This is a genomic window from Moritella sp. 24 (genome assembly GCF_018219155.1).
Classification (GTDB): domain Bacteria; phylum Pseudomonadota; class Gammaproteobacteria; order Enterobacterales; family Moritellaceae; genus Moritella.
The window spans coordinates 2,076,174-2,191,516 of sequence record NZ_CP056123.1 but is presented as its reverse complement, the minus strand read 5'-3'; the positions used below and the strand labels follow the sequence as shown (position 1 = coordinate 2,191,516).

Genomic DNA, 115,343 nt, shown 5'->3' with positions numbered 1-115,343 from the left:
ACGGCTTTCATCATCAGCATTTGCCCATCGGACACTAGCTTGACCAACAATTAATTTTTTTTCAAATGTATAAGTAGGTGTCGTCGTTGATTTAACAATGACTTTTACAGCATCATGAGCAGAACTGAATCCACCATTGTTATCAAAATCTAAGGGCTTTAATTCAACATTATTATAAAAAGCTCTTCTCACTACTTTACTTGCTGAATCAGTTGCATAACCGATTTGAGCTGAATCGCTATCGATTGCGGTTATTTTACGTGATTCAGTAAAACTAGATGGAGATACATCAAGCGTATTAACTGAAGTTGTAAACTCTGATTGGTAAGTGCCGTTATAGCCAGCATACGTATTTAAAATGTTACGGCGCCAAATATATAGACCGTCACTACCATCAGACTTCGAGCCATCCCAGAACATTTCGCAAACATCGGTGTCATTGACACAATATTCATTATATGTCCAAGGAGCACCGATATCATATGTGAATTGTTGTGCATATTTTTGAGTGTACGTAGCTGTACTAGTCGCTGCACTTGACGTATCCATGGCTGAAACATATGGACCGAAGTCATTTGAACCACTGCTGTCTACAACAATAGCGGTGGTTGAAGCCACCGCAGTTGTACACAGTAAGAGACTAATAATCCCTGCTAACTTAGTCTTTTTTAACTGCATTATTTTTAAATTTCCTTAGCCCTTCATTTCTTCAAGCTCTTCCCAACGTGCAAATGCAGTTTCTAACTCTTGCTCTTTGCTAGCAAGGTTTTCAAGCATCGCTTGCGTTTCGTCAGCAGGCTTATTAAAGAATTCAGGTTGATTAATTTCAGCTTGCAATGTTTCAACTAGTTCTTCAAGTTGTTCCATTTTTGCAGGCAGTTTATCAAGTTCAACTTGGATATTGTAAGGCAGTTTTTTTGTTTTAACGGCCTTAACTGGTTTTGCTTGTTTTACTGGCGCTTCTACTACAGGCTTCGCTTTTGGCTTAGCAGTCATAGATTGCGTATTTGCTTGTTGATTTTTAGCATCATGGTAACCACCAACAAAGTTAGTGATATGACCTTTACCATCAAACATCCAGCAACTTGTTACTGTGTTATCAATAAAGTTACGATCATGGCTTACTAATAATAACGTACCCTGATAATTGGCAAGTAATTCTTCTAAAAGTTCCAATGTTTCGATATCTAAATCATTGGTTGGTTCATCCATAATCAAAAGATTAGATGGTTTTAGGAATAATTTAGCTAATAATAGACGGTTACGCTCACCACCAGACAGTACTTTTACTGGTGTACGTGCACGCTGTGGGTGGAATAAGAAGTCTTGTAAATAACCAAGTGCATGGCGCGGTTTACCATTTACCACGACTTCTTGTTTACCGTCAGCTAAATTGTCTATTACTGTTTTTTCAAGATCAAGCTCTGTACGATGTTGATCGAAGTAAGACACTTCTAACTTAGTACCACATTTGATAATACCAGCTTGTGGTTGTAATTCTTCAAGTAATAACTTGATTAATGTACTCTTACCACAACCGTTTGGACCAACGAATGCAATTTTATCACCACGCATAATGTTAAAGGTAAAGTCTTTAACAATTTGCTTGTTTTCATAACCATAGAATACGTCTTCGCCTTCAAAAATACGTTTACCTGAACGTGAAGTCTCATCAACAGAGATCTTCGCCTTACCTTGAACAGTTAGACGTTCGCTACGTTCGTTACGCATTTCTTTAAGTGCTTTTACACGGCCTTCATTACGTGTACGACGTGCTTTAACACCTTGACGGATCCATACTTCTTCTTGCGCTAGGCGCTTATCGAATAATGCATTCTGTTCGTCTTCTACACGTAATGCTTCTTCTTTACCAACTAAATACTCATCATAGTTACCAGGGAAAGACATTAAGTTACCACGGTCAATATCAATGATACGTGTAGCCATAGAACGAATGAAACTTCTATCATGGCTTACGAAAATGATAGTACCGGCGAAATCTTTTAAGAACTCTTCTAACCAAAGAATAGATTCGATATCCAAGTGGTTCGTTGGCTCATCAAGTAATAAAATATCTGGTTTACTTGCTAGTGCACGTGCCAATGCCGCACGACGTAACCAACCACCTGATAAATCATCAAGTAACATATCAGCTTCAAGGTCTAGACGAGTAAGTACTTGCTCAATGTTTTGCTCAAACTCCCAACCATTACGGTTATCAAGTTCTTCTTGAAGACGCATCAATTTATTTAATGCTTTTTCACTGTAATCTTCACCAACTAAAATTGCTTGATGGTGATAATCTTTTAATACTTGACCGATGTCAGCTAGACCACCCGCAACAAAATCAAAGATTGTTACGCCACTTACTTTTGGTGGATCTTGCTCTAAACGAGAAACAACTGCATCTTGTTCAATTCTAAGGACACCATCGTCTAATTGAATTTCACCGCCAATAACTTTCATCATTGTCGATTTACCAGCACCATTACGACCAACAAGACATACGCGTTCTTTGCGTTCAAATACAGCATCAGCATGATTTAATAACGGCAGGTCGCCAAAGGCAAGACAAGCATTTTGTAACGTGATAACAGCCACGGTAATTCCTTAATAAAATAATTTATTGTATCTTCGTTGAGATTCACATACGAAGAAACAAGCAGTTAGTTAGATTCTAACATAAAGTTGTAAAATAGAAAAAATCCGAGCTTAACAATTACCCTGTAATTGAAAACGGCTCGGATTAAATCAGTTAAATCAGTTTTGTGCGATAAAATCAGCCAATTCTTCACTATCAAAAGGCCAACCAATTTCTCTATCGGTCACAATGTGCTTAATAACGGGAATACGGATGCCATAGCGAGCGATATCAAGTTCATCATGAATGATCTCTACTTGTGTCATTTCACTGACTAAGCCTTGAACGGTGATCAGTTCCCAAGCTTGCTCGCATAAATGACAGCCTTCCGTCGTATAGAATACGTATTTCGTCATTATGCTACTCGTTCAACAAGCCAGCAGTTACTGATATTTTTGTTACGAGCGAAATCTTTAGAACGATTATTTTCTGTAATATTCGTTGCTTTAAGGCCTAGTTTTTCTAGCCCTTCAAAATCTAACTTGAAGTTACGCTTGTTGTTTGAGAATACAACCTGACCACTTGCAGAAAGAATGTTTTCCAACCACGTGAATAGTTGGATATGGTCACGTTCTACATCAAAGCTGTCTTCCATACGTTTCGAGTTAGAGAACGTTGGTGGATCAATAAAGATAAGGTCAAACTTGTCTTCACAACGTGCTAACCATGCTAAACAATCTGCTTGAACAACTTCGTGCTTACGCATGCTGATGTTGTTTAACGCAAAGTTACGTTTAGCCCAATCAAGGTAAGTGTTAGACATATCAACAGTAACAGATGATTCTGCGCCACCTAAAATAGCATGAACACTTGCACTACCCGTGTATGAGAATAGGTTTAAGAAACGTTTACCCGCACTCATGTTACCCACCATGCGGCGTGTTAAACGGTGATCGATAAACAAACCTGTATCAAGGTAATCTTTCATGTTTACTTCAAACTGAGCGCCATATTCACTAACTGTGAATACTGACTTAACTTGTTGTAATTTTTCGTACTGGCTAGCACCTTTTTGCTTCTGGCGCACTTTTAATACAAGTTTATTTGGATCAATTTGAGTCACATCAAGCGTAACAGCAACAATATCCATGATACGTTGCTTTGCTTTTTGCTCTGGCACATCTTTCGGGGCTTTGTATTCTTGCACTACAATCCAATCATCGTATAAATCGATTGCGGCATTGTAGTCAGGTAAATCAGCATCATATAGACGATAACAGTTTACTTGCTCTTTTTTAGCCCATTTAGTTAACTGCTTAATGTTTTTCTTTAAACGGTTACGGAAATCTTCAGCAAAACCAGGCGTCATTTGAGTTTCAACGTGTGCTTTTACTTGACGCGCAACTGAAGAAATCTGGTAAAGCTTAAGGAAACACTCTAATGAACCATTGAATAATTTGTATTGTTTATTTGCACGCATGCCTAAACGAGAAAGTAAATCTTGATTAGATGAGAAGAATGCAACATTCCAACCCGCAAATTCACTCTTAAGGCGCTCACCTAATACTTGGTGTAACACGATAAGTTCAGGTTGCTCACCCATACGTTCACCATAAGGAGGGTTACAAATTAATGTACCTTCGCTAGTGAAATCGTTAACAAGGTTCTTAGCATCACCCGTTTCTAATTCGATAACATGCTCTAGACCCGCTGCACGCACGTTAGCTTTAGCTTGGTCAAGTACACGCCAGCTTTTATCAAAACCATATACTTTAAGGTCTGTATTCGCGATATTTTTGCGTGTTTGGTATTTAGCTTGTGCAACAAGCTCTTCCCAACCTGATTGATCGTAATCATTCAGCTGTTGGAAGCAGTAACGTGTACGTAAAATACCAGCCGGTACTTTCAATGCCATTAATGCAGCTTCGATAAGTAACGTTGCAGAACCACACATAGGATCGACAAGTAGACCATCTGTGTAACCACTACGCTTAATGATAGCGGCTGCTAGATTTTCTTTTAGTGGTGCAGCACCAGTACCTTGACGGTAGCCACGTTGGTGTAAACCATTACCACATAAATCCAGAGATAATGTCGCTTCTTCACGACGAATGTGTAGATGAATACGCACATCAGGGTCGTTCTTAGCTACATTTGGGCGTTCGCTCATGCTCTTAGTAAAGCGGTCAACAATACCATCTTTTACTTTTAATGCGCCAAACTGAGTATCACGGATACTATCATTGGTACCAGAACAAGAAACAGCAAACGTCTTATCAATATCGAATATTTTTTCCCAATGCATACCCGATACCGCAAGGTAAAGATCTAAAACATCAAAGATTTTAAATGTTTTTAATTGCAAGGTCACTCGAGATGCTAAGCGGCTCCACAAACACACCTTATACGCAATTAATTGAGTCGATTTAAATGAAACACCAGCCATTGTTTCACGGCAATCTTGTGCGCCAAGTTCAATTAGCTCTTCTTTAAGCAGAAGTTCCAAACCCTTAGGTGAAGAAGCAAAATAAGTGTTGAGTTTAGTCAATTTGAAAGCCTATATTATTTCGAGATACTTTCTAGCAAAAAAGAAAGTAAGCAATGTGATTATTAATGGGTGCGAACTATACCACGGGGCTCTATAGTCGCATAGTAATGATGAGGAAATACTTAGATAAACGGGGGTTTATTGATAGATTATGCTACGCCATGATCTGAACGTAGGAAAATGAATCACTAGATAACTCATTTATAACTTTCTTTTGTAATTTAACGCGGTCGTTCATTACACGAATTACATCAAACTTAGCTAATTTTTTAGAATCAGAAAGCTGGGCTTCAGTTTCTAATAACATACATGTAGAAACGCGTTCGTCCGCTTCTAAAATAATGAATGCTGCGTAATTATCTTTAAATGATAAGCTAATAACATCACCTGTACTCAGTGATTCATTTGAATAATGATAATCGAAAAACCAGCTCTGCGGCATTTTCACTTTATGAAAGCGTAAGTTAGTCACCGCATTCAATGCTATTTGTACTTTTTCAGGCACACTAAAGGGTAAATCTTTGAGGGCCTCTAAGAAATAGTAATAATAGCTTGAATCTTCTGCGCAAAAGTTAATCCGGCCTTTGCACAAATTATTCATGTTCCGTCTTTCTAATTGGCAAGACATCGCAAGCCCATCAGATAATTGAATAACGATGAATTGACTTGCGCAGTCGTATTGCCAATACCACTTATTGCTTGGTTCTAGTAACATCCTGATACCAGTAATGTAATTAACTCTTTAGCTAGTTTAACTACACCCTATCCATATGTAAATACCCATATCAGAAATATAGACTAAAACCAAGAGAAAAGTTACAAACTTTTTACAATGTTTTTAACTAATTTAGGGCCCTTGTAGATAAATCCACTGTACACTTGTACTAATTCTGCACCCGCAACAAACTTCTCTTTTGCTGCAACAACCGAATCAATGCCGCCTACACCAATGATAGGTAGCTGACCATCAAGTAATACTGCTAGTTTACGTACAATTTCAGTACTTGCGTTCTGCACTGGACGTCCACTTAAGCCACCCGCTTCAGAAGCATGCGGCATATCATGTACTAATGTTCTATCTAGTGTTGTATTCGTTGCGATAACACCGTCCATTTTATATTTAACTAACGAAGCTGCAACTTGTGCTAATTCGTCATCTGTTAAATCTGGTGCAATTTTAACCGCTAACGGCACATATTGTTCATGTATTTTCGTTAATTCTGCTTGGCGCTCTTTAAGACAGCTTAATAATTCATCTAATGCTTCACCGTATTGCAGTGTACGTAATCCAGGTGTATTTGGAGATGAAATATTGATCGCGATGTAAGACGCGTGTTGGTAAACTTTATCCATACAGATTAGGTAGTCTTCGTTACCCTTTTCGATTGGCGTGTCTTTATTTTTGCCAATGTTGATACCTAAGATACCTTTATAATTCGCTCTTTTTACGTTTTCAACAAGTGCATCAACACCTTCATTGTTAAAACCCATGCGATTAATGATTGCTTCCGATTTTACAATTCGGAATATACGTGGCTTTTCATTACCCGACTGTGGACGTGGAGTCACGGTACCCACTTCAATAAAGCCAAAGCCCATTGCAGCAAAAGCATCAATGCTTTCACCATTTTTATCTAAACCCGCCGCTAAGCCAACTGGGTTGTCAAACGTCAGTCCCATTACAGTAACTGGTTTGCTCGGTAATTTCTGCGAATATAAGCAACTTAAAGGAGTAGAGCCAGTTAATTTTAACCCTTTGATTGTCATTTCATGCACTACTTCTGGGTCTTGCATAAACAAAAATTCACGTGCAATACGATATAACATTTTCTATTCCTCATAAAAAAGCACTGTATCAACAGTGCTTCATAATTAAATCATTTTAATTGAGTGTATACGCAAACACCAATTTATCCATTAGCTCGCATTACGGCAGCTTAAATGAAGTAAATTCAATTCACGTAACGCAACTGAGAATTTAGCAAATTCATGCGAAGAACTCATATTAAAATCAGCCAACATTTGCAGCCAACGAACAACAAGCGCATCATGATCAGATAACCATTCGTCAATGATTATATCGCATTTACCCGTTGATGAACAAGTAGATAACACCACTGATGTTAAGCTACGTTGTTGCAGAGCAAGCTCTTCACGGAAAGCAGCTCTTGCTAATGCTTGCCAATGGTTAGCAACCGGTTGCAAGTTAATTTGATGCATGAAGTCGTGTAACTGTAGTTTGTTACCTAACGAGAAGAAGATATGCTGTACTAGCGACAGTGGAACCTGATGCTGTTTACATACATCTGCAATATCGAAAGCAGAGAATAGTGTATTTTGATGCACAATCTCATTTGCAATATCTGCTGGTACTGATTTATCAACCAGACCTTGGATACGGCCGTTTTGTTTTTCTTTTTCAGCATCACCAAGTACTTGCTCAGTATCTTCTTTCATTCCTTCATAGATAGGTTTGTAGAAGGCAATAGTTTCCGCGATGCTCATGTTACGGTCACGGTAACGAACCAACCAACATGTTGCACGGCGAATATAACGACGGCTTTCAAATAACATATCTAACTGTGTTTCAGAATCGAGTTCGTTATCTAACCCAGTTACAACATTACGTAAATTTTCCATCCCAATAACATGTTTACTGATAACAAAGCACTTAGCTATTTCAACGACACTCGCGCCTGTTTCATCTTCCATGCGACCAACAAAGTTTAATCCCATGTCGTTAATAATATCGTTTGCAAGTTGTGTTGCAATGATTTCATTTCTTAACGGATGCTGCTGCATCTGATCTTTATATTTATCTTGTAACAACTGCGGGAATGCAGTGATAAGTAATTTAGATAAAAATTCATCTTCATATACTTCAGGACAGTTTAACTGCTCTTTCAATTGCATTTTTGCATAAGCAAGCAGCACAGCAAGTTCAGGACGTGATAAACCTTCGTTCTTCGCTAGACGCTCTGCTAATTCATCTTCACTTGGTAAAAACTCAAGTTGACGGTTCAACTTACCACTGCGCTCTAACGATTGAATAAAGCGAATATGTTCTTTCAATTGCTCAGCTGCACGCGTTTTTGTAACAGATACTGATAATGTTTGCTGGTAAGCATTATTCAATACGATTTCCGACACTTCATCTGTCATCGAATAAAGTAATTCATTACGTTGTTTACGCGTTAAATCACCATTACTTACGATGCTGTTAAGTAAGATCTTAATATTTACTTCATTATCTGAGCAATCTACGCCGCCCACATTATCAATGAAGTCACTATTAATACGACCACCTTTTTTAGCGTATTCGATACGGCCTAGTTGTGTACAACCTAAGTTACCCCCCTCGCCTACGATCTTAACATTAAGCTCATTACCGTTAATACGTACATGATCATTCGCACGATCACCTACATCATTATTAGTTTCTGATACTGCTTTAACGTAAGTACCGATACCGCCATTCCAAAGTAAATCAGCTTGTGACGTTAGGATCGCTTTAATCAAATCCGTTGGTGTCATCAATGATACTGTTGTACCAAGCATCTTCTTAATCTCAGGTGTTAGCGTAATCGCTTTTGCCGAGCGTAAGAAAATACCACTGCCTTTAGACATGATAGAACGATCATAATCCGTCCAGCTAGAACGCGGTAGGTTGAATAAACGATCACGTTCTGCATAACTTGTTGCACAATCTGGGTTTGGATCAATAAAGATATGCATGTGGTTGAATGCAGCGATTAGCTTGGTACTTTTTGATAACAACATACCGTTACCAAATACGTCACCCGCCATGTCGCCAACTGCGATACACGTAAACTCTTCTTCTTGGCAGTTAATACCCATTTCACGGAAATGACGCTTAACAGATTCCCAAGCGCCTTTAGCAGTAATACCCATTTTCTTATGGTCATAACCCACTGAGCCACCTGATGCAAATGCATCACCTAACCAGAAGTTATATTCATCACTGATTTCGTTCGCGATATCAGAGAATGTAGCTGTACCTTTATCGGCTGCAACAACTAAATATGAATCATCTTCATCGTAGAAACGAACGTTTTGTGGGTGAACAAGTTCACCGTCAACAATGTTATCTGTAATATCAAGCAGACCACGAATAAATGTACGGTAACACTCTTTACCAATATTAAATACTTCATCACGGCTGTGGCTTGGTTGCACTTGTTTACAAACAAAACCACCTTTTGCACCAACAGGTACAATCACAGTGTTTTTAACTTGCTGTGCTTTAACAAGACCAAGAACTTCAGTACGGAAATCTTCACGACGGTCAGACCAACGAAGACCACCACGCGCTACTTTACCGCCACGTAGATGTACACCTTCAACCTGTGGTGAATAAACAAACACCTCAAATTTAGGTAATGGTAATGGCATATCAGGTATTAAAGCTGATTCAAATTTGAATGAGACGTAAACCTTATTCTGATTTGCTTTTTTAGACTTCTGATCGATTTGATAGAAGTTAGTACGCGATGTCGCGGTAATCAAGTCAATAAAGCGACGAATAATCCGGTCATCATCTAAGTTGTTAACTTGTTCAAGTTTGCTTTCAAAGTTTGCAATGATGTCTAAGCTATCGATTTCGCCTTGGTCCATCGCGAATTTCTGATGGAAATAGCAATATAAACTATTTGCTAACTCAGGTAACGACGCCAGTGTATTTTCAATATACACTTGGCTAAAGTTGTTACCAATCTGACGCATGTATTTAGCATAAGCACGTAATACTGAAATCTGGCGTCCAGAAAGGTTAGTCTTTAATACAAGTTTGTTAAAACCATCATTTTCTAAACGATTTTCCCATACCTGATGGAAGGTAGACATGAAATCAGCACTACGTTCCGTAGTATCAAGTACATTATCACCCGTATAAAGCATGGTAAAATCAAGTACCCAATATACAGTACCGTCAGCTGTTTTTACTTTAAATGGTGTTTCACCCAATACTTTCAGGCCCATGTTTTCTAACATAGGTAGTACATCTGATAAGTGAATTGGATGATCTTTATGGAATAATTTTAAACGTACGTGATTAGAATCATGCTCTTCTTCTTGTGCACGATAGAAGATCATTTCAAGCTTATGTTCAGCTGATAACGTTTCTAATTTAATGATGTCAGCAACAGCAGAGTTTGGTAGTACATGCTCTTTGTATGATTGCGGGAAAGCATGACCATACTGCTCAGATAAGTAACGCCCTTTTTCTTCACCGTAATGGCTTACAATCGCAGTTTTAAACTTATCATCCCAAGACTTCGCCGCTTCACTTAGGTTTTGTTCAATGTCTGAAATATTCACTGTCATTTCTTTATCATTTTGATCAACATGCACAAGATAATGTGTTCTAGCCATATTACCTTCAGAGAAATACGTATTAAACTCAACTTCTTTGTCGCTACCTAAATAGTCCGCTAATACTTGCTGTGTTTTTTGACGTAAACGCGTGTTGTAGCGCTCTTTCGTCACGTATACCATGCAAGAGTAATAACGACCGAATAAGTCTTTACGTACAAAAAGTTTAACTTGATCACGATCCTGCATATGCAGAACACCTAACGCACAGTGTAAAATATCAGCTTCGCTAGATTGAATAATTTCATCACGTGGGTACGTTTCTAGAATATTAAGTAACGCTTTATACGAGTGGTTTGCAGGGTTATAACCCGATGCAACAAGTACTCGTTTAATTTTGTCGCTAATCAGTGGAATGTCGATTGCACTACTGTTGTATATCGATGATGCATATAAACCAATAAATCGCTCTTCACCAATCACATTATTATTTTCATCAAATAGTTTAATGCCGATATAATCAATATTAGCGGGTCTATGTACACGAGACTTTGCATCACTCTTCGTTAAGATCAGCGTGTTTTGTGATAATACTTCACGTCTTGCATCTGTAGACAAATTAGCTAAACGGTAGCCTTGATTGTTGACTGAGTTCTTCATGATACCCAGGCTTGAATCGCAATCAGGCGTAATCACGTAATCGCCTTTGATTGCTTCAATATCGTAGTGACGATAGCCCAGTAAAGTGAAATTATGGTCGCATAACCATTTTAAGAATTTAAGCGTATCTGAATAATCGATACCTTTTTGTTTCGGTCGCGAAGATAACAGTTCAATAACAGACGTTAATTTATCTTGCATCGGAGACCAATCACCAACAGCTAAAGCAACTTCATTTAATACAGAATTCAACTCTGCACTAATCGCATCTAATTTGCTGCTTTCTGACTGACGATCGATTTCAATTAAAAATACAGTTTCAGAAGTGAAATTTTTTGCATTTTTAGGATTCGTTAAAATTTTATTTACACGGCCTTCTACATCTCGTTTTAATGCAATTGGCTGATGTAACATCAAATGCGAGATTACGCCAAGTCGAGATAACGCCATCATTACAGATTCAGTCAAAAATGGTGAGTCAGGTACGATGATTTCTACAATCGTATGTGTTGACTGCCAACCATTTGAACTAATTTCAGGGTTATAAACACAAATATCAGGGCCGCTATTGTTACTGCTGTTTAATCGATTCCATAAACTAATTGCAGCACAATACAGATCACTATCGCTACGCGTAGAAAGATCTTCTTGCCTCATTCCAGCATATAACGCAGTGACAAACTGCTCAACCAATGTATTATTTTTTACATCTACTTTTGTCTTTACAAGGCTGATCACGTTTTCCAATAACACAGGAATAGGCGTTTTATTCAACATACTAGCAATCCTTTAAATCTTGTTTTTATTAAGTCTAGCTAAAAAAGTAACTTATGAGGGTAATTCAAGCGGGCATTCTAACATTAATAATTGTAATAAAAATGCTACAGAGGCAACAAGATAGAAAGATAAATGCAGCTTTTTAAGAATAAAAAATCAACATATAACTTATAGTGGGTATATGACACCGAAATTGGTCAAAATACCCACTTTTTATAAAACAAACGTTTAACTAAATGTTAATACGTTGCTTAAAGATTAGACTAAGCTAGAGCACGATCTATTTTTTCAAACAAATCGGCAGCCAGGCCATCAATTTTACTTAAACGGATCAGTTGTTCTTTCATTAATTCCTGACGTACTGAATCAAATTTCTTAAACTCAATAAGCGGTGTAATTAATCGAGAAGCTACTTGCGGGTTACTGCTATTCAGTTGACATAAAATATCAGTTAAGAAAACATAACCACTGCCGTCTATCGCATGAAATGCTTTTGTGTTTAACGCAGAAAAACTACCGATTAATGAACGTGTACGATTTGGATTCGCTAAAGAAAAACTACCATGGTTTAATGTGTCTTTCACAACCGACAGGCAGTCTTCACTCGGGCTAACACCAATTTGTACAAACCACTTGTCCATCACTAAGCCATCATGCGCCCAGTTCGTTTCAAAGGTTGATAACATTGTTTGTAAACAAGGCAATTGTGCTTTATTTGCTGCACTTATTGCACCCATTGTATCGGTCATGTTATCTGACTGTTCAAACTGTGCTAGCACCAATGCATTAACATCTGCGATCCCTGCAAGAGAAATATACTCAAGACAAACGTTTTTCAGTGAACGCTGGGCAATATGCGTATGTTCAACTTCGTAAGCGCGCTTAGGCATTGCAGCATAAATTGCTGTACATGTTTCCGCTACACTCGTCGCCATTTCTGATTTAATAAAGGCAGATACAGTCAGTAACGCATCAACATCGACTTCATCGAATAATCCCATAAGGCTATTCGTTGATGGGAACTGAAGCATTTCAGCTTTTAAAGCAGGATCAAGTTCAACGTTCTTCACTAAATCAGCAAACGCTTGTCCAAAAACAGTCGGTAATTCAAGTGGCTGCTTATCATGAACTCGCGCTACATTTTCAACAACATGCTTGTTAATCAATAATTGTGATGCATCCCAACGAGCAAAGTCATTACTTGCATGAACCATTAACATCGTAAGCTGTTCATTTGTATAAGCATAGTTAAGCTTAACAGGTGCAGAAAACTCTCTGAATAGGCTTGGTGTTGGTGCCGATGTTACATTTTCAAATACAAAATCCTGCTGCTTTTCAGTCAGGTTTAATACATGATGAACAGGCTTACCTTCGCTGGTTAATTCAATTTTATTACCCTGCTCGTCAAGTAATTCAATATCAACAGGAATGTGTAATATTTGTTTTACTTTTTGATCCGCAGTGATCGGCGTATGTTGCTGCATTGATAATGTGTATGTATTGCTTTTAGCATCATAATTATCAGTTACAGTTACTTGTGGTGTTCCAGATTGCGAATACCAATTTTTAAATAAAGTCAGATCAACACCTGATGCATCTTGCATTGATGCAACAAAATCATCACACGTTACCGCTTGGCCATCATGACGCTCGAAGTATAGATCCATACCCGCACGGAAATTCTGCTCACCAAGTAGCGTGTGAATCATGCGAATAACTTCAGCGCCCTTGTTATAAACAGTCGCTGTATAGAAATTATTCATTTCAATCACAGAAGCTGGGCGAATTGGATGCGCCATTGGACCTGCATCTTCAGGGAACTGCGCTGAACGCAATACTTTCACGTTTTGAATACGGTTAACGGCACGAGAACCCAGATCTGAACTAAATTCTTGGTCACGGAAAACCGTTAAACCTTCTTTTAAACTTAATTGGAACCAATCTCGACAAGTAATACGGTTACCTGTCCAGTTATGGAAATATTCATGACCAATAACGGCTTCAATACCTAAATAATCAACGTCTGTTGCACTTGCTGCATCCGCTAACACATATTTAGAGTTGAATACGTTAAGTCCCTTATTTTCCATTGCGCCCATGTTAAAGAAATCAACAGCTACAATCATATATACATCAAGGTCATACTCTAAACCAAAGCGGTCTTCATCCCACTTCATTGAATTTTTTAACGATTCAACAGCATGGTGACCACGGTTTAAATTACCTTTATCTACAAATAGCTCTAACTTTACATCACGACCTGATGTGGTGATGTAGTTATCTCTTAATACATCAAAATCACCCGCAACTAACGCAAATAAATACGCTGGTTTTGGATAAGGGTCACGCCATTGAACCCAATGACGACCATTATCTAAGTCACCACTATCAACGCTATTACCATTCGATAATAAATAAGGGAATGCAGCTTTATCTGCCGTGATCTTAGTACTGAATACAGCAAGTACATCTGGGCGGTCTAAATAATAGGTGATTTTTCTGAAACCTTCAGACTCACACTGTGTACAAAATGCATCAGCAGATTTATACAATCCTTCCAAACTTGTGTTTGCTTGCGGGTTTACTTCTGTTTCAATGATCAATACACATTCTGGTGGTAAATCTGAAATAATCAGTTGGTTATCTTTAACTAAATAGTTATCAATATTGTGGCCATCAATAGCAACTGATAATAAAGTAAGGTCAACACCATCAAGAATCAGTGGGTCATTATGATTACCACTACGGCGTACCTTGTTAATAGAAACTACTTTTGTTTTTGTGTCGTGAAGATCAAAATCAAGATCGATACTGTCGATGAAATAATTTGGCGCAGTGTAATCTTTTAAATGCTTGGCATTCGGCTGAACTGTCATTTAAAGTCCTAATCTATCGGCGGATAGAGACGTAGAATAAAGGAGAAAGTGCAGCATTTTGCTGCACTTATAGTAAAAAGAGAAGTGGTTTATTTTGATTTAGTTAGGTCGATCGCAATATTAGCGGTTTCTAATAGGAATGCATCATCAAACTCGAAGTCTTCAGGTTTATCATCGAATGATTCGACCGTCGGCAATTCTTTTCTTTCTAAGCGCTCATTTAAACGTTTCAAACGAGTAGATTCGTTTTCTTCACGTTCTTTAATACGCACAGACTCTTTTAAAGAAATTGTTTTACTATCAAGTTCCTGTTTATATTTAATAATATCCTCTTGGATATAACTAAACTCAGGATTAACTGCAACACGTTTGTTATGGCTTTCTGTTAATGCAGCTACTTTTGATTGTAGTGCTAACGATTGCTCATAACTTGCTTTACGGATTTGATCCCAAGCTAACGCATTATCTTCAATTGATTCACCCGTATCTTCAGGATTAACTGCAGATGGGAAAGTGATATCAGGTAATACACCACGTAACTGCGTACTACCACCATTAATGCGGTAGAACTTAGAAATAGTATATTGAACACTACCAATTGGCTTGTCATAAAGATCATACAAACGAGCTAAGGTTCTGTGCTGTTGCACTGTACCTTTACCAAATGTTTGCTCACCAACGACTAATGCGCGGCCATAATCTTGCAATGCAGCGGCAAAAATCTCAGATGCTGATGCACTGTATCGGTTAACAAGTACAACAAGTGGACCATCGTAATATGTTTTACCATCACGATCTTCAAGTACATTGACTTTGTTTCTCGCATCTCGTACTTGTACCGTTGGACCAGAATCAAAGAACAAACCAGAAAGTAAGTTTGCTTCTTTTAATGCACCACCACCATTATCGCGTAGATCAATAATGATAGAGCTAACGTTGTCTTCTTTTAGCTTCGTTAGCTCGGTTAATACATTTTTAGTTAAGCCGTCGTAGAAACTTGGTATTTCAATAACACCCACTTTCTCGCCTTCAACATCGATAATTTTCGATTTTGCAGCGCGGTCTTCTAAGCGAACTTTGTCACGAATGATTTCAACGATTTTGTGTTTAGCACTCGCTCCTTCACCACGGACAATTTCAAGACGAACTTTAGTCCCTTTCGGGCCTTTAATTTTGTCGACTACGTCATCAAGACGCCAACCAACAATATCAACAATCGTTTTATCATCTTGTGCAACACCAACAATTTTATCTTCTGCTTTAAGTTCTTTCGTTGTATCAGCTGGGCCACCAGCAACGAGAGAACGAATAACAGTATAGTCATCTATTGTTTGTAATACTGCACCGATACCTTCTAAAGACAGGTTCATTTCTGTTTTAAAACGGTCAGCATTACGCGGTGATAAATAAGACGTGTGCGGTTCAATACTGCGCGCATAAGAGTTCATCAATGTTTGGAATACATCTTCACTTTGCGTCTGTTTTAAGCGCTTAATTGCAGTATCGTAGCGTTTATGCAGTAATTTTTGAATCTCTGGCCAATCTTTACCAGTCAGCTTTAAGTTAAGTGCTTCATATTTAACTTTTTGACGCCAAAGTTCATTCAACTCTTCAGTTGATTTCGCCCAATCTAATTCAGATGTGTCGAAATAATATTCGTCATCGCTATCAAACTTGATTTCGGTATCAAGTAGCGTTAATGCATATGCAAAACGCTCATAACGACGTTGTAAGCCAACAGAATAAATATCGTAAGCTGGGGCTAAGCGTCCTTGACGAAAATCCTTTTTAAATGACAGTGCATATTTATTAAAGCTATCTATGTCGCTTTGCAAAAATATAGTGCGGTAAGCATCGAGTTGTTTTAAATAACGATCAAAAACTTCAACAGCAAAGGTGTCATCAAAATCAAGGGATTTATAGTGAGAGCGTGTAAATAGATTAACGAGACGTTTACTTGCTTCAGAATGCTGAGCTTCTTGCTTTAGTGTTGGGAGTTCTTGAATTGAAATGGCTGGGTCGAATGCGTAGGCATGTGTAGCCAATAGTACCGAGGCACTGATAAAAGTTCTTTTTAAAACTTTTTTCATTAAAAATCCTTTTGAGAATAAGTAACGCTAAATTAATAATAGTCAAGTATTGGCTAAAATTCATATATTTAGCCAGCACTCAACTATTAAAAATTCAAAACACTCTTATTGCTTTATACAAAAAGGTGCTCTTTTTTTACTTTTAGAGAAAGTCCAGAAAGTAGTTGAACTTGAACACCATCTTTAGATACTTCAACGATAGTTGCTTGTACCGGTGCTTTGCCAATTACAACTTTGACAGATTGACCTGATTTAAGTTCCGCTTCATTTACTGGGCGTTCAACTTTAATTGTAGGTTTATTGTCTGCTTTAGGAGCAGATTTTTTAGCTACTTTTTTAGGAGCTCTTTTAACAGCAGGTTTTTGCTTTTCAGTTTTAGCCTTCTGTTCTGCATTTTTCTTATTACGTTCAGCGAAGAATTTAGTTTTGCTTTCTTCAAGTGTTTTTTGTGCATGCTCAATGTGCTCTGCATCTAAAACACCTGCGTCGTTGCCATCTAAGTCTACTCGTACAGCATCTTTTTTAGCGCCGTGAAGATAACGCCAGCTTGCAGTATACTGACGAAGTGCCGTACGTAATAATGTTTTACTAACTTTAGAGTCTTCTTTTAGACGCTCAGCCAGATCTTGAAAAATGCCAATTTTTAGCGGTTTAGCTTCGCCCTTTGCCGTGAAACATTTTGGGAATATTTCTACCAGGTAAGCGATAACTTCTTTGCTATTTTTTAGCTTTTCAATGTTTTCCATGAATGACCTTAAATTACTTCTAATTGTTCTGATATAACGTAATGGTAATTATGTTATATCGCATGTATAAAATTTATCGCTATTATAGAGCGATTGCAATTAAATGCTATCTTTAATCCGCTAACTTAACCCGAAAAGGTGTTAAAAAATAACTATTCTGGTGATTTTTTATGCTTTCGCAAACAATAATTAAGCGTATGAAAGATTAAGCCGCTTCTTTTTCTGCCGCGCTTTTTGAGGCTTTTTTAGCTTTTGGTGTCTTTTCTTCGCTCTCTTCAGACGCTTTTAATTTACCGCCTTTTAAGATTAGCTGTAATGATGCGCTGTTTTGCGCTAGGTATAATGCTAATTCTTCGGTAAGACGATCATCGATCTCAAGTGATGATGTGCTGATAAAATCTGTTAGACCATCTGCTACATCTAACATCTTGTCATATGCATCTGCTTCTTTTTTACTTGTCGACGTCATTTTTTCCACACCATTTCGTTCAACTACATACTTTACTATTACGGCCATGAACCAATCCCCTAAATACACTGTATATTATGACAGTGTATTTAGTATTACGTATTTATTCAAGTGATTGATAATTATTTAATCTAAATTAGACTCGTTCTGCGTCTATACCGTTGCCAACAAGAGTACAGCACCCCATTAAGAGAGAATAATTATTCGTTCAATAACCTTCACGCCTGAATCAGACACCGTCATAATGATGATTGCGAGCTATAATGGGAACAGAAGAAACATCAAAATCGTATGATTTAACCAGTACTCCATATACAGCAAACATATGTGATTAAAGAAAATATCTTTTAGGCATGTACGCCACCAGCAGTTTACGAAATCCACAGCTTGGCTTGATTATAGTTTAATTAACAGCATATCTGGGTTTTGATGCATCATGCCGTGGTTATAAGTAATAACGCCATTTAATTGAGGCTAAATTCACTGTACCACGACACTACTATTTCCATCTCATTGCAATCTGAGTCAGAACAGACCTAGCAGACTTGAACTTAAAGATAAATGAAACGTCATTCTTATCTAAATTCAAACAGCTCTCTATGAAATGATCTTGCTGGGAGGTTTGCTTTGATGAAATCTCTTTCAAGTGTTTTGCCAAGCTCGGAGGGACCACAGAACCATACGCTGCAATGTGTTATTTTTTCAACGTAGCTGATAACCTCTTCACTGCTGAATCGATCCTCAACGCTGGTATTCCTCAAATGCAAAGAAATACCTACCTGTTTGGCTCTTTGCTGTAACTCAGCCAAAAGTGTTTTGTCTTCCTCTCGATAGCTGTAGAACAAGTTTACAACCTTCGCCTTTCCTACCATCTCTATCGCAGTTAAGAATGGCGCGATACCTATGCCCGCAGCAAACCAGATATGTTGATGAGCATCGTCTTGAAAATTAAAACAACCATAAGGGCCTTCAATCTGAGCCATTTGGCCAACAGCTAGGGTATTCATGAGCGAATTAGTATAATCACCATTGGCTTTAATCATCAGGCGTACATTACCATCATTGTGATAGGGAGACGCCAAACTAAATGGGTGTGGCCGTTCTTTGTCATCGAACCCCACAAAAGCAAACTGACCAGATTGATAAACAAACTCAGGAGCGTCAATCTTAAGCGTCACCTCAATACCATTGTTTATTGGTTTAATATCTTTAACTTGAGCTTTATAGCGTTTTTTTGTGCCATTCAAGTTAAATATAGTGATTAAACAACCAACCGTCGCTAGTCCACTCACGATAAAAAGTATTGCGCCGGGAAAGCTCAGCCATAAGCTAGCGTCAAAGAACATAATCATGTGCAATACCAACAACAGGTAAAGGTAAGGAAGTACCTTATGTGTTAACTGAAACACGTTATGTTTGAACTTTTTAATCCAAGCAATCAGAACGAAAGCAGCGGAAAAATAAAAACCGAATTCTCCGATGAGCTGAGCGGGATCACCCAAAGAGTCTATGAGTTTCCAAAACGGATAGGTTTCATCCTTAGCTGCAACATACCCAAGATCCATTGCAAAATCATCGCTCAAAAATGACATCCAATGAAACAGAACCGAGAATACTGCCGAAATACCAAGATACTTGTGTAATCGGTACTGCTTGTCTAGCCCACCAAGCCAACGTTCTAATGGCCAGTGCTTAACAGAAAGAGTGATACACATCGACATCAAAATCATAGATACGATACCGCTGTAATTCACTAGATAAGTACGTATCTGCCAGAACTTAGACCATTCAAGTGTTGCGGCCCCTACTTGCAACGCGCTAATAGGAACAAGCAAAGTGACGAGCACAATGCCAAAAGTTAGCATTAAATTTATATTCATAGTCTTATTTCAACCTACAACAGTTAGAACTGAAGCTAAGTTACCACTGAAAATGTGAAAAACTTGTTATTCAGAAATTTCAGGTGGTAAGAAGGGCATGTTTAATGTGGATTGCAGAGGTTGGTAAATGCTTTTTTAATATGGGATACAAGTCACTACAAGAGTAACATCGCGTGTGTTGTTGTGATATTACAAATCACTCCTATTCCCCACACGAGAAAATATATGGATAATAAATATGAATAGATTGCAGTAGAGCGGTTAATCTAACTCATTCGTGGACAGAAATGGCTTAGAATTGAAACTTTAAATGGTATAACTCGCATTACAGAAAGTATTGGTAAATGAGATTAACGCCTTGTTATGAAGTAACGTTCAACGACAAAGATAGGACGTTTTCATCACTATCAATGACTTATCCCTCTAACTTAAACTGAACGCCGTAATCACGCAACTAGACCAAGTAAAAGTGCTAAGCGTGCCTAGTCATTTTAAACGGTTTGTTATGAGTCATTTTTAAGTGCCATTTTTTCTTTGTATTTTTTATACTCTCGGCTTTTAAAGTACCAGTCACAACCAGCAAAAAACATAGCTCCAAGTAAGGTGATTAAATAGACTCTGTACGAAATAAATGGAGACAAGTCTAAATAAAACTCATTCCTAACAAAAGCACCTCCAAATATAAATGGAATGCAAAAACCTAGACCATGACCTAAGTAATGTCTAAAAAATCCTTTCTTTTGAACTCGTAACCACTCAATTCGCCTTCTCCGATCCATCTGCTGCTCCCTAGAGTTTCCAATGACAGCTGTTCACGTGTACGCGTTTAACGACTTGTTAGCTAGGTGTTATCCCGCATTTAGTAATAGAAGACAAGTATGATAGCTGGCTTGCTCCTATGGCATCTTTATGCTCTTTCGTTTTAGTTGCAGTAACCTTAATGCTTGAAGCAGCTCCGCCAAAAATAAAAGCCCCTAGCTTAAACATGGGATCTTCAAAAAAATGACTAAAAGTAAAACCTCCAACAACTGAAGCGGTACTCAGCTCTCGAGATACACTGAAATTGGCAAAGTTACAAAAGCCAAATTTTTCATTACTAACAATATTAAGGTCTGAAATAGCATTATTTAATTTCTTAACATAATAGTTACTCGCAGTATTTGAGTCATTAGAGTTTGTAATTTTGAGGTACAACTCTGTCAGGGTATCATCAAGAGCAAGCAACTCATCAGAACGTTTACATTTAAAGTCTAAAATGGTTTCTAAAGGAATATCAGCTCTTGGTACAGGTAAGCAATTTTTCAGCTCCATTTTTGCAGTTAATTGCTCTACTTCGTGCTCTTTAGGTAAAATTAACTCACTACCATTTTGATGAATGGTCCACTTTGTTGGATCTTTTTTAATTAGCTCTCCCATTTTCTCACTTGCTAGTAAAAAGTGATCATTTTGGAGATACTTTACCAGTTGCTGGCCAAATGGATCCATCGTGGATTGTTGTGTCGGATCGCAGTATAGTCCACCTCCAGTCCACTTAACATAGCCTAAATCTGGCTCCCAATCCGGATTATTTGCCGTTTTCAAAGACAAAATACCAGCTTTATTTAGTAACTCTTTCTCTTTATCTAACTCACAGCGTATTGGAAAGGCGTCTATAAGTGCGATTTCATCCCAATATAAACAAAAGTACCTCAAATGCTCGGGAGTTATATCAGCCGAAATAGATAATTTTGAAGCTGTTACATTGACAGCATAAGCTGACGTCACGATACCATTTCCAATCATCCACTAACTCCTAATCCAAATGTAACCTAGCGCCTAATTAAGCAGCGAAAAATTGCTGGCTAAACTTAGCGACGGAGAAGCAAAACCAGCTTTTTGCGTCCCTTTAAATGACTTGTTAGTTTTTTAGTTTACGATAGAGCTTTATTGCCATGTAACCAACGCCAGCGATTGGAGCTACAATTGGAGCTGTTGCACTACCTACAATTGTCGTTGCAGCAAGAGCGGTTTTTTCAGCGGTAGTTAGCGCCATTTTTTTTGTTGAACTTTTGATGATTTCGGTATCACCAGTATTTACGGCTTTAACTGTGGTGGCTACATTGCTAATAATCTCTCCCATTGGCGATAAAGCCCCCACGATAGTCTCAACTACTTCCGTGTGTTTTCCGGTTACAGTCCAACAACAGAAATGCTCGCAGTTATTTGAATGTACATTATATAACAGCTCACCTAAGCGACTTTCAGCTCGATTCACAATCTGTGATCGGCTATAGCTAGGATTTTGATATTCTCTTTTGTGGAGAACTTCACCACCAGTAAAATCTGTAAGCGAAGTTTTTAAAACTGGACCAGATTGCAAGCCATCAGCAAGGCCACTGTAATGAATAACTTGATTATTACCAACATAAATACCGTGATGAGTATAAACTTTTCTTGAAACCAACAGATGATCGCCAATTCTCAACTTCATTATTAACTCCTACAAACTGATTTGTAATGAATATATTGCATGCTTCAAGTACAGCAGGCTTCCCTTAACAATTAACAAGGTATTTTACGGAATTCCGTATAATACCTAGAAAATCACTAGCGTTAAAGGGGTGGTTATTAAATTGTTATTCAATAACAATGATTTACACAATATTTATCATTGATTAGTATTATTTATTATTTCTTATTTCTTATTTCGATATACAGAATGCCGTTATTTATACAGGTCCGTACAAACAACGAAAACACAGATGGATCACATATAAATCAACAAGTTAATATCTAGAGTGCTTACAAATAAAGCCAATCTAGGTCTATTGAAATTACTAAGCATTTATTTAATAGAATCCATAAACAAATGTATGGAAAATTGATATGTACATACTGTGAGTGAATTAAAGCTCTAACACATTTTGGGGCAACAATGGCGCAACTTCAAATTAGAGCAATAACGTAAACAATACATAAAATATGCTTATTATAGATACTACATACTAAATAAGTCCTGCTTTGACAGAAACCAATGATGATAAACTTGTGATACTGTTGATATTTGCAATAAAATAATGCTATTAATAACGCAATATAAATGTGCTAGATTTCTATATAAGAAGTCATTTCAAGAAATAGCATAATGAAATTAGCTGTTGGCGGGTATAAATGTCGAATATTAGTGTCTGTAATAAATGTGATCTGATTGTAGATCATATCGCTATAGCAAAAAATAAGCATGCGCACTGCCCTCGCTGTAACTCTCTGTTATATACGAATACACTATTTTCTATTAGCACCATTTTAGCACTTTCAATCACTGGACTTATTCTTGTTGTGATCGCAAATGTGTTTCCCATGTTTACAATTACCATGCTAGGCGTTGAAGATTCTGCAACACTTATTCAAGGTGCATGGGTTCTATTTCAGAAGAAATTTTATTTTGTTGGTTTACTGGTTATATTTTGCAGCTTTATAGCGCCTTTTCTATTTCTTTCTTGTCTTGCACAAGTTTGTTTATTACTACTAACCAAACGAAATACACCACAGTTAATATTATTGCTCAAACTGGTTAATTTTTTTACCGAATGGAGCATGCTCGAAGTTTACCTCGTTAGCTTTTTAATTGCGGTATTTAAACTATCCGATATCGCTGATATCGAGTTTCAACTCGGTTTACTGAGTTTTGTGTCACTCATGTTTATTTCGAGCCTTATCATGTATGGGCTAAACCTAGAACTTTTCTGGCAAAAGATGGAAAAAAATGCAAAACGCGAAAGATAATCAAATTGCGAAATGCCACGAATGTAATTTACTCATTAGTGTAAAACAGGATGTTAAACGTCAACGCTGCCCTCGTTGCTTTACCCGCGTCCACTTTCGAATTCCCCGCAGTATTCAAAAAACATGGGCGTACTTGATCAGCGCTGCAATAATGATGATTCCAGCGAACTTTTTACCGATAAGTACACTCACAAGTACGGGACAAGAAACACCAGATACCATCATGTCGGGCACGATAGCATTAGCCCAAAGTGATAACCTTGGTATTGCGATCATTATTTTTGTCGCCTCAATTTTAGTGCCCTTGTTTAAAATCATCGGTCTAATGCTTATTTTATTGTCAGTTCAAAATAAAATATTCATTTCAGCAAAACGAAAACTATTACTATTTAATGCCATTCATTGGATCGGGAAATGGTCCATCATGGATTTGTTTGTTATATCAATTATGGTCGCGGTGATTAACCGAGGAAATTTACTCTCTGTTGATCCCGGATATGGAGCAACTTGCTTTGGATTAGTTGTCGTCTTGACAATCTTAGCCGCTGAAAGTTTTGACACACGTTTAATTTGGGATTTAAACCATAAAAATGAAAGAAAATAACGAGCCAGAGATGCCGGAAAACTGTAATGCGCCAAAACCGGTATTACACAAACCGAATGTAATGTCCCCTATCTGGTTGCTACCCATTGTGGCGATAGTTCTTGGGATCTACTTAATGTATCAAAGCATTGCCCAATCAGGCATTGAGATTCGCGTACACTTCTCCAACGCAAATGGTATTGTCGCAGGTAAAACACTGGTCAAATACCAAGGTTTAATTATCGGTAAAGTGAAAAACATCGCCTTAGATGATGATCTAAAAGGTGTATACATTACAGCTGAAATAGATAACAAAGCAGAACAAGTACTGCGTAGTAATACACAGTTTTGGTTAGTTGCACCTAAAGCCTCAATTGCCGGTATTTCAGGTTTAGATGCGCTTGTCACTGGTAACTACATTGATTTATTGCCTGGTAACGGAGAGTTCAGTGTCGAATTCACCGCAGTTCAAAATGCCCCGAACAATCCACCAGATGAAGGACTCATTGTCCATTTAACCGCAGATAAGCTGGCATCTGTACGACCTGGTTCTGAAGTGTTTTATAAGAAGATCCCTGTTGGCCAAGTACATAATTTCACACTCGACAAAGTGACAGATCAAATAATGATCGAAGCCGTAATCAAGAAACAATATGGCTATCTCGTCAAAGATACCTCACGCTTCTGGAATGCAAGTGGCATCAATGCCGAGTTTGGTTTTGATGGTATCAAGGTTGAGACTGAAAGTTTAACCGCCATTATTAGTGGTGCTATCGCATTTGACTCTCCAGCAGAGGGTAAAACCGCATCAGATGAGCAACTGTATACACTATATAGTAGTATCAGTGATGCAGAACGTGCGTTACAAGTTGAATTTAAATTGAGCAACAGTAACGATATCAAGGCTGGCAACAATATCTATTTAGATGGACAAAAAGTCGGTGAAATAAAGCAAGTCATCATCCCATCAATATTGCCAACAACGCCTGGTTCAGAACAGTCCGCGACAGCTATCGCTGATGTAGACCCAGAAATTGAAGAGCTCTTGCGTGATGGAGCCCAGTTCTGGGTTGAAAAAGCACGACTATCGCTTTCTGAAAGTAAAAATGTGGCGAATCTTGTTACTGGTAATTATATTCTTTTTACCCCAGGGCAAGGAGAGTTAAAAACAACGTTTGATTTAGTATCGAACGTTGACGATCTCATACCGAGTAAGCAAATTTCCATCTCAGCTAATGATGCTAATGGCCTTGCCGTTGGTAATAAGATCTACTACAAGAATTATCCGATTGGTCATATTAGCCACGTAGTATTTAACACGAAAACAAATTTAATCGATTTAAATGTTAATCTTTATCAAGACTATGCACACTTATTGACTGCATCATCACGCTTTATCAATATCAGCGGCGTATCTGTAAATGCAGGCATTTCGGGGGTCAATATAAAGTCAGCGCCTATCGCAGCGTTAGTCAGTGGTGGTATCGAGCTTGTTAACAACCCTGCGTTTAAAGCGAAAACTAAAAATCAACAATATCGACTTTACCCTTCTTTAGCACTGGCTAAATTAGGTAACAATGCCTTTAAAGCAAACAAGTCTATTACTCTCGTCAGTAAACCGAATCACGTTATCTCTAACGGTGCGCCAGTATACTACCGTAAGTTAGTGGTAGGCTCGGTTGCAGAGTTCCGCTTAGCGCCAGATAATGAGCATGTCATTATTACACTAGACATTCTGAGTCAATACGCACACCTTATTAACAAAAATAGCGTATTTTGGGATGTATCAGGTATCGAGATCTCTGGTAGCCTCAGCAATCTACAAGTACAAACAGAGTCACTGCTTACTATTGCTGCTGGTGGCATTAACTTTGATAACATCAAACCAGTTAATGCCAATAAAGTCAGTTTAGCAAAATCAAAACGCAGTCATTACAAGCTTTTCCGTAGTTTTGAAGCTGCAACGGATAATCGACCTGCAATTACCTTAACGTTTGATTCTGGCTCAGATATTAATATCGGCACAGAGCTAAAGCATAAAGGTATAAAAGTGGGTGAAGTCAGTGACATCAAATTAAAAGTCGACCAAGGGTTTATTGAAGCCACTGCTAAATTAGATACCGACTATGCAAATTACTTTACGCGTCAGGGCAGTCAATACTGGTTAGAACGTATAGAAGTCGGTTTAGACGGTATCAAAAATGCGGATACAATACTCTCTGGAGCATATATCAATGTCACCAAGGGTGAAGGCAATAAAGTGAAACGCTTTAATGTACTCAATGCAGCCCCTGACATTGCTGCTGAAGAAGTTGGCTTGTCTGTTACGCTGTCTAGTGCTCGACTAATGGGATTAACAGCGGGTACATCTGTTTATTACCGCCAGATAGAAGTCGGTTCAATCACTCACTCAGAACTCGCAGAGTCAGGGGACAAGGTATTAATCACACTTAATATCCAACCTGAATATAGACATCTGGTTCATAACGATAGCCAATTCTGGGCCGTATCAGGCTTTAATGTAGATATTGGTCTTACTGGTGCTACCTTAAAAGCTGAGTCGTTAAAAACGATCTTAGCGGGCGGTATTGCCTTTGCAACGCCAACCCCAGATAAAAACAGTAAATTGGCTGCACCATTCTCACAATTCAAATTAGCACAAGAAGTGGATCCTGATTGGTTAAAATGGAACAGCAAAATTCACAACCCCGCTAAATAAAATAATGCGATACCCCACTACCTCAAGTATCCCAAACTTGAAGTAGTTGGGGTATATGGTAAAATAGACACTTCTTTCTTAATTGAGCCTGCAAAGTGCATTCTAATATTAAATTGCCTGAAGATTACCTTACTCTAATGAGTAGTATCATCCCTGAACACCTTTCTATGGATGATTTTATTACGTCTTGTAAAACGCCCTTAAAAACCAGCGTTCGTGTTAACACACTTAAAATTTCTGTTGCGGAATTCACCGAATTAGCAAAGACAAAACAATGGAATCTAACACCTATCCCATGGTGTGAAGAAGGCTTTTGGTTACAACAAGAAAACACTGACACTAAGCTAGGTAATAGCTGGGAACATATCGCAGGTCTTTTCTATATTCAAGAAGCAAGTTCAATGCTGCCTGTTACAGCATTATTCAAAGAACAAGTATCAGGTACAACAGCTCAATACGATACAATTCTTGATTGTGCATCCGCACCGGGTTCTAAAACGAGCCAAATTGCAGCATTATGTAACAACAATAACTTCATCGTTGCTAACGAATTATCTTCAAGTCGTTTGAAAGTGTTAAGTGCCAATATCCAACGCTGTGGTATTAAAAATATTGCACTGAGTCATTATGATGCCAATGTATTTGGTACATGGTTACCTGAGCTATTTGACGCAGTATTACTTGATGCACCATGTTCAGGCGAAGGCGCGATCCGTAAAGACGACAAAGCCATGCTTAATTGGTCTATCGACAGTATCAATGAAATTGCCGATATACAGAAAGAATTAATTGAAAGTGCGTTTAAAGCGTTAAAACCAGGCGGCACATTAATTTATTCAACCTGTACGTTAAACGAAACAGAAAACCAAGCGGTATGCCAGCATCTAATGGACTTGTACCCAGATAATGCAGAAGTTATCCCACTAAACGATTTATTCCCTACAGCGAATGATTGCTTAACATCGGAAGGCTTTTTACACGTATGGCCACAGATTTATGACAGTGAAGGTTTCTTCGTTGCTAAGTTCACAAAGAAAGAGTCTCTGAAATTACGCCCAATTAAAAAGAAAAAGCGTTTAATATTCCCATTCAGCCCAGTAAGCCGCATTGAGAACGACGCGATCCGTGATTACTTCCGCGAGACATTCAGCTTTGAATTTGAAAGTGGCGTCTTCTATCACCGAGATAGTGAAATCTGGTTATTCCCGAAAGAATTCCCAGCGTTCATCGGCAAGTTTAAATTTGACCGTATCGGTATTAAGATTGCCGAGAAGTTTAAAAAAGGCTTCCGCGCACAACATGAATGGGCGCGTACATTCGGCCATCAATGTGACAAAAATGCCGTATCACTGGATATCGAACAAGCAAAGCAATACATCATGGGTCGTGATATCAGTTTCTCAGATATCGAAATCGATAACCTCGATGAATTACAAGGTGAACTTGTTGTGCTGCTAGAAGGTAGTGTACTGGGTCTTGGTAAACGAGTGAATCAGCGTTTGAAGAACAACTATCCACGTGATCTTGTTCGTGATAACAACCTATTTAATGAGTAATGTCACAGCTCATTTTATGATGTATCACACACTATTTTAATGCCAGTTTGATATACGTAAATTATTTACTATATTTAATATTACAAGAATGACAGTTTCCCTAAGCTCACTACAAGGATTTGTATTGGGCTTTTTTTTATTTATTTTTAATAAATCACTAATCTTAAAAATATGTTTCTAATTATTCCAGCTAAAATGGCTATTCTTTGTTCCTAACTACATATTATTTGTCCCTAACTACAGGCTAAATAAGCTAAAAAATCACATTATGCTCCGCTAGATTAATAACTATGATAAAATCGTCGTTAATATTGATTTATACAAACTTGAGTAAAATATATGAATTTCGACCTTACAAATATCTCTGAATTACCAGCCGGCCCAGATGCTGCGCATGTCACCTTATTCGCGATAACGTTAATCTTGCTATTAATAACGTTACTTCGAGGTGGTAAAAAAACAGTTGAAGTAGAAAAGATTGTTGAGAAAAAAGTAGAAGTGGAAGTTGAAAAAATTGTTGAGGTAGAGGTAATCAAACACGTAGACGTTGAAAGAATCGTTGAAGTTGAAAAGATTGTTGAAATCAAAGCACCCCTACAAGAAGCAAGTCCAGCTGCCGCATGTCAGCTTTTATCACTATTACAAAATGAAGCACGTTTTGTTGACTTCATTCAAGAAGACTTAACAAGTGCAACAGATGAACAAATTGGCGCAGCAGCACGAATTATTCATACGGGCAGCAAAAAAGTAATCAATGAATACTTCACATTCACACCAATTCGCAGTGAAGAAGAAGAAAGCCAAGTAACGATCACTGAAGGTTTTAATCCATCAGAAATTAAACTAGTTGGTAACGTACTTGGTTCAGCACCATACCGTGGTATTTTAGTCCACCAAGGCTGGAAGATTAGCAACGTGAATCTACCTAAACTGGCACAAGGCCACAACGCTAATATCGTTGCTGCGGCAGAGGTTGAACTATGAGTGAAGTAAACGCAACATACAGTATCGGTATCGATTTAGGGACAACACACTGTGTATTATCATACATAGACCTAACAGATGAATCTGACCAAGTAGCAAAACAGCTGTTTGCAATTCCACAATTATCTGCACCGGGTTCTGTGACTGAAAAATACCAGTTACCTTCATTTGTGTATCAAGCACATGAAGACGAAATCAGCCAAGATCAAACACCATTACCTTGGGACGGTGAAAACACTGAACTTGTGGGTGATGTAGCACGTCAACTTGGTTTAAAAACACCGATACGTTTAGTATCAAGTGCAAAAAGCTGGTTAAGTCACGCAACAGTAAGTCCACACGATGCGATCTTACCTTTCTCAAGCCCTGATGAAATTGAAAAGATCTCACCTGTTACTGCAACAAGCCAATATCTAAATCACTTAGCAGCAGCTTGGAATGATGCTCACCCAGATGCACCTATCTCAGAGCAAGATGTTACGATCACAATTCCTGCATCATTTGATCCAGCGGCGCGTAACTTAACAGCGCAAGCGGCACAAGATTTAAACCTTAAACATTTAAATCTACTGGAAGAACCACAAGCAGCTGTATACAGCTGGTTAGAAGCATGTGGTGACGACTGGCGTGAGCAGGTTGAAGTTGGCGATACGATCCTAGTTGTCGATATCGGTGGCGGTACAACCGATTTATCATTAATTTCAGTTGAAGAATCGGAAGGCAATTTAACATTATCCCGTGTTGCAGTAGGTGAGCATATCCTACTTGGCGGTGATAACATGGATTTAGCCCTTGCTTACCGTCTTAAAATGAAATTGATGCAAGAAGGCAAACAATTACAGCCTTGGCAGATTCAAGCTATCACACATGCATGTCGTGATGCGAAAGAACAGTTGTTATCAGATAACGACATTGATTCAATGCCAATCGTTATCCCAAGCCGTGGCTCTAAGCTCATTGCTGGTACGATGCAAACTGAATTAACACGTGAAGAAGTACAACAAACTATTCTCGATGGTTTCTTCCCTGAAACTGCTGTGACAGAAATGCCACAACAGAGTACACGTACTGCTCTGACTCAAATCGGTTTACCATATGCACAAGATGCAGCAATCACGAAACACATTGCTCACTTCTTAAATAAACAACACGACGCATTAGAAACTGACGCAGGTGACTTCATTAAGCCAACTGCCGTGCTATTTAACGGTGGCGTATTTAAGTCAAATGCGATTAGCGATAAGCTGATGGGGATTATCAATAGCTGGTTAGTGTCTGCTGATGTTGAAGAAGAAGCAGTGCTATTAACGGGTATTGATCTTGACCTTGCTGTTGCAAATGGCGCGTGTTACCACGGCTATGCGAAACAAGGTAAAGGCGTTCGTATTAAGGGCGGTTTAGCAAGTGCATACTATGTGGGTGTTGAAAGCTCAATGCCTGCAATCCCTGGATTTGAAGCACCACTTGAAGCGGTATGTATCGCACCATTTGGCCTTGAAGAAGGTTCAAATGTAGATGTAACAACGCATCAGTTTGGTTTAGTTGTTGGTCAACCGGTTAAATTTAAGTTCTTTGGTTCAACGGTTCGCCGCGACGATGTGGTTGGTACACACCTTGATTTCTGGCAACCAGATGAACTTGACCAGTTACCTGATATCGAAGTATCACTTGAAACAAGTTCACGTAACAGTGGTGATGTTGTTCCAGTGTCACTTTCAGTCACAGTCACTGAAGTCGGTACGCTTAGAGTTGAAGCTATCGCAAGCGATAGTGATGAAGCTTGGGAAATTGAGCTTACTGTTCGCCAATAAGGTGCAAACAGTACATCAATAAACATAATTTAGCATTACAGATTATATAGCTAAATGTATACTTAACTCAGGGCACTTTGCCCTGAGTTTTATTATATGGAGTTTTTAATGCCCTCACCTGTTTCTAAAACAGCGCAATTTGTAATTGGCATCGATCTTGGCACCACACACAGTGTTCTTTCTTATAAAAATATCGATGATTATCAAGCCAGTGCTTCTGTATTCTTAGTCGACCAATTGGTTGGTCCTGGCGAAGTAGCAAGAAAACCGTTGCTCCCTTCATTCCGCTATCATTTCAACGATAATGAAATTGCGCCAAGCGATTGTATTTTACCTTGGAAAAAGAATGAATTTAACGGTGAAATCACCAATGTTATCGTGGGCCAATGGGCGCGTGATTTAGGCACAAAAACCAAAGGCCGCTTAGTATCAAGCGCTAAAAGCTGGTTATCTCATCCAAGTATCGATGCACAAGCCGCTATTCTCCCTTGGGCTGTTGAAGATAATATCGAAAAAGTATCGCCTGTTATTGCCAGCGCCAGTTATCTTGCCCATTTCCAATCTGCTTGGAATTATCACAACCCAGATCACCAGCTCGCAGATCAAAACATTACCATTACTGTCCCTGCTTCTTTCAATGATACAGCTCGCGCATTAACACTTGCCGCAGCCGATCTTGTTGGCTTAACAAACGTAACGCTACTTGAAGAACCACAAGCTGTTTGTTATGACTGGTATCACCGTAACAAACAAGCTAAAACAGATTTGATTGAACAAGATAAAACCATGCTTGTTTGTGATATAGGCGGTGGTACAACCGATCTTAGCTTAATTGAGATGTCATTAGATCACGGTGAATTGAATTTAAACCGTGTTGCAGTTGGCGATCATTTAATGCTGGGTGGCGATAATATAGATTTAGCTCTAGCACATATTGTCGAATCAAGAATATCACCAGATCAGCGCTTGCAGTCAGCCGCTCTCGGTCAATTAATTCAGCAGACACGCCAAGCAAAAGAACTCTTTTTATCAGAGCAGCCACCAAGTACCACTTCTATTACTTTACTTGGCCGTGGTTCAAAGCTTATTGCACAATCTAAAAAGTGTGAGCTGACCAAAAATGAAGTTGTTGATATGGTCTTTAATGGCTTTTTGCCAAATAGTTCATTTAATGAATTACCGACACATCGAAAAAATGCGGTGGTTGAATTTGGTTTACCTTATACATCAGATCCTGCTATTTCAAAACACATTGCCGAGTTCATCCATACATATTATGACGTAGCAGCAAGCGATGACTATGATCCAGCCGTTGTACCTGCAGCTGTACTTGTTAATGGTGGTATTTTTAATAGCCGACAAGTTAAGCTACAAATAGACAAAGTACTATCTAGCTGGAAACAACAAAAGATCCAAATGCTACATAATGGTAATCCAGATCTGTCCGTTGCTTACGGTGCCGTTGAATTTGGCTTTGCTAAAATGGGTAAACAGAAACAAATAGGCGGTGGTAGCCCACGTAATTACTTTATTGAAATTACTGACCGCTCAGGTAAAACACAATCAATTTGCCTACTTCCAAAAGGTACTGAAGATGAAAAAGTCATTAATTTAGATAGCCGTTTGTTCTCATTAACCATTGGTGAGCCAATCCGTTTTAATCTTGCCACTACAAGCCATGAAAGTAATTTCAAGCCGGGTGATATAGTTGGAAAAGAATTTGAGACTGAATTAAAAGGTAAAACACCATTGCCTCCTTTTGTTGTTACTATTCCAGAGCACAAAGATCACAAACGTTTTGAATCTGTTTATCTATCTTGCAAGCTAAGTAGCATAGGTACTTTACAGCTTGAATGCGTAAGTGAAACAAACAGCAAGCAACGTTGGGCTCTTGAATTTTCTGTTCGCCCGAGTTTATCAAATAAGTCCGCAGGTAATGATTCACAGGATATCGCTGATATTAAACAGCGTCACCCTAACCTACCTGATGCGATCAAATTGATTGAAGCTGTATACGGTGCAAGTAGTAAGAAAAGTGATCCTAAATTAGTCAAATCGTTACGTAACGATCTTGATAAACGCCTAGGTAAACGCGACACGTGGGATACAGACCTACTACGTGAACTTGCAGCACCTTGCCTACAGTTTGCTAAAAACCGTCGTCGAACAGAGCAACATGAACGTAATTGGCTTAAATTAACCAGCTTCCTGCTTCGTCCTGGCTTTGGCTACCCTGCTGATGATTGGCGTATTGAGCAGATCTGGCCAACGTTCAAATCAGCGATTCAATACAATAAATCGACACAGTCTTGGAGTGATTGGTGGAATTTATGGCGTCGTATTGCAGGTGGCTTAAATGAGCAACAGCAGATTGAAATATACGATACGATCTCTGTATATTTTGTAGAAGACAGCAATAAGCACGCGAAAATAATCAACCAAGCTAAACAACGTAGCTACGATGATATTATCCGACTAGCAGCTTCATTAGAGCATATTCCAGTGGCGCTAAAAGTTGAGTTTGGTGAGTATCTACTCGCTAAACTCAAAAAACCACAAAATCAGCAATTACATTGGTGGGCATTAGGGCGTATCGCTTCTCGTGTTGCCTTTTATGGTAGCCAACATAACGTTGTTCCTCGCCATATTGCAGAGACATGGCTAAATACGATTATCGATGCCGACTGGCAGAAAGAACCGCATATAGCTTTCTCAGCAGTGATGATCGCAAGAAAAACTGGCGACAGAGAAATCGATATTCAAGATAAAGTCAGAGATGCGGTGATAGAAAAACTAACGCAAAATAAACTATCGGAGTCTTGGTTAGAATTAGTACGTGATGTACAGGTTTCTGATGAAACGGTAATGAAGCGTATTTTTGGTGACAGTTTACCAACTGGTTTAACGTTACTGTCGTAGGGTTTATTATTGACTTGAATGGGTGATCTTCTTTGATCACCCATTATTTAATCTTTTTGACTATTTAAGAATTATTATTTAATCAATTACTCTTCAATACCATCTTTAATAAACCAAACGTTACTAAAGCCTAATTTAGTAAAGTGGTTTTTACGGAATTCTCTTACCGCTTTCGTACCTTTAGATACATCTTCAACTTGTTTTTCCATGATCAAATACTGCGTTAGGTCGATGCCTTCTGCTGCTGCAGCCGCTTCATAGATATGGTGGAACTGTCTGTATGAAAATGGAATTTTCTTATCTTCTTTTTTATACGTATAGGTAACTAGGTGAGCCAAAATGCCTCCAAATAATAATTGAATTCGATAGTTCGTCACAAGAATATCGAGATAGTACTGTAACTTATTAAGATAGTACTGTTAACTTATCGACATGTAATATTAAATGATCAAACAGGTCCATAAATTTGTGGAGATAATACCACACTCAACTCTATCGTCAAAAATTGAGTGTAGTATATGCCTAAGTTCCGTCAAGATGCTATATCAGAGACGAGTATAGGTATTAGTACGATATTACTTTTTAGCGTTAAACAGCTTAAAGTAGTTCTCTGTCGTTGATTCAGCTAATTCCGCGAAGCTTACACCACGTAAATCAGCAACGAATTCAGCTACAGCACGAACATACGCAGGTTGATTTTCTTTACCGCGGTAAGGTACTGGCGCTAAATAAGGCGAATCTGTTTCAACTAACAATCGGTTAGCAGGTATTGTCTTCACTACTTCTTGTAAGTCTTTTGCTGATTTAAACGTAACAATACCTGAAATAGAAATATAAAAGCCCATTTCCAATACTGCAGCAGCCATCGCGTCAGATTCAGTGAAACAGTGAATAACGCCCCCGACTTTTTCTGCGCCTTCTTCTTTTAAGATACGAAGCGTATCGTCAACAGCACCACGAGAGTGAATGATAAGTGGCTTACCTAATTCAATCGCTACTTGGATGTGGTTACGAAATGATGCTTCTTGAATCTCTTTATTCTCAGGCGAATAAAAATAATCTAAACCTGTTTCACCAATCGCGACAACTTTTTCGTTTGCAGCTAATGACAATAGCTCTGATTTCTCATAATCGTCTTCAAGGTTAAGTGGGTGAACACCACACGAAGCATGAATGTTATCAAACTCCGAAATCAACGACAGCATTGTTTTAAAACGCGGTAACGTCACTGACACACTTAATAAATGAGAAACACCGCGCTCAGTTGCTTTGTTAACAACATCTGCAAGGTCAGTATGAATTGAATCGTAATTTAAGCCATCTAAGTGGCAATGAGAATCTACTAGCATATTAATTTATAAATCTTTTAAGTTTGATCAAAAATGACAGCACAAGTGTTTCAGCAGTTAAATTATTATTTTGCATTAATAGCTGACGCAGTTCTGTTAACTCTGATTGTAGTTGAGTAATCTTATCTTGTGATAGTTGACTTGAAAAGTTCGTTAACCAATCAAGTTGGTCCGCGTTAACAATGTAATCACGCCCTACACCTCGAATTACTTTTTGTAAGTCGAGTAAGATAAATTGTAACCAAGATAGCTTTTCTAACGTGCGGTCCGAAATAATTTCACATAATCGCGTAATAGCTGCGGGCTGTTGCGTTAGTAATGTGATATTAGAGAAGATCTCTTTACGCAAATCATCATCACCGTTATTTAAATAGCTTAGCGTGTGCAAAGGTGCGCCGTGATTAATTCGAATAGCGGTGAGTGTTGGACTTTCTATCGGGAACTGTTGCTGTAGCCACGTTAATGTTTCTTGCTCTGGCGGCGCAGGTATATGCAACTTCTGACAACGACTGTAGATTGTTGGTAATACCTGTGATTTATTTTCAGCCAGCAAAATAATGTAACTGCCATCACTCGGTTCTTCGAGTGTTTTTAATAAAGCATTCGCTGATGCTAAATTAAAACTTTCAGCATGCTCAATAATAACGACTTTATTTCCTGCAAGCTGAGATCGTTCATTCAACTTTTGGCTAATATGTCTTATTTGATCCACACCAATTATTTTACCGGGTTCCGTGGATACTAAGTAATAATCGGGATGAACACTCGTTTCTAATAATTGGCAAGGGTGACACTGATGACAAGGTTCCCAGCCGATCGGTTCTTTACATAATAAAGTTTGGGCAAGTGTCTGCGCATACGACAATTTGCCCATACCGCTCGCACTAGTAATAAACAACGCATGATGTAAACGACCTGCAGTCATTTGCGTTTGCTGTTTTTCCCAATGAGGTAATAACCAAGGATATAACATTAATCAACGTTCTTTTGATTACAATGAACATTAGCCATTAATGTATCTCGGATTTGTGTTTGAACATTTTCAATGTCCTGACCAGCATCCACACTGAAAATCGTGTCATCTGCTGCAGCAAGTTCTCTATATTTAGCACCAATACGTTGGAAAAATGACAACTGTTCTAGTTCGATGCGATCTAACTCTCCGCGAACCTTAGCACGTTGCAAACCCACAGCCGGATCGATGTCTAATAATAATGTCACATCTGGTTTAAAGTCACCGATTGCAACTTGGCGTAATGTATTCAATACATCGATATCGAAACCACGACCACCACCTTGATAAGCAATAGAAGATAAATCGTGGCGATCACCAACAACCCACTGTCCTTTTGCAAGCGCAGGTTTAATCACGTTTTCAACTAGTTGTGCACGAGCAGCATACATTAACATCAGCTCTGCCGACTTGGTTAATGGCTCTTCGGTATTCACCTCTTTAACAATCGCACGCATTTTTTCGGCAAGTTTAGTACCACCGGGTTCACGTGTTGTGATCACATCTGTGATCCCCTGCTCTGCTAACCAGCTAATAACGGTACTTACTGCTGTACTTTTACCTGCGCCTTCAAGGCCTTCAATTACTAAAAATTTTGCTTGCACAATAACTCTCTTCAATTTATTTCTTTAAAATGTATTTACGAACAGCACGATTGTGTTCTTTTAAATTCTTTGAAAAATAATGACCACCATCACCACTGGCAACAAAATATAAGTAATTTGTTTTTGCCGGATGTAATGCTGCATCAATAGACGTTTTACCAACCATTGCAATCGGTGTCGGTGGTAAACCTCTAATCACGTAAGTGTTATAATCTGTTTTTTGACGTAAATGTTTACGACGAATATTACCTTTGTAGTCATCGCCCATACCATAAATAACGGTTGGGTCCGTTTGTAAACGCATACGTTTATTCAATCGGTTAATAAAAACTGATGCAACCGTTGTTCTTTCGCTTTCTAATCCTGTTTCTTTTTCAATAATAGATGCGAGAATTAACGCCTCGTAAGGAGTCTTCAACGGTAAATTCTTGTCTCTTGTTTCCCAAGCCTGCTCTAAATAAGCCTGTAATTTTTTGTGTGACTTTAAATATAGTGCTGAAACAAGCGTACCCTGCGGATAAAAATAAGTTTCAGGCAGCATTAAGCCTTCAAGCTTAGGATTTTCAATTTGTAAGAACTGCGCTAATTCTTTTTCAGATAAATCAGCAGTGTCATTTACAAGACCCGAAACATTCACTAGCTGCTGGCGCCATTCCTTGAATGTAGAGCCTTCAATAAATGTAATTTTATGTTGGAATTCATCACCTGATTCAAGATGTTCAAATAATGTTTTAAAATCCCAACCAGCAGTTACTTTATAAGAACCCAGTTTAATATTCGTAATACCCGGGTTCTGCTTAAAAAAGACACGTAAAAACACCTTAGATTCTAAGTCGATCTCTTCGAGCATCTTGTTAGCAATAGATTGTGCAGTATCACCAGGTGAAACAGTGAGAATATGGTCGGCAGTTACGCGCTCGATAGAAACAAATGATTGATAGCGTGAATAAAAAAGTACGCATGCAATTAATAGGATGGTAAACAGTAACGAAATAGCAGTAATTATCTTTTTCATGGCTCAATGCGTAAATTAAATTCAGCACACATTTTACACCAATGAAAAATTGTTTGATACATGCAAGGTGCGTTAATCACCTTGCATGTGCATATCAAATAACTAAAAACACCTAATTATGTAACAAACTGAATAATTAGCTGTCGAAAGTCATCGTGTTGATATCTTAATCCGCTTTTTTAAATAAAAGCGAACCGTTAGTACCACCAAAACCAAATGAGTTTGATAGCGCATATTCCATATTCACTGCACGCGCACCATCTGTTACATAATCCAGATCACAACCTTCACTCGGATTTTCCAAGTTAATTGTTGGCGGTAATATTTGATCTCTTAATGCAAGGATCGTAAAGATAGCTTCAATTGCGCCTGCTGCACCAAGAAGATGACCCGTCATTGATTTAGTCGAACTGACTGCAAGTTTATAAGCATGATCACCAAAAACAGATTTAACCGCTGCAGTTTCTGCTTTATCGCCTGCAGGTGTTGATGTGCCATGCGCATTCACATAACCAATTTCATTGGCTTGGATTCCAGCATCTGCAATCGCATTATTCATTGATAACGCCGCACCTGCACCATCTTCTGGTGGTGATGTCATATGAAATGCATCGCCACTCATGCCAAATCCAACTAGCTCAGCATAAATCGTAGCTCCACGAGCGACAGCATGTTCATACTCTTCCATCACTAACACACCAGCACCATCGCCAAGTACAAAGCCATCACGGTCTTTATCCCAAGGTCGACTTGCTTTTTGTGGTTCGTCATTACGTGTTGATAATGCTTTCGCTGAACCAAAACCGGCCATACCCATTTCAGTTGAGCCTTTTTCAGCGCCACCTGCAACCATGACATCTGCATCACCATATGCAATCATACGAGCTGACTGCCCGATACAATGCGTACCTGATGTACATGCTGTTGCGATCGCAATATTTGGACCTTTAAGGTTATTACGAATAGATACATGGCCTGCAACCATATTTACAATTGTCGATGGGACAAAAAATGGACTTACTTTGCGCGCACCGCCTTTAACAAAACTATGCACATTTTGCTCGATAAGACCAAGGCCACCAATACCTGAACCAATTGCAGTACCAACTCGGGTTGCAATCTCGTCTGTAATCGTTAAACCTGAATCTTGTATTGCTTGTTCTGCAGCGGCAATACCGTACTGAATAAATAAATCCATTTTACGGCAGTCTTTACGATTAATGCCAACAGCCTCAGCATCAAAATCGTTAACTAAGCCAGCAAACTTGGTTGAAAAATTAGTGGTATCAAAGTGCTCAATATTTTCAATGCCGCTGGTACCAGATTTTATTGCTTCCCATGATGACGCAACAGTGTTGCCAACCGGTGAAACAATACCTAATCCTGTAATTACAACTCTTCTATTAGCCACACTCGTTCTCCAAATAGGCAAAAAAAAAGCGGTCTTGCGACCGCTTTTATAAATTTATAAAGTCATTATTAAAACAACTTCATTTTGATTATCTCTCGTTGAGAAACTAATCAGCTGAATTATTCAGCGCTAGAAACAACGTAGTCGATTGCAGCTTGAACAGTAGTGATTTTCTCTGCTTCATCATCTGGGATATCAGTATCAAATTCTTCTTCTAGAGCCATAACAAGTTCAACTGTATCTAGAGAATCCGCACCTAAGTCATCAACGAAAGAAGCTTCGTTTTTAACTTCGTCTTCTTTAACACCTAGTTGTTCGATAATGATTTTTTTTACGCGTTCTTCGTAGTTACTCATGTTTTACTTTTCCTTTAAAAAAATATAAAGCTTTTGATTAGTAGTTTATTGATTACTCATGAACTTGCAAGCCTTAACTTGGTGGTCAAACCACGAATGTTGAAAAAGCTCGCAAATTTATAAACAAGATCAAATATAAATGGCTATGCCATGTACATTCCGCCATTTACATGGATGGTTTCACCCGTGATATAGCTTGCACCATCAGATGCTAAAAATCCAACAGTTTCAGCTATCTCAGTTGTACTACCAAGACGACTGGTTGGTACTTGAGCTAATATTGTTTGTTTTTGTTCTTCCGTTAACTCTGCTGTCATATCAGTTTCGATAAAACCAGGAGCTACTGCGTTTACAGTGATGCCTCGAGATGCAACTTCACTTGCAAGCGATTTAGTAAAGCCTAATAAACCAGACTTAGCTGCTGCATAGTTTGCTTGACCACCATTGCCTGTTGAACCAACAACAGAACCAATGTTAATGATACGGCCAAAACGTTGCTTCATCATTCCGCGTAAGCAAGGCTTACATAAACGATATAAAGAGGTCAAGTTAGTGTCGATAACATTACACCATTCATCTTCTTTCATACGTAAGAAAATATTATCTGCTGTAATGCCCGCATTATTAACTAGAATATCAATGTGACCCACTTGGGTTTTGATTTCAGCATATAATGCATCAACTGAATCTTGATTCGTTACATTTAGTTCTAAACCAAATCCAGCATCGCCTAAATAAGCACCGATACGCTCAGCACCTTGTGCCGATGTTGCAGTACCAATAACTTTGGCACCTAATTTCGCGAAATGTTCCGCGATTGCACGACCAATACCACGGCTTGCACCAGTAACAAGTACTGTTTTACCTGAAAAACTCATTTAACTATTCCTACTGTTATGCAAAATCAGCAATTGTTGCTTGATTATTTACTGCACTGCCTTTAATTGTTTTATCAATTCGTTTCACAAGACCTGTAAGTACTTTTCCTGGACCAAATTCATACAATGCAGTGATGTCTTCTTTCGCCATTGTTTCGATTACTTCTGTCCAGCGTACTGGCATATAAAGCTGACGTATAAGCGCATCTTTAATGCTGTCTGCATCAACAGGTGACGCAACATCAACATTATTAATTAATTTGATTACTGGAGCATTAAACGTCACTTTTTCTAATGCTATTTTTAATTCATCAGCAGCAGGCTTCATCAATGAACAATGCGAAGGCACGCTTACTGGTAAAGGCATTACGCGTCGAGCCCCCCCTTCAACACAAAGTTCAGAAGCACGAGCTACTGCCGCTTTATTACCAGCAATCACAACCTGACCTGGAGAGTTAAAGTTTACAGCAGAAACGACTTCATCTTCAGCCGCTTTTTCACACGCTGCAATGATCGCATCGTTATCTAATCCGATAACGGCCGCCATTGCACCAATGCCTTGTGGCACCGCTTGCTGCATTAATTCTCCACGTAACTCAACAAGTGCGATTGCATCTTCAAACTTAATCACACCTGCACAAACAAGTGCTGAATATTCACCTAAACTATGACCAGCAACCAATGATGGCTTAAACGTTTCTTTTACTGCGGCAATTCGCCACAATGCAACAGACGTCGTTAATAATGCGGGTTGCGTAATATGAGTTTGGCCTAATTCTTCAGCTGTTCCATTTTGCACTAACTCCCATAAGTCATAACCAAGAACTTCACTTGCTTGAGCAAATGTTTGCTCAACGATTGGATGTTCTGGAGCTAGATCACCAAGCATACCTATCACTTGTGAACCTTGACCTGGGAATACTACTGCATACTTTGACATAAATTACCTATAAAAATTAACAAAGATTCATGTATCAATTTGAGAATGAACTTATCTAACTAGAAAGTAATATGAGGATAACGATTGAATTTTTCAAGAGAAGAGGCAAATTAAATGATAGAAAGCCAATCTTAATCAATAACATCAAGACTTGTGGATATTTTATCTACTAACCCACTTTTAACTTCTTTTACAGCCTGTTCAATTGCAAATTCAAAGGCAACCTGTTCGGCATTACCATGACTCTTAATTACAATACCCGGTAATCCTAACAAAGTTGCTCCGTTATACTGGTCGGGTTTCAAACGTTTAAGACTGTTCATTATTAGTGGTTTGACCAATAATGATAATAATTTAGTAAATATGTTCTTATTTGATACAGATGTTAGTTGAGAAATAACCAGGTCAACAACACCTTCACTTGTTTTTAATGCAACATTGCCTGTAAAACCATCACATACAATGACATCCGCTTTACCAGAGAAAATATCATTACCTTCAATAAAGCCAATATAGTTTAAATCTTGATGTTCAGCTAACAGTTGCGCTGCACGTTTGACCAAATCATTGCCCTTAATATCTTCTTGTCCGACATTAAGTAAAGCAACACGTGGATTATCTATATTGCCAACATGTTCAGCAAGTGCTGACCCCATTAACGCGAATTGGAATAATGCATCAGCATCACAACTCACATTAACACCAAGATCTAGCATATATACAGGTTGTTTAGTCACCGAAGGAAGAGTTGAAACTAACGCGGGTCTATCGACAAAAGGAAGTACTTTAAGTAGATGTCGAGAAAGCACCATTAACGCGCCAGTATTACCAGCACTGACACAGGCTTGCGCTTGCCCTTCTCGAACAAGATTCAATGCCATACGCATAGAGGATTGCTTATAATTGCGTAGTGATAACGCAGGTGCAAGATCCATGGGTATATCATCGATACTCGGAATAATAGTGTAACGGGATTTTAAAGACGTAGAAGTATTCTGTAATAAAGGAATTATTTCAGCTTCGTTACCGACAAGGTAAATAGAAAGGTTTTTATACTTTTTAAGTATATTTATTGCGGCTGGGATGGTGACATGGGGGCCGAAATCGCCCCCCATGACATCTAACGCAATTGTTAGATTAGGCAAAGTAATAACTTATTTGTTAATTACTTTAACGCCTTTGTAGTAACCATCAGCTGTTACATTGTGACGTAGGTGAGTTTCACCAGAAGTCACGTCAACAGTTGTAGCTGCTGCAGTTAGAGCGTCATGTGAACGACGTTGACCACGGCGTGAACGAGTTACTTTACTTTTTTGTACGGCCATTGACCTATACTCCTAATTACTTGCGCTTTAATTCAGATAAAGCTGCAAATGGGTTGGGCTGCTCATCAGCAGGCTCTATTTCTCCAAAACTCATCTCATTCGGATTCACTGAACAATCTTTCTCTTCGTGCAAAGCAACAAGAGGCAGATTTATGATCACTTCATCTTCAATAAATGAAACTGGATTGATTTCGCCATTTGCGTCCAATTCAATGGGCTCATAAGCATCTGGCAGATCTTCGACCTGAGAATCATTTTTCACAGGACTATATCTAAATTCGGTTTCACAAGCTTGTTCAAATATCTCGCCACAGCGCTGACATTCAAGGTTAACGGTTAGAGATACGCTACCCTGTATCACTATAAGACCTTGATTGTCTTTACTGAACGATATTGATACCTGAGCATCACTTGGTTCACCTGCCGTTGCATCCGTAATACGTTTCAACAGACGGGCTTCAACACTAGTGTTGAAATCCAATCTTTGTTGAGCGGTACGATAAGGATCAACAGTTACTGGTAGTTTTACCTTTTTCATAGGTTGCGGATAATATAGATTCATGTTGTTAGAGTCAAAAGGAAAATGAAAAAAAATCAAAATTCCCTACAAAAATAGATCACTTGTCGTTAAAATCATCAAATAATTAAATAATTGATGATAGATAAACCATGAGACCTAAACTGATCCTTGCTTCAACATCGCCATTCCGTAAACAGATTTTAGAAAAACTAAACTGCCCTTTCGATACCTTCAACCCAAAAGTTGATGAAACCGTCAAGCCAAACGAAACAGCTGAAATGCTAGTATCACGTCTAGCACTAGAAAAAGCTAAAGCTGCCAGTCGGGAGTATAATAACTCAATATCGATCGGATCGGATCAGGTTTGTGTCATTAATAACGAAATAATAGGTAAACCAGGTAATTTTGAAACAGCTTTTGCACAATTATCTGCCGTTTCTGCACAAAAGATAACTTTTTACACCGGTCTTTCTGTTGTAAATCAATGCACGAATCAGACAAATACGATAGTTGAACAATTTATTGTGCATTTTAGAGCACTTACAGATAATCAAATTCGTTATTATTTAGAGACTGAGCAACCTTACAATTGCGCTGGGAGTTTTATGTGTGAGGGACTTGGCATCGCATTATTTTCTAAGTTAGAAGGTAAAGACCCGAATACTTTAATTGGGCTGCCCCTAATTAGCCTAGTAGAAATTCTACAAGAACAAGGCTATAACGTTTTAGAAGGTTAAATAGAGACCAACTTAAGCCAAATTTTGAACATAAAAAAAGCCAGTATCATCGACACTGGCTTTTTTATCAAATGCTATTGAGTGAGTAACACTTAATAGCTTATACGATTAACACTTTTTCAGTTTTTCTAACGCTTTAACTAACGCCATATCTAGTGGTGCTTCTACTTCTTGTATTTCTTCAGTACCAGGATTAAAGAATTGTAAGCGAGCTGCGTGTAAAAACAGGCGTCTTAAGCCTAGGCCATTCATACGCTGCGTAAACTCTTTATCGCCATACTTATCATCACAAGCAATAGGGTGGCCTGCATGTAGCGTGTGCACACGAATTTGGTGTGTTCTACCCGTAATAGGGCTAGCTTGAACCAAAGTGCCGTGCTCATAGCGTTGAATAATTTTAAAACGTGTCTGAGATTGTTTACCTTCTTCATCAACACGTACAATTCGTTCGCCCGAACTAACTGTATTTTTTAATAAAGGTGCATTTACAACCTTAGTACTACGCGGCCATGCGCCAGCAACAAGTGCTTGATAATCTTTTTGCATTGTTTTTAAACGCAATTGCTCATGTAGTGCTTTTAGCGTGCTGCGTTTCTTTGCAACAAGTAAACAACCAGACGTATCACGATCTAAACGGTGTACTAGCTCAAGGAATTTACTATCAGGGCGAATAGCACGTAAGCCTTCAATTAAACCAAAGCTTAAACCACTACCACCATGTACAGCCATACCTGATGGCTTATTGATAACGATTAAATAGTTATCTTCGTATATGATTTGAGATTCTAACGCGCGGACAGAATCTAAGTTTGCTGACGGTGAAATAGCTTCTGTTTCTGAAACTCGAACCGGTGGTACGCGAACGATGTCTTCTGGCTGTAATTTATACTCAGGTTTAATTCTACCTTTATTAACTCTCACCTCACCTTTACGTATGATGCGATAAATCATACTTTTTGGTACACCTTTTAATCGGGTGCGTAAAAAGTTATCAATTCGTTGTCCTTGATAATCTTCAGTAATAGTTACAAATTCTACTTTTGGTGAAATTTTATCGGTCATAATTATTTTATTGTCTAACTCAAATGCGTTTAAGTATCAATTTGAAAAATATTTCTAATTGAGTGGAAAGTTAACTTGCTATATTAATACAGGCAATGGGATAATACCCTCTGTACTGCTAAAAAAATACAGCCAAGAATAATAATGGCTTTAGTATATCTGCTATTGAGGTAAATAATCATTTATTTATATCAATAATTTCAGAATAACCAGGATGTCGTTATTCTTGCTGCGGGTTTTTAGCATACATTTTGTATATAAGGTGTACATTGATAGGGAGTTTCATTTATCCAACTGGATACCACCTCCCCACAATTCAATTTCTATGTATGGCACCTTTTCGAATGCAATTATACACGTTAGTTATTGATGGAATCTAATGAGTGCAGAAATAATCGTAAGACACTTGATCACATTTAGAGCATCTAACAGCGCCTTAATTTAAACAGCCGAGAGGTTGATTATCTTACAGACACAAGGCCTGATGTACGTCTAACTAATTTATTCAAGCATGAAAATTAATTTATAAGTAATAATAAAATGAAAAGAATGTTAATTAATGCAACTCAAAAAGAAGAGTTGCGCGTTGCGCTTGTTGATGGGCAACGCCTTTATGATCTAGATATTGAAAGCCCTGGTCACGAACAAAAGAAAGCAAACATCTACAAAGGTAAAATCACCCGTGTAGAACCAAGTTTAGAAGCTGCTTTTGTTGACTATGGTGCAGACCGCCACGGTTTCCTTCCTCTTAAAGAAATCTCTCGCACTTACTTTAAACAAGGTTCAGGTAAGCAACGTGGACGTCCGAGCATTAAGGATGTTGTTGCTGAAGGTACTGAAGTAATTGTACAGATCGAAAAAGAAGAACGTGGCAATAAAGGTGCAGCATTAACTACATTTATTAGCTTAGCTGGTAGTTATCTTGTTCTAATGCCAAACAACCCTCGTGCAGGTGGTATTTCTCGTCGCATTGAAGGTGATGAACGTACAGAGCTTAAATCTGCTCTTGCTACATTAGAATTACCTGAAGGCATGGGACTTATTGTTCGTACCGCTGGTGTTGGTAAATCTGCAGAAGAGTTAGATTGGGACCTTAAGGTTCTACTTAACCATTGGCAAGCAATTCAAGACAGTGCAAAAGACCGTCAAGGTACTTTTTTAATACACCAAGAAAGTAATGTAATCGCTCGCGCCATTCGTGATTATCTTCGTCGTGATATCGGTGAAATCTTAATTGATCACCCGAAAGCATTCGAAGAAGCAAAAAATCGCATCAAGTTAATTCGTCCAGACTTCATGGACCGCATTAAATTGTATCAAGGTGACGTGCCTTTATTCAATCATTACCAGATTGAAACACAAATCGAATCAGCGTTCCAACGTGAAGTTCGCCTACCGTCTGGTGGCTCAATTGTTATTGACCCAACTGAAGCCTTAACGTCTATCGATATTAACTCTGCACGTGCAACACGCGGTGGTGATATTGAAGAAACAGCCTTAAATACTAACTTAGAAGCGGCAGATGAAGTTGCTCGTCAATTACGTCTTCGTGATTTAGGTGGTCTTGTTGTTATCGATTTTATCGATATGGGTCCAGTTAAAAACCAACGTGAAGTAGAAAATTGCTTACGTGATGCAGTCCGCCAAGATCGAGCTCGTATTCAACTAGGCCGTATTTCACGATTCGGTTTGATGGAAATGTCTCGCCAACGTATCCGCCCTTCTCTTGGTGAGTCAAGCACACACGTTTGTCCTCGTTGTAATGGTCAAGGAACGATTCGTGATAATGAGTCTTTAGCGCTTTCTATTCTACGTTTAATCGAAGAAGAATCGCTAAAAGAAAACACAAATCACATTGTTGCTCAAGTACCAGTTCCAGTTGCAGCTTACTTACTAAATGAAAAACGTAATTCAATCTTACGTTTAGAAAAACGTTATAAAGTGAAAAGCTTTATTATTCCAAATGAGAATTTAGAAACACCTCATTTTGAAGTTTCTCGTGTTAAAGCTGATGAAGACAGCGCTGAACTTTCAAGTACTGAGCTAACTAAATCACGTGAATTCACTCGTTATGAGCCAAAAGTAAATAACGAAACAGTTCAACCATTAGTTAAGCAAATCAATACACCTGAAAATAAATCAGAAAAATCGAAAGCAGCCGTTAAAAAACCTGCGCAACAACCAAAAGCGAAAGCAACTGTACAAGCTAAAACAACGGCACCTGCTGTTGAAAAAGAGTCTGTATTTAGCCGCATAGGTAAAGCGATTTCTGGTTTCTTTACTAGCGATGAAAAAGTCGAAGTAAAAGAAACTGTAAAAGAAACGGTTAAAGAAGCGCCTAAAAAAGTAGTTACGGATAAAGCTCCAACTAGCCGTAATAACGATGAGCCTCGCAAACCGCGCAACCGTCGCAACCGCAAGCCTCGTAATCCTGAAAATGCTGAAAACAAACAACAAGATGCTAATAGCAACGAAAATGTTGAAGTAAAACAGCAAAATAAATTCGAAAGAAAACAAAAATCGAATAATCAAGTTAAAGAGACTACACAAACTCAAGAGACTAAAGAAGAAAACAGCCCGCAAAATCAAGCTGTTTTAGCTGAACGTCGTCAACGCCGCAACATGCGTAAAAAAGTACGTGTAAATAACACTCAACAGAAAGCTAACGTAGAATCAGAGCAATCTGCAACTACAGAAGCTGCTAGCAAGCCTAAACCTGATGCAAATGCGCAACCTAAGCGTACTCGTCGTGGTTCTAAACAGCCTAGAAATAACGAAGCTGTTAAAGTTAAATTAGATGACACAGCGACAGCAACTACTGAAGTAACTAAACCTGTTACGGCTAAAGTAGCTAAGCCAGTTACGGCTAAAGCAACTAAGCCTGCTACTGCTGAAGTAACTAAGCCTGTTACTGCTGAAGTAACTAAGCCTGTTACTGCTGAAGTAACTAAGCCTGTTACGGCTGAAGTAACTAAGCCTGCTACTGCTGAAGTAACTAAGCCTGCTACTGCTGAAGTAACTAAGCCTGTTACGGCTGAAGTAGCTAAACCTGTTACTGCTCCAGCAACTAAGCCTGTTACTGCTCCAGCAACTAAGCCTGTTACTGCTCCAGCAACTAAGCCTGTTACTGCTCCAGCAACTAAACCTGTTACTGCTCCAGCAACTAAACCTGTTACTGCTCCAGCAACTAAACCTGTTACTGCTCCAGCAGCTAAACCTGTTACTGCTCCAGCAGCTAAACCTGTAATGCACACAGCTGTTGCAGCTAAGCCAGCGCCTGTAGCTAATGAAGTAGCTGATGTTGTTACACCAACTGCTAAGCCATCTACTGAGCGAGTTAAGATTGAAACTAAATCTGTCACTCGTCAAATGCACACTGCGCCAGCAACTCGCCCAGGACACGCACCAGTTGTAACTGAAACACCAGTTGTAACTGAAACACCAGTTGTTGCTGAAACACCAGTTGTTGCTGAAACACCAGTTGTAACTGAAACACCAGTTGTTGCTGAAACGCCAGTTGTTGTTGAAACACCAGTTGTTGCTGAAACGCCAGTTGTTGTTGAAACACCAGTTGTTGCTGAAACGCCAGTTGTTGCTGAAACGCCAGCTGTTGCTGAAACACCAGTTGTTGCTGAAACGCCAGTTGTTGTTGAAACACCAGTTGTTACTGAAACGCCAGTTGTTGTTGAAACACCAGTTGCTTACAAAGCAATTGAAGTTACACCTCAGCCTGCATTATTAGCACAAGGTACAGTTTCAAAGAAAGTTAACTACACTGTTAAGATGGCAACACCTCAACAAGTGGCACCTTCAACTAGTAACTTTGTTGCTAAAGTAGGTATTGTTCAACGTGCATCTATTGATGTCACAGCTGGACCAGGTGGTAGTCAATTTGCTTCTTCACAAAGCATATCGCCAACCACATTAGCTAAATAATAATAACAATTAGCTAAAATTAAAAAGCCGCATACAATGCGGCTTTTTTAGTAACTAGGATGATGCAGGACTTGCATCATCCTTTTATTTTTTATTCATTAATGACAACTCGGTAACTTAAAATTTATGTTTGAATTTCCAAAATATTCCATAGCATCAGTTAAAAATGATGTTCTATCTGGTTTAACGGTGGCGCTAGCGCTTGTACCAGAAGCAGTTGCATTTGCTTTTGTTGCAGGTGTAGAACCACTAGTAGGCTTATATGCTGCATTTATGGTCGGTTTAATCACTGCTATTTTTGGTGGCCGTCCAGGTATGATCTCTGGTGCTACAGGTGCAATGGCAGTTGTAATGGTGTCGCTTGTAGCTGAAAATGGCGTGCAATATTTATTTGCCGCTGTTGTGCTTGCTGGTTTATTGCAAGTTCTTGCAGGTGTATTCAAGCTAGGTAAATTTATTCGAATCGTACCACACCCTGTAATGATGGGGTTTGTGAACGGTCTAGCTATTGTTATTTTCTTAGCGCAACTAGGTCAATTCAAATTTATTGATACTAATGGCGATCTAGCTTGGTTACAAGGTTCACAACTTTATATCATGTTAGGTCTTGTTGCACTTACAATGGCAATCATTCATTTCCTACCAAAACTAACAAAAGCAGTGCCATCTTCACTTGTTGCGATTGTAACAGTAACGCTAATTGTTTATTACATGGGTCTAGACACTCGTACCGTTGTTGACTTCGTTAGATCGATGACTGGCGATGATAACGCGACTATTTCTGGTTCACTACCAAGCTTTAGCATTCCAAGTGTACCGTTCACATTAGAAACACTTTATATCATTCTACCTTATTCATTAATTCTTGCTGCGGTTGGTCTTATTGAATCATTGCTAACATTAACAGTTATTGATGAAATGACTGGTACACGTGGTAAAGGTAACCGAGAATGTGTTGCACAAGGCGCTTCAAACATCGTTAACGGTTTCTTTGGTGCTATGGGTGGTTGTGCAATGATCGGTCAATCAATGATCAACATCAACTCTGGTGGTCGTGGTCGTTTGTCTGGTATCACTGCAGCTATCTCACTATTGCTATTCATTCTATTCTTCTCTTCACTAATTGAAGTTATTCCACTAGCTGCACTTGTGGGTGTTATGTTCATGGTTGTGATTGGTACATTTGAATGGGCTACATTCCGTGTAATTCGTAAGATTCCAAAAGCAGATACATTTGTCATCGTACTCGTTACTGTTGTAACAGTGTTCACGGATCTAGCTGTGGCAGTAATCATTGGTGTAATTGTTTCAGCATTACGTTTTGCATGGGAACATGCATCACACATCAATGCAGAAACATCTACAGAAGAGTCTGGTAGCAAAGTATATAAAGTGAATGGTCCATTATTCTTCGGTTCTGTTAGTCACTTTTTAGAGCTATTTGATACTACAAATGATCCGCAAGACGTAATCATTGATTTTGCTAACTCACGTGTTTGTGATCACTCTGCAATTGAAGCGATTGATACATTAGCAGAACGCTACGTGGCTGCTGGCAAAGTATTACACCTTCGTCACCTTTCATTAGAGTGTAAACAACTAATGAAACGTGCAGGTGATATGATTGAAGTTAATTTAATCGAAGATCCTGAATACCATATCGCATCAGATAAACTTGGTGGCTAATTAGCTTCTCTCTTTATTTGCTACCCTACTCTGTTTAACTACATTGTAGGGTAAAATTAAAGAGAAGATCATATTAGAATATGAGTATATTACAGGCATAAAAAAACCGGCGAAAGCCGGTTTTTTCTTATCAAATTTAAACTCTAATCTTTTGAGATAGTTTCAACTTTCGCTTTCAACTTCTGACCAGGTTTAAAAGTCACTACGCGACGAGCTGTAATTGGTATATCTTCACCTGTTTTAGGATTACGACCAGGTCGTTCCCCTTTATCACGAAGGTCAAAATTACCAAAACCAGATATTTTAACTTGCTCGTTAAGCTCTAAAGATAAACGAATCTCTTCAAAGAAAGCTTCTACCATTTCTTTAGATTCACGTTTACTCAGACCAACGTCGTTAAATAAAGTTTCAGCAATATCAGCTTTGGTTAGTGCCATAAATTAATCCCTCAAGGATGCATTGAATTCAGATGAAATAGCGTCCACAACATTACTTACTGCTTCAGATATTTCTTTTTCTTCCAAGGTGCGTGAGATATCTTGTAAGGTTAAGCTGATTGCTAGGCTCTTATGACCTTCTGCAACACCAGTACCTTGGTATACATCAAACAAGTTTATGCCAACTAACTGATTCCCGCCAACTTTTTTGATGAAGTTAAGAACATCACCAGCATGAACATCGTCTTTAACGATCATTGCAATGTCACGACGGTTAGCAGGAAACTTAGAAACTTCAACAGCTTGCGGTAGGTTGCGAGATGTTAATGTAGCTAGTTCAATCTCAAGAATAATCGTTGAGCTATTTAGTCCTAACTTCTTCTCTAATGAAGGATGGATAGCACCAATGTGACCAACAGATCGACCTTCACAGAAGATTTCAGCACTTTGACCTGGATGTAAGCCTGGGTGACTTGCACGTTTAAGTACAAATGCATCAGTATTACATGTCTGGTCTAATAGCGCGTCTAAATCACCTTTAAGGTCGAAATAGTCTACAGACTTACTTTCTTGATTCCATGATTCAGCATTCGCAGTACCCGCAATAATTGCACCAAGCATAGGTACTTGTAGTACACCGTTTTCAACTGATTCATCTTTAATAAATGTAAGACCAGTTTCAAACAAACGAATACGTTGTTGCTGACGTTTTTGGTTAGCAACAACTGCTTCAACTAAACCAGTGAACATACTAACGCGCATTGCTGACATTTCAATCGAGATTGGATGTGGCAATGTAAGTTGATCTGCCTCAGGGTGTAGTAATAATTGACGTTTTGGATCAACGAAGCTATATGTAATTGCTTCTTGGAATCCACGGTCAACCATTAAATCACGAATACGACGAACAGGTAATGTCGCTTCGTTATGGTCTGTCATCTTTAATGGAGCAACAGGTGCCATATTTGGAATATTGTTGTAACCAAATACACGTGCTACTTCTTCAATTAGATCAACTTCAACTTCGATATCGAAGCGGAATGCTGGTGACGTAACAGTCCAAGTGTCATTTTCAAACGTAGGTGCTAGACCTAGCGTGTTTAAAATGTCAGTTACTTTTTCGTCTTCAATATGGAAACCAATTACTTTATCTAATTGATGACGACGTAAGTTAATTGGTGCATGCTTCGGTAATGTCGCTTCTGTTGTTACATCAACAACTGGTGCTACTTCACCACCACAAATTTCAACGATTAACTGTGTCGCACGTTCCATTGCTTGGTATTGAAGTTCAGAGTCAACACCACGTTCAAAACGGTGTGAAGAATCAGTATGTAGACCATACGCACGAGCACGACCAGTGATCGCTAACGGGCTAAAGAATGCAGACTCTAATAAGATAGAGCTAGTTGCAGTCGTTACACCTGTTTTTTCGCCGCCGAAGATACCAGCCATTGCGATAGCACCAGAGTCATCAGCAATAACAAGCGTATTGTCATTTAGCTTAACTTCGTTACCATCAAGCAGCGTTAATTTTTCATCTTGGTTAGCAAGACGAACATTAATCGCGCCTGTTAATGTTGCAAGATCAAATGCATGCATCGGTTGACCAAGTTCTAACAATACATAGTTAGTAACGTCAACAACAGGATCGATTGAACGAGTGCCACAACGACGTAAACGCTCAACCATCCATAAAGGTGTTTTAGCGCTCATATCTAAGTTACTGATCACACGACCAAGGTAACGAGGGCATTGCTCTGTCGCTGTTACAGAAACATTTACTGTCTCTGTACTTATTTCTGTTGCATTGGTCCATTCTGGCGCTGTTACTGCGATGTTGTTTAATACACCGACTTCACGAGCGATACCAGCGATGCTTAAGCAATCAGCACGGTTAGGTGTTAGATCAACTTCAATAGTCACATCGTCTAGGCCAAGGAATTCACGAATACAAGTACCCGGGATTGCATCTGCAGGTAACTCGATGATACCGTCAGCTGATTCAGCCATGCCCATTTCAGATTCAGAACAAAGCATACCGTGTGATGGTTGACCACGTAGTTTAGCTTTCTTAATTTTGAAATCGCCAGGTAATACAGCGCCTACAGTTGCAACAGCAACTTTAAGGCCTGCACGGCAGTTAGATGCGCCACATACGATGTCGATTAGCTCTTCTGCACCAATATCGATTTTAGTTACTTGTAATTTATCTGCATCTGGATGCTGACCACATTCAACAACGTGACCTACAACGATACCAGTGAAATCACCAGCAACGGCATCAATACCGTCAACTTCAAGGCCAGCCATTGTAATTTGATGCGCTAGCTCTTCGTTTGTAAGACCTGGTTTAACCCAAGTTTGTAACCATTCATTACTGAATTTCATTATAGTGTCCTATCTTATTTAAACTGCTTGAGGAAACGTAAATCATTTTCGAAAAATGAACGTAAATCGTTAACGCCATAGCGAAGCATCGCTAAACGTTCAACACCCATACCAAAGGCAAAGCCAGAGTATTTTTCAGGGTCGATTCCAACAGAGGTTAATACGTTAGGGTGAACCATGCCGCAGCCTAGTACTTCTAACCATTTACCATTTTTGCCCATTACATCTACTTCAGCTGAAGTTTCTGTAAACGGGAAATAAGAAGGACGGAAACGAATTTCTAAATCTTCTTCAAAGAAGTTATTTAAGAAATCGTGTAATACACCTTTCAGCTCACTAAAGCTTACTTTTTCGTCAACAAATAGACCTTCTACTTGATGGAACATTGGCGTGTGTGTTTGATCGTAATCATTACGGTAAACACGGCCTGGAGAGATGATACGGATAGGCGGTTTTTCAACTTCCATCGTACGAATCTGAACACCAGATGTTTGTGTTCTAAGTACTAACTTAGGATTAAAGTAAAATGTATCGTGATCCGCACGAGCTGGATGATGCTCAGGGATATTCAATGCATCAAAGTTGTGATAATCATCTTCAACTTCTGGACCAGATTTAACAGCGAAACCTAATTCACCGAAAAATGATTCAATACGTTCGATAGTGCGTGTTACAGGATGTAAACCACCGTTTAGGTTCGTACGACCAGGTGCTGTTACATCAATCATTTCTTCTGCTAATTTAGCATCTAAAACTGCTTGTTGAAATGCATCACGTTTATCGTTAATGATTTTTTGAACTTCTTGCTTAGCAATATTAATCGCTTGGCCAGCTTTAGGTTTTTCTGCTGGAGGCAGTTTACCTAATGTCTTCATTTGTTCAGTCAAGATACCTTTTTTACCAAGGTACTCAACACGAACAGTGTCCAATGTTGCGAGATCTGTTGCGTTTGCTACGGCTTCTACGGCCTGTGCGATTATTTCTTTGAGGTGTTGCATGTTTTTCTTATCACCCTGTTGGCAGGAAAAGTGAATAGATTCATTCAGTAATGGATGATTTTACTTAAAAGTAAGCTGAAGTGCTAGTACTTAAGCAGAATCAAGTTGTTCATTATCAACTAAATCGACTAAAAGTGCAGGTTTGGCTATTAAATAGCCTTGAACATAATCAATACCTATTCCAGACAGGATATTTTTGATGTTTTCATTTTCTACATATTCAGCAACCGTTTTGATGTTAACAGCCTTTGCAATGTCATTAAATGACTTAACCATAGTGTAATCAATGTTATCTGTCTCGATATTTTCAACAAATGAACCATCAATTTTAAGTTGATCAATCGGAAGTCGTTTAATATAACTATATGAAGAAAAACCACTTCCAAAATCATCTAAACTGAATCGACAACCTAATGCCTTAAATTTATTCATGAATAAAATTGTTTGATCAAAGTCCATGATCGCCTGACTTTCTGTAATTTCAAAACAGAGTTTTTCAGGCGGAATACCGTACGTTGTGATTGTTTTCTCTATATATGAATGCATACTTCTATCAACTAAAGATTGCCCACATAAGTTAATGGAAGCTGAACTAAGCATAGAAAGATGGTTAGGGTTTGAAGACAACCATTGGCAGTATGTTTTAACTACCCAACGGTCTAATTGTGACATGAAATTATAATTTTCAGCGGCAGCAATAAACTCACTCGGAGATTGCAAGTTGCCTTGTTCATCTCTTAATCTAAGTAATATTTCATATCGATAGCCTTCATCCACTAAAGGTGATAAGGGTTGAATCGTTTGGAAGGCAAGTTCGAATCTATTTGCATCTAGCGCTTCACGCAGGACGCCGATCCAACGCATTTCACGCTGGTGTCCAAGCATCACGTCGTTACTTTTACTGTATACATGAATGCGATTACGCCCCTGCTCCTTCGCTGTAAAGCACGCTGTGTCTGCAAGGCTTAATGCTTGTGAAAAATTCTCAATTGATTCATCTAAAGTAACAACACCAATACTTGCCCCTAATACAAAGTGTCGTGCATTATGTGTAAATCTAAAATCTTCAATACCGCAGCGGATCGTATCTGCAACTTCAAGCGCATCATCAAAGTTAGTTTTATTAAGCAGAATGCCAAATTCATCCCCTCCAAGACGCGCTAATATTGCATTTTCATCAAGGAATGATTTTAAAACAACCGTTATTTTTTTCAGTAAGGAATCACCGACATCATGTCCACAGATATCGTTAACTAATTTAAACTGGTCTAAGTCCATGTAAAGTAATATGTTATCTTCTAAAACCGAACGGTTACTTTCTAATGACAGACCAACTAGCTTCTCAAAGTGTGTACGATTAACTAACCCTGTTAATTGATCATATTTAGCAATCGACTCAAGTTTAATTTCATGTTGTTTACGCTTCGTTGTATTGACAAATGAGCCATCAATAACGGTTATATCGGGCTGAATATTTAATCGCATATTAATTTCGCCATGGAATATTTCACCATAACGGTCATAACCAGACATCTCAATACTATTAATTTCACCCTCAATGCGCAGTGATTCAATTATTTTTTCTCGAAGATGCGGGTCCGCATAAAATTCATCCGCTTTAAAATTACCCGATTTTTTCATATCCTCAAGGTTGATAAAGCCCAATAATCGACACATAGATTTGTTAATCGCTAATATCTCACCGTCTATCGTCGTGGTGAACATACCCTCTGCTGCATTTTGAAATACACTGTAGTAACGCTCATTCACTGATGTCATTTGCTTTTCAACATCTTTCTTTATGATTCTGTCACGAGCCATTTGCTTTGCAAAGTTCCAGCATAGATAAATCAATACGACAAGCGCTGACAATGCCGAAGTATAGTCAGAAAATTCATACTGGCCTAGCAATCCAAAACGAGTAAGGATATGTATATCAATGCCAAGTATGAAATACACTAATGATAAAACATAAAAACGTACTTCTTTTGACTCATCATGGATAAAAAATAAGCCACATACAATTGTCAGTATTGTAAGACCTAAAGCTAGAACAGAAATTAATATAATACTGATTTTGAATGAGAACAACAGCGGACTTGCAATAACAACAAACGAAAAAATAATCAGCATTTTAATGAATGTAGAAAACCAAGAACGGTATCTCAACTTCAATAGTTGACGCGCAAATAAGCTGAGGTTTAGCCCAATAATACCCATTAATATAATAATTATCGCATCATAATATTCAGTAATAAAAGGAAGGTTATACACGAAACCAAAACCTTCTATAATCCATATAACAGCGAGATAGCACACAATGAATAATACATATTGAAGTAATCGAGGTTCATGTAGGTGTATATATAAGAACACGAGATAACATATCATCATCAAAAATAGACCGGTAAATATACCTACCATTAATTTATGCTGTGATTGGTTATCAATAAAATCGTTAGCATTCCATATCATGAGGGGGGTTTGTAAAAAAGCAGTTGTTTTAAGACGAATGAAATAATTAATGCTTTCATTCGCTTCTATTTTAAAGCCCGTTGCAAAGGTTAAATTAGACATATTATCGTCATCATGTCGACGAGTGCCTAGGCTTTTAGCTGTGATATTACCATCGCCACCAATAAGATAAAGATCAATCTTATCTAATAGTGAATCACCGAAATCTATAATCAGATATTTATCAACACCTGACTTGTTCACTATCTCACCCTGAAACCAAAATGTACTATCAGAAAAACCAAAGTTAAAGTGCTCTTCTTTACTACTTACCCAAGGAACCGCAGACTGTCTTTGCGATAAATAATCAAATGTGTATGAATTAGTTTTATCTTCAAAATATTTTATTGATGAACTGAGGTGGTCTACTTTAAAATTTTGATCAATAGCAATACCTTCAGCTCGCGCAAAAGTACTATGAAAAGCAATAAGGAGAAGTAAAGACAATAAATAACGCATAAATTTGAATATCTATCACAATAATATTTAAAATTGATAAATTTATATTACAGAAAAGCATTATGCAAGTATATAGAAGGGACTGTTAGCAGGACTTTATAGCTATATTATAAGTCGAGGGTATTAATAACTTATAGGTATTTTCTATTAATTCAGTTGTTCAAAAACTAAAAAAGGAGGCCTAAGCCTCCTTTTAATAACAATTACTTAATTTAAATTAAGCAACAGCTTCTTTTGCTTTATTTACTAGTACAGTAAATGCCGCTTTATCGAATACAGCAATGTCTGCTAAGATCTTACGATCGATTTCAATAGAGGCGTGTTTAAGGCCATTAATGAAACGGCTGTAAGACATACCATTTTGACGTGCAGCAGCGTTAATACGTGTAATCCATAATTGACGGAATTGACGTTTACGTTGACGACGGTCACGGTAAGCATATTGACCAGCTTTTGTAACTGCTTGGAAAGCAACACGGTAAACTCGTGAACGAGCTCCGTAATAACCTTTAGCTTGTTTTAAAACTTTCTTATGACGAGCACGTGCAACAACACCGCGTTTAACTCTAGGCATAACTATTTTCCTCTTTTATATCTAAAATTAAGCGTATGGAAGCATACGTGAAACAGATGCAACATCACACTTTGCAACCATTTGCGTACCACGAAGGTGACGTTTACGTTTAGTGCTCTTCTTGGTCAAAATATGACGTAGGTGAGACTGTTTGCGTTTAAAACCATTAGCGGTTTTCTTAAAGCGCTTTGCAGCGCCTTTATTCGATTTCAACTTAGGCATTATAACTCCGCATTGTTGAATATTAATGAATAACAGTAAGGCGAACATGAGTACTTACGTACTCATATTACTTGGAAGCACCTACTATTTCTTTTTTGGGGCTAACACCATTACAGCTTGACGACCTTCCATTTTCGGGAAAGCCTCCACGACTGCAATTTCTTTTAGATCGTCTTTAATACGATTTAGAAGATCAAAGCCTAAGCTCTGGTGCGCCATTTCTCGACCTCGGAAACGCAGCGTAATTTTCGCTTTGTTACCTTCTTCGAGGAAGCGAGTCAGGTTGCGTAGTTTTACCTGATAATCGCCGGTGTCAGTTCCAGGACGGAATTTTATTTCCTTAACCTGAACCCGAACTTGCTTTTTCTTCTGCTCTTTAACAGATTTACTTTTCTCGTATATAAATTTACCGTAATCCATGACACGGCAAACAGGAGGCTCGGCATTCGGGCTAATTTCTACAAGATCTAAACTTGCTTCTTCTGCGATAGCAAGAGCTTCTCTTATAGATACGATTCCAATCACTTCACCATCAGCACCGTTTAAGCGACATTCTGGTATACGAATTTCTTCGTTGATACGATGTTGTCTGGTCGTTTGTTGTTGACCTTTTTTTCCGCCTTTTATAACGAATCCTCCAAAGTTGTTTTACCGCGGCTGCTGACTTCAGTTTGTAATTTACTGATGAAATCATCTAACTTCATAGTACCTAAGTCAACACCCTTACGAGTACGTACTGCTATTTCTCCTGACTCGACTTCTTTATCGCCGATGACCAAAAGATATGGCACACGTTTCAAAGTATGTTCGCGGATTTTAAAGCCTATCTTCTCATTTCTCAAGTCTAATTTTGCTCTAATGCCTACTTTCTTCATTTTTTCTACAAATTCTGTAGCAAAAACAGCCTGTTTGTCTGTAATATTCATTACAACTGCTTGAACAGGTGAGATCCAAGTAGGGAATAATCCTGCATACTCTTCAATTAAGATACCGATGAAGCGCTCAAGTGAACCTAAAATCGCGCGGTGAATCATAACAGGCGTGTCACGACCATTATTTTCACACACATATTCAGCACCTAATTTCTCAGGCATTGAGAAGTCTAGCTGAATTGTACCACATTGCCATGCTCGATCTAAGCAATCATGTAAAGTAAATTCAATCTTAGGACCATAGAACGCACCCTCGCCTTCTTGCACTTCATAGGTCAAGCCATTTGAAGTTAATGCATCAGCAAGTGCTTTTTCTGATTTATCCCAAGTCTCATCACTACCAACACGATTTTCAGGGCGCGTTGAAAGTTTAATTTCAATATTTTCGAAACCAAATGTCTCATACGTTTCGAAAACCATCTTAATACAATCAGATACTTCTTGTTGTATTTGGCTTTCAGTACAGAAGATGTGGGCATCATCCTGTGTGAAACCACGTACACGCATTAAGCCATGTAACGAGCCTGATGGTTCATTACGGTGACATGAGCCAAACTCTGCCATACGTAATGGTAAATCACGGTAAGATTTTAAACCTTGGTTATAAATCTGTACGTGGCCAGGACAGTTCATTGGTTTAATCGCGTATTCACGATTTTCCGAATGCGTACAGAACATACCGTCTGCATATTTGTCCCAGTGACCTGATTTTTCCCATAAGCTACGATCCATGATTTGTGGACCTTTCACTTCTTGGTAATTAAAGTCACGTAATTTTTCACGGATGAACGTTTCTAGTTCACGGAAAATAGTCCAACCGTCATTATGCCAGAACACCATACCCGGTGCATCTTCTTGCATATGGTAAAGATCAAGTTGCTTACCAATTTTACGGTGATCGCGCTTCTCAGCTTCAGCAAGACGTTGAATATATGCTTTTAGCTCTTTCTTATCAGTCCAAGCTGTACCATATATACGTTGTAACATCTTATTGTCTGAGTTACCGCGCCAGTATGCGCCTGCAACAGACATTAATTTGAAATGCTGGCAATGCTTCATTACTGGTACGTGCGGGCCACGACACATATCTACGTATTCTTCATGGAAATATAAAGCAGGCGTTTCATCTTTACCGATGTTCTCGTCTAAGATCGCTACTTTATAAGTTTCACCACGTTCTTCAAACGTGTCACGCGCTTCTTGCCAAGATACAACTTTCTTAATTACTTGATAGTTGGTCTTAACCAGTTTGTTCATGTGCTTTTCTAGCTTAGCTAAATCAGCTTCGCTAATTGGTTCTTCCATATCGACATCATAATAGAAGCCTTTATCAATGGTAGGGCCAATAGCCATCTTGGTGTTTGGCCATAATTGCTTAATAGCATGACCAAGTAAATGCGCACAAGAGTGGCGTAGGATCTCTAGACCATCGGCATCTTTAGACGTAATGATTTCGATTGCAGCGTCTTCAGTGATCAGGTCACATGCGTCAACACGTTCCCCATTAACACGGCCAGCGATACACGCTTTAGCAAGACCGGAGCTGATATCTGCGGCAATATCCATAATAGATACTGGATTGTCAAATTGACGCTGAGCGCCATCTGGAAGAGTAATAACAGGCATTTTATATCCTTTTGCAGTGATGCTGCCTACGATGCAGCGTTTGCATAAATTATGGTGTGAATAACACACCAAGCGATAATGTTTAGTTAAGTGTTAAGTTCAAGTGACTAACACTCATTAATAAACTGAAATTTGAGCTGAACGTTTTGTAATCGAAAAACCAAATTGTAATCGAATAACCAAAAGTAAAACTATAAGTAGAAAGAAATTTCAGACCAAGTATTATATAGAATTACTTTATAATTACACGGCTTTTGTTAATCTCGCGTCAATTTATCGCTATATAAAAGAATAAATACGCAATTTATCAAATAACGACAGCCTCTATAATTTCACGAGCAATGGAATATCATAAAATGTCATACACCGGCCATATCAGTAAAATGGTTTCAACTCTAAATGCAGATAGCAGTGTGAGTTACCAATTACCACTCGACGATACGCTTATTCCGTTAAATGAATTTATCGGTAAATCAATTACAATGACACACACAGGCAACATACATTGCTTGAGCTGCGGAAAAAAAACCAAGAAAAGCTATTCACAAGGCCACTGCTTCGTTTGTACACGTAAACTAGCAAGTTGTGACATGTGCATTATGAAACCAGAAACGTGCCATTATGAACACGGTACTTGCCGTCAGCCAGAGTGGGCTGATGACTTTTGTATGACAGATCATTATGTTTACCTTTCTAACACCTCTGCATTAAAAGTCGGTATTACTCGCCACACTCAATTGCCCACACGTTGGATTGATCAAGGCGCGACTCAGGGCTTACCTATATTTAAAGTTAAAACAAGATTGATATCTGGATTAGTTGAAACTGCACTTGCAGAATTCATCGGTGATAAAACCAATTGGCGCGCAATGCTGAAAGGCGAAAACGCTGATATCGATTTAAAAGCTGAAGCAGCACGTCTAATGCCTCTTATCGAAGAACAGTTAGGTAATATAGAAATGATGTACGGCTTAGATGCAATTGAAGAGCTTGAAGAAGACATTGTGACGATTAACTACCCTGTTACTGAACATCCAACAAAAATCATTTCACACAACTTCGATAAAGAGCCTGTTGTGACTGGTGTATTACAAGGTATTAAAGGTCAATACCTGTTTTTTGATACAGGCGTGATAAACATGCGTAAATTTACAAGCTATGAAATCACCTTAACAACATAATTGGTTGACCACTCTGTCAACAAATAATTACAATTTACGAGATGCCGACCGTTAGTTTTGGTCGGTAATTTGAAGCTTGTCACATTAATTCGTTCCACGTTTTATATTCCTCAGCATTTACGCTCTGTTTTTCATTCATTCCCAGTATTAAATACACAAAAAACTTAAAAACAAACTTAAATTCAGCGATTAAAACTACTTAATACGTGATTTAATACGCACATATTCTACTTATATCTAAACATCCAGTTTATAAGTAATGAACAAGACGATTTAAACACGATATTAACCTAGTTGGAGATAAGCAAGTGCAAGTTAAAGCCCCTTTCTGCGTCCGTAATGCCGCAGCTGACACATTCGCAATGGTAGTATTTAGTTTTGTTGTGGGCATGTTGATTGAGATTTTTGTCTCTGGGATGTCGTTTCAACAATCTTTAGCTTCTCGTATGGTTTCAATTCCAGTGAATATTGCCATTGCTTACCCATATGGTTTATATCGTGACTTTATTATTAAGAGCAGCGCTAAATTAGTTAAGAGTAAACTAACAAAACAATTTGGTGATACGTTTGCTTATGTATCTTTCCAATCACCAGTTTATGCATTAATTCTATTGTCTGTGGGGGCTGATTTCGCACAGATAGTAACAGCAGTATCAAGTAACGCTGTTGTATCTTGCTTTGTTGGGGTATTTTACGGTCAATTTCTTGATTTATGCCGTAAGCTATTTCGTGTACCTGGCTATCATGCCGGTATCAGTGCTTAAAAGACATAATGCAAAGGCATATTCAGTGCCTTTGCATTCATATATTAAGCGACCTTAGCCAGTAAAGGATTTGTCGCTAAATACTCAAACAACCCAGCCTGCATATTTACACTCCAAAAGCGCCCTGCTAACGTCAAATATAATTTATCGTCTTCTAATTCAGCTAACCCATTCTCTTGCCACTTAATGAATAATGGCTGTAAATGCCTGCGTAATGGTATTGAAAATTCAGCTAAGCCTAGCGTACCCCCATCAAGTCCCTTCTTAATGATTTTATCTACATGGTTCTTTTCATTTATAGACATGATCATGCCAGGTACTTTTACATCCGCTTTAATCGCGTCGTGCCAAGCTGATAGATCTCGTCCATTCATTACACCATGGCCATTAATACTACCGCCCGCGCCCGCACCAAAAGGGACAATTTCAACGCCTTGTTTTGCTAGTGTGTTATATAAGCTTTTTTCACGTTTATCACTGCGCCAATGGCAATTAGATAAGCGTTCCCATCCATTCTTTTCTAACAGTGCAGCGCCTTGTGCATACATCATTGATCGTGCTTGACTATCTGCTCTCTCTATAGACTTTCCTTTTTTATCTGCGTTATCCATACGCGACCCTGATAAGTTAATTAATTGATAAAGATCGACACCATGAATACCTGTATTAATAATCGCTTCGACATCATGCGTCCATATATCGAATGTTTGTCCTGGTAATCCAAAGATAAGATCGGCAACTATCGTGGCAGTCGGATGCTGTGCAAGCTCAGACAAACGTTGTAGTATCGTTTGCTCATCATCAAATCGTCCTGCAGCTTGTCTCACTTCTGTATTCACACTTTGCACACCAAAGGAAAAACGATTGATACCGCCAGCAATCGCCGCGTCGAATTTATCATTCGTAAAACCATTTAGACGCCCTTCGAGGGTAATTTCTGCATTTTTTTTCAATGGAAAAGATTGAATCACATTTGCAAGTTGTAATATTTCGTTAGCTTGCATATCTGTTGGTGTACCACCACCAATATAAACAGTATCAAATGGGACACTTGTAATAAATTGAGTGGTAGCAGCGTCAGTTAGCTGCTGACAAAGCGCATTCACATATTCAGTAACACGGCTTGGCTTAGCCCCATTTTCAAAAAAATTACAGAAACTACAGCGCTTTCTGCAAAATGGGATATGGATATATAGCGCTCTCGTTTCTGAATTACTCTCTATAGACCACCACTGTTGCCATTCACTTTGAGTTATCGAGATGGGCCTGCTACCCGAACGTGCAGAGTGCGCACTTGTTTTTACAGTAAACGCATATTTTAATGGTTCAGGCGTAGAAATACCTGTCATGGTTGGTGTTAAAATCATAATTTAATCTCAAACAAGTAACAACGAAAACCAAATGATAACCAATCGCATTCTCACCTACTTTGTTTTTGATCAAGCATTAGTTGTTAAACAGGTAGTAAAAAGGCGCAAACGCGCCTTTATTATTAATATGATGAGATTTTATTAATCAGCTGTCGTAATCATTTCTAAATCTTGTTCCGATTTAACCGTTAACTCGACCGTTATTCTTTTATATTCAAGCAAGCTTTGAACATGCGATCCACCGCAAGGCATAATAATGTTTTCTCCGTTGCCAAGATCACAACACCAAAATCGCGAGTCCGTAAGCAAATCGCCCTCACGCCTCATTACTACAGGTGATTTAGTCGCAACCCAATTTTCAAGCACATCATTTATTTTGTTTTGAATATCATCCAAATCATTCAGCATATCAGCGACATTAAGTCCTCTTTTTTTCAATGTCTTGCCTAAACGGTAGTTATCAGTTGATTTGTTTTCAGAAACCAAGCTGAATGTTTGAGCATAAGAATGGAAATCACGGTTATTTAATGCATCTTTTCGCGATGCATCCTTTCGCCAATAGTCTTGTTCCAGTATTTTATTCAAAGCAAATGAAGCTAAATGCCCTGCACTATGGCCACGGCTTAGTGCTGTCTGGTAGCTTTTATCAACGGTCAATTTAACTTCATTATTAATATCTAATGCCGTATCAAGTGCTAACTCATGCACAACAACAAAATGCCAACCTGCTTCGCCACGTTTAACGGGGATATCAGCTCCGACATATAATTTGTTATTCTCAACGTCAAATGCACCAGTTAAACAGTCTAATACATCATATTGTTCGTCTTTTAATAATAGGCAGCCTTTATCTGCAGGATGATCAGGCCAGATGTGACTAACAGGATGAAATGGCGTTTGATCAACAATAACGTATGTACTGACATCTGTTTTTTCGAGCCATTGTATATGAGCTAAAGACTCTGTGATTACTTGGCTGAATAGCACCTTTGTTGGGTGCACTTGATGGGTTACAACGGCAGACATAAAATTCCTTTAATACAAATAGGTTTATTCCTGGAATGATACCATCCCCAATGTAAAATTTGATATATATTGCATTACTCGCATTTTATAGTCCGATTTACCTATACAGCCCACAAATTTAAAATATTTAATAGCCCCAGCCACTATAATTTACAATTATTTTCAATTAATATTCGCGATGATTAACTTAAAAATTAAGTGTATAAACATAGATATATAACAATAATGTAAATATGTTTTATATGTGTAACTCTGCATAACTATAAAAGGCATTCCATGACACGCTCATTTTTTGGTATAAAAAAATCATTATTTTTATACCTCTCTTCTTTTTTTGTAATTTTTACCGCTTATATCCCGTTAAGTCACTCAGCTGAAAATGCAATAAATGAAGAACAACCTGCAATCACATTAGCTCCATCAAATATTACACCGAGTAAATCATACCTCGTGTTTTTAAATCTTCTTGACCGTAAAGACATCTGGGGAGAGCTTCCATGGGAACTTTCAGAACAAAATATTAGAAATGTTGCCTTATATCATAGCGGCAATAAATTACAGCACCAATTAGATAAAACCACATTAAGTTTAATCGAAAACAAATTATCTCTCAGCCTTATCGATAATGACATTAATGTGAAAACTTGCATTCAATGTGCCAAAACATACGTTAATGTGAAAAAAGGCAGCGTGCGAGTTAAACATAGCGCCGAGACAAACAAAGAATTACAAGCAATGGCTAAAGATATTCGCGCTAACGCTTTCTTAATGTGGGACGCGTCTGTTCATGACGACGTTTATGATGTTCAATTAAAGCTTGTTAATGCAAAGACTATGGATGTTATATGGACTAAAAACATCTCTGAAACAGTCGAAAAAGAAGCGGATATTGAGTTCTTTGAAAAATCAAACTGGGCGGTGACTTTAGGAGCCTGGGGACTTGAAGCAAAACGATTAAATACAAATACAGGCACAATGACAGAAGTAGATAAATTCACCACAATTGGTGTACGTAACTATCAGTCTTCAGACTTAACACCAAATCTTGAATACGCGATTATCTTCGATGTCGTAACAAACCTTGAAAAAACAGATACGATTAGCCTAACCGGTGTCAATATCGAAGGTCGTATTTTCTTCTTAGCACCAGATTGGATCCAGAAAGTTAAGTTCAAACCTTACATCGGTATTGGCCAAGTGTTATTTGATAACTATCACGCAGTTGCATTTAGAGCAGGCACAGAGATTAGCTTTCTTGATAATGGCTTCTTAGAAGTGGGCATCATCAGTATTTCTGAAAATGATATAGAGATTGATTCGAAATCAGGCTATGCACCCGCAGTTACATTTGGTGGCTTAAGCTACGACATTACACTTGGCTACCGCTTCTAAGGATTAGGAATATGAAAAGAATAATTACGCTGTGCATGCTGATCACGCTGACTGCATGTAGCACTAAAAATAATAACGTTGAACAGGTCGCTCCTAAAGTCGCAGCATCAGATGCCGATGGTAATCCATTAGGTATCTTGACTCTTGAGCACCAAGGGCAGAATTATCAATCAAGAGTCGCTTTCAATGTGCTTGGTAGCGACATTATATTTGAAATGGAAACAGATGAAGAAATTAATGCCGAAGACCAGTTAGCGAATCAAGATAATCTTGACCTATTCGAAGATATATTAGATGAAGAAGAACCAACTCCTGAAGACATGGGAAAAGCACTTCGCTTATTATCTGAAGCTCAACAGCTTGCAGTGGACACATATTATCCAGAAGCATTAGCTGAAGTCGAAGAAGCAATTAAGGCGGCACCTAGTCTTGCACAAGCTCACGCTCTTAAAGGCAGCGTGCACTATAAAATGAAAGACTATACGGCGGCTAAAATCGCATGGGAGCAAGCTTTAGAACTTGATCCTGAATACGAAGATGTTCAGAAAGCATTAACTCGCTTGGATACTAAATAAAGGATGAACATGAATATTTTAAAATCCGCATTATTGGCTGTATCACTTGTACTTGCACCACAAGCAATCGCCAATGAAATTGAATCACTCGAGTTAAGCCAGGGGTTAGAAGAAAGACTAAATAGAGATATTGCTGCCTACTTAGGGAATGATAGCTTTATACTTTCAATTAGAGCTGAAGTGTTAACGACACCTTTGGCCCAAGGACCAAGTGGTTATAACGAGCCACAACAATCAGGCTATAAACCTAATCAAGCTGTAAACCCATCACAAAATGGGCCAACACCTACAAATTCGGGCTCAAATACTGAGGATGATTTTGATTTACCTGCACTGCCAAGTCGTGGATCGTCAGAAGAAAAAACTGTAGATCCTGCAATAGCTCAAGCACAAGCGCAAATTTCAGCGATGGAACAAACCATTAATCAACAAGCTGAATTATTAGAAACCCAAGCGGCACAAGCTAATCAACTTGCAAACAGTGGTGATTCAGAAAAAAAATTAAGAGTGCTACACACAAAGTTATTAGTGACAAATACGGCTAATAACGAACAAGTTGTATTCTTGAGAAATTTATTGACTGAAAAGTTAAACTACAACCCGTTTAGAGGGGATACTTTAACTATCACACCAACTGATTTTCCAACAGCAGCGATCGCTCAAGAACTTGAAGAGCAACCCGTTACTCCTTGGTATCAGGATTGGGCAAACTGGTTAATGGTTTTATTAGCGGCTTTAATTTTGATGTTGTTGATTCTACTATTACGCAATAAAAATAAATTAGAGCCAAATACGGAAATCGAAAGCACTCCACCTACTGCTGAACCATTACTCATGCAGCAGCAACAAGATGTACAAGCGCTTCGTCAACGTATTATTAGTTTAAGCTTAGCATCGCCAGAAAAAATTCAATCAACGGTCGCTCAAATTGCATTGAACGAGCAAAACATGCCTCTACTGGCGGCATCTTATCAAACACTGGGTCGCTCTATATTCACATCGATCTTCCCTAACTTAGTGCATGAAATACCGCAATACATTAATTATCTTCAACAAGAACAGAAAGATTATCCCGCGCTTATTACGAGCCTCAATGATCTATTGCAACTGCTTACGCATATTGAAAATGATGCACAATCAGTTACACACAAACCATTCTCTTACCTTCAAAAGTTAAGTGATAATCAGGTTTCTTGGTTAATTAAAGAAGAACAACCAAGAATTAAAGCATTAGTTCTCACGCAACTTGAAGAGATAAAATCGACAGCAGTGTTAAAGCAGCTAAGTCCGACTGAGCGCGCACTTGTTGCTGTAGAAATAGGACAGTTCCATAATTTCCCTGTTGCTACGTTTAACGAAATTGCACAACGTCTTGCTAAAAAATCACAACAGGTACCTGATTTCGAACATATCAATGCAGATGGTACTGAATTACTGCTTGGTATGTTAGATCGTCTACCAGTGAACGAACAGCAAACACTGTTAACACAGCTTCAAGAAAGTTCACCAGAAACATACATGAAGATACGTGAGCAATTCTACTGCTTTGATGACTTATTGAATACTCCGACACTTGTTCTCGCTGATGCACTGCGCAACATTGAACGTAAAAGTGTCGCAATTGGTCTATTCGCTTTAGAAGAAGAACAAATTCAACATGTATTAACTGAGCTGCCTGTTAAATTAAAATCAGCCTTACTATTTAAGATCAAACAGCTTGAAGAACCTGATCAAGAAACAGTAGCTAAAGCGCAACAAGAAATTGTGATTGCGATAAGACAATTACTTAATTCTGGTCGTTTCAGCATGAATGATTTAAAAGGATAACCGATGATTTCAATTAGTACTTTCGTTGGCATATTAGGTGCAATCAGCCTGTTTGCTTACGCTATTTTACAAAGCACAGATAACTACCTTATTTTTGTTAGCTTGTTTAGTTTAGTTATCGTACTTGGTGGTAGCTTTGGTGCCACATTAATTAGCTATTCATTTCGTTTAATCTGGGCCGCATTTGCAGAAATGATGGTGAATTTGCTTGACGAAAAGAACCAGAATAAACAACTCAAGCAACTTGTTAACCGTATTATTGAATGGAATGACATATACAAGAAACAAGGTATTACAGCGTTAGAGAATAGCCTGACTGAGAAAGAGAAAAAAGATGACTTCATTATCAACGCAATGGAGTTACTAGGTACAGGTTATAAATCGAAAGATCTTGCAGGTATGCTTGATGACACAAACGAAAGTGATTTTCAACGCAGAAGTGAACACGTTAACGTCATTAATACCCTTGCGACTTACGCGCCTAGTTTTGGTATGGTCGGTACGCTAATTGGTTTAATCATCATGCTAGATAACATGACAGGTGATTTAGCTGCTCTAGGTAAAGGCCTTGCAATCGCGTTACTTACAACACTGTATGGTACATTACTTGCCCAACTACTTTTCAAACCCTCTGCAATTAGAATCGCAAGAAGACAACACCGCATTTTCTTCGAACGTCAGATCATCACAGCAGGATTACAGTTAATCACTGAAAACAAAGATAACCTGTATATTCAGGACAGATTAAACTGTTATCTCGCGCCTAAACATAAAATGACGGAGTTAGGTAAATGAGATTAAAAAGACCTCCGGCTTCATCGTCATTAAGCGATAAAGACGATAATGGTTGGTTAGTCACATACAGTGATGCAATAACATTACTGCTAGCGTTCTTTGTGATTCTGGTTAGTGTATCGGAAGTAAACGAAGGTCGTTTACAGGAGCTTGAACAAGGTATTACATCGATTACCAGCACAACAAAGACCTCAATGCCTTTTAGTGAATTAAAAAAAGACATTACGAGTGTGCTTGAACAAAATGACATGGCAGAATTAGCTGACGTCAGTGTTGATAAGAAAGGAATCAAAATTGAGTTTGCTAATAAAGCACTTTATGGTTCTGGTGATGCCCAAATAAAATCGCAGATGTTACCAGTGATTGATCAGATAGCAGAAGTCATCAACAATTCTAATGTTGAGAACCAGATGGTTGAAATAGAAGGTCATACGGATGATATTCCAATCCATACCCTCACCTATCCATCAAACTGGGAGTTATCAAGTGCGCGTGCTGTAGCGATTGTTAAACGTCTTGCATTGCAAGGTGTTAAGAAACAAGAGTTAAAAGCCGTTGCCTATGCTGATTCAAGACCTAAAGTTGAATTAAGCACAGCGCAAGATGTAACAGCAGCAAGAGCTGAAAACCGCCGTGCAGTGATTTATATTCGCAGACCTTAAACCTTCCGTGTTATTGTCATTAATAATGTACTCTCGATTATTCGGGGGTGCATTTATTAAACGCTCCATTATCCCTTTATTATCCCTTTTTAAAACTGACTTACTGATGTTTAAATGCGCGAATGTTAAAGCGTCCACCTAATTTGCAACGCAATTGCATGATGGTCTAATAGAGTAAGGGGAAATGATGCTGAACTACTTAATTTATCTACTCGTTTATGGGGGTAAACCTCTTGCCAATGAATACTGTATTAACAAGAGGCTGATTAAGGAAGGTTTATTCTTCAGTAACCATTTTTATATATAGCGCTTCAACTTTATCACGTGCCCAAGGCGTTTTTCGCAAAAATTTAAGGCTAGACTTAACACTTGGGTTTTCAGTAAAACAGCGAATATTCACGTAATAGCCAAGTCCATCCCAACCATATTTATCAACAAGACTGTTAATTACTTTTTCGAGTGTCATACCGTGAAGCGGATTATTTATTTGAGTCATGTTTACCGTGATAAATTATTTAAGATTAATTGTTGGTGAGTATAACACAAGATTTGCTAACAATATTAATGACCGAACCACCTTGCAAATGGATTCTTTGTCGACTTATTGCTAGTTAAACTTTCTTTTAACTCAATAATACTATCATGTTGATCTTTTGCGGCTTCATAACCGATTTGGAAAATTTCACGTAACGATTTTTCATCGGTTGCAAACGTGTTGTAATTCAATAAAGCCTCAGGGTAAATTTGCACATCACACTGCGACAGCTTTTCTAATTCAGCACCGCTACCCTGCAAGGTAAATGCACGTAATACCACGTCTTTTATACTAGATAGTTCTTCAGCTTCGACTTGACGTATCGGTGATACATAGACACCGATTATTTTGTCACAGTCATCCTCAATCACGCTCACTGGAAAGTGATTTACAATACCGCCATCCGAATATACTTGATCATCAATAACCATAGGCGAAAAAACGAGGGGGTAGCTTGCTGATGCCAATAAAGCATTAATGACTGAGCCATCTTTAAAAATATGCTCTTTTCCCAGTAACATATTAGTAGCAACAATACGCAATTCAGGATCGAGGTGTTCAAAACTATCTTCAGGTATGTATTTTAACACTTCAGGATATAATTTAACGGGATCAATAAAACCTGCGCGAGCGCGAGTAAACTTCCAGGAAAAAGGTTTAACATCAATGAAGAATCGTAGAATATCTTCAATTTCTAATCCAGAACAATAAAGTGCGCCGACCATAGAACCAGCGCTTGTACCAGCAATGACGTTAGGCTTAATCCCCTGCTCTAATAAGTACTTTAATACACCAAGGTGCGCGATCCCTTTAGCGCCGCCACCAGAAAGTACCAGACCAATTTTATGTTGAGTGCTCTCCATATAGCTTATTAATCCTTATAAATTATAGGCATAAAAAAAGAGAGCATACGCTCTCTTTAAATAAATTTCAATTTAACAACTTAAAGTTGGTGAACTGACGATGTATTTGTTGTACCAGATGGAACAAGCGCACCTGAAACCATAACAACAATATCACCTTCTTTTGCTAGCCCTGTTGCTAACGCAAGTTCTTTACCTTTACGATAGAACTCATCAGTGCTATCAATCTGTTCAACGATACAGCTGCTTACACCTTTCGTTAAGCATAACTGTTGTGCCGCTTTTTCGTTAGTTGTAATCGCTAGGATATTTGCTTTCGGGAAGTATTTACGTACCGATTTAGCTGATTTACCGCCACGAGTCGCAACAACAATCAGTGGCGCACATAACTTTTCAGTTGTTTCTACAGCACCTTTACAAACAGCTTCTGTAATACGCATGCTTTTTGCAACAATATTTGCACCCAAGTCAGAAGACATTGAGTTATCAGTACGTTCACAGATGTTTGCCATGATAGATACAGCTTCAACTGGGTATTTACCTTTCGCAGTTTCACCAGAAAGCATTACAGCATCAGTGCCATCAAGTACAGCATTGGCTACATCGCCTGCTTCTGCACGTGTTGGGCGTGGGTTGCTGATCATTGAATCAAGCATTTGTGTTGCAGTAATTACAACTTTACCTGCTTTATTACATTTTTTGATCATCATCTTCTGTGCCATGATCACTTCTTCTACAGGGATCTCAACACCTAGATCGCCACGAGCTACCATGATACCGTCAGATTCAGCAAGAATCTCATCGAAATTATCTACACCTTCTTGGTTTTCAATTTTAGAGATAATTTGAATGTTTTCGCCGCCATTATTAAATAATACGTCGCGAATTTCTCTGACATCATCAGCTTTACGAATGAATGATGCAGCAACAAAGTCAACTTCTTGCTCACAACCAAATGCAAGGTCAGCTTTATCTTTTTCAGATAATGCAGGTAGACCTACGCTAATATTAGGTAAGTTAACACCTTTGTTTTCACCAAGTGCACCTGTGTTTAAGACTTTACACTTAACTTCAGTTTCTGTTGTTTCAGTTACTTCCATTTCAATCAAGCCGTCATCAACAAGAATGATTGCGCCAGGATTAAGGTCTTTAGCAAAACCAGCATAAGTTACAGCAACACAATCTTTATTACCGACAACACTAATATCTGTTGTAAAAGTAAATGACTGACCAACGGTCAAGATAACGTCTTCACCATTCTCTAGCTTAATTGTGCGAATTTCTGGACCTTTTGTATCCAGTAATACTGCGATTTTTTTATTTAGGTTTTCACTTACTTGACGGATATTTTGAATTCGACCTGAGTGCTCAGCAAAGTTACCGTGAGAGAAGTTTAAACGCATAACATTCATGCCAGCGTTAACAAGCTCAGTTAGTTTCTCTACTGATTCAGTTTTTGGACCAATTGTACAAACAATTTTAGTCTTTTTCATTCTTATAGCTCCGTATGGGATATTTTATATTCTTATAAATTTCGTGCTCTATCTATAGTCTAGATGAGAAAAAGCGTTGGCTTTATGTGAATGTGACTATAAACAAATATTCTTTTATTGAAGCAATGTCGCTTTCATATGAAACCAATTGTAACAGGATATATTGAAAAACATAGAAAGATATACATAAAGAAATACAGAATAGTTATCTAGATCAAATTTGTTTAGATCATTCGTCTAAAAACAGACCAAGTAAAGGTCAATTAATCATTTAATTTGAGTAGCGGAGAATTATAAAGGGGAACGATACTAGGATAAATGAGCGCTATATCAACATAAGCATATAGCGCTCATTAAAAATGACTTAATAAATTTTTTCACCATCAGGACGTGTTTTTAACAATTTTAATGTCCACATGTACTGATCAACACCACATTCAATCAAGGCTTCGATCTCTTTATTCATCATGACAGCATCTTGCTCTGGACTTTCTGTCGGGAAATTCTGCATTGCTGGTCTAATAAAGGTTTCAAATTTACCTAACTCTTCATTATAAGCCGCATATACAGGTACAACCGCTGCAGATGTCTTCTGTGCTAATTTACCCAACACTGGTAACGTGGCTTTTTGAGTCGAGAATAAAGGTGCAAATACGCTGCGCTTTGGTCCATGGTCTTCATCTGGTAAATAATAACAGCTTTCACCGCTGCTAAGCGATTTTACCAGTGCGCCAAGTCCTGCTTTACGGTGATAGATCGTACTACCAAACTTCGCACGTTGGCGAGTCATTAGCCAGTCAAACAGCTCATTTTTAGAGTTATTGAACATAGTACAAAATGGTGCACCATAAGAAGCGATATGCAAACCAGAAAAATCGATAGCAAAACTATGTGGTACTAACAAAATACATGCTTTACCTTGCTCTAATAAAGGAAACAGGTTTTCCCCACCATGAACAACCATGCGGTTACGATTATAAGCAAGGCTACGTGCACTAGGCTCTGCATAGCTTAATATCGTTTGGCAAAACGTAACCAAGTTAACCATAATGATACGATCTTGTTCTGCATCATCCATTTCTGGAAAACACATGGATAAATTGATTTTTGCCACTTTCTTACGTTTACTCATCGCTTTTAGCTTAAATAATTTCCTTGCGATAGCACGTGCAAATTTATCACGCAGTTTTATTGGCATAAAAGCAAGCAGGTATAATACAAATACACCAAACCAAACCGGCCAAAATTTTGGTAATAAAAATGCTTTTTTAAATGAAATATCGTACGGCTTATATTTATCAGACATATAATTTTATCAAACCTGTTTGAATCACAAAAATGTTACGAGATAATGAACTAAATAGTTTATGCAGTTATGTCTTCAAAACCAACTATTTTTTATAATTACTATTATATTATTACTGCTTTAACTGTTTATTAATCAACATTTCATACATATTTACACCAAACAGACAGCAAAGCGACTCCTCCCATTTTTTAATATCCATTATATTTTCTTGTTATCCTAAATTACCATTGAGGTATAGCCAATTATCATGCTAAATTTACCTAATGTGGATTATTATTGTATTTGAAATTATTTACTTAGTATCACATTGCGTTGAATGGATTCAATCGTAGTTACCTCTATAAGTTAAGATGTATATTGCTTTATCCCAACTCCTCGCACAAATTATCGAAACGTCATTTTTATGTACGTCATTTTGATGATTCCACATCTTATTGCAACTTTTATAAAAGTTATGTCATTTTTAATTGCAATTAAATTAGAATCTGTCAAATTAGACACACTATTTAGAAAGTTAGCTGCAAAGGCAGTATTAGAAGGAATTAGCTATGTGCTCAATATTCGGAATTCTAGACATCAAGTCAGACATTAAACCTCTTCGTGAACAAGCATTAGAGCTATCAAAACTGTTACGTCACCGTGGCCCTGATTGGTCAGGTATTTATACTAACGATAATGCTATTTTGGTTCATGAACGCCTTGCAATTGTTGATGTTAATAATGGTGCACAACCTTTATATAATGAAGAGAAAACCAATGTTCTTGCTGTGAATGGTGAGATCTATAACCACAAAGATTTAAAGAAAACATTAAACGTAGACTTTGAATTCCAAACAGAATCAGATTGTGAAGTTATTCTTGCGCTATATAAAGAAAAAGGCACTCAGTTCTTAGACGATCTAAACGGTATTTTTGCTTTCGCATTATATGATGAAACAGAGGATGCTTACCTCATTGGCCGTGATCATATTGGTATTATCCCACTTTACACTGGTTATGATGTACACGGTAACTTTTACGTTGCGTCAGAAATGAAAGCATTAGTACCTATTTGTACGCAAATTGAAGAGTTCCCTGCAGGACATTACCTGTGGAGTAAAGACGGTAAAGTAACACCATACTACCAACGTGACTGGAAAGAGTTTGATGCTGTAGCTCAAAATGGCGGCGACAAAAGTGTTGTTAAACAAGGCTTGGAAGACGCGGTTAAACGTCAACTAATGTGTGACGTACCTTATGGTGTATTACTGTCAGGCGGCTTAGATTCATCTGTTATTTCAGCAATCACTCAACAATATGCAAAACGTCGTATTGAAGATGGTGGTAAAACAGAAGCATGGTGGCCACAACTGCACTCTTTCTCTGTAGGCTTAAACGGTTCACCTGATTTAGCCGCAGCGCAAAAAGTAGCGGATCATTTAGGTACAATTCATCACTCTATCGAATTTTCAGTACAAGAAGGTATCGACGCACTACGTGATGTTATCTACCACATTGAAACATACGATGTAACGACTATTCGTGCATCAACACCTATGTACTTGATGGCCCGTAAGATTAAAGCAATGGGTATTAAGATGGTACTTTCTGGTGAAGGTGCTGATGAACTATTCGGTGGTTACTTGTATTTCCACAAAGCACCAAATGCTAAAGAGTTCCATGAAGAAACGGTACGTAAAGTAAATAAACTACATATGTTTGATTGCCTACGAGCGAACAAGTCAATGGCTGCTTGGGGAATTGAAGCACGTGTACCTTTCTTAGATAAAGAGTTTGTAGATGCGTCAATGCGTCTGAACCCTGAACTGAAAATGATCACGGGCGACCGCATTGAGAAAAACATCATCCGTGAAGCATTTGAAGATTTATTACCAGAAGAAATTGTATGGCGTCAAAAAGAACAGTTCTCTGATGGTGTAGGCTACTCTTGGATTGACCAGCTTAAAGTTCACGTTGAAGAAGCTGTATCGGATCAAATGTTAGCAAGCGCGGCATTTAAGTTCCCAATCAATACACCAGATACCAAAGAAGGTTACTACTATCGCGCCATCTTTGAAGATCACTTCCCTGGTGACTCGGCAGCTAAATGTGTACCATTTGGTAAGTCGGTAGCCTGTTCAACTGTAGAAGCATTAGCTTGGGATGAAAGCTTCCAAAACAATGCAGATCCATCGGGTCGTGCTGCGGGTGTTCATAACGAAGCATACGAAGATTAATCTAACTTGTAATTTAAGTTAAATTATCTTCAACCTGAACAGCACTTCGGTGCTGTTTTTTTATAATTGACTAAGCTTCCTCATATCCCTATCTCAACTTAACTCTTTCCTATTTCTACTCATATTCTTTATTTTTTACACGCGTATGGATAAGCGAGAGATCTATTGATAATTTGGCCTTAACCATCACTTCTTCATTCCAAGTATTATCACGACCTCTACATCTGTCGCACTCTAGTTTATGATTGGAAGTACGCACTTGAATTCCGTTCGACATGAAGCATGGTATTAATTTAATTCACGCATAATTAATACTGCATATGCAAAAAGCGCCAATACTCTGCAGTATTAGCGCTTTTATTTATAAAGATCGTCGCTATTTAAAACGAGATATTTATCAATAGAAAATAAATGTCGTATTTATTTCTCTAGAATAGCGGTGATACCTTGACCACCAGCGGCACAAATAGAGATTAAACCACGACCAGAACCTTTCTGATCAAGCAGTTGTGCTAATGTAGCAATAACACGGCCACCAGTAGCTGCAAATGGGTGACCCGTTGCTAAGCTGCTGCCTTTCACGTTAAGCTTAGTTAGATCAATTGAGCCTAGTGCGCCATCAAGACCTAACTTCTCTTTACAGAATTTCTCATCTTCCCAAGCTGCTAATGTTGATAGTACCTGAGCTGCAAATGCTTCATGGATTTCATAGTAATCAAAATCTTGTAATGTAAGACCTGCACGCTTAAGCATTTTTGGTACAGCATAAGCAGGCGCCATTAATAGGCCTTCTTTCTTATCTACAAAGTCGATTGCTGCCGTCTCGCCAAATGTTAGATAAGCTTGCACTGGTAAGTTGTGTTCTGCAGCCCATTCTTCACTTGCAAGTAATACTGCTGATGCACCATCAGTCAGGTTAGTACTATTACCCGCAGTCATAGTACCGTTTACTTTATCAAAACAAGGCTTTAATTTAACTAGTTTTTCAACCGTAGTGTCTGCACGTAATACGTTATCTTTAGTAAGGCCAGCCATAGGTGATACTAATGTATCAAAGAAACCTTCTTCATAAGCTGCAGCTAATTTTTGATGACTTGCACATGCTAGTTCATCTTGTGCTTCGCGTGAGATATTCCACTCTTTCGCTGTTACTTGGCAGTGATCGCCCATTGCCATTTTTGTACGTGGTTCTTTGTTAGCAGGTGTTAATGGTGCAAAATGTTTAAGACGTAAGCGAGATAAAGCACTCAAACGTTGCTTACCTGTTTTTGCACGATTCAACTCAAGCAAGATACTACGCATACCTTCACTCACAGCAATTGGTGCGTCAGACGTTGTATCTGAGCCACCAGCAATACCCGCTTCAATTTGACCAAGTGCAATTTTATTTGCTACTTGAATTGCAGCAGCAAGACCAGTACCACACGCTTGTTGGATATCATAACATGGTGTTTCTGGTGCAAGACCTGCACTTAAAACAGATTCACGCGTTAAGTTAAAATCTCGAGAATGCTTAATAACTGCACCAGCAACAACTTCACCAAGCTGCTCACCACGTAGGTTATATTTTACAACTAAACCACGGATACTTTCCGTTAGCATATCTTGGTTACTTAATTTCGAATATGCTGTGTTTGAGCGTGCAAACGGGATACGGTTACCGCCGATAATTGCAACTCTTCTTACTGTTTGACCTGTCATGGTTTATTCCTTTAATTAAGATGACTTATATATGCCCGCAGCACATTAGACTTTAGATACATTAATGTAACATTGTTGATACAAGTTTAAAATAAAAACTCTAACATGGTTGTTTGTTCACCATTTCTTTACCACTTTCTATCTAATGCAGCGGTATTTAAATGCTAATTTATTCACACTTAATGATTACAAAATCATCATTCAAGTATTATTTAGTTATACTATACCAATTTATAACGTAAACAACTGGTCTATTTATCATGACTTTTTGGCAAATAGGTCATAGCATTACAGTAATTTCTAACACATGCTTCATTTATTTATTAACGTTGTTCACCATCACAAGGATTAAATAATGACGGATACTTATACAAAACTCGCCAATGGAAAATGGACATCAGGCTTATTCAAAGCCCTTAATCTTCCTCAGCCTGTTACGTTAACCCGTTTTTCTCAAGGATCAGACCTGATCTCTGGCCGCTTACTTATTGGCGCAGCGACTAACAGCGAATTGATTAAGCCGATTATAGATACATTTAATGATGCAGATATCAGTATTTCTTATCCTAATAGCACATCGAAATTAGCTAACCTTAATAACCAATTTAATACAACATCTCTCAATGCAACATCAATTAGTTTAAACGCCATTGGTAAGTCGGATAAGTTTAACGGTATTATATTTGATGCATCAGGTATTAAAACCAGTGAGCAATTAAGTGCGTTACATCGATTTTTTCAGCCCGTGATCAAGCAATTATCAGGCTGTAGCAGAGTGATTATTTTAGGACGCCCAAGTGATCAACTTGAAGATATCAGTTATGCGACAGCCCAACGCTCGCTAGAAGGTTTTAGCCGGAGTTTAGCCAAAGAGATAGGTAAGAATGGCAGTACATGCCAGCTTATGTACGTACAATCAGGCAGTGAATCATTATTACAGGCCCCACTTCGTTTTCTCGCATCAGCGAAGTCTGCTTATATTTCAGCACAAGTAATTACTGTAAAACCGGGAACCTTACAGGGTTCAATTAACATCGATAAACCATTACATGGAAAAACAGCATTAGTAACAGGTGCATCTCGTGGTATTGGTGCTGCAATTGCCGAAACACTCGCCCGTGATGGCGCACATGTTATCTGCTTAGATATTCCAGCATTAAAAACGGACTTAGAAAAGATAGCGCATCGCTTAAAAGGCAGCGCTATTGTTGCAGATATAACCTCCGATGATGCTCCTCGTCATATTGCAAACTTTGTACGAGAAAGTTCACTCGATATCATCGTGCACAACGCAGGCGTAACAAAAGATAAAACGCTCGCTCGGATGACAAATAACCATTGGGACATACTCATGGATATTAACTTGTCGGCAATGGAGAGGATCAACAAGCAACTATTGGATGAAGACCTATTAAATAAGCATGGTCGAATTATCTGTGTGTCATCAATGAGCGGTATTGCAGGAAACTTTGGACAAACAAATTATGCAACGTCTAAAGCAGCAGTTATCGGCTACGTAAATGCGATGCAAAAGCCACTCGCCAATAAATACATCACAATTAACGCCGTTGCACCCGGTTTTATTGAAACGAAAATGACAGCCGCGATCCCATTTACAGTACGAGAAGCCGGTCGTCGAATGAACTCATTAAAGCAAGGGGGTAAACCTGTTGATGTTGCAGAAGCTATCGCCTTTTTTGCTCAACCACAAGCTGCAGGTGTGACAGGTAATACAATTCGTATTTGTGGCCAGTCATTAATAGGGGCTTAATATAGTCTAGAAGATACAGCCCTAGAGAGGTTTAACACTCTATAACTGTATTGGAACAATAATGCAGGCTTTATTAAGGCCTGCTATTTAATATATCAGAGGGATATTAATGCGTTGATTTACTACGGCGATATTCAATTGGCGTCATTTGAACCCAACGCTTAAAAGCACGATAAAAAGTACTTGGTTCTGAGAACCCGGTTAAATATACAATCTGATCGATGGATTCATCTGTATTAGCCAGTAATTTCTTCGACAACTCACATCTGAAATCAGCTAATATTTGATTAAAGTTATAATCAATTTCAGCTAACTTAGCCCTTAACATACGCGGCTTCATATCAAGCTCTGTCGCAATGCTTTCTAAAGTAACAACACCAGACTCTAATTGTTGCGCTATAACACTACGCACCTTATCAACAATATCTTGTAATTCTAACTTCGCAACCTTACGACTTGCTAGTTGGTCGTGTAGCACAAATAGCTCTGGCTCAGCATGAGAAGAAGGTCGATTAAGTAAATCCGCATCAAAATAAATGTAGTTATCGGCAGCTGAAAATTCCAGAGGACACGAAAATGCACTTGTATAAGCCGTAACATCTTTAGGGCTTGAGTGTGCAAATGACAGTTTAATCGCCTTAAATTCATTATCGGTTACATATTGGCAAAATTTGAATGCACCTATAATCAAGCAATCATTTAAATGACGGTTTGCATCTTTTGTCATACCATCTAAGTTAACTGATAACCGAGCAACATCACCATCTACATCAATTGACACACTTGCAGCGTCACTGATTAATCGAAAATATTTTATTGCTCGTTCCCAACCCGTTCCAAATGTTGGGCTACTTAAGAAAAGATACTGTAAGACCTGACCAGTAAACACAGGCATACGCTCACCGAGTGAAATACCAATATTGGGATCTTTTGTTATATCTTCGAGAACCTGCCAGAAATGAGTTTGCGCATTATTCGGTGTACGCAGATCTTTATCATTCAATGCATCTTCACTAATGTTGCAACGAGAAAGTACTTCGAGTACATCGATATCTAACTCTTTCATTGCCTCATAAGCAACGCGTAACAACGCACCTGCATCTTGCATAATTATTCCACTTATTAATTTACATCTTTATTTCAGATATTCACTTTAACACTATCAAACGATTGAGTAACACAGTTTAGCTGAAGTATTTGACCCAGCTGCCATAAAGCGATTACTCATTCGCCAATTTAACTTTCAAGTAAAGAGTTTAACATAATTGCTACATATTATTACACGATTTATTGAAGATGAATATTGTCCAAACAACGCACGTAAGCAAGTCACCTTTTATTATGCCTTTATATATAAAAGCACTCTGTCATGCCGTCATTAAAGCCATCATAAAACCTAGGATAAACAACCTGATTTCTGAGCAATACTGTATCAACGCGTTATCAATAAATTTACGCCATTTACAACAATACATTAAATGCTGTGGTTTCAATCATACAGGCTACCTACCTATTACCTACCCATTCGTTATCGCATTTCCACTGTTAATGAAACTGATGACCTCAACAAAATTTCCCGTTTCAATACTCGGATTAATCCATTATAAAAACCAAATAATTCAACATTACCCGATTAAACAAAATGCCATATTGACAGTGACATGTCGGGTTAAACAGGACCACACTTCTAACCGAGGTCGATTCATCCAAGTTCATATTGATATTTTTGAAGATAAAAAATTAATGTGGGAGTGTACCGCAACCTTTTTACATAAATGTCAGAAAAAGCAATATCTCGATAACTCTCATAACTCTAATACAGCCTTCTCGAGCCATGATGAACAAATGATAGAAATCATGCCTCCCTTTACGTTCTCTAAATTTAATGCGCTTAGATACGCTTATATTTCTAGAGATATAAACCCGATCCATCTGCATTATATTCCAGCAAAATTAATGGGGTTTAAGTCTTCCATATTACACGGTATGTTTGCTAAAGCTCACGTCCTTGCCAACTTAGAAAATGTCATTGATATCCAAAGAATTAGCATTGATGTTCAATTTAACAATGCTATTTTTTTACCTGGTGAAGTTTCTTTGAACGCCGCATTATCACCGCAAAACAGCACATTTAAATTAATCAATTCAGAAAAACGCATGACCCATCTATCCGGTGTCATACTCCCTCTCATTAATAGAATGAATTAACTTATGACTATTATAAACGGTAAACAATTATTCAAAAATACAATTAACTTATTAAAGAAACCAAAGCCGATAATTAAAGGCCTGTGGCATTTACAGCAAGCAAAGCCAGAACGTTTTATGTCGATAGGTTTATTGTTAGAACAACAAGCGGTTAAAAATGCAGATCTCATCGCGATTCAGTTTAAAGATCAGCGTTACACCTACGAAGAATTAAATCAGCAAGCCAATCAATATGCACATTTTCTACATGAATCAGGTATCAGTCATGACGATAAAGTCGCGATAATGCTAGATAACCGCCCCGAAACGATTATTATCGCCCTAGCCGTGGTGAAACTAGGTGCGATTGCTTGCATGATTAATACAACACAACAAAACGCAATTCTCGCTCATAGCCTAGCTGTTGTAGATACCAAATTACTTATCGCAGATGAATTATATATATCTACTATTAATGATATAAAACCGAAACTATCTCCTGTATTACAACAGCATATATTCTATATCCCAGCTTTAAAAACACCTGTTAATCCAGTTAAATTCGAAGATTTATCAACACTCGTCTCAAATTATTCGCTCTTAAATCCAGATTCAACACCTACAATACAGCTTAAGCATTCTGCTTTTTATATTTTCACTTCTGGTACAACAGGGCTTCCTAAAGCCGCAAAAATGAGTCATCACCGTTGGTTTAAATCAATGGCCGGTATGGGAATGGCATCATTACGCCTCACTGCCGACGACGTGCTATATCTTGCATTGCCGCTTTATCATAATAACGCACTAACCGTTTCATTAAGTGCTGTATTTGGCAACGCTGCAACTCTTGCTCTATCTGAAAAATTCAGCTCGAGTCAATTTTGGAATGAAATACGCGATCATAATGCCACTGCCTTTACCTACATTGGCGAACTATGTCGTTACCTATTAAACGTGCCACCAAAAGATAACGACAAGCAACATGCCATTAAAAAAATTATTGGTAACGGCTTACGCCCCGAAATTTGGGATGAATTTCAACAACGCTTTGGCATCGAACATATTAATGAATTCTACGGGGCAAGTGAATGTAACCTCGTATTCACCAATGCATTGAACTTAACCCATACAGCAGGAATAACCCCCCTCGCCTTTACTGTTGTTGAATATGATATTGATAATGATGAACCCATTTATAATGAACAAGGGAAAATGATCAAAGTAAAAACAGGTGGCGTAGGGTTACTCTTAACAAAGATAACCAAGCGTTCACCTTTTGATGGCTATACCGATCAAAAAGAAAGTAATAAAAAACTATTCAAATCGGTATTAAAAGACGACGATTGTTATTTCGATACAGGTGATCTGGTTAGGTACCAAGGGTTCAGACATATCGCGTTCGTTGATAGGTTAGGTGATACGTTTAGATGGAAAGGTGAAAATGTCGCCACAACACAAGTCGAGGGCCAACTAAATGACTTTAACCAGGTTGATCAGAGCGTCGCATATGGCGTTGAACTCCCCCATCATGATGGTCGAGCAGGCATGGTTGCGCTAACTCTAAACTGCCCTATTCTCGAATTTTCAGCATCTGAATTCTATAAGCATGTAACAGCGGCACTACCAAGCTACGCGCAACCTATATTCATACGTTTACGTGCCCAACAAGAAATAACAGGCACGTTCAAATACAAGAAAACAGATTTGAAAAAAGAATCCTATCACCCTAATTCCTCTGACGAAATTATTCTTATAAAAGATACACTTCAGAACAGTTATACGCTTTTAGATAGTACCTCTATAGTATCAATTGAACAGAAACAGTTATCTTTCTAGTCGTAAACGTATAATTTTTTGCCATAATCATTGATCTAGGCGACCTTAGTCGCCTTTTACCCTTTCATATAATCTAAAACTGCCTATCCTTATCCTATTATTTTTGATAAAGAGAAACATATGACAATTACAATAGAGGTATGTGTAGATAACATAGAGTCACTTGAGACTGCGCAACAAGCTGGCGCAGACCGTATTGAGTTATGTTCAGCGTTAGCATTAGGCGGTTTGACCGCAAATGCAGGGTTTGTACAAAAGTCTCTTGATCTAGCAACCATCCCCCTAGTCACTATCATTCGCCCACGAGCTGGGGACTTTGTATATAGTGAACGCGAAGTTGACATCATGGTTTCAGATATCAAATTTATGAAGTTACTTGGTATTCAAGGTGTTGCTATTGGTGCATTAACACCTGATGGTGATATTGATGAGGTTACACTGAAGCGTTTGATGGCAGCATCACGCGATCTAGAGGTCACTTTCCATCGTGCATTTGATTTATGCAACGAGCCAAAGCAAGCGTTAGAGATCCTGATCAATGCAGGATGTGATCGTTTATTAACATCGGGACAGCAAGAAAGTGCGGCCCAAGGCTGTGAGCTGATAAAAGAATTAATCACTCAAGCTGGCGATAGAATCAGTATTATGCCTGGCGCAGGTGTTACTCCCGAGAATGCAAAACAAATAATAACGCAAACACACGCGAAAGAATTACACTTATCAGGCAAAACGACAAGGAAAAGTGCGATGAACCCACATGCAGCGGTTCAGATGGGGTCAAACCAAGAGGCCGATAATTTAATCTCTATCACTTGTGCCAAAACAATTTCAGATCTAGTCAGCGCAATTAACAACTGACCACGAACAATACAGAGCTAAGGTAAATCATCTATGCTTAGTGTTTGAAGTATATGATAAGCTGGCTCTTCATAAGGGTGTGCAGATATTAACGCATTAACTGCTGCCCTTATATTACCTGCTGTACAAACCATTTCGACTCTAAACTCATCGACTAACTCAATTTTATCTAACGACCCAATATGCGGCTGACTACCAAGTAAAGGTCTAAACTGACCCGTGCCTAAACATTGCCAAGCACAACTATCATAATCCCCTATCGTTCCGGCGCCAACATTGAAAAGGGCTTGTTTAACCTCTTCCACACTTTCTTTTGGAACATAAAAAATAACAACAAACATAAAAATAACCTACTAACGATTTAAGAAAAATATTTTGTTTTGCGACACACTAAGGTTTATATTAACAAAATCAATAAACGAAGGCTGCGACCCTGTGCAAACAACAATGAATAGTAACCACAATAGCGATGTTAATCCATTTCAAATCTTCATGCTGATCTTATCACTCCATGTTGTAGCCTCATCACTCATGCAACTCATATTTACACTTTCACCTAATGTGGTTGAAATATTAACGAGTGTGGATAACATCATTTGTTTATTCTTTTTTACTGACTTCGTCATTCGCTTTTACCAAGCAGAGAATAAATTACAATTTATGAAATGGGGTTGGATTGACTTGCTCTCCAGTATTCCAATGGTAGAGCAGCTCCAATTTATCCGAATTATTCGTATTGCGAGAATACTCAAAGCCATAAAACATATTAGCTCCTCTAAAATCATGTTCAAAATGATATTTGAACATCGATTTAAAGCCACATTCTCTTTAGTTTCCGCAATATCATTTGTACTTGTTACGCTAGGCGCTATCGGGATTTTATTATTAGAGCAAGGTGAAGTGGGAAGTAATATTAACAATGGCATAGACGCGCTATGGTGGTCATTTGTCACAATCACAACTGTCGGTTATGGTGACTACTACCCTGTGACAACTGGCGGTCGTATCATTGCCGCATTATTAATGACAGCTGGTGTAGGACTATTCGGTACATTCACCGGTTTTATTTCATCATGGTTTGTCGACGGTGGCGAAGACGCGAAACAAAAACAAATTCCGAATGCGGACACACTCCAGAATGACATTACGGATTTAAAGCAGGATATTGCTGACTTAAAAGAACTAATAAATCAGCAATCCCAACTTTTATCCTCTAAAAAAGAAACCTAACATTGTGTTAAGCAACACTGGCTAGTCGTTCTATTTTTTCGATTAACACATCTTTCTTAAACGGTTTAGGTACATAGTCATTCATCCCAACATCGAAGCAACGTTGAATATCAGCATCAAGCACACTCGCCGTTAAAGCAATTATTGGCGTTTGTGGCGTTGCAGAAGTCTTTTCCCATTCTCTAATATGCTCTGTCGCTGTGAAACCATCCATAACCGGCATCATACAATCCATCAAGATCGCTTTATATTTGTGCTCGCCCGAAGATACTTGAGTAACAGCCTCCTCACCATTATTGGCAATATGGCTGTCGTAACCACATTGTTTCAATAATAGCGTCGCTACTTTTTGGTTAATTAAATTATCTTCTACAATAAGGATTAAAGGGTTAACTGTCGTGCGAGCCTCAATGTCGGCTTGATCATGTTTTTCACCAATAGTCGTCTTCTGTTGCACTGACTGTTGTGACTCTTTCTTATTGATTAATGCCGCACTAATTGTTTTTAATAAACGATTACCAAGCAATGGCATTGTAATTAAGCCATCAATTCGATTATCAAAATCATACTGCTCATCGGCATGTGACTGCACCAAAACAAACGTATTGTTAAGTCTTAGTTTATTCAAAAGGTCGATGTCTTTTAAGGTTAAATTAATACTGTTTTGACAATACATAATCAGGTGCTCATCACCCTTATTCACCGTAATCAGACTCGACAAATCTTGCATATACGGCACAGTCGTTATATCAGAGATATTATTACGCGATAGCTCTGCGCATATTTCATCACTAAACTCCATTTCATTCGCAATCACGGTTACTTTGGTGTTGGTAGCTACAATTTGTTGAACCCGAGTATCAATTACAAAATCTGCTGATATAGTAAAGTAAAAATCACTGCCTTTGCCTTTCTCTGAGGTAATATCAATTTTCCCTCCCATTAACTCGACCAACTGCGTACTAATCGCTAAACCAAGGCCTGTTCCGCCAAACTCACGGGTAATCGATCCATCTTCTTGAGTAAAGGGTTCAAATATTTTCTGCTGCTTATCTTCTTCAATGCCCGTACCTGTGTCTGCGACGGAGAAGTATAATTCACATCGATTATCTTCAAGCACTGTACAATTTAATGTAATACAGACTTGGCCACTCTCGGTAAACTTGACCGCGTTAGACAATAAGTTCATCAATACCTGACGTAACCTATGCTCATCAAGTAATAAATCATTCGGTAAATCAGCCGCTATATTAACAACGAGATCGAGATTTTTGGCTGCTGCACTCGGAATCACAATCGCGACAGTATCGTAGATAACTTCACGCAAATTACAGTTATGATGTGAGATAGCAAGGTGCCCTGATTCAATTTTAGAAAAATCAAGAATATCATTAATTAATATAAGCAGGGTTTGCGACGAGTTTTCGATGATCGCAAGATGGTCTTGCTGTGTCGGTGTTAACTTGGTGCTAGACAAAATGTTAGACATGCCAATCACGCCATTTAACGGTGTTCTAATTTCATGTGACATATTAGCGAGGAATGAGCTCTTCGCGACATTTGCTTGTTCTGCTGACTCCTTCGCTTTAATTATCTGTCTTTCGTTAGTGTAACGTTCCTCAATAAGTTTATTTAACATTTTTGCGAACGCACTAAACTCATCGTTACCATCAATCTTGATTTTTAATGAATAGTCATGTGTATTTTCAATATGCGTCAGTGTTGTAATAATTTCTTTCAAATTTCCCAAAATACGTTGTATTAACATCCAACCGAGGTAAGAAGCACACAAGAGTAATGCTGTAATGAAAATGGAAAAGGCAACAACATGCATTTTAGCTTCAGCTACTTTGGTTTTAATCTTGATTGATAAGTTTGCACCTACATTTGAGACAACCTGATTAATTAAGGCTAAACGTTTATCTAACGCAGAAATATCATAATCACTTGCTGTTGCTTTAAAGTGGTCGTTTTGAATTAAGTTACGTAATGCATAACTATCGATAAATGCCTTATCAGAAAATGTACTCTGTAATAATGAAATTTGATCGCTATCCGCGCTAATTGTTATAAAGCGTTCGATAAAAAGTTGCTGCCTTTCAACAATTGGCTGCAATAAAGACTTTATATCCACACCAGCATCACGAACAATCAGGTTGATATACCAGTTCTCTTCATTTGCCCAAAAGTACAACCACTGGAGTTGATATAAAACCTCAATATTGCTTTCTATTGTCTCGTCATTAATATCTAATTTGTTTTTTTCTAATATAAGCAGTAATTGGCTTGTTGAATCAGATATCCAACTAGACCAATCATTCACATCAACTGCATCAAGGTAAGTGAGCTCATCTTCAACACCTTCAAGGTCAGATAATAACTCAACAGCGAGGCTGCCATCTTGTAACGCTAAAGGCGCGAGTTGCTTTAGTTTATTAATCGATGTCGTGAATGCACTGAGTTCCTCTTTATCGATAACGGAATCATTCGATAGTTTGCTTACTCTTAAGCTATGCAACAATGAATTTAAATGCAATGACTCAGTAAGGAGTTCAATCCTGTATTTGAGCTTATTCAGTTGATTTAATGTAAACATAGACTCACTGACTCGATCGCCAATCAACAACGTGAGTAACAATAATGGGCATAATAATAATATTATTAGCCGTTTTTTGATCGATAGCGTATTAAGCATAAGTTTTTGACTTCCATGTGAAAATTAATTTGTTATTTAGTCTTTTTCTTACTAACTTAAATGATAGGTAACAGAATTGAAATTAGCAGGTAAACATGTTTAAAGGATTAAACTTACGCAATTTTTGCGTCACACTACTCACTTTTTCACTCTCGATCTCTTTTTCTGTCTTCGCTAAAGAAGAAATCAAGGAAGATGAGGGACGGAGTTTTGCAGTCTTTTCATTAAACAACTCTTTTCCCGAGCTAAGTAAAAGCAAGGTAAGGATGATCTATAAAGGAAAGGTTAAACGTATTAACAAGAAAAACATTAACCTTGTTGATTTAACCGATGACACCAATGACAAAGCCGATTTTTACCAGGATTTACTTGGGAAATCGTTATCACAAATGAATGGTTATAGAGCAAGTTTGGCCTTTTCAGGAAAAGGGAACTTACCTGTGACAATATCAGATAATGATATTGCATCCATACTCGATTGGTTAGAAGAGAATCCAAATGGCATTGCATACGCCACGATAAAGTCTTTACCAGAAGATGTTAATGTTTTATTCGTTTTAACTCCGGAGGAATAAAGCATGAATACATCACAAGCCTGCTTTATAGCTACAACACTATCAATGAGCGTATTCAGCGCAAATGCTAAAATTAACCTTACGGATGACATTTCGTTAAGTGGCTTTGGTTCAACTTCGATAACAAAATCTAATAATGCGACTGCATTATATGTAAACCGTGAAATAACGGATGAGACTTGTTACGATTGTGACACGACCTTTGGCTTACAAGGCGATATTCGATTTACAAATAATTTCAATGCTTCTGTGCAAGTTGTTAAGCGTCCTCAAGATGAATGGTCATCACCTGTCTTAGAATGGGCATACCTTGGTTACAACGTATCGGATTTGAACTTGAAAGTTGGTCGCTTACGCTTGCCTTTATTTTTAAGCTCTGAATATTATTACGTAGGACAGGCATATACCTCTGCGCGACCTCCGCAAGAAGTATATAACTCCATTCTCGGGATTACATCTTACGATGGTATTTCTGGCACTTGGGATATTGAGGTAAATGATGAGAGTTATTTAACCATCACGCCTTATGTTGGGATAGAAAGTAACAGTGAAGTTAACATTGGTGCATTGCTGTACGATTTTAACGTCGAAAAAACGATAGGCTTACACACTGAGTTAAGTGGGTTTGATTATCGAATCATGTTCAATTACGCTCACTTCAAATACGCAGTCGATGTAACAACGCCACTAGGTACTCAGCAATACCCTGCTGATAATATCAATATTTATACGATAGGGGCTGAATATTCATTTGATCAATTAGTTCTCACTTCAGAGGTGCTGATAGATACGATGCATTTCAATTGGTATACAAGCTTGGCTTATAATATGGATAAATTCACGCCCTATGTAACCTATGCCGAATCACACCATAGCCAAAAAAATAACTCGCTTTTAGTCGGGGTTCGTTATGACTTAACGACAACGGTGTCATTAAATGCAGAATGGAAATATACAGATGCAAACAATGGCAGTAATGGTGAGTTAATTTCTAATCCAGCTGATGGGGATACCGATGCTCAATTATATAGCTTGATGGTTAATTTTATTTTTTAGGTATGACGCCCAGCAAGTATTATTGAATAACTCAAAGTATTTAACGACTCTGAGTTATTCAACTCATCACAACGAATTCGATGACGAACGTCTATTCGTGCTGGTTATACTTCCGATAGACTTTCTGCGATATCAGCCAAAATTTCAGCCCGCTCAACGGCAGATATACTAAGATAAAGACGACTTACTCTGATTGCATAACTGAACTTTTCTTCACCAAGCAGTTTAACGAGTTCAGGTAATAGTAAAGCATCAAGGTGGAATGTTTTGATATAGTGCTCAACCGCATGGTCAACACTTACAAAACGAGTTCCATCGAATTCAAAGCCACTATTTTCGTCATCTGCAACCAAAGGGATACCATCTAAACATAACGTCCATCCAGTATAGTTAATCCTTTCTTTTGCAATCGTGTACATCATCCAAGCACTACGCTTGAAACCTTCAAATGCAGCGCCTTCGAATTCTGATTCCTGCAGTTCTTGCTCTGTCCAATTTGAACCAATACTTAACGCTTTTTGATATTTTCGCGTTAACGCTGCTTTAACAGCCTTTTGATATTGATAAACTGAATGACATCGTGCTTTTTTGACAAAGGACTGACATTCAATACAAACAGGGACTGATAAAGGAGAATGAGAGGTTTTGTTTATATCATCCACTGAAAAAGGAATGTTGACTGTTTCATCCGATGGTTCGCCACAAAATAAACATGTGTAGCGAACATCAAACGGAATGTCAATTTCAGGATACTTATCGACTGACATTATACAGCGTTACTTCTTTTTCAACGACAACGTGCCTTTAACACGTGGTGCTGCTGGACTCGCTTTAGCATTAGCCAACTTCGCTTTCTCACGTTCAGCAATAATACTCAGGCGCGTAGCTGGTTTTCGCTCTTTTCTCTTCCCTGCTGACTCAAAACGCGCTCTTGATGCAATTTGTTCATCAGAAAAAGAGGTTGGTTTATCTTGCTTAACTATATCTGAAGACACATCAGATGAAACATCAGACGATGCTGCATTTTGCGTCCAGAAATTAGATGTTGATTCGTCGCTCTTATCTAGAGCAGCAGCTGTTTCATCTTGCTGCCAATAATCAGAACTCGTTTCATCATTCAAAACTTGGCCAGGTGTTGCTGCATAATCGCCATAACCAAAACGTTTCTGGCGTGCTGCACTGTTTACACCACGTTTAGAATGTACACCTTTTGTTTTTGGTTTCGCTTGGCCATAATCAGACGCTTCTTCAGTACTGCTTGAACCTTCAACCATATTGTTGATTTCTGCCATTTCTTTATCTGTCAGTAAACGCCACTGACCTGTCGCTAAGCCTTTCATATCAATATTCATGATACGCGTTCGTGTTAGCGACTTAACTTGGAAGCCAAAATGTTCACACATACGACGAATCTGTTGATTTAAGCCTTGTGTTAAAATAATTTTGAATTCAAAACGACCTTCACGTGTCACTTTACATGGCTTAGTGACTGTATCTAAGATTGGAACGCCACGAGACATACCCGTTATAAACTTATCTGTAACCGTACTATCTACTTTAACAATATATTCTTTTTCATGTGCATTACCTGCACGCAGAATTTTATTAACGATATCACCATCATTAGTCAAAAAGATAAGACCTTCAGAAGGTTTATCAAGACGACCGATTGGGAAGATACGTGTACTGTAATCAATTAAATCAATTACATTACCTTGAATATGGCGCTCAGTTGTACAGGTAATACCCGCTGGCTTGTTTAACGCAATGTAGATACGCTTTTGCTTGGCTTTTACTGGTTTACCGTTTACTGAAACCATGTCGCCATCTGACACTTTAGTCCCCATTTCAGGGATTTTTCCGTTAATGGTTACACGACCTTGCTCAATTAAGCGGTCTGCTTCACGACGAGAACAATAACCCGTGTCGCTGATGTATTTATTAAGTCGAGTCTGTTTAATGTCTTGTTGCGTCATGATAATTTATACTAATATTAAGGGAATTAGGAATTGCGAAAAGGTTTTGATAATGAGAACTTCAGAAATACCGCAATTAAGTGCGCGAAGTATAACAGAAGGCATTATTATCAGGCAATATTAGTGCATAAATTTAACCTTTCAAGTTATTAATATTAATTCAGCTTCAAATATTGGGCTTTTTTCGCGCTTCATGGTACATTGCCCGCATTATTGGGTGATCTACTATAACCCTCATTATTTCAATACAGAGCATAGCACTATGGCAGAATTAGGTAAGTTAAATACCTTAGAAATTATCAAAGAAACTGGTTCAGGTTTCTATCTGGACGGCGGAGTATTGGGTGAAATTCTTTTACCTTTTACAAATGCACCAATAAATGCAGATATCGGTGATGATCTTGAGGTATTTATCTACCTTGATTCAGAAGACCGTATCATTGCAACCACTCAAAAAGTACTTGGCGCAGTTGGCGAATTTGTCATGCTAAAAGTAAAACAAGTAAACAATGTGGGTGCATTCCTTGATTGGGGCTTAGACAAAGATCTTTTAGTTCCATACAGCGAACAACGCATTCCATTACAAGTGGGTCGTGAATACCTTGTTGCTATCTACCTTGATCGCATTCATGGTCGTATCACAGCAACAACAAAGCTAGATCGTCATGTTGACAATACGCCAGCACGATACAAATTACATGAAGAAGTTGAAATTACGCCTGTTGATCCAACTGACCTTGGCTATAAAGTTATTGTAAATAATAGCCACTGGGGCGTTGTGTACAAGAATGAAATGTTTAAGAAATTAAACCGTGGCGAAAAACAAAAAGGCTACATTCAAAAAGTACGTGAAGACGGTAAAATTGATATCTTACTCAATGAACCTGGCCACGGCAAAGTATCTGATTTTAGCCAAGTGTTATTATCAGAGTTAAACAAGCATGGCGGCTTCATGGCTGTTACTGATAAAACAGACCCAGAAACAATCTCTCGTTTATTTGGTGTAAGTAAAAAGACATTCAAAAGCGCTGTAGGTCAATTATTCAAGAAAGGTATCATTGATATCGTTAAGACGGGTAACGTTGGCTTACAAGTTAAAGACAGTGAATAATATACGCTATACATAGTTGCATACTATCAGTAAAAATAGATTGCACTAAAAGCGCATAATAAAAATGGAAGCCAATTGGCTTCCATTTTTCGTTTAGGTTGCTTTATCAAGATAACATTAATAACTAGTGAACAATTTGTGAAATGGCGACATTAGCCTGTTTATCCATTTCAGCAGAACCCAATATCATTATTAACTCATCATCAGAATAAGCAGATAAATCGTTTGCTTGCTCAATAATATCTTCCATGACAGAGTTTACCTCACCATTATGCACGCGATGCCATTGATAAAAACTAATGAGCAATACTTGTAATACGTAGCCTTCATCTAATAAGGCCACATCAATACCACTTTCTAATGCTACCGCTTCCAATGTTTCGATATCAAAGGAAATGCTGCCATCATCGTCAAGTTCAAGTCCTAATGAATCAAAACTGATCCCATCTGGGATACTAATTTCGACTCTAGTTAATGCGGAAATATCCATTTTGCATTCCCTCTTTAAGTCAAGCCTAGGTACAAAGTAACACTAATTTGAAAAAAAACAACCTTATAGCAGATTCAAAAATTAACTAATTATGTTTCTGTTGCAGTCACTTTTACATCCGTGAATGTGAATTTTAACTCATCATCACCAAGCTGAATATCAACAGCGCCACCACCAGCTAACTTGCCAAATAAAATTTCATTAGCAAGATTACGCTTAATTTTATCTTGAATAACACGCGCCATTGGTCGTGCACCCATCGTTTTATCGTAACCCTTATCAGCCAACCATTTACGTGCTTCGTTTGATACATGTAAGGTTACTTGTTTATCATCCAGCTGCGCTTCTAGTTCGACTAAGAATTTGTCAACGACCATATGGATAACATCCAAGTCAAGGTGATTAAACCAGATGATGTTATCAAGACGATTTCGGAACTCAGGAGCAAATAATTTGTTCACTTCACCTAGTGCGTCGCTGTTATTATCTTGCTCTTTAAAACCAATCGATTGACGAACTGTTTCAGTCGCACCAGCATTCGTTGTCATAACAAGAATAATATTACGGAAATCAGCTTTACGGCCATTGTTATCCGTTAGTGTACCGTTATCCATCACTTGTAATAACAGGTTAAATACATCTGGATGTGCTTTTTCAATTTCATCAAGCAATACAACAGCGTGAGGCTGCTTAATCACAGCGTCTGTTAATAAACCACCTTGATCATAGCCAACATAACCAGGAGGTGCACCAATCAAACGAGATACCGTATGACGTTCCATGTATTCAGACATATCAAAACGGATAAGATCAACACCCATGATTTTAGCTAATCGCTGCGTCACTTCTGTTTTACCAACACCCGTTGGGCCTGCAAATAGGAAAGAACCAATTGGTTTTGCTTCAGCACCTAAACCTGAACGAGATAAACGAATTGCATCGGTAAGCACTTCGATCGCAGGATCTTGCCCGAACACAACCATTTTCAGGTTACGTTCTAAGTTTTTAAGTACATCGCGGTCGTTTGAAGAAACTGATTTCTCTGGAATACGTGCCATTTTAGCCACAATAGACTCAATCTCACCAACACCAATCGTTTTCTTACGTTTAGACATAGGTAATAAACGTTGTTTTGCACCCGCTTCATCCATGACATCAATTGCTTTATCAGGTAGTTGACGTTCATTAATATATTTAGCTGATAGCTCTGTTGCTGCACGTAAAGCTTTCGTTGTATAACGTACATCATGGTGATCTTCGTAACGAGATTTCAACCCTTGTAGGATTTTAACCGTATCATCAATCGATGGTTCAACAACATCTACTTTTTGGAAACGACGAGCAAGTGCACTGTCTTTCTCAAAAATCTGGCTGTATTCCGAGTATGTCGTAGAACCAATACAGCGTAACGTACCATTACTCAATAAAGGCTTAATTAAATTTGCAGCATCAAGTTGTCCACCCGATGCGGCACCAGCACCAACAATAGTATGAATTTCATCAATAAATAAAATTGCATCATCATGCTTTTGTAGCTGTTTCAATAACGATTTAAACCGTTTTTCGAAATCACCACGGTATTTAGTACCTGCAAGTAATGCGCCTAAATCCAGAGAGAACACTTGCGTATTCTTCATGACGTCAGGCACTTCTTCATTAACGATTCGGTATGCTAGGCCTTCTGCAATCGCAGTTTTACCTACACCTGCTTCACCTACAAGTAATGGGTTATTTTTACGGCGACGACACAAGATTTGAATCGTGCGATTTAACTCTTCTTCACGCCCGATGAGAGGGTCAATACGCCCTTCAACAACAAGCTTATTGAGGTTTGTTGAGAAGTTTTCAAGTTTAGTTGATTGATCTTCAGTATCATTAATCGCTTGTTCTGACGAATCATGGCTATCTTCAATCCCCGGTTCTTCATCGTTTTTACGAATACCGTGTGAAATGAAGTTGATAACGTCTAAACGGCTCATGCCTGATTTTTTCAGAATATAAGCGGCTTGCGACTCTTGCTCACTGAAGATTGCAACAAGTACATTTGCACCTGTTACTTCGTTATTTCCTGAAGATTGAACATGGAATACAGCACGCTGTAACACTCGCTGGAAGCCAAGTGTCGGCTGAGTTTCTCTATCTTCATCAGATTCAGGCAGAATAGGTGTCGTTTGTTCTAAAAAGAGAAGCAGTTCATCGCGAATGGCATCGACATCACCAGAGCAACCTTTGATTGCTTCACAAGCCGATTTATTACTTAATAGTGAAACTAATAGATGTTCGACCGTCATAAACTCATGACGATTCTCACGTGCAGTTTTGAACGCTTCATTGAGCGTAACTTCTAGATCTTTGCTTAACATAGGCATCTCCCTATAACTACGTGTTGCGTAATATTGTCATCATTACACTTATACTTGTTCCATGGTACATAATAAGGACTGTTCGTTGTCTTTTGCATATTGCATCACCTGTGATACTTTTGTCTCGGCTATCTCAGCCGTAAATACACCACAAACCCCTCTGCCCCTATAATGAACAGTTAACATGATTTGGTTAGCCTTATCTATATCCATAGAAAAAAACCTTTGTAGCACATCTACAACGAAGTCCATTGGAGTATAGTCGTCATTATTCAAAAACACTTTGTAAAATGAAGGCGGTTTTATCTCTAGCTCACTTTCTATACTTGTTTTGAAATCAATCAGTTCATCTAACTTACTCATAATTATATCTTAGTACCTATCACAGATTTGGGCTAATAACTTTCAACCTTTCGTCTAAGTTTACCTCATTTCAATCATTTTTAGGAATATTAACTTGACTATAGTAGCGAATAAACTAAATTTATTAACAAGATGTATCATTTAATTAACAAGTTAATGATCTTTTTATATACATCTTATTCCCCATCGATTAAAAGGGGACATAACGTTTAGTTATCAAACAACTTGCAATAAGGTCGTTGCAACAAAAGAAAGGATGCAGAGGTATGGCAACCGGTACGGTTAAGTGGTTCAATAACGCTAAAGGATTTGGTTTCATTTGTCCTGAGGCGGGTGGTGATGATGTTTTCGCTCATTTTTCTATTATACAAATGGACGGATATCGTACATTAAAAGCAGGACAGCTCGTTGATTATGAGATTGATGAAGGTCCAAAAGGATCTCACGCTATTTCAATTTCAGCTCACGAGGCAAGCGATATTAAATAGCTTATCGTTCTATTTTGATAAAAAGCAGCCTAGCTGCTTTTATTTTATCTATAATTCGACTTTATTTAACGGCTAAATTTGTAATACAAATCCACTGCACTATCAACACCACTCACAAGTTCAATATAAAGCTTTGGTATGATTTCATAGCGCACTACAACTTCACTTAACGCAGAAAACAAACCGATACCATAACGAATTTGCACGCCAGGTAATACATAACCACTTACTTCAACACGCGTATCATTCCCCTGCCCTCGAGTATCAATAGCAAAGTCTTTTACACCGAGTGTATCGCCTAAGAAACTGATCACATCTTTACCCTGTCCAAGACTAGAACCCACCAGCATTGTTGTAATGACAACATCTTGACTCGTCTCATCTTCAGAGTTCACATCTCGCCCACGTAGCAAGTAAGAAATCATGCGAGTTTGCTGCATTTCTGGTTCTGAGAATATCGTAAATACAGGTTTTTTTACCGGCCCGATCAATCGAACACCAACAATAACATTATCTTCGGTCAGCTCTGTATTACGGATTGCCTCAACATTAATATAAGGATTATCCACTGAACCTGAAAATACAATTTGTCCTTTTCGTATATAAAGGTCTTGTCCAAACGATCGATAGCGACCATCTTCGAGCTGTAACATACCATCAGAAAACAAGTTACCGTCTTCATCTAAAATAATACTAACGCCACCTGTAATACGAGATTCAAGCCCAAATGAGTCAATTTTAACATCATCTAATAACTTAATATTCACTTCTACATCGAGTGGATAGTCCTGTTGTTCATTGACATTATCTGCATCAATAATAATGACATCATTAGAGACTTGGATTGCAGTTTGGGGCAGTTGCTCAACTTTAATTAACGCATAAGGTATAATAATGTCACCAGTCACTTTCGCGCCGCTTTCATTTCCGGTAATTTTTATTTTAGGACTGAAATGTAACTTCACTCCTTTGTTATCATCAAACTCAAAATTATCACCGTTCAACAGCATTTCATAATTAAATCCATCCCCCCAAGCAAGACTGCCTATCACACTAGCGGTACCCTTACCTGAATTTGCACTCCCCGTAATACTTGCCTTTTGACCACTTGATTCAATATTAAATTGAAAATTTTCTAACGTGACAGGCAATTCATCCCCTGACAAATAGCCATTATTAATATTAAACTGCCCAATTATTTCTGGGTTATCGAGGGTACCATCAACAATACCGGCACCGGATAAAACGCCATTAAGCACGTCGACTTGGTAGATAAGAGGTTCAATGAACGCAAGATCGATATCAATTATATTAACATCACCACTTAGTGCTCGTTGACCAAAGATATCATCCATACGAATGTTACCCGTCACCCCGCCTAATTCATGGGAACTGACATTGATCTTCGTCGTAAGAGTCGATTTATCTAAGCCAACATCCATTGTCAAAGCTTCAAAGTTTGCAATACTGCTTTCTTCTTCATTATATATAAGTAATGAACCATCCGTAATGTCGATTTTAGAAGTCAGTTGTAAGACTTCCTTACGCCAAGTAATGGTACTACTGATATTCAACAAACCTTCAATTTCAAGGTTACGTGCAGTGTCTAAGCCCAGCTTATTAATATCGTAATTATGCAACTCAAATTCGAGCTTATCAGCTTCATCAAGTTTCCCATCAAAGCCTAAACAAAATTTTGCTGTTTTTTCATTCCAACAATGCTCTGCGACAGAGAGGTAATAATCTTTATTAGAGAAGGTAAAGTTTACATCCGGATCAATGATCCAATTGCCGTATTCAGAGTTAATTCGTCCTTTACTTACCTTACCCTGCCAAATATCACCCAACCAAAAACCATTAATCGCCAATACTGCATCATTTTTTTCATTCTCAACACTTACGCGAAGTCCGTTAGTGTTTTTTTCCGCGGTATAATCAAGCTCGATTTTATTAATAACCTGCTCACCAATAGTAAGCGTTTCACCAGTAAGAGATATCATCCCTTCAGGGCGCTCAGCCAAACTTATTTTTCCCGTTAGATCCGCACGTTTTAATTTATTATCTTTAAATAATACATTGTCGGTAAAAAGATCAAAGTTGAACCAAGGTTTATCCTTTTTACCGATGACAGTAAAATAACCAAATGCAGCCCCTTTAGCGTCCGCTAGATAAGGCGTAAAAGATTTAACATCTATTTCACCACCTAATTTAAACTGCTCATTAATAATGCCATCAAGCCTAACCGAATCCTCTCCGCGCGAAAGAGAAAAGCCATTTAAGTTCCAATATAAATCTTGGTTTAGCGTGAGTGCCCCTTCCAATATTAACGGGTAACCTTCCACGTCTGCAGTAATATCAATGCCATGAATATTAAGTCGCCAATCGTTATCTGAAGCAGGACTAAGTTTAAAATCAACCACAGCTTTACCATTCGGTTGCAATTTAACATCCGGCCAGTACTTTTCTAACTGCACACCTTCAGCGCGAATGTTGCTATTAACAGTGATGCCATCAGACCAATTAACAACACCTGACGCGATTGCTTTCCCACCAAGCGTTTGAGCATTCACTTTTGATAGTGATAATCCTTTTAGCGTGCCCCGGCCTTGAGCTTTGAGGTCTAATGGTGGCGCATGGTCGATGTCTAACAATCCCGATATATCAATTGCATAATCATCCAAATTACCTTTTAAAGATAATTCTCCGTCCAGTGTTTTGATATAAGCAGGTGTGATTAAGGGCCAGCCTAATTCCAGCCAAGTGGCATCAATAATAAACGGTAAACGAGGCTCAAATAATGCGAGGGATGCATCAACATGTGTATTTATAGCGCCCGACGTATTAATTGCTAAGCTTATTTTTTCTAGGCTGCCACCAGCTTTCACATCTATAGTAAGTTGATTGAGTAATTCCGGTTGCTTAAGTACGGTACTGACGTTTGCAAACACGGGATAATCTTTCTGTAACAAGATCTCACCACTCACACTGGTATCAGCCTGTGGCATATCAACAACTAATGTCTCAATGTTAACTTCGCCGGAATCAATGAACCCAATTAAATCAATTGAATTAAAATCTAAAAATAATTCATTAATTTGAACCTGAGATTGGTTAAGTTTTGCTTGATAAACATCGACGCGTAATGGGATTGATACCTGATAAAGTTGAAATTCATTCAATATTTCAGTAACGATATCTAATTGTTTATTCGCTTCATTAATATACGCAGAAGATGTCGGGGTGAGAATATTGTTAGTGGCTTGCGCTGTTGATGATTCAGTTAATACTTGTACAAATACATTGTTCGTGAACAACTTAGTGACTGTGATATCTCTACCGTGTAAATCAACTGCGCCCTCTAATCTATCGGCCGTTACCTTGGTGTTTGCGACATCAACATTGATATTACGAATATCTATACTTTTCACGCTAATTAGCAACGGGATGTTCAATTGCCAATCATTATTCATCATTTCATCATCAATATGAGCAATGCGTGTTAGTGCATCACCTAAATCTACGCCTAAAAGCGTATTTGACTCTTTAGCTAACGCCATTGAATAGCTGACTGTATCTGCATCTATGTTATCAACACAGATCTCGGCACTTAATAAACAACTTAAATCAATATCATAGTCTAACTCAGTAATCGAAAATTGAAATAACTCCCCTTGCCAATCAATTGTTTGCCAGCGAGCCTGGTGTAATAACGAGCCTTCTGTTAGCACTAGACGTAAAGGTAATTCCGTTTTTTTGAGTTGCTCAATAATATATTGATTGCCAGAGTGACTACCAAGTAAAGCGGTTAATGATCCTATAATAAGGATAAGGAAAATAAAGAAATATTGAATAAACCGCATTACAATTCAGGCCCGATATATAAATGAAAGGTATACTTCGTATCTGTATCTGAGTTAACAGGCACTGCAAAATCAACTTTTACTGGACCAATAGGTGTCATCCAGCGGATACCCGTTCCCACACCGATACTGACAGGTTCAGAAAAATCATTCGTTGATGTACCAGCATCAGCAAAAACACCAACACGCCATTTCTCTGCGACTTGATAGCCGTATTCAAATGAACCCGCTGTTAAATACCGCCCACCAATATACGCATTATCCGCATCAACAGGTGTCACCGTTTCGTATTGATAACCACGAATGCTCTGACTACCACCAGCGAAAAAACGCATTGACGCAGGAACACTTTCGATTTCATCGACATAGATAGCGCCTAAATCAACACGCGTTGTAAAAAAGTGGGTCCTATCAATGGAGCGTAAGTACTTTGTTCTACTCTGGAACTTAGCCATATTGATATCAGCTCCCCAATAAGGGCTTGCAGCCTCGAAGCTGAAGAGTTGTTGATTGCCCCAGTAGGGATCGACACCACCTCGCTGCGTTGTTTTTGCAAAGCTCACACCCGGTAATACCATAATGCTACTACCGACTTGGCTACCCTGTACGAAATTCTCTTTTTCCAGTTTTATAAACCAAGTACGTAACCATTTTGATTCAAGTTCGAATTGACGCTGCAGCTGTAACGTAAATAGTTTACTTTCGGTATCTTCATTATCTTTACGTTGAAAACCAAATTGGATCTTTGCAATATTAGTAATGGGATCCTCAATAGGAATATCATAATCAAACGTGAACTCTTGCTGCACTGTTGAGTATTCAAATTCAGCAGAGACACTATCACCTCGGCTATTAATCCAGGGTTTCTTCCAACCTAAAGTCCCCCTAAACCCGACATCACTTAAATAACCAACACCAACTTCATAGGTATTACTTGGATGATTAATAACAGTAATGATAATCGGTATTTTACCATCTGATCTACCATTGATATCAGGAATAACGGAAGCTGATTGAAAATATCGACTGTTAAAAAGTGCTAAACTGTATTCCGCAACCAAATGAGATTCATATTCTTGCCCAACGCTGAATGTAGTCAACTCTGACACAACAGATTCAGATTTTGTCGGGTTAGATAGTACGGACTCACCAAATACATAACGTTGTTTACTATCAAAAATAAGATCAATATCAGCGCTACTCTTTTTTACACTCACGCGTACTTCGCTTTTTACCCACTTACCATCAAAATAACCTCGTGCTAATGCAAGTTTACTTATATCGGCCTTAAATTTGTCATAGTTAGCATGTGATAAATTACCTCCAGATTGCAGTGGCATTTCACGTAACAGTTTAACAAAACTTGGATCGTGTTTCGCCTCACCATTAATCGCTACATTCACAGCTGAAAGCTTAACCCTTTCTCCCAACTTTATTTTAATAAATGTAATGAGTTCGTCATCGTCAAGAGTGAGGTTGATTGTTATATCTGGACGATAGAAGCCAAAAACTTGAATAGATTCGATAATACTCTGACGAACTTTAGACTCGAAGTAGCTGTAATTATTTCCTTTCGGAATAGAAATAGTCGATAGATATGAATTGACGTTATCTTCGATGTCACCAGAGACACCCTCAATATCGAAATCAACACTGGAAATAGCAAACGCGGAAGAAGAGAAAACCGAAGAAGATAAAAATAGAACGAACGCGAATATAGCTGGTATTTTCACTAACTGAGTACCTTACTTAGCACAGTTCAAATGATGAATCGCACTTTCCATGTAAAATAAAATGATGAATAGCAGGTTAGTCTAATTATAATAAAAGTACAATGACGCAGAACCTTCTACGTCATTGTAATTAACTAAATACCTTCGCTAATAATACGCTTAGCTAATGTAGTCGGACAACCAAAGTGTGTCCAATCTTCAGTTAATAACACCGTATTATATTTACGGCAGATATGCGGTAAAAATGTATCATGACAATCAGAAATTAACTGTAGGTAGTCACGAGGTGTACCTTGTTCAGCATCACGTGCACGTGAAAGCATACGTGTATATGCTGTTTCAGCGTCAGAGCGCAGGTAAACAACTGCTGATACACGTGGGTAATCTTTTAATTTAGTTTGAATATCATAATAATAGTCTAGATCTTTCCCATCTGGGCGGCATGCTTCAGCTAAGTTAGCTTGGCAAAATACAAGATCTGAAAATAATGAACGCTCAATAATATAATTAAATGCTGGATCTAAATCTTTACAGATATCAGCTCTTTTATTCGTAATGTAGCGCTGAAACTCGATACGGCGTGTAGTATCAACCGTAAACGCTTGTAACAAGCGCTGAAATTCAGGGTCTGAATCAACGTCTTCTAAAATTAACTGCCACTTGGCATTATCATGTTCTGTTAACTCTGCAGCCAATAAAGGCAGTAATGTTGACTTACCAACACCGATGTTACCTTCAATTGCGACTAGTTTAAACGTTTGCTCAGTACTCATTATAAAACCTATGATGCTAATATAAGCGGCGGATTATAGCATAATGACAACACTATCCAAGTCTAAGTTTGTTTAACATCTAATCACTCAAAACAATTTAACTGATTAATTTTAGCTATTAACACAAATGATAAATTCACCTAAGGCATTTATTACTGTAGAATACCTCGCCTAATTAAGGTACAAACCCTACTGCTAGGATATTCAATGAAATTTTCATCATATAGTTTTACTCCCGAGATTTTACGCGCGCTAGATGCTTGTAATTACGACCAAATGACGCCTGTACAACAGCAAGCAATCCCTGCTGCCGGTCGCGGGAAAGATATTCTAGCGAACGCACAAACAGGTACAGGTAAAACAGCTGCTTTTGCTTTACCTATTTTGCAACAAATCGCAGATACTCCAAAAGAAATTCATTCTGGAAACGTGCGTGCATTAATTTTAGTACCAACACGTGAACTTGCAGCACAAGTAACAGACAACATTAAAGCGTACAGCCAATTCATGACACTTAATGTTGTTAGTGTATATGGTGGCGTTAAAATGGAAACGCAAACTAAACAGCTTAAACAAGGCGTTGACGTTTTAGTTGCAACACCAGGTCGTTTATTAGAGCACCTACAACTTTGCAATACGAATCTTGCTAACGTTGAACACTTAGTGCTTGATGAAGCCGACCGTATGCTAGATATGGGTTTCATTACCGATATCCGTAAGATCTTAGAGTCAATCTCTAACGATTTCCAAACAATGCTGTTCTCTGCAACCCTATCACAACAAATGAAGCATTTAGCAAATGAGCTACTGTCTCAACCTGTGATTGTGTCTGCATCAAAAGAAAACTCAACAGCAACAACAATTAAACACGTAATTCACCCAGTTGAACAACGCCGTAAACAAGAATTACTGTCTGAGTTAATCGGTAAGAATAACTGGAAACAAGTATTAGTATTTGTTAACACTAAAGAAGCCGCTAATAACATCGTTAAAGAATTAAAACTTGATGGTATTAGAGCTGATGTTTGTCATGGTGATAAAGGTCAAGGCGCACGTCGTCGTGCTTTAGCTGAATTTAAAGAAGGTAAAATCCGCGCATTAGTAGCGACAGACGTAGCTGCTCGTGGTCTTGATGTTCAAGGTCTTAAATTCGTTGTTAACTTTGATTTACCATTCCTAGCTGAAGATTACGTTCACCGTATTGGTCGTACTGGTCGTGCTGGTGAAGCTGGTAATGCAGTATCATTTGTATGTCGTGAAGAAGAGCATGGTCTTGCAGATATCGAAATGATGATTGGTCATAAGATTGAACGTGAAGTAGTTAAAGGCTATGAAGTAAGTAACCGTGACCGTCTAATTGCAGATATTAGCGGCCGTGCTTCTCATGAACGTCGTCAACCACGTCGTAACAAAGCGGTTGGTGAAGAAAAAGTTGAGTATAAGCCAAAAACAACAGCACCAACGAAAAAAGCAAGCAAAGGTAAGCACCGTAAAACAAGTGCTAAGCTTCACCGTAAAGGTAATGTTGCAGCACCTTCAAAGTAAGGTAATACTGCTTCATAAGCAAGCTACTATCGTTTAGCTAGTAGAAGGCCTTATTAGATAACCAGCTTTGGATTGTCTAATAAGGTCTTTTTTATACCTGTTACATAACGATACTAATGATCAGTAATTACTTTTGACCAGTCGTTATTTCCAGCGATCGGCTGCTGTCGTATCAGTTTCTCGGGCATCGACCCAATGAGAACCGTCTTCAGTTGCTTCTTTCTTCCAAAATGGCGCTTGTGTTTTTAAGTAGTCCATTATGAATTCACACGCTTGAAAAGCATCACCGCGGTGCATACTTGCTACGCCAACGAATACGATCTGATCACCTAGCGCTAACTCACCAACACGATGAATTACCTTAACACCTTGGATTGACCAACGGGTTTCAGCTTCAACCAATATTTTCGAAAGTGACTTTTCAGTCATCCCTGGATAATGTTCAAGTGTTAAACCCGATACGTTATCACCTTGGTTGAAATCACGCACTTTACCAATAAAAGTAACAACGGCACCGGTACTGTGACTTTTTCCTAACGCTGCATATTCTGCTGCTAAGTCAAAATCCTCAGTTTGAATCTTAATCATATCTGAATTCATTTAGCCTCCGGTAACGGGTGGGAAAAATGCAACTTCAACACCATCTTCAAGTGGTGAATCTAAACTGCAAATTTCTTGATTGATAGCCACTAATAACTTGTCTGAATCAAGTGCAAGGGCCCATTTATTGCCTTTAGCCGCAAGCTCTGCACGTAAGGCATTTACAGATTCAAATTGACCTGAAATTTCTAACTCTGCACAACCCACTAACTCTCTAATTTGAGCAAAAAATAATACTTTAATCATAATAATATCCTGAGCGATCTAAACTTTGAAGTGGCCTGACTTGCCACCAGTCTTCTCAAGTAGCTTAACACCATCAATGATGATGTCTTTTTGAACGGCTTTACACATATCGTAGATGGTTAACGCTGCAACTGATGCGGCTGTTAATGCTTCCATTTCAACACCTGTTTTACCCGAAAGCTTACAACACGTTTCGATACGTACAAGGTTATGTTCAGGTTCAGGCGTTAATTCAACCGTTACTTTTGTCAACATAAGTGGATGACAAAGTGGAATAATATCAGATGTTTTCTTTGCGGCTTGAATACCAGCAATACGTGCTGTCGCAAATACATCACCTTTGTGATGATCACCTGACATTATAAGAGTCAATGTTTCTGCTGACATGTGAACGATTGCTTCCGCTCTTGCTTCACGTTGTGTTACTGTTTTTTCAGTTACATCAACCATATTTGCTTCACCAGAAGCATTAACGTGCGTAAATTCTTGAGACATTAATAATTCCTATTACTTAGATATGTGGCATAAAGTTGCATGGACGATGTGAATTATTAAGCTGTTCACGTAAGATCTTATTCCAACCCGTTTTACATGCACCTGTTGAACCAGGCATACAGAAAATAACGGTTTTATTTGCAAAGCCACCAACCGCACGACTTTGGATAGTTGATGTACCAATTTCATCATACGAGACAGCACGGAATAATTCGCCAAAGCCTTCAATCGCTTTATCAAATAATGGCTGGACCGCTTCAGGCGTGGTATCACGAGCAGTAAAACCAGTACCGCCGGTAATTAATACGCCTTGAATATCTTCATCGGCAATCCACTGAGAGACAATTGCACGGATCTTGTATTTGTCATCAATTACGATCTTTTTATCAACTAAAATATGACCGTCGGCAACAAGTGCTTCTGCAAGAAAGCGTCCTGAAGTATCTGTGTCTTCATTACGGGTATCTGATACGGTTAATACGGCAAGTTTTGCAGCTTTAAACCCTGATTCAGCATGGCTCATTATTCTTCCTTTTTAATTCGGTCATGTTTATTAAACAATTATAAGAGATTTAGCTTATCAGTCGTTGATCTTGATCAGCTAGTAAATAACGATCACGCGTCGTTATTATTTATTATTTACTCGTCACTTTCACTTTGTTGTTATTATCGCGACTTTCACGAATAAGTTCATCATTCGCAACCGTACTCTCAGACTTTGCAAGGCGATCATATAGCAAAACATTCACTGTTGCGGCAAGGTTCATGCAACCGACAGTCGGTACATAAACAACTGCAGATGCACGATTAATCACTTTCTGATCAATAGTGCCGTCTTCAGGACCAAATATGTAAATCACACTATCAGGATGTTTGAATTCAGGTAATGGGATTGCCCCTTCCGCTAATTCAACACAAACAATATTTGTTGTTTCTGGAATACTGTCGAGCCAATTATCGACACCCGTCAATGGGGTTTTAGCTGCAACATTTTGCGTATCAGTTTGAAAGGCAGATGCACGGTCATATCTAACGCCAGTATAGTAAACAGCATCTGCTTGATAACAACCTGCAGCACGCATAACAGCGCCAACATTCGTGGGACTTTTAGGATTCGTTAATCCAATTGATACATTTTTATTTTTCATTCAATGCTTTATTTTATCGATAATAAACGGGATTGTGTATGCGGCTATAATACAGGGATATGGGGGCTACCTCAAGGTCGTAAGATAGAGAATAAAAAGGCCGCATTATACAAATGCAGCCTCAACATTACTTATTTCATTTTACGTTACTATTATTCATTTTTGTCTACAGTGATAGACAATGCCCATATTGAACATCCAGCTACGCCAAGAAAACCAACGAGGAAAATAACCGGCATAGCGGTATAACCTAACACATGCCAAACGGCACTTTCTAAAGAACTCATAATTGCATTTCCTTATTTACCAACCTGGTACATCTGACATATCCGGTAGCTTGTGCGCAATACCTTTGTGACAATCAACACACGTTTTTTCGCCACTTGCGAGTGCTGTAGAGTGTTGCTTCTTACTACGCGGACCTTGCTCCGAAAAGTCCATATATTCAAAGTTATGGCAGTTACGACATTCCTGTGAATCATTTTCTTTCATGCGTTGCCATTCACGAACAGCTAAGTGCTTACGACGCGCTTCAAATTTTTCTTGAGTCGAAATGGTTCCCATCAAGAATGCGACAATTTCATTACTCGCTTGTACTTTACGCACAATCTTATCTGTCCATTTGTGGGGGACGTGACAATCAGAACAAATAGCACGTACACCTGAACGATTAGAGTAATGAATCGTTTCCTTTAGTTCTTTAACAATGGGAGCATGACAAGCAGAACAAAACTCCTCCGTATTTGTCGCCTCCATTCCCATATTAAAGGCACCCCAGAAAATAATACCTCCGAGAAAGCCCATTGCTAAAATAGTACCAACAGCCGCTTTACTCGGTGTGGTCAGCTTACGCCAAAAATTTAAAATTAATTTCATTTAATCGCCTCTTTTTCGTTTAGGCTACGGTCATTTGAGATGAATCAACGTAATGAATCTACACGTTTAAAGTCATTCTCAATTAATGGCTTGGCATCAACTTGAGTCACATGACATTGCAAGCAGAAATAGCGACTCGGTGATACATCAGCAAGGACTTGCCCTTCACGTGATTGATAATGCGTAACACTGATCTTAGTCGCGCCCATTTCACCTGCGTATTTCCAACTGTGGCATGACAAACATTTGTTGGCATTTAACGATACTTCATAGCCTCTGGTTTGATGCGGCACTAATGGTGGCTGGTACACATAATCACGATCTATGGGCCCACGATCTTTAATCACACGCTTTAACTCATCTGCTTTACGGGTATCATCAAGCTCGGTTATTCCGCGCATCGATTCAACACCTCCGCTATTTACGTTTTCAATATGAGTTGCCTCTGTTGCGATCACACTTGCAGAAAGCAATGCCCCTGCAGTCAGTAATACTCCGATTATTTTCTTCATTATCTATTCTCCGCCTAGTGGCCAATAATCTATTTTCTGCCAGCCATCACAGCTGACAAAAGAGATGTTCAAAATGCACAATTGTCCTTACACTTTGGTTATTTTAATTGGGCATTTTTTGAAATCAGTTTGCTTTGATAATGGGTCTGTTGCATCTAGAATAACCTTGTTGATCAGTACTCTTGCATCAAACCAAGGAACAAATACTAAACCAACTGGAGGTCTATTACGCCCACGAGTTTCAACGCGACAACGAACTCCACCACGAATAGATTCAATCAAGACTTCATCGCCACGACGTACATTATGTTTTTTTGCATCATCTGGATGGATATAACAAAGTGCATCCGGCATCGCACGGTAAAGCTCTGGTACACGTGCCGTCATGCTGCCTGAATGCCAATGTTCGAGTACACGACCAGTACATAGCCACATGTTATATTCATCATTTGGCACTTCAGGTGGCGCTTCATAAGGTGCAAAGATGATGTTTGCTTTACCATCTGGCTTACCATAAAACTCAAAACCTTTACCTTTACCTACGTAAGGATCACTGCCTTCAGCAAAGCGCCATTTCGTTTCAACACCATTTACGACAGGCCAACGTAAACCGCGTACTTGATGATAAGTATCATAAGGGGCTAAATCATGGGCATGACCACGGCCAAACGTTGCATATTCTTCAAATAAGCCTTTTTGAACATAAAAGCCAAAGTCATGAGATTCATCATTTAATGCTTGTGCCTCTTCAATTGGGAAAGCATCAACTTGGCCATTTTTAAACAACACATCAAACATCGTTTTACCACGGACGTCAGGCATTTTAGCGATCAGTTCTTCGTCCCATACTTCTTCAATATTAAAACGCTTAGAGAACTCCATTAACTGCCATAAATCTGATTTTGCACCGTCAATGGGTTTTACTTGCTGATACCAGGTTTGCGTTCGTCGTTCAGCATTACCATAAGCGCCCTCTTTTTCTACCCACATCGCAGTTGGTAAAATAAGATCGGATGCTTGCGCTGTAACCGTTGGGTATGGGTCAGAACAAACAATAAAATTATCTGGGTTACGGTAGCCCGGTAAGCTTTCTTCCATCATATTTGGAGCTGCCTGCATATTGTTCGTACACATGATCCAATACGCATTTAACGATCCATCTTTTAAAGCTCTGTTTTGTGCAACAGCATGCAACCCAGGTTTAGCAGGGATAGTGCCCTCTGGTAGCTTCCATATTTTTTCAGAAATAGCGCGATGCTTCGGGTTCTTAACAACCATATCGGCAGGTAGACGGTGTGAGAAAGTACCCACTTCACGCGCAGTACCACAGGCTGATGGCTGGCCTGTCAGTGAAAACGGTCCATTACCCGGTTGAGATATTTTACCGACTAATAAGTGGATATTATAAATAAGGCTATTCATCCATACACCGCGTGTATGCTGATTCATCCCCATCGTCCATAATGACATTATTTTAGTGTTTGGATCTGCATATTGCTTAGCTAAAATAAGTAATTTATCTTCTGATACACCAGAAATCTCTGCGGCTTTTTCAACCGTATATTCAGCAACAGAGGCTTTGTACTCCTCGAACGTCATTGCTGATAATTTACCTGAATTAGGGTTTTTCGCTTTCTGCTGTAACGGATGTTCGTTACGTAGTCCGTAACCGATATCCGTCGCAGTACGTTTAAAATGAGTATGCTTATTAACAAAGTCCCAATTAACTGCATCATTTTGAATAATGTAGTTAGCAATGAAGTTCGCCATTGCTAGATCAGATTGTGGGTTAAACACAATTCCCGTATCAGCGAGCTCAAATGAACGATGTTTATAGGTTGATAATACGTTTACTTTTACATGTGGATTACTTAAACGACGGTCTGTAATACGCGTCCATAATATAGGATGCATTTCAGCCATGTTTGAACCCCAAAGTACAAATGAGTCTGCATGCTCGAAATCATCATAACAGCCCATCGGTTCGTCAATACCAAACGTACGCATGAAAGCGCCAACAGCAGAGGCCATACAATGACGCGCATTCGGATCAATGTTGTTAGAGCGGAAACCAGCCTTCATTAATTTAACCGCCGCATAGCCTTCCATGACAGTCCACTGGCCAGAACCGAACATACCAACAGATGTCGGTCCTTTTTCTTTTAACGATGTTTTCCATTTATCTGCCATCACATCAAAAGCGTGATCCCATGAAACCGGCATAAATTCACCATCTTTGGCATACTTACCGTCTTTCATTCGTAATAAGGGCGTAGTTAATCGATCTTTACCGTACATGATTTTAGAAAGGAAGTAGCCTTTAACACATTTTAACCCCTTATTTACAGGTGATTCAGGATCACCTTGTGTCGCAACGACTTTCCCTCCTTTTGTACCGACTAAAACTGAACAGCCAGTGCCACAAAAACGGCAAGCCGCTTTATCCCATTTAATCTTAGTTTCACTCGAACTTGCAATCAGGTTAGTCGCTGTCGCAGGAAGTGTCACTCCCGCGATTGCCGCTGCAGATACCGCTGCGTTTGCTTTAACAAATGCCCGTCTGGTCAGTTTCATAGATCACCCTCACACGTAGATTTAACATTTAGCTGATACGCTATATTTAATAATTACCTCCATATTAACGTTTTACTTTTGTTATACACTTTGTGCTAAATCAAATAGTGTTTCTTCACAACCATGCTTTTACCACTTATGTGATACCACCAAGGGAGTGCGAGTAACTTATGATAAATATGATTAATCTTAATAACTAAAATCATGAATTTCAGGCAATAAAAAGGCCGCATGATACAAATGCGGCCTTAACATTACTTATTTAGTTTACGCTGTTATTATTGCTTTTTATCTACAGTGAGCGACAACGCCCATACCGAGAATCCAGCTACGCCAACAAATCCTGCGATTAAAATAGTTGGTATCGCTGCATATCCTAAAATATGCCAAATAACGTATTCTAACGTACTCATAATCGTGTTTCCTTATTCAATCTACCAACCAGGTACATCTGACATATCTGGTAGTTGATGGGCAATACCTTTATGGCAATCTACACATGTTTTTTCGCCACTCGCTAATGCTGTAGAGTGTTGTTTTCTACTACGCGGGCCTTGCTCTGAGAAGTCCATGTATTCAAAGTTATGGCAGTTACGACATTCCTGTGAATCATTTTCTTTCATACGTTGCCATTCACGTACAGCTAGATGTTTACGACGTGCTTCGAACTTTTCTTGAGTCGAGATCTTACCCATCAAGAATGCCACAATTTCATTACTCGCTTGTACTTTACGTACAATTTTATCTGTCCAGTTATGTGGTACGTGACAATCAGAACAGATTGCGCGCACACCAGAACGATTCGAATAGTGAATTGTTTCTTTTAATTCTTTAACAATAGGCGCGTGACAAGCAGAACAGAATTCTTCTGTATTTGTCGCTTCCATACCCATGTTAAAGGCACCCCAGAAAATAATACCGCCAAGGAAACCCATAGCAAGTACAGTACCGACAGCAGCTTTACTTGGTGCCGTTAATTTTCGCCAAAAATTTAAAATAAATTTCATTTTACCGCCTCTTTTTCGTTAGCGTAATGAATCTACACGTTTAAAGTCATTGTCGATTAACGGTGCTGCATCTGCTTGTGTAACATGGCACTGTAGACAGAAATAACGACGTGGTGATACGTCCGATAATACTTCGCCTTCACGTGATTGGTAATGCGTTACACTGATTTTAGTCGCGCCCATTTCACCAGCATATTTCCAGCTGTGGCATGACAAACATTTGTTCGCATTTAAAGACACTTCATAATGACGTGTTTGATGCGGAACAAGTGGTGGTTGATATACATAATCACGATCGATTGGGCTACGATCTTTGATTACGCGTTTCAGTTCATCCGCTTTACGTGTTGTATCTAACTCAGTGATACCACGCAGCGATGCAACGCCACCGTTGTTTACATTCTCAATTTCAGCAGTTTCTGTACTTTGTGCTGATACAGAGAATAAAGTCCCTGCAGCTAGCAGTACAGCCAATAATTTTCTCATATTATGTTCTCCGCCTATTGGCAAGTAAGTCCGTTATTTGCCAGTATCGTTTACTGGCAAACTCATTCAGTAAGATATGCAGTTTGAATTACACTTTGGTAATTTTAATTGCACATTTTTTATAATCCGTTTGTTTTGATAACGGATCCGTAGCATCTAGACATACTTTGTTAATTAATACTCGCGCATCAAACCAAGGTACAAATACTAAGCCTACTGGTGGGCGGTTACGGCCACGTGTTTCCACACGACAACGCACTTCACCACGAACTGATTCAATAAGAACTTCATCACCACGACGTACATTACGTTTTTTAGCATCGTCAGGGTGGATATAACAAAGCGCATCTGGCATTGCACGATATAGCTCAGGAACACGCGCCGTCATTGTACCTGAATGCCAATGTTCTAATACACGACCAGTACATAGCCACATGTCATATTCTTCATTTGGCATTTCTGGTGGCGCTTCATACGGTGCGAAGATGATGTTTGCTTTACCATCTGGCTTACCATAGAACTCAAAACCTTTACCTTTACCTACGTAAGGATCACTGCCTTCTGCAAAACGCCATTTCGTTTCAACGCCATTTACAACAGGCCAACGCAAACCACGTACTGTATGGTAAACATCGTATGGTGCTAAATCATGACCATGGCCACGACCAAAGGTAGCGTATTCTTCGAATAGACCTTTTTGTACATAGAAGCCTTGATCATTAGCATCATCATTTAGCTCTTGCGCTTCACTTAGTGGGAATGCGTCAACGTTACCGTTTTTATACAGTACGTCATACATCGTTTTACCACGAACTTCAGGCATTTTAGCGATTAGATCTTCGCCCCACACTTCTTCAATCTTGAAGCGTTTAGAGAATTCCATTAACTGCCATAAATCTGATTTTGCACCTTCAACAGATTTAACTTGTTGATACCAAGCTTGCGTACGACGTTCAGCGTTACCGTATGCGCCTTCTTTCTCTACCCACATTGCTGTTGGTAAAATAAGGTCAGATGCTTGTGCAGTTACTGTTGGGTACGGGTCAGAACAAACGATGAAGTTAGCTGGATTACGGTAACCCGGTAAACCTTCTTCCATCATGTTTGGAGCTGCTTGCATGTTGTTATTACACATAGTCCAATACGCATTTAACGTACCGTCTTTTAATGCACGGTTTTGTGCAACAGCATGCAGACCTGGTTTCGGTGGAATAGTACCTTCAGGTAATTTCCAAATTTTTTCAGCAGTTGCACGATGCTTCGGATTCGCAACCATCATATCTGCAGGTAGACGGTGTGAGAATGTACCCACTTCACGTGCAGTACCACATGCTGATGGTTGACCAGTCAGTGAGAACGGACCGTTACCAGGCTGTGAGATTTTACCTACAAGTAAATGGATATTGTAAACAAGGCTATTCATCCATACGCCACGAGTATGTTGATTCATACCCATTGTCCATAACGACATTACTTTCGTGTTTGGATCCGCGTACTGCT

At 38.5% G+C, this 115,343-nt stretch carries 95 protein-coding genes (2 of these 95 cut by a window edge); 28 read left to right on the top strand and 67 right to left on the bottom strand.

Translation table 11 applies throughout. From position 1 onward, the window contains the following. The 15 genes from HWV00_RS09825 to HWV00_RS09755 all read right to left on the bottom strand — a co-directional run. Positions 1-678, bottom strand: the 5' portion of a protein-coding gene (locus HWV00_RS09825) for a DUF3466 family protein (RefSeq protein WP_211686037.1). 1,098 nt of this gene lie to the left of the window's left edge; the window shows 678 of its 1,776 coding nt (coding positions 1-678); it begins with the start codon at positions 676-678; its stop codon lies beyond the left edge, outside the window. Positions 679-693: 15 nt separating this feature from the next. Continuing rightward, positions 694-2,601: an ABC transporter ATP-binding protein gene (locus HWV00_RS09820; protein WP_211686035.1), complete on the bottom strand. Its 1,908-nt coding sequence runs from the start codon at positions 2,599-2,601 to the stop codon at positions 694-696. Between the two features lie 159 nt (positions 2,602-2,760). Next, the gene (locus HWV00_RS09815) at positions 2,761-2,997 is read right to left on the bottom strand and encodes a glutaredoxin family protein (protein WP_211686033.1); all 237 of its coding nucleotides are present in this window, start codon (positions 2,995-2,997) and stop codon (positions 2,761-2,763) included. Further along, entirely contained in the window at positions 2,997-5,129 is a 2,133-nt protein-coding gene (rlmKL, locus tag HWV00_RS09810; RefSeq protein ID WP_211686031.1) for a bifunctional 23S rRNA (guanine(2069)-N(7))-methyltransferase RlmK/23S rRNA (guanine(2445)-N(2))-methyltransferase RlmL, read from the bottom strand. The genes HWV00_RS09815 and rlmKL overlap by 1 nt, the downstream gene beginning before the upstream one ends. Positions 5,130-5,283: 154 nt before the next feature. After that, positions 5,284-5,844 carry a cell division protein ZapC domain-containing protein gene (locus HWV00_RS09805; protein WP_211686029.1) on the bottom strand — a complete coding sequence of 187 codons (561 nt, stop codon included), beginning with the start codon at positions 5,842-5,844 and terminating at the stop codon, positions 5,284-5,286. Between the two features lie 101 nt (positions 5,845-5,945). Continuing rightward, the gene (gene pyrD / locus HWV00_RS09800; RefSeq protein ID WP_211686027.1) at positions 5,946-6,956 is read right to left on the bottom strand and encodes a quinone-dependent dihydroorotate dehydrogenase; all 1,011 of its coding nucleotides are present in this window, start codon (positions 6,954-6,956) and stop codon (positions 5,946-5,948) included. Between the two features lie 90 nt (positions 6,957-7,046). Further along, the gene (locus tag HWV00_RS09795; protein ID WP_211686025.1) at positions 7,047-11,897 is read right to left on the bottom strand and encodes an NAD-glutamate dehydrogenase; all 4,851 of its coding nucleotides are present in this window, start codon (positions 11,895-11,897) and stop codon (positions 7,047-7,049) included. Between the two features lie 263 nt (positions 11,898-12,160). Beyond that, on the bottom strand, positions 12,161-14,773 hold the full coding sequence (gene pepN, locus HWV00_RS09790; protein ID WP_211686023.1) for an aminopeptidase N: 2,613 nt from the start codon (positions 14,771-14,773) through the stop codon (positions 12,161-12,163). An 89-nt stretch (positions 14,774-14,862) separates the two neighbouring features. Beyond that, on the bottom strand, positions 14,863-16,863 hold the full coding sequence (gene prc, locus HWV00_RS09785; protein ID WP_211686020.1) for a carboxy terminal-processing peptidase: 2,001 nt from the start codon (positions 16,861-16,863) through the stop codon (positions 14,863-14,865). A 113-nt stretch (positions 16,864-16,976) separates the two neighbouring features. Beyond that, positions 16,977-17,609, bottom strand: coding sequence for an RNA chaperone ProQ (gene proQ, locus HWV00_RS09780; RefSeq protein WP_211686018.1), 633 nt, complete (start codon positions 17,607-17,609; stop codon positions 16,977-16,979). Between the two features lie 205 nt (positions 17,610-17,814). Beyond that, entirely contained in the window at positions 17,815-18,126 is a 312-nt protein-coding gene (locus HWV00_RS09775) for a YebG family protein (protein ID WP_211686016.1), read from the bottom strand. 527 nt (positions 18,127-18,653) lie between these two features. Continuing rightward, on the bottom strand, positions 18,654-19,958 hold the full coding sequence (locus HWV00_RS09770) for a ferric reductase-like transmembrane domain-containing protein (RefSeq protein WP_211686014.1): 1,305 nt from the start codon (positions 19,956-19,958) through the stop codon (positions 18,654-18,656). A gap of 503 nt (positions 19,959-20,461) precedes the next feature. Beyond that, positions 20,462-20,737 carry a hypothetical protein gene (locus HWV00_RS09765; RefSeq protein ID WP_211686012.1) on the bottom strand — a complete coding sequence of 92 codons (276 nt, stop codon included), beginning with the start codon at positions 20,735-20,737 and terminating at the stop codon, positions 20,462-20,464. Between the two features lie 58 nt (positions 20,738-20,795). After that, on the bottom strand, positions 20,796-21,740 hold the full coding sequence (locus tag HWV00_RS09760; protein WP_211686010.1) for a DUF6236 family protein: 945 nt from the start codon (positions 21,738-21,740) through the stop codon (positions 20,796-20,798). Positions 21,741-21,855: 115 nt separating this feature from the next. Continuing rightward, complete coding sequence (locus HWV00_RS09755) at positions 21,856-22,428, bottom strand: lecithin retinol acyltransferase family protein (RefSeq protein ID WP_211686008.1); 573 nt, start codon at positions 22,426-22,428, stop codon at positions 21,856-21,858. Between the two features lie 680 nt (positions 22,429-23,108). Here HWV00_RS09755 and HWV00_RS09750 point away from each other — a divergent pair. The 7 genes from HWV00_RS09750 to HWV00_RS09720 all read left to right on the top strand — a co-directional run bounded on the left by HWV00_RS09750 (position 23,109) and on the right by HWV00_RS09720 (position 34,295). After that, a complete protein-coding gene (locus HWV00_RS09750; RefSeq protein ID WP_211686007.1) occupies positions 23,109-23,723 on the top strand; it encodes a paraquat-inducible protein A in 615 nt (204 codons plus the stop codon). Next, positions 23,704-24,327 (top strand): paraquat-inducible protein A, encoded by a 624-nt coding sequence (locus HWV00_RS09745; protein ID WP_211686005.1) that lies wholly within the window; start codon positions 23,704-23,706, stop codon positions 24,325-24,327. The genes HWV00_RS09750 and HWV00_RS09745 overlap by 20 nt, the downstream gene beginning before the upstream one ends. After that, a complete protein-coding gene (locus HWV00_RS09740) occupies positions 24,314-27,025 on the top strand; it encodes an MlaD family protein (RefSeq protein WP_211686003.1) in 2,712 nt (903 codons plus the stop codon). Before HWV00_RS09745 ends, HWV00_RS09740 begins: the two co-directional genes overlap by 14 nt. A gap of 95 nt (positions 27,026-27,120) precedes the next feature. Further along, the gene (gene rsmF / locus HWV00_RS09735) at positions 27,121-28,581 is read left to right on the top strand and encodes a 16S rRNA (cytosine(1407)-C(5))-methyltransferase RsmF (protein WP_211686000.1); all 1,461 of its coding nucleotides are present in this window, start codon (positions 27,121-27,123) and stop codon (positions 28,579-28,581) included. A 339-nt stretch (positions 28,582-28,920) separates the two neighbouring features. Further along, complete coding sequence (locus HWV00_RS09730; RefSeq protein WP_211685999.1) at positions 28,921-29,565, top strand: DUF2760 domain-containing protein; 645 nt, start codon at positions 28,921-28,923, stop codon at positions 29,563-29,565. Next, entirely contained in the window at positions 29,562-31,376 is a 1,815-nt protein-coding gene (locus tag HWV00_RS09725; RefSeq protein WP_211685997.1) for an Hsp70 family protein, read from the top strand. The genes HWV00_RS09730 and HWV00_RS09725 overlap by 4 nt, the downstream gene beginning before the upstream one ends. A 108-nt stretch (positions 31,377-31,484) precedes the next feature. Further along, positions 31,485-34,295, top strand: coding sequence for an Hsp70 family protein (locus tag HWV00_RS09720; RefSeq protein WP_211685995.1), 2,811 nt, complete (start codon positions 31,485-31,487; stop codon positions 34,293-34,295). An 86-nt stretch (positions 34,296-34,381) separates the two neighbouring features. On the opposite strand, the gene HWV00_RS09715 is transcribed toward HWV00_RS09720, so the two are convergent. From HWV00_RS09715 to yceD, 12 genes are all read right to left on the bottom strand, one after another. Further along, positions 34,382-34,633 carry a DUF2960 domain-containing protein gene (locus tag HWV00_RS09715; protein WP_211685993.1) on the bottom strand — a complete coding sequence of 84 codons (252 nt, stop codon included), beginning with the start codon at positions 34,631-34,633 and terminating at the stop codon, positions 34,382-34,384. 237 nt (positions 34,634-34,870) lie between these two features. Beyond that, positions 34,871-35,644, bottom strand: coding sequence for a TatD family hydrolase (locus tag HWV00_RS09710; RefSeq protein WP_211685992.1), 774 nt, complete (start codon positions 35,642-35,644; stop codon positions 34,871-34,873). 1 nt (position 35,645) lies between these two features. After that, positions 35,646-36,617, bottom strand: coding sequence for a DNA polymerase III subunit delta' (gene holB / locus HWV00_RS09705; RefSeq protein ID WP_211685990.1), 972 nt, complete (start codon positions 36,615-36,617; stop codon positions 35,646-35,648). Continuing rightward, complete coding sequence (gene tmk / locus HWV00_RS09700; RefSeq protein WP_211685988.1) at positions 36,617-37,261, bottom strand: dTMP kinase; 645 nt, start codon at positions 37,259-37,261, stop codon at positions 36,617-36,619. Before tmk ends, holB begins: the two co-directional genes overlap by 1 nt. A 16-nt stretch (positions 37,262-37,277) precedes the next feature. Continuing rightward, on the bottom strand, positions 37,278-38,276 hold the full coding sequence (mltG, locus tag HWV00_RS09695) for an endolytic transglycosylase MltG (RefSeq protein WP_211685986.1): 999 nt from the start codon (positions 38,274-38,276) through the stop codon (positions 37,278-37,280). A 166-nt stretch (positions 38,277-38,442) separates the two neighbouring features. Continuing rightward, positions 38,443-39,687 carry a beta-ketoacyl-ACP synthase II gene (gene fabF / locus HWV00_RS09690; protein ID WP_211685984.1) on the bottom strand — a complete coding sequence of 415 codons (1,245 nt, stop codon included), beginning with the start codon at positions 39,685-39,687 and terminating at the stop codon, positions 38,443-38,445. A gap of 119 nt (positions 39,688-39,806) precedes the next feature. After that, positions 39,807-40,043, bottom strand: a complete 237-nt coding sequence (gene acpP, locus HWV00_RS09685; RefSeq protein WP_211685982.1) for an acyl carrier protein — start codon at positions 40,041-40,043, stop codon at positions 39,807-39,809. A 143-nt stretch (positions 40,044-40,186) separates the two neighbouring features. Next, complete coding sequence (gene fabG, locus HWV00_RS09680) at positions 40,187-40,921, bottom strand: 3-oxoacyl-ACP reductase FabG (RefSeq protein ID WP_211685980.1); 735 nt, start codon at positions 40,919-40,921, stop codon at positions 40,187-40,189. 16 nt (positions 40,922-40,937) lie between these two features. Continuing rightward, positions 40,938-41,861, bottom strand: coding sequence for an ACP S-malonyltransferase (fabD, locus tag HWV00_RS09675; protein ID WP_211685979.1), 924 nt, complete (start codon positions 41,859-41,861; stop codon positions 40,938-40,940). 131 nt (positions 41,862-41,992) lie between these two features. Further along, positions 41,993-43,006, bottom strand: coding sequence for a phosphate acyltransferase PlsX (gene plsX, locus HWV00_RS09670; protein ID WP_211685977.1), 1,014 nt, complete (start codon positions 43,004-43,006; stop codon positions 41,993-41,995). Between the two features lie 9 nt (positions 43,007-43,015). Then, positions 43,016-43,186 carry a 50S ribosomal protein L32 gene (gene rpmF, locus HWV00_RS09665; protein ID WP_006033904.1) on the bottom strand — a complete coding sequence of 57 codons (171 nt, stop codon included), beginning with the start codon at positions 43,184-43,186 and terminating at the stop codon, positions 43,016-43,018. Positions 43,187-43,202: 16 nt separating this feature from the next. After that, positions 43,203-43,724, bottom strand: coding sequence for a 23S rRNA accumulation protein YceD (gene yceD, locus HWV00_RS09660; protein ID WP_255554997.1), 522 nt, complete (start codon positions 43,722-43,724; stop codon positions 43,203-43,205). Positions 43,725-43,855: 131 nt separating this feature from the next. Between yceD and HWV00_RS09655 the strand changes: the two genes are divergently transcribed. Continuing rightward, on the top strand, positions 43,856-44,443 hold the full coding sequence (locus HWV00_RS09655) for a nucleoside triphosphate pyrophosphatase (RefSeq protein WP_211685974.1): 588 nt from the start codon (positions 43,856-43,858) through the stop codon (positions 44,441-44,443). Positions 44,444-44,551: 108 nt separating this feature from the next. Here the strand turns inward: HWV00_RS09655 and rluC are convergent, their stop codons facing one another. After that, the gene (gene rluC / locus HWV00_RS09650) at positions 44,552-45,505 is read right to left on the bottom strand and encodes a 23S rRNA pseudouridine(955/2504/2580) synthase RluC (protein WP_211685972.1); all 954 of its coding nucleotides are present in this window, start codon (positions 45,503-45,505) and stop codon (positions 44,552-44,554) included. A 540-nt stretch (positions 45,506-46,045) separates the two neighbouring features. Here rluC and rne point away from each other — a divergent pair. Together rne and HWV00_RS09640 are read left to right on the top strand one after the other, a co-directional pair. Then, entirely contained in the window at positions 46,046-49,441 is a 3,396-nt protein-coding gene (gene rne / locus HWV00_RS09645; protein WP_370630513.1) for a ribonuclease E, read from the top strand. A gap of 126 nt (positions 49,442-49,567) precedes the next feature. Continuing rightward, complete coding sequence (locus tag HWV00_RS09640) at positions 49,568-51,127, top strand: SulP family inorganic anion transporter (RefSeq protein WP_211685970.1); 1,560 nt, start codon at positions 49,568-49,570, stop codon at positions 51,125-51,127. Positions 51,128-51,270: 143 nt separating this feature from the next. Here the strand turns inward: HWV00_RS09640 and ihfA are convergent, their stop codons facing one another. From ihfA to thrS, 8 genes are all read right to left on the bottom strand, one after another. Continuing rightward, the gene (ihfA, locus tag HWV00_RS09635) at positions 51,271-51,564 is read right to left on the bottom strand and encodes an integration host factor subunit alpha (RefSeq protein ID WP_211685968.1); all 294 of its coding nucleotides are present in this window, start codon (positions 51,562-51,564) and stop codon (positions 51,271-51,273) included. Positions 51,565-51,567: 3 nt separating this feature from the next. Further along, complete coding sequence (gene pheT, locus HWV00_RS09630; protein ID WP_211685966.1) at positions 51,568-53,955, bottom strand: phenylalanine--tRNA ligase subunit beta; 2,388 nt, start codon at positions 53,953-53,955, stop codon at positions 51,568-51,570. Positions 53,956-53,969: 14 nt separating this feature from the next. After that, positions 53,970-54,953, bottom strand: coding sequence for a phenylalanine--tRNA ligase subunit alpha (pheS, locus tag HWV00_RS09625; protein ID WP_211685964.1), 984 nt, complete (start codon positions 54,951-54,953; stop codon positions 53,970-53,972). 90 nt (positions 54,954-55,043) lie between these two features. Continuing rightward, a complete protein-coding gene (locus tag HWV00_RS09620; RefSeq protein WP_255554996.1) occupies positions 55,044-57,914 on the bottom strand; it encodes an EAL domain-containing protein in 2,871 nt (956 codons plus the stop codon). Between the two features lie 229 nt (positions 57,915-58,143). Continuing rightward, positions 58,144-58,500: a 50S ribosomal protein L20 gene (rplT, locus tag HWV00_RS09615; RefSeq protein WP_019439702.1), complete on the bottom strand. Its 357-nt coding sequence runs from the start codon at positions 58,498-58,500 to the stop codon at positions 58,144-58,146. A 27-nt stretch (positions 58,501-58,527) separates the two neighbouring features. Continuing rightward, positions 58,528-58,722, bottom strand: coding sequence for a 50S ribosomal protein L35 (gene rpmI / locus HWV00_RS09610; protein WP_019439703.1), 195 nt, complete (start codon positions 58,720-58,722; stop codon positions 58,528-58,530). Between the two features lie 84 nt (positions 58,723-58,806). After that, positions 58,807-59,349 carry a translation initiation factor IF-3 gene (gene infC, locus HWV00_RS09605; protein ID WP_081588302.1) on the bottom strand — a complete coding sequence of 181 codons (543 nt, stop codon included), beginning with the start codon at positions 59,347-59,349 and terminating at the stop codon, positions 58,807-58,809. Next, positions 59,346-61,280 carry a threonine--tRNA ligase gene (thrS, locus tag HWV00_RS09600; RefSeq protein WP_211685960.1) on the bottom strand — a complete coding sequence of 645 codons (1,935 nt, stop codon included), beginning with the start codon at positions 61,278-61,280 and terminating at the stop codon, positions 59,346-59,348. Before thrS ends, infC begins: the two co-directional genes overlap by 4 nt. Positions 61,281-61,636: 356 nt before the next feature. Between thrS and HWV00_RS09595 the strand changes: the two genes are divergently transcribed. Together HWV00_RS09595 and HWV00_RS09590 are read left to right on the top strand one after the other, a co-directional pair. Then, positions 61,637-62,461 carry a DUF2797 domain-containing protein gene (locus HWV00_RS09595; RefSeq protein ID WP_211685958.1) on the top strand — a complete coding sequence of 275 codons (825 nt, stop codon included), beginning with the start codon at positions 61,637-61,639 and terminating at the stop codon, positions 62,459-62,461. A gap of 308 nt (positions 62,462-62,769) precedes the next feature. Next, the gene (locus HWV00_RS09590) at positions 62,770-63,225 is read left to right on the top strand and encodes an L-alanine exporter AlaE (RefSeq protein WP_211685957.1); all 456 of its coding nucleotides are present in this window, start codon (positions 62,770-62,772) and stop codon (positions 63,223-63,225) included. 44 nt (positions 63,226-63,269) lie between these two features. Here HWV00_RS09590 and hutW read toward each other — a convergent pair whose 3' ends face one another. Both hutW and HWV00_RS09580 read right to left on the bottom strand, forming a co-directional pair. Then, positions 63,270-64,592 (bottom strand): heme anaerobic degradation radical SAM methyltransferase ChuW/HutW, encoded by a 1,323-nt coding sequence (gene hutW / locus HWV00_RS09585; protein ID WP_211685955.1) that lies wholly within the window; start codon positions 64,590-64,592, stop codon positions 63,270-63,272. Positions 64,593-64,736: 144 nt separating this feature from the next. Further along, a complete protein-coding gene (locus tag HWV00_RS09580) occupies positions 64,737-65,621 on the bottom strand; it encodes an alanyl-tRNA editing protein (protein WP_211685953.1) in 885 nt (294 codons plus the stop codon). A 276-nt stretch (positions 65,622-65,897) separates the two neighbouring features. Here HWV00_RS09580 and HWV00_RS09575 point away from each other — a divergent pair, with 276 nt between their 5' ends. The 5 genes from HWV00_RS09575 to HWV00_RS09555 are packed head-to-tail and all read left to right on the top strand — an operon-like array spanning position 65,898 to position 70,872. Next, entirely contained in the window at positions 65,898-67,013 is a 1,116-nt protein-coding gene (locus HWV00_RS09575) for a hypothetical protein (protein WP_211685951.1), read from the top strand. 11 nt (positions 67,014-67,024) lie between these two features. Then, positions 67,025-67,588, top strand: coding sequence for a tetratricopeptide repeat protein (locus HWV00_RS09570; protein ID WP_211685949.1), 564 nt, complete (start codon positions 67,025-67,027; stop codon positions 67,586-67,588). 9 nt (positions 67,589-67,597) lie between these two features. Beyond that, positions 67,598-69,415: a FliG C-terminal domain-containing protein gene (locus HWV00_RS09565; protein WP_211685947.1), complete on the top strand. Its 1,818-nt coding sequence runs from the start codon at positions 67,598-67,600 to the stop codon at positions 69,413-69,415. 3 nt (positions 69,416-69,418) lie between these two features. Next, the gene (locus HWV00_RS09560; protein WP_211685945.1) at positions 69,419-70,210 is read left to right on the top strand and encodes a motility protein A; all 792 of its coding nucleotides are present in this window, start codon (positions 69,419-69,421) and stop codon (positions 70,208-70,210) included. Beyond that, a complete protein-coding gene (locus HWV00_RS09555) occupies positions 70,207-70,872 on the top strand; it encodes an OmpA family protein (RefSeq protein WP_211685942.1) in 666 nt (221 codons plus the stop codon). The genes HWV00_RS09560 and HWV00_RS09555 overlap by 4 nt, the downstream gene beginning before the upstream one ends. Positions 70,873-71,149: 277 nt before the next feature. On the opposite strand, the gene HWV00_RS09550 is transcribed toward HWV00_RS09555, so the two are convergent. The 4 genes from HWV00_RS09550 to lpxM form a co-directional block, all read right to left on the bottom strand. Continuing rightward, entirely contained in the window at positions 71,150-71,368 is a 219-nt protein-coding gene (locus HWV00_RS09550) for a VF530 family DNA-binding protein (protein ID WP_211685941.1), read from the bottom strand. A 65-nt stretch (positions 71,369-71,433) separates the two neighbouring features. Further along, the gene (locus tag HWV00_RS09545) at positions 71,434-72,270 is read right to left on the bottom strand and encodes a patatin-like phospholipase family protein (protein ID WP_211685939.1); all 837 of its coding nucleotides are present in this window, start codon (positions 72,268-72,270) and stop codon (positions 71,434-71,436) included. 80 nt (positions 72,271-72,350) lie between these two features. Then, a complete protein-coding gene (gene pykF / locus HWV00_RS09540; RefSeq protein WP_211685936.1) occupies positions 72,351-73,763 on the bottom strand; it encodes a pyruvate kinase PykF in 1,413 nt (470 codons plus the stop codon). A gap of 364 nt (positions 73,764-74,127) precedes the next feature. Further along, complete coding sequence (gene lpxM, locus HWV00_RS09535; protein ID WP_211685934.1) at positions 74,128-75,069, bottom strand: lauroyl-Kdo(2)-lipid IV(A) myristoyltransferase; 942 nt, start codon at positions 75,067-75,069, stop codon at positions 74,128-74,130. A gap of 551 nt (positions 75,070-75,620) precedes the next feature. Between lpxM and asnB the strand changes: the two genes are divergently transcribed. Further along, complete coding sequence (gene asnB / locus HWV00_RS09530; protein ID WP_211685932.1) at positions 75,621-77,288, top strand: asparagine synthase B; 1,668 nt, start codon at positions 75,621-75,623, stop codon at positions 77,286-77,288. Positions 77,289-77,708: 420 nt separating this feature from the next. Here the strand turns inward: asnB and HWV00_RS09525 are convergent, their stop codons facing one another. Then, complete coding sequence (locus HWV00_RS09525) at positions 77,709-78,989, bottom strand: acetyl-CoA C-acetyltransferase (protein ID WP_211685931.1); 1,281 nt, start codon at positions 78,987-78,989, stop codon at positions 77,709-77,711. Positions 78,990-79,344: 355 nt separating this feature from the next. On the opposite strand from HWV00_RS09525, the gene HWV00_RS09520 reads away from it, so the two are divergent. Beyond that, on the top strand, positions 79,345-80,760 hold the full coding sequence (locus HWV00_RS09520; protein ID WP_211685929.1) for a 3-oxoacyl-ACP reductase: 1,416 nt from the start codon (positions 79,345-79,347) through the stop codon (positions 80,758-80,760). A gap of 106 nt (positions 80,761-80,866) precedes the next feature. Here HWV00_RS09520 and HWV00_RS09515 read toward each other — a convergent pair whose 3' ends face one another. Continuing rightward, positions 80,867-81,868: an AraC family transcriptional regulator gene (locus HWV00_RS09515; RefSeq protein ID WP_211685927.1), complete on the bottom strand. Its 1,002-nt coding sequence runs from the start codon at positions 81,866-81,868 to the stop codon at positions 80,867-80,869. Positions 81,869-82,317: 449 nt separating this feature from the next. Here HWV00_RS09515 and HWV00_RS09510 point away from each other — a divergent pair, with 449 nt between their 5' ends. The 3 genes from HWV00_RS09510 to HWV00_RS09500 all read left to right on the top strand — a co-directional run bounded on the left by HWV00_RS09510 (position 82,318) and on the right by HWV00_RS09500 (position 85,641). Further along, positions 82,318-82,968 carry a MaoC/PaaZ C-terminal domain-containing protein gene (locus tag HWV00_RS09510; protein ID WP_255554992.1) on the top strand — a complete coding sequence of 217 codons (651 nt, stop codon included), beginning with the start codon at positions 82,318-82,320 and terminating at the stop codon, positions 82,966-82,968. A gap of 3 nt (positions 82,969-82,971) precedes the next feature. After that, on the top strand, positions 82,972-84,783 hold the full coding sequence (locus HWV00_RS09505; protein ID WP_211685924.1) for a long-chain-acyl-CoA synthetase: 1,812 nt from the start codon (positions 82,972-82,974) through the stop codon (positions 84,781-84,783). Between the two features lie 120 nt (positions 84,784-84,903). Next, positions 84,904-85,641, top strand: coding sequence for a copper homeostasis protein CutC (locus tag HWV00_RS09500; RefSeq protein WP_211685922.1), 738 nt, complete (start codon positions 84,904-84,906; stop codon positions 85,639-85,641). 17 nt (positions 85,642-85,658) lie between these two features. Here the strand turns inward: HWV00_RS09500 and HWV00_RS09495 are convergent, their stop codons facing one another. Further along, on the bottom strand, positions 85,659-85,982 hold the full coding sequence (locus HWV00_RS09495; RefSeq protein WP_211685920.1) for an NGG1p interacting factor NIF3: 324 nt from the start codon (positions 85,980-85,982) through the stop codon (positions 85,659-85,661). Positions 85,983-86,076: 94 nt separating this feature from the next. On the opposite strand from HWV00_RS09495, the gene HWV00_RS09490 reads away from it, so the two are divergent. Continuing rightward, positions 86,077-86,871 (top strand): potassium channel family protein, encoded by a 795-nt coding sequence (locus tag HWV00_RS09490; RefSeq protein WP_211685919.1) that lies wholly within the window; start codon positions 86,077-86,079, stop codon positions 86,869-86,871. A 7-nt stretch (positions 86,872-86,878) separates the two neighbouring features. Here the strand turns inward: HWV00_RS09490 and HWV00_RS09485 are convergent, their stop codons facing one another. After that, positions 86,879-89,566, bottom strand: coding sequence for an ATP-binding protein (locus tag HWV00_RS09485; protein WP_211685917.1), 2,688 nt, complete (start codon positions 89,564-89,566; stop codon positions 86,879-86,881). 95 nt (positions 89,567-89,661) lie between these two features. On the opposite strand from HWV00_RS09485, the gene HWV00_RS09480 reads away from it, so the two are divergent. Together HWV00_RS09480 and HWV00_RS09475 are read left to right on the top strand one after the other, a co-directional pair. Then, positions 89,662-90,141: a hypothetical protein gene (locus tag HWV00_RS09480; RefSeq protein ID WP_211685915.1), complete on the top strand. Its 480-nt coding sequence runs from the start codon at positions 89,662-89,664 to the stop codon at positions 90,139-90,141. 3 nt (positions 90,142-90,144) lie between these two features. Beyond that, positions 90,145-91,197 carry a hypothetical protein gene (locus HWV00_RS09475; RefSeq protein WP_211685913.1) on the top strand — a complete coding sequence of 351 codons (1,053 nt, stop codon included), beginning with the start codon at positions 90,145-90,147 and terminating at the stop codon, positions 91,195-91,197. Positions 91,198-91,301: 104 nt separating this feature from the next. Here HWV00_RS09475 and HWV00_RS09470 read toward each other — a convergent pair whose 3' ends face one another. Beyond that, positions 91,302-91,964, bottom strand: coding sequence for a hypothetical protein (locus tag HWV00_RS09470; protein WP_211685911.1), 663 nt, complete (start codon positions 91,962-91,964; stop codon positions 91,302-91,304). 9 nt (positions 91,965-91,973) lie between these two features. Then, positions 91,974-93,173, bottom strand: a complete 1,200-nt coding sequence (gene rluF / locus HWV00_RS09465) for a 23S rRNA pseudouridine(2604) synthase RluF (RefSeq protein WP_211685909.1) — start codon at positions 93,171-93,173, stop codon at positions 91,974-91,976. Positions 93,174-93,435: 262 nt separating this feature from the next. Between rluF and HWV00_RS09460 the strand changes: the two genes are divergently transcribed. Further along, positions 93,436-94,284 carry a S1 RNA-binding domain-containing protein gene (locus tag HWV00_RS09460; RefSeq protein ID WP_211685907.1) on the top strand — a complete coding sequence of 283 codons (849 nt, stop codon included), beginning with the start codon at positions 93,436-93,438 and terminating at the stop codon, positions 94,282-94,284. Between the two features lie 124 nt (positions 94,285-94,408). Here the strand turns inward: HWV00_RS09460 and HWV00_RS09455 are convergent, their stop codons facing one another. The 3 genes from HWV00_RS09455 to clpS form a co-directional block, all read right to left on the bottom strand. Continuing rightward, the gene (locus tag HWV00_RS09455) at positions 94,409-94,774 is read right to left on the bottom strand and encodes a hypothetical protein (RefSeq protein WP_211685905.1); all 366 of its coding nucleotides are present in this window, start codon (positions 94,772-94,774) and stop codon (positions 94,409-94,411) included. A gap of 89 nt (positions 94,775-94,863) precedes the next feature. Further along, positions 94,864-97,137, bottom strand: coding sequence for an ATP-dependent Clp protease ATP-binding subunit ClpA (gene clpA / locus HWV00_RS09450; protein WP_211685903.1), 2,274 nt, complete (start codon positions 97,135-97,137; stop codon positions 94,864-94,866). Between the two features lie 48 nt (positions 97,138-97,185). After that, positions 97,186-97,500, bottom strand: coding sequence for an ATP-dependent Clp protease adapter ClpS (gene clpS, locus HWV00_RS09445; RefSeq protein WP_211685902.1), 315 nt, complete (start codon positions 97,498-97,500; stop codon positions 97,186-97,188). Between the two features lie 266 nt (positions 97,501-97,766). Between clpS and cspD the strand changes: the two genes are divergently transcribed. Continuing rightward, positions 97,767-97,988 (top strand): cold shock domain-containing protein CspD, encoded by a 222-nt coding sequence (gene cspD / locus HWV00_RS09440; protein WP_211685900.1) that lies wholly within the window; start codon positions 97,767-97,769, stop codon positions 97,986-97,988. A 65-nt stretch (positions 97,989-98,053) separates the two neighbouring features. Here cspD and HWV00_RS09435 read toward each other — a convergent pair whose 3' ends face one another. From HWV00_RS09435 to HWV00_RS09425, 3 genes are all read right to left on the bottom strand, one after another. After that, on the bottom strand, positions 98,054-101,848 hold the full coding sequence (locus HWV00_RS09435; RefSeq protein ID WP_211685898.1) for a translocation/assembly module TamB domain-containing protein: 3,795 nt from the start codon (positions 101,846-101,848) through the stop codon (positions 98,054-98,056). Further along, positions 101,848-103,581 carry an autotransporter assembly complex family protein gene (locus tag HWV00_RS09430; protein WP_211685896.1) on the bottom strand — a complete coding sequence of 578 codons (1,734 nt, stop codon included), beginning with the start codon at positions 103,579-103,581 and terminating at the stop codon, positions 101,848-101,850. Before HWV00_RS09430 ends, HWV00_RS09435 begins: the two co-directional genes overlap by 1 nt. Positions 103,582-103,715: 134 nt before the next feature. Next, a complete protein-coding gene (locus HWV00_RS09425) occupies positions 103,716-104,354 on the bottom strand; it encodes a deoxynucleoside kinase (protein ID WP_211685894.1) in 639 nt (212 codons plus the stop codon). Positions 104,355-104,561: 207 nt separating this feature from the next. Between HWV00_RS09425 and HWV00_RS09420 the strand changes: the two genes are divergently transcribed. Then, positions 104,562-105,899, top strand: coding sequence for a DEAD/DEAH box helicase (locus tag HWV00_RS09420; RefSeq protein WP_211685893.1), 1,338 nt, complete (start codon positions 104,562-104,564; stop codon positions 105,897-105,899). A 144-nt stretch (positions 105,900-106,043) separates the two neighbouring features. Here the strand turns inward: HWV00_RS09420 and moaE are convergent, their stop codons facing one another. The 13 genes from moaE to napA (HWV00_RS09355) all read right to left on the bottom strand — a co-directional run. Then, positions 106,044-106,499 (bottom strand): molybdopterin synthase catalytic subunit MoaE, encoded by a 456-nt coding sequence (gene moaE / locus HWV00_RS09415; protein WP_211685891.1) that lies wholly within the window; start codon positions 106,497-106,499, stop codon positions 106,044-106,046. Continuing rightward, positions 106,500-106,745 carry a molybdopterin synthase sulfur carrier subunit gene (gene moaD, locus HWV00_RS09410; RefSeq protein WP_211685889.1) on the bottom strand — a complete coding sequence of 82 codons (246 nt, stop codon included), beginning with the start codon at positions 106,743-106,745 and terminating at the stop codon, positions 106,500-106,502. 18 nt (positions 106,746-106,763) lie between these two features. Continuing rightward, complete coding sequence (gene moaC, locus HWV00_RS09405; RefSeq protein WP_211685887.1) at positions 106,764-107,240, bottom strand: cyclic pyranopterin monophosphate synthase MoaC; 477 nt, start codon at positions 107,238-107,240, stop codon at positions 106,764-106,766. 16 nt (positions 107,241-107,256) lie between these two features. After that, entirely contained in the window at positions 107,257-107,763 is a 507-nt protein-coding gene (gene moaB / locus HWV00_RS09400; protein WP_211685885.1) for a molybdenum cofactor biosynthesis protein B, read from the bottom strand. A gap of 112 nt (positions 107,764-107,875) precedes the next feature. Continuing rightward, positions 107,876-108,388, bottom strand: a complete 513-nt coding sequence (locus tag HWV00_RS09395) for an RNA methyltransferase (RefSeq protein WP_211685883.1) — start codon at positions 108,386-108,388, stop codon at positions 107,876-107,878. A gap of 152 nt (positions 108,389-108,540) precedes the next feature. Next, positions 108,541-108,675 (bottom strand): TIGR02808 family protein, encoded by a 135-nt coding sequence (locus HWV00_RS09390; protein ID WP_211685881.1) that lies wholly within the window; start codon positions 108,673-108,675, stop codon positions 108,541-108,543. A 16-nt stretch (positions 108,676-108,691) separates the two neighbouring features. Beyond that, complete coding sequence (locus tag HWV00_RS09385; protein ID WP_211685879.1) at positions 108,692-109,264, bottom strand: NapC/NirT family cytochrome c; 573 nt, start codon at positions 109,262-109,264, stop codon at positions 108,692-108,694. 44 nt (positions 109,265-109,308) lie between these two features. Beyond that, entirely contained in the window at positions 109,309-109,776 is a 468-nt protein-coding gene (locus tag HWV00_RS09380) for a nitrate reductase cytochrome c-type subunit (protein WP_211685877.1), read from the bottom strand. A gap of 87 nt (positions 109,777-109,863) precedes the next feature. Then, the gene (napA, locus tag HWV00_RS09375; protein ID WP_211685875.1) at positions 109,864-112,350 is read right to left on the bottom strand and encodes a periplasmic nitrate reductase subunit alpha; all 2,487 of its coding nucleotides are present in this window, start codon (positions 112,348-112,350) and stop codon (positions 109,864-109,866) included. Positions 112,351-112,628: 278 nt separating this feature from the next. Then, positions 112,629-112,763: a TIGR02808 family protein gene (locus tag HWV00_RS09370; RefSeq protein WP_211685873.1), complete on the bottom strand. Its 135-nt coding sequence runs from the start codon at positions 112,761-112,763 to the stop codon at positions 112,629-112,631. A gap of 21 nt (positions 112,764-112,784) precedes the next feature. Beyond that, entirely contained in the window at positions 112,785-113,357 is a 573-nt protein-coding gene (locus HWV00_RS09365) for a NapC/NirT family cytochrome c (RefSeq protein ID WP_017222202.1), read from the bottom strand. 18 nt (positions 113,358-113,375) lie between these two features. Further along, a complete protein-coding gene (locus HWV00_RS09360; RefSeq protein ID WP_211685871.1) occupies positions 113,376-113,843 on the bottom strand; it encodes a nitrate reductase cytochrome c-type subunit in 468 nt (155 codons plus the stop codon). A gap of 88 nt (positions 113,844-113,931) precedes the next feature. Then, positions 113,932-115,343, bottom strand: partial view of a periplasmic nitrate reductase subunit alpha gene (napA, locus tag HWV00_RS09355; protein WP_211685869.1) — the 3' portion only. It continues 1,075 nt past the right edge of the window; only the last 1,412 of its 2,487 coding nucleotides appear in the window; its start codon lies off the right edge, out of view — the gene reads right to left on this strand; the stop codon is at positions 113,932-113,934.

Coding starts and splice junctions, on each gene's coding strand:
- hutW (WP_211685955.1), bottom strand. CDS start 64,592: ATGATTTTAACACCAACCATGACAGGTATTTCTACGCCTGAACCATTA.
- moaD (WP_211685889.1), bottom strand. CDS start 106,745: ATGATTAAAGTATTATTTTTTGCTCAAATTAGAGAGTTAGTGGGTTGT.
- proQ (WP_211686018.1), bottom strand. CDS start 17,609: ATGGAAAACATTGAAAAGCTAAAAAATAGCAAAGAAGTTATCGCTTAC.
- fabG (WP_211685980.1), bottom strand. CDS start 40,921: ATGAGTTTTTCAGGTAAAACAGTACTTGTTACTGGTGCAAGCCGTGGT.
- HWV00_RS09455 (WP_211685905.1), bottom strand. CDS start 94,774: ATGGATATTTCCGCATTAACTAGAGTCGAAATTAGTATCCCAGATGGG.
- HWV00_RS09570 (WP_211685949.1), top strand. CDS start 67,025: ATGAAAAGAATAATTACGCTGTGCATGCTGATCACGCTGACTGCATGT.
- HWV00_RS09435 (WP_211685898.1), bottom strand. CDS start 101,848: ATGCGGTTTATTCAATATTTCTTTATTTTCCTTATCCTTATTATAGGA.
- HWV00_RS09795 (WP_211686025.1), bottom strand. CDS start 11,897: ATGTTGAATAAAACGCCTATTCCTGTGTTATTGGAAAACGTGATCAGC.
- HWV00_RS09480 (WP_211685915.1), top strand. CDS start 89,662: ATGTTTAAAGGATTAAACTTACGCAATTTTTGCGTCACACTACTCACT.
- thrS (WP_211685960.1), bottom strand. CDS start 61,280: ATGCCTGTTATTACTCTTCCAGATGGCGCTCAGCGTCAATTTGACAAT.
- HWV00_RS09710 (WP_211685992.1), bottom strand. CDS start 35,644: ATGCTAGTAGATTCTCATTGCCACTTAGATGGCTTAAATTACGATTCA.
- clpS (WP_211685902.1), bottom strand. CDS start 97,500: ATGAGTAAGTTAGATGAACTGATTGATTTCAAAACAAGTATAGAAAGT.
- prc (WP_211686020.1), bottom strand. CDS start 16,863: ATGAAAAAAGTTTTAAAAAGAACTTTTATCAGTGCCTCGGTACTATTG.
- HWV00_RS09760 (WP_211686010.1), bottom strand. CDS start 21,740: ATGATTGGAAATGGTATCGTGACGTCAGCTTATGCTGTCAATGTAACA.
- HWV00_RS09365 (WP_017222202.1), bottom strand. CDS start 113,357: ATGAAATTTATTTTAAATTTTTGGCGAAAATTAACGGCACCAAGTAAA.
- HWV00_RS09515 (WP_211685927.1), bottom strand. CDS start 81,868: ATGCAAGATGCAGGTGCGTTGTTACGCGTTGCTTATGAGGCAATGAAA.
- HWV00_RS09550 (WP_211685941.1), bottom strand. CDS start 71,368: ATGACTCAAATAAATAATCCGCTTCACGGTATGACACTCGAAAAAGTA.
- HWV00_RS09380 (WP_211685877.1), bottom strand. CDS start 109,776: ATGAAGAAAATAATCGGAGTATTACTGACTGCAGGGGCATTGCTTTCT.
- rpmI (WP_019439703.1), bottom strand. CDS start 58,722: ATGCCTAAGTTGAAATCGAATAAAGGCGCTGCAAAGCGCTTTAAGAAA.
- holB (WP_211685990.1), bottom strand. CDS start 36,617: ATGTTATATCCTTGGTTATTACCTCATTGGGAAAAACAGCAAACGCAA.
- HWV00_RS09565 (WP_211685947.1), top strand. CDS start 67,598: ATGAATATTTTAAAATCCGCATTATTGGCTGTATCACTTGTACTTGCA.
- HWV00_RS09740 (WP_211686003.1), top strand. CDS start 24,314: ATGAAAGAAAATAACGAGCCAGAGATGCCGGAAAACTGTAATGCGCCA.
- HWV00_RS09510 (WP_255554992.1), top strand. CDS start 82,318: ATGACCTCAACAAAATTTCCCGTTTCAATACTCGGATTAATCCATTAT.
- HWV00_RS09370 (WP_211685873.1), bottom strand. CDS start 112,763: ATGAGTACGTTAGAATACGTTATTTGGCATATTTTAGGATATGCAGCG.
- HWV00_RS09765 (WP_211686012.1), bottom strand. CDS start 20,737: ATGGATCGGAGAAGGCGAATTGAGTGGTTACGAGTTCAAAAGAAAGGA.
- fabD (WP_211685979.1), bottom strand. CDS start 41,861: ATGTCAAAGTATGCAGTAGTATTCCCAGGTCAAGGTTCACAAGTGATA.
- HWV00_RS09520 (WP_211685929.1), top strand. CDS start 79,345: ATGACGGATACTTATACAAAACTCGCCAATGGAAAATGGACATCAGGC.
- HWV00_RS09360 (WP_211685871.1), bottom strand. CDS start 113,843: ATGAGAAAATTATTGGCTGTACTGCTAGCTGCAGGGACTTTATTCTCT.
- HWV00_RS09575 (WP_211685951.1), top strand. CDS start 65,898: ATGACACGCTCATTTTTTGGTATAAAAAAATCATTATTTTTATACCTC.
- HWV00_RS09500 (WP_211685922.1), top strand. CDS start 84,904: ATGACAATTACAATAGAGGTATGTGTAGATAACATAGAGTCACTTGAG.
- acpP (WP_211685982.1), bottom strand. CDS start 40,043: ATGAGTAACTACGAAGAACGCGTAAAAAAAATCATTATCGAACAACTA.
- HWV00_RS09720 (WP_211685995.1), top strand. CDS start 31,485: ATGCCCTCACCTGTTTCTAAAACAGCGCAATTTGTAATTGGCATCGAT.
- HWV00_RS09525 (WP_211685931.1), bottom strand. CDS start 78,989: ATGACAGGTCAAACAGTAAGAAGAGTTGCAATTATCGGCGGTAACCGT.
- HWV00_RS09770 (WP_211686014.1), bottom strand. CDS start 19,958: ATGAATATAAATTTAATGCTAACTTTTGGCATTGTGCTCGTCACTTTG.
- HWV00_RS09750 (WP_211686007.1), top strand. CDS start 23,109: ATGTCGAATATTAGTGTCTGTAATAAATGTGATCTGATTGTAGATCAT.
- rluF (WP_211685909.1), bottom strand. CDS start 93,173: ATGACGCAACAAGACATTAAACAGACTCGACTTAATAAATACATCAGC.
- HWV00_RS09745 (WP_211686005.1), top strand. CDS start 23,704: ATGCAAAACGCGAAAGATAATCAAATTGCGAAATGCCACGAATGTAAT.
- pheS (WP_211685964.1), bottom strand. CDS start 54,953: ATGCAACACCTCAAAGAAATAATCGCACAGGCCGTAGAAGCCGTAGCA.
- pepN (WP_211686023.1), bottom strand. CDS start 14,773: ATGACAGTTCAGCCGAATGCCAAGCATTTAAAAGATTACACTGCGCCA.
- HWV00_RS09640 (WP_211685970.1), top strand. CDS start 49,568: ATGTTTGAATTTCCAAAATATTCCATAGCATCAGTTAAAAATGATGTT.
- moaB (WP_211685885.1), bottom strand. CDS start 107,763: ATGAGCCATGCTGAATCAGGGTTTAAAGCTGCAAAACTTGCCGTATTA.
- HWV00_RS09595 (WP_211685958.1), top strand. CDS start 61,637: ATGTCATACACCGGCCATATCAGTAAAATGGTTTCAACTCTAAATGCA.
- HWV00_RS09560 (WP_211685945.1), top strand. CDS start 69,419: ATGATTTCAATTAGTACTTTCGTTGGCATATTAGGTGCAATCAGCCTG.
- napA (WP_211685875.1), bottom strand. CDS start 112,350: ATGAAACTGACCAGACGGGCATTTGTTAAAGCAAACGCAGCGGTATCT.
- asnB (WP_211685932.1), top strand. CDS start 75,621: ATGTGCTCAATATTCGGAATTCTAGACATCAAGTCAGACATTAAACCT.
- HWV00_RS09505 (WP_211685924.1), top strand. CDS start 82,972: ATGACTATTATAAACGGTAAACAATTATTCAAAAATACAATTAACTTA.
- HWV00_RS09460 (WP_211685907.1), top strand. CDS start 93,436: ATGGCAGAATTAGGTAAGTTAAATACCTTAGAAATTATCAAAGAAACT.
- HWV00_RS09470 (WP_211685911.1), bottom strand. CDS start 91,964: ATGTCAGTCGATAAGTATCCTGAAATTGACATTCCGTTTGATGTTCGC.
- HWV00_RS09805 (WP_211686029.1), bottom strand. CDS start 5,844: ATGTTACTAGAACCAAGCAATAAGTGGTATTGGCAATACGACTGCGCA.
- moaE (WP_211685891.1), bottom strand. CDS start 106,499: ATGAATTCAGATATGATTAAGATTCAAACTGAGGATTTTGACTTAGCA.
- HWV00_RS09385 (WP_211685879.1), bottom strand. CDS start 109,264: ATGAAATTAATTTTAAATTTTTGGCGTAAGCTGACCACACCGAGTAAA.
- HWV00_RS09655 (WP_211685974.1), top strand. CDS start 43,856: ATGAGACCTAAACTGATCCTTGCTTCAACATCGCCATTCCGTAAACAG.
- pyrD (WP_211686027.1), bottom strand. CDS start 6,956: ATGTTATATCGTATTGCACGTGAATTTTTGTTTATGCAAGACCCAGAA.
- HWV00_RS09755 (WP_211686008.1), bottom strand. CDS start 22,428: ATGAAGTTGAGAATTGGCGATCATCTGTTGGTTTCAAGAAAAGTTTAT.
- HWV00_RS09815 (WP_211686033.1), bottom strand. CDS start 2,997: ATGACGAAATACGTATTCTATACGACGGAAGGCTGTCATTTATGCGAG.
- clpA (WP_211685903.1), bottom strand. CDS start 97,137: ATGTTAAGCAAAGATCTAGAAGTTACGCTCAATGAAGCGTTCAAAACT.
- ihfA (WP_211685968.1), bottom strand. CDS start 51,564: ATGGCACTAACCAAAGCTGATATTGCTGAAACTTTATTTAACGACGTT.
- HWV00_RS09580 (WP_211685953.1), bottom strand. CDS start 65,621: ATGTCTGCCGTTGTAACCCATCAAGTGCACCCAACAAAGGTGCTATTC.
- HWV00_RS09555 (WP_211685942.1), top strand. CDS start 70,207: ATGAGATTAAAAAGACCTCCGGCTTCATCGTCATTAAGCGATAAAGAC.
- pykF (WP_211685936.1), bottom strand. CDS start 73,763: ATGAAAAAGACTAAAATTGTTTGTACAATTGGTCCAAAAACTGAATCA.
- HWV00_RS09495 (WP_211685920.1), bottom strand. CDS start 85,982: ATGTTTGTTGTTATTTTTTATGTTCCAAAAGAAAGTGTGGAAGAGGTT.
- HWV00_RS09545 (WP_211685939.1), bottom strand. CDS start 72,270: ATGGAGAGCACTCAACATAAAATTGGTCTGGTACTTTCTGGTGGCGGC.
- HWV00_RS09485 (WP_211685917.1), bottom strand. CDS start 89,566: ATGCTTAATACGCTATCGATCAAAAAACGGCTAATAATATTATTATTA.
- HWV00_RS09725 (WP_211685997.1), top strand. CDS start 29,562: ATGAGTGAAGTAAACGCAACATACAGTATCGGTATCGATTTAGGGACA.
- moaC (WP_211685887.1), bottom strand. CDS start 107,240: ATGTCTCAAGAATTTACGCACGTTAATGCTTCTGGTGAAGCAAATATG.
- yceD (WP_255554997.1), bottom strand. CDS start 43,724: ATGAAAAAGGTAAAACTACCAGTAACTGTTGATCCTTATCGTACCGCT.
- rne (WP_370630513.1), top strand. CDS start 46,046: ATGAAAAGAATGTTAATTAATGCAACTCAAAAAGAAGAGTTGCGCGTT.
- mltG (WP_211685986.1), bottom strand. CDS start 38,276: ATGAAAAAGATAATTACTGCTATTTCGTTACTGTTTACCATCCTATTA.
- HWV00_RS09775 (WP_211686016.1), bottom strand. CDS start 18,126: ATGGCCGTAATAGTAAAGTATGTAGTTGAACGAAATGGTGTGGAAAAA.
- rplT (WP_019439702.1), bottom strand. CDS start 58,500: ATGCCTAGAGTTAAACGCGGTGTTGTTGCACGTGCTCGTCATAAGAAA.
- HWV00_RS09730 (WP_211685999.1), top strand. CDS start 28,921: ATGAATTTCGACCTTACAAATATCTCTGAATTACCAGCCGGCCCAGAT.
- HWV00_RS09420 (WP_211685893.1), top strand. CDS start 104,562: ATGAAATTTTCATCATATAGTTTTACTCCCGAGATTTTACGCGCGCTA.
- HWV00_RS09390 (WP_211685881.1), bottom strand. CDS start 108,675: ATGAGTTCTTTAGAAAGTGCCGTTTGGCATGTGTTAGGTTATACCGCT.
- HWV00_RS09475 (WP_211685913.1), top strand. CDS start 90,145: ATGAATACATCACAAGCCTGCTTTATAGCTACAACACTATCAATGAGC.
- lpxM (WP_211685934.1), bottom strand. CDS start 75,069: ATGTCTGATAAATATAAGCCGTACGATATTTCATTTAAAAAAGCATTT.
- rluC (WP_211685972.1), bottom strand. CDS start 45,505: ATGACCGATAAAATTTCACCAAAAGTAGAATTTGTAACTATTACTGAA.
- pheT (WP_211685966.1), bottom strand. CDS start 53,955: ATGAAATTCAGTAATGAATGGTTACAAACTTGGGTTAAACCAGGTCTT.
- HWV00_RS09395 (WP_211685883.1), bottom strand. CDS start 108,388: ATGAAAAATAAAAATGTATCAATTGGATTAACGAATCCTAAAAGTCCC.
- cspD (WP_211685900.1), top strand. CDS start 97,767: ATGGCAACCGGTACGGTTAAGTGGTTCAATAACGCTAAAGGATTTGGT.
- HWV00_RS09425 (WP_211685894.1), bottom strand. CDS start 104,354: ATGAGTACTGAGCAAACGTTTAAACTAGTCGCAATTGAAGGTAACATC.
- rpmF (WP_006033904.1), bottom strand. CDS start 43,186: ATGGCCGTACAAAAAAGTAAAGTAACTCGTTCACGCCGTGGTCAACGT.